Origin of the sequence: Croceitalea dokdonensis DOKDO 023, assembly GCF_001306415.1 — a bacterium.
Taxonomy (GTDB): domain Bacteria; phylum Bacteroidota; class Bacteroidia; order Flavobacteriales; family Flavobacteriaceae; genus Croceitalea; species Croceitalea dokdonensis.
The window spans coordinates 1-115,343 of record NZ_LDJX01000001.1 but is presented as its reverse complement, the minus strand read 5'-3'; the positions used below and the strand labels follow the sequence as shown (position 1 = coordinate 115,343).

At 41.8% G+C, this 115,343-nt stretch carries 93 protein-coding genes, 1 pseudogene and 1 CRISPR repeat array (1 of these 95 running past the window's edge); of the genes and pseudogenes, 61 read left to right on the top strand and 33 right to left on the bottom strand.

Annotated elements, in window-relative coordinates; translation table 11 throughout:
- Nucleotides 1–1,253: the 3' portion of a tetratricopeptide repeat-containing sensor histidine kinase gene (locus I595_RS00470; RefSeq protein ID WP_054557428.1), read on the top strand. Its footprint begins 835 nt before the window's first position; the window shows 1,253 of its 2,088 coding nt (coding positions 836–2,088); the start codon falls outside the window, past its left edge; it ends in the stop codon at nucleotides 1,251–1,253.
- A gap of 17 nt (nucleotides 1,254–1,270) precedes the next feature.
- Here the strand turns inward: I595_RS00470 and bshB1 are convergent, their stop codons facing one another.
- Nucleotides 1,271–1,993, bottom strand: coding sequence for a bacillithiol biosynthesis deacetylase BshB1 (gene bshB1, locus I595_RS00465; protein ID WP_054557427.1), 723 nt, complete (start codon nucleotides 1,991–1,993; stop codon nucleotides 1,271–1,273).
- Nucleotides 1,990–3,162 carry a trans-sulfuration enzyme family protein gene (locus I595_RS00460; protein WP_054557426.1) on the bottom strand — a complete coding sequence of 391 codons (1,173 nt, stop codon included), beginning with the start codon at nucleotides 3,160–3,162 and terminating at the stop codon, nucleotides 1,990–1,992. Before I595_RS00460 ends, bshB1 begins: the two co-directional genes overlap by 4 nt.
- A gap of 133 nt (nucleotides 3,163–3,295) precedes the next feature.
- On the opposite strand from I595_RS00460, the gene I595_RS00455 reads away from it, so the two are divergent.
- Nucleotides 3,296–4,582 (top strand): M14 family metallopeptidase, encoded by a 1,287-nt coding sequence (locus I595_RS00455; RefSeq protein WP_054557990.1) that lies wholly within the window; start codon nucleotides 3,296–3,298, stop codon nucleotides 4,580–4,582.
- 16 nt (nucleotides 4,583–4,598) lie between these two features.
- Here I595_RS00455 and zwf read toward each other — a convergent pair whose 3' ends face one another.
- Nucleotides 4,599–6,131, bottom strand: coding sequence for a glucose-6-phosphate dehydrogenase (zwf, locus tag I595_RS00450; RefSeq protein WP_054557425.1), 1,533 nt, complete (start codon nucleotides 6,129–6,131; stop codon nucleotides 4,599–4,601).
- Nucleotides 6,132–6,221: 90 nt separating this feature from the next.
- On the opposite strand from zwf, the gene gndA reads away from it, so the two are divergent.
- Nucleotides 6,222–7,631 carry an NADP-dependent phosphogluconate dehydrogenase gene (gene gndA, locus I595_RS00445; RefSeq protein WP_054557424.1) on the top strand — a complete coding sequence of 470 codons (1,410 nt, stop codon included), beginning with the start codon at nucleotides 6,222–6,224 and terminating at the stop codon, nucleotides 7,629–7,631.
- A 27-nt stretch (nucleotides 7,632–7,658) separates the two neighbouring features.
- Nucleotides 7,659–8,273 carry a hypothetical protein gene (locus I595_RS00440; protein ID WP_054557423.1) on the top strand — a complete coding sequence of 205 codons (615 nt, stop codon included), beginning with the start codon at nucleotides 7,659–7,661 and terminating at the stop codon, nucleotides 8,271–8,273.
- A gap of 179 nt (nucleotides 8,274–8,452) precedes the next feature.
- Here the strand turns inward: I595_RS00440 and carB are convergent, their stop codons facing one another.
- Nucleotides 8,453–11,305, bottom strand: coding sequence for a carbamoyl-phosphate synthase large subunit (gene carB / locus I595_RS00435; protein ID WP_054557422.1), 2,853 nt, complete (start codon nucleotides 11,303–11,305; stop codon nucleotides 8,453–8,455).
- Nucleotides 11,306–11,408: 103 nt separating this feature from the next.
- Nucleotides 11,409–11,567 (bottom strand): 50S ribosomal protein L34, encoded by a 159-nt coding sequence (gene rpmH, locus I595_RS00430; RefSeq protein ID WP_054557421.1) that lies wholly within the window; start codon nucleotides 11,565–11,567, stop codon nucleotides 11,409–11,411.
- 170 nt (nucleotides 11,568–11,737) lie between these two features.
- On the opposite strand from rpmH, the gene I595_RS00425 reads away from it, so the two are divergent.
- Nucleotides 11,738–12,253, top strand: a complete 516-nt coding sequence (locus I595_RS00425) for a hypothetical protein (protein WP_054557420.1) — start codon at nucleotides 11,738–11,740, stop codon at nucleotides 12,251–12,253.
- A 52-nt stretch (nucleotides 12,254–12,305) separates the two neighbouring features.
- Here the strand turns inward: I595_RS00425 and I595_RS00420 are convergent, their stop codons facing one another.
- Both I595_RS00420 and I595_RS00415 read right to left on the bottom strand, forming a co-directional pair.
- Nucleotides 12,306–13,262, bottom strand: coding sequence for a lytic transglycosylase domain-containing protein (locus I595_RS00420; protein WP_054557419.1), 957 nt, complete (start codon nucleotides 13,260–13,262; stop codon nucleotides 12,306–12,308).
- 46 nt (nucleotides 13,263–13,308) lie between these two features.
- Entirely contained in the window at nucleotides 13,309–13,974 is a 666-nt protein-coding gene (locus I595_RS00415; RefSeq protein ID WP_054557418.1) for an alpha/beta hydrolase family protein, read from the bottom strand.
- Nucleotides 13,975–14,138: 164 nt separating this feature from the next.
- Between I595_RS00415 and I595_RS00410 the strand changes: the two genes are divergently transcribed.
- Complete coding sequence (locus I595_RS00410; protein ID WP_054557417.1) at nucleotides 14,139–14,432, top strand: GNAT family N-acetyltransferase; 294 nt, start codon at nucleotides 14,139–14,141, stop codon at nucleotides 14,430–14,432.
- A gap of 68 nt (nucleotides 14,433–14,500) precedes the next feature.
- Here the strand turns inward: I595_RS00410 and mtaB are convergent, their stop codons facing one another.
- On the bottom strand, nucleotides 14,501–15,829 hold the full coding sequence (mtaB, locus tag I595_RS00405) for a tRNA (N(6)-L-threonylcarbamoyladenosine(37)-C(2))-methylthiotransferase MtaB (RefSeq protein WP_054557416.1): 1,329 nt from the start codon (nucleotides 15,827–15,829) through the stop codon (nucleotides 14,501–14,503).
- 304 nt (nucleotides 15,830–16,133) lie between these two features.
- Here mtaB and I595_RS00400 point away from each other — a divergent pair, with 304 nt between their 5' ends.
- Nucleotides 16,134–17,591, top strand: coding sequence for a sodium:solute symporter family protein (locus I595_RS00400; protein ID WP_054557415.1), 1,458 nt, complete (start codon nucleotides 16,134–16,136; stop codon nucleotides 17,589–17,591).
- Nucleotides 17,592–17,752: 161 nt separating this feature from the next.
- Here the strand turns inward: I595_RS00400 and I595_RS00395 are convergent, their stop codons facing one another.
- Nucleotides 17,753–18,928: a GlmU family protein gene (locus I595_RS00395; protein WP_054557414.1), complete on the bottom strand. Its 1,176-nt coding sequence runs from the start codon at nucleotides 18,926–18,928 to the stop codon at nucleotides 17,753–17,755.
- Between the two features lie 83 nt (nucleotides 18,929–19,011).
- The gene (locus I595_RS00390) at nucleotides 19,012–19,287 is read right to left on the bottom strand and encodes a type B 50S ribosomal protein L31 (protein ID WP_054557989.1); all 276 of its coding nucleotides are present in this window, start codon (nucleotides 19,285–19,287) and stop codon (nucleotides 19,012–19,014) included.
- 174 nt (nucleotides 19,288–19,461) lie between these two features.
- Here I595_RS00390 and I595_RS00385 point away from each other — a divergent pair, with 174 nt between their 5' ends.
- Both I595_RS00385 and I595_RS00380 read left to right on the top strand, forming a co-directional pair.
- On the top strand, nucleotides 19,462–19,992 hold the full coding sequence (locus I595_RS00385; protein ID WP_054557413.1) for a DUF4199 domain-containing protein: 531 nt from the start codon (nucleotides 19,462–19,464) through the stop codon (nucleotides 19,990–19,992).
- 42 nt (nucleotides 19,993–20,034) lie between these two features.
- Nucleotides 20,035–20,985, top strand: coding sequence for a glycosyltransferase family 2 protein (locus I595_RS00380; RefSeq protein ID WP_054557412.1), 951 nt, complete (start codon nucleotides 20,035–20,037; stop codon nucleotides 20,983–20,985).
- On the opposite strand, the gene I595_RS00375 is transcribed toward I595_RS00380, so the two are convergent.
- Nucleotides 20,982–23,621, bottom strand: coding sequence for a T9SS type B sorting domain-containing protein (locus tag I595_RS00375; RefSeq protein WP_054557411.1), 2,640 nt, complete (start codon nucleotides 23,619–23,621; stop codon nucleotides 20,982–20,984). The genes I595_RS00380 and I595_RS00375 overlap by 4 nt on opposite strands.
- A gap of 125 nt (nucleotides 23,622–23,746) precedes the next feature.
- On the opposite strand from I595_RS00375, the gene I595_RS00370 reads away from it, so the two are divergent.
- The 7 genes from I595_RS00370 (at nucleotide 23,747) to I595_RS00340 (ending at nucleotide 30,058) form a co-directional block, all read left to right on the top strand.
- Entirely contained in the window at nucleotides 23,747–25,453 is a 1,707-nt protein-coding gene (locus I595_RS00370; RefSeq protein ID WP_054557410.1) for a phospho-sugar mutase, read from the top strand.
- Nucleotides 25,454–25,456: 3 nt separating this feature from the next.
- Nucleotides 25,457–27,286 (top strand): ABC transporter ATP-binding protein, encoded by a 1,830-nt coding sequence (locus I595_RS00365; RefSeq protein ID WP_054557409.1) that lies wholly within the window; start codon nucleotides 25,457–25,459, stop codon nucleotides 27,284–27,286.
- Nucleotides 27,287–27,492: 206 nt separating this feature from the next.
- Nucleotides 27,493–28,035, top strand: coding sequence for an RNA polymerase sigma factor (locus I595_RS00360; protein WP_054557408.1), 543 nt, complete (start codon nucleotides 27,493–27,495; stop codon nucleotides 28,033–28,035).
- A 34-nt stretch (nucleotides 28,036–28,069) separates the two neighbouring features.
- Nucleotides 28,070–28,588: a hypothetical protein gene (locus I595_RS00355; RefSeq protein ID WP_157449605.1), complete on the top strand. Its 519-nt coding sequence runs from the start codon at nucleotides 28,070–28,072 to the stop codon at nucleotides 28,586–28,588.
- Nucleotides 28,575–29,018 (top strand): hypothetical protein, encoded by a 444-nt coding sequence (locus I595_RS00350; protein WP_054557406.1) that lies wholly within the window; start codon nucleotides 28,575–28,577, stop codon nucleotides 29,016–29,018. The genes I595_RS00355 and I595_RS00350 overlap by 14 nt, the downstream gene beginning before the upstream one ends.
- A gap of 129 nt (nucleotides 29,019–29,147) precedes the next feature.
- Complete coding sequence (locus I595_RS00345; protein ID WP_054557405.1) at nucleotides 29,148–29,498, top strand: DUF6515 family protein; 351 nt, start codon at nucleotides 29,148–29,150, stop codon at nucleotides 29,496–29,498.
- Between the two features lie 323 nt (nucleotides 29,499–29,821).
- Nucleotides 29,822–30,058, top strand: coding sequence for a hypothetical protein (locus I595_RS00340; RefSeq protein WP_054557404.1), 237 nt, complete (start codon nucleotides 29,822–29,824; stop codon nucleotides 30,056–30,058).
- Nucleotides 30,059–30,063: 5 nt separating this feature from the next.
- On the opposite strand, the gene I595_RS00335 is transcribed toward I595_RS00340, so the two are convergent.
- Nucleotides 30,064–31,095, bottom strand: a complete 1,032-nt coding sequence (locus I595_RS00335) for a beta propeller repeat protein (protein WP_054557403.1) — start codon at nucleotides 31,093–31,095, stop codon at nucleotides 30,064–30,066.
- Nucleotides 31,096–31,243: 148 nt separating this feature from the next.
- On the opposite strand from I595_RS00335, the gene I595_RS00330 reads away from it, so the two are divergent.
- Both I595_RS00330 and purL read left to right on the top strand, forming a co-directional pair.
- Nucleotides 31,244–32,458, top strand: coding sequence for an RsmB/NOP family class I SAM-dependent RNA methyltransferase (locus I595_RS00330; RefSeq protein WP_054557402.1), 1,215 nt, complete (start codon nucleotides 31,244–31,246; stop codon nucleotides 32,456–32,458).
- A gap of 142 nt (nucleotides 32,459–32,600) precedes the next feature.
- Entirely contained in the window at nucleotides 32,601–36,278 is a 3,678-nt protein-coding gene (gene purL / locus I595_RS00325; RefSeq protein ID WP_054557401.1) for a phosphoribosylformylglycinamidine synthase, read from the top strand.
- A 166-nt stretch (nucleotides 36,279–36,444) separates the two neighbouring features.
- On the opposite strand, the gene I595_RS00320 is transcribed toward purL, so the two are convergent.
- The 3 genes from I595_RS00320 to pflB all read right to left on the bottom strand — a co-directional run bounded on the left by I595_RS00320 (nucleotide 36,445) and on the right by pflB (nucleotide 41,055).
- Entirely contained in the window at nucleotides 36,445–37,947 is a 1,503-nt protein-coding gene (locus tag I595_RS00320; RefSeq protein WP_054557400.1) for a DUF3360 family protein, read from the bottom strand.
- A 59-nt stretch (nucleotides 37,948–38,006) separates the two neighbouring features.
- Nucleotides 38,007–38,759 carry a pyruvate formate-lyase-activating protein gene (gene pflA, locus I595_RS00315; protein ID WP_054557399.1) on the bottom strand — a complete coding sequence of 251 codons (753 nt, stop codon included), beginning with the start codon at nucleotides 38,757–38,759 and terminating at the stop codon, nucleotides 38,007–38,009.
- A 70-nt stretch (nucleotides 38,760–38,829) separates the two neighbouring features.
- The gene (gene pflB / locus I595_RS00310) at nucleotides 38,830–41,055 is read right to left on the bottom strand and encodes a formate C-acetyltransferase (RefSeq protein WP_054557398.1); all 2,226 of its coding nucleotides are present in this window, start codon (nucleotides 41,053–41,055) and stop codon (nucleotides 38,830–38,832) included.
- 275 nt (nucleotides 41,056–41,330) lie between these two features.
- On the opposite strand from pflB, the gene I595_RS00305 reads away from it, so the two are divergent.
- The 7 genes from I595_RS00305 (at nucleotide 41,331) to I595_RS00270 (ending at nucleotide 50,165) form a co-directional block, all read left to right on the top strand.
- Nucleotides 41,331–43,100 (top strand): AMP-dependent synthetase/ligase, encoded by a 1,770-nt coding sequence (locus I595_RS00305; protein ID WP_054557397.1) that lies wholly within the window; start codon nucleotides 41,331–41,333, stop codon nucleotides 43,098–43,100.
- A gap of 277 nt (nucleotides 43,101–43,377) precedes the next feature.
- On the top strand, nucleotides 43,378–43,644 hold the full coding sequence (locus I595_RS00295) for a hypothetical protein (protein ID WP_054557395.1): 267 nt from the start codon (nucleotides 43,378–43,380) through the stop codon (nucleotides 43,642–43,644).
- A 103-nt stretch (nucleotides 43,645–43,747) separates the two neighbouring features.
- Nucleotides 43,748–44,197: a MarR family winged helix-turn-helix transcriptional regulator gene (locus tag I595_RS00290; RefSeq protein ID WP_054557394.1), complete on the top strand. Its 450-nt coding sequence runs from the start codon at nucleotides 43,748–43,750 to the stop codon at nucleotides 44,195–44,197.
- A 14-nt stretch (nucleotides 44,198–44,211) separates the two neighbouring features.
- Nucleotides 44,212–46,617, top strand: coding sequence for a 3-hydroxyacyl-CoA dehydrogenase/enoyl-CoA hydratase family protein (locus I595_RS00285; RefSeq protein WP_054557393.1), 2,406 nt, complete (start codon nucleotides 44,212–44,214; stop codon nucleotides 46,615–46,617).
- 111 nt (nucleotides 46,618–46,728) lie between these two features.
- Nucleotides 46,729–47,919 (top strand): thiolase family protein, encoded by a 1,191-nt coding sequence (locus tag I595_RS00280; RefSeq protein WP_054557392.1) that lies wholly within the window; start codon nucleotides 46,729–46,731, stop codon nucleotides 47,917–47,919.
- A gap of 33 nt (nucleotides 47,920–47,952) precedes the next feature.
- The gene (locus tag I595_RS00275) at nucleotides 47,953–48,312 is read left to right on the top strand and encodes a four helix bundle protein (protein WP_054557391.1); all 360 of its coding nucleotides are present in this window, start codon (nucleotides 47,953–47,955) and stop codon (nucleotides 48,310–48,312) included.
- A 38-nt stretch (nucleotides 48,313–48,350) separates the two neighbouring features.
- Entirely contained in the window at nucleotides 48,351–50,165 is a 1,815-nt protein-coding gene (locus tag I595_RS00270; RefSeq protein ID WP_054557390.1) for an acyl-CoA dehydrogenase family protein, read from the top strand.
- Between the two features lie 59 nt (nucleotides 50,166–50,224).
- Here the strand turns inward: I595_RS00270 and I595_RS00265 are convergent, their stop codons facing one another.
- Nucleotides 50,225–51,478: a hypothetical protein gene (locus I595_RS00265; RefSeq protein WP_157449603.1), complete on the bottom strand. Its 1,254-nt coding sequence runs from the start codon at nucleotides 51,476–51,478 to the stop codon at nucleotides 50,225–50,227.
- A 176-nt stretch (nucleotides 51,479–51,654) separates the two neighbouring features.
- On the opposite strand from I595_RS00265, the gene I595_RS00260 reads away from it, so the two are divergent.
- Nucleotides 51,655–53,085: a pyridoxal phosphate-dependent decarboxylase family protein gene (locus tag I595_RS00260; RefSeq protein WP_054557388.1), complete on the top strand. Its 1,431-nt coding sequence runs from the start codon at nucleotides 51,655–51,657 to the stop codon at nucleotides 53,083–53,085.
- Here I595_RS00260 and I595_RS00255 read toward each other — a convergent pair.
- Nucleotides 53,078–54,877, bottom strand: a complete 1,800-nt coding sequence (locus tag I595_RS00255) for a glycoside hydrolase family 15 protein (protein ID WP_054557387.1) — start codon at nucleotides 54,875–54,877, stop codon at nucleotides 53,078–53,080. The genes I595_RS00260 and I595_RS00255 overlap by 8 nt on opposite strands.
- 97 nt (nucleotides 54,878–54,974) lie before the next feature.
- Between I595_RS00255 and I595_RS00250 the strand changes: the two genes are divergently transcribed.
- The 9 genes from I595_RS00250 to I595_RS00210 all read left to right on the top strand — a co-directional run bounded on the left by I595_RS00250 (nucleotide 54,975) and on the right by I595_RS00210 (nucleotide 65,377).
- Nucleotides 54,975–57,185: a bifunctional alpha,alpha-trehalose-phosphate synthase (UDP-forming)/trehalose-phosphatase gene (locus tag I595_RS00250; protein WP_054557386.1), complete on the top strand. Its 2,211-nt coding sequence runs from the start codon at nucleotides 54,975–54,977 to the stop codon at nucleotides 57,183–57,185.
- 1 nt (nucleotide 57,186) lies between these two features.
- Nucleotides 57,187–57,954: a hypothetical protein gene (locus I595_RS00245; protein ID WP_157449602.1), complete on the top strand. Its 768-nt coding sequence runs from the start codon at nucleotides 57,187–57,189 to the stop codon at nucleotides 57,952–57,954.
- Nucleotides 57,955–57,960: 6 nt separating this feature from the next.
- Nucleotides 57,961–59,145, top strand: coding sequence for a nuclear transport factor 2 family protein (locus tag I595_RS17260; protein ID WP_157449601.1), 1,185 nt, complete (start codon nucleotides 57,961–57,963; stop codon nucleotides 59,143–59,145).
- A 9-nt stretch (nucleotides 59,146–59,154) separates the two neighbouring features.
- Nucleotides 59,155–59,781, top strand: coding sequence for a TMEM175 family protein (locus I595_RS00235; protein WP_054557384.1), 627 nt, complete (start codon nucleotides 59,155–59,157; stop codon nucleotides 59,779–59,781).
- On the top strand, nucleotides 59,778–61,109 hold the full coding sequence (locus I595_RS00230; protein WP_054557383.1) for a M28 family peptidase: 1,332 nt from the start codon (nucleotides 59,778–59,780) through the stop codon (nucleotides 61,107–61,109). The genes I595_RS00235 and I595_RS00230 overlap by 4 nt, the downstream gene beginning before the upstream one ends.
- A gap of 22 nt (nucleotides 61,110–61,131) precedes the next feature.
- Nucleotides 61,132–62,751, top strand: coding sequence for a M1 family metallopeptidase (locus I595_RS00225; RefSeq protein WP_054557382.1), 1,620 nt, complete (start codon nucleotides 61,132–61,134; stop codon nucleotides 62,749–62,751).
- A 1-nt stretch (nucleotide 62,752) separates the two neighbouring features.
- Nucleotides 62,753–63,277 (top strand): GNAT family N-acetyltransferase, encoded by a 525-nt coding sequence (locus I595_RS00220; protein WP_054557381.1) that lies wholly within the window; start codon nucleotides 62,753–62,755, stop codon nucleotides 63,275–63,277.
- 245 nt (nucleotides 63,278–63,522) lie between these two features.
- Nucleotides 63,523–63,855, top strand: coding sequence for a YdeI/OmpD-associated family protein (locus tag I595_RS00215; RefSeq protein WP_245628195.1), 333 nt, complete (start codon nucleotides 63,523–63,525; stop codon nucleotides 63,853–63,855).
- A 289-nt stretch (nucleotides 63,856–64,144) separates the two neighbouring features.
- Nucleotides 64,145–65,377 (top strand): tetratricopeptide repeat protein, encoded by a 1,233-nt coding sequence (locus tag I595_RS00210; RefSeq protein WP_172675890.1) that lies wholly within the window; start codon nucleotides 64,145–64,147, stop codon nucleotides 65,375–65,377.
- A gap of 251 nt (nucleotides 65,378–65,628) precedes the next feature.
- Here the strand turns inward: I595_RS00210 and I595_RS00205 are convergent, their stop codons facing one another.
- From I595_RS00205 to I595_RS00195, 3 genes are all read right to left on the bottom strand, one after another.
- Nucleotides 65,629–68,868, bottom strand: a complete 3,240-nt coding sequence (locus I595_RS00205; protein WP_054557379.1) for a S41 family peptidase — start codon at nucleotides 68,866–68,868, stop codon at nucleotides 65,629–65,631.
- Nucleotides 68,869–68,940: 72 nt separating this feature from the next.
- On the bottom strand, nucleotides 68,941–70,188 hold the full coding sequence (locus I595_RS00200; protein ID WP_054557378.1) for an MFS transporter: 1,248 nt from the start codon (nucleotides 70,186–70,188) through the stop codon (nucleotides 68,941–68,943).
- Between the two features lie 81 nt (nucleotides 70,189–70,269).
- Nucleotides 70,270–70,635, bottom strand: a complete 366-nt coding sequence (locus I595_RS00195; protein ID WP_157449600.1) for a hypothetical protein — start codon at nucleotides 70,633–70,635, stop codon at nucleotides 70,270–70,272.
- Between the two features lie 504 nt (nucleotides 70,636–71,139).
- On the opposite strand from I595_RS00195, the gene I595_RS00190 reads away from it, so the two are divergent.
- The 8 genes from I595_RS00190 (at nucleotide 71,140) to I595_RS00155 (ending at nucleotide 81,312) form a co-directional block, all read left to right on the top strand.
- Nucleotides 71,140–71,904 carry a CDP-alcohol phosphatidyltransferase family protein gene (locus I595_RS00190; protein ID WP_054557987.1) on the top strand — a complete coding sequence of 255 codons (765 nt, stop codon included), beginning with the start codon at nucleotides 71,140–71,142 and terminating at the stop codon, nucleotides 71,902–71,904.
- Nucleotides 71,905–71,984: 80 nt separating this feature from the next.
- Complete coding sequence (locus tag I595_RS00185; protein WP_245628194.1) at nucleotides 71,985–73,358, top strand: amidohydrolase family protein; 1,374 nt, start codon at nucleotides 71,985–71,987, stop codon at nucleotides 73,356–73,358.
- Nucleotides 73,359–73,422: 64 nt separating this feature from the next.
- Entirely contained in the window at nucleotides 73,423–73,866 is a 444-nt protein-coding gene (locus tag I595_RS00180; RefSeq protein ID WP_054557375.1) for a DUF2147 domain-containing protein, read from the top strand.
- A gap of 9 nt (nucleotides 73,867–73,875) precedes the next feature.
- Nucleotides 73,876–74,955 (top strand): hypothetical protein, encoded by a 1,080-nt coding sequence (locus tag I595_RS00175; RefSeq protein ID WP_157449599.1) that lies wholly within the window; start codon nucleotides 73,876–73,878, stop codon nucleotides 74,953–74,955.
- Nucleotides 74,956–75,158: 203 nt separating this feature from the next.
- Nucleotides 75,159–75,758, top strand: a complete 600-nt coding sequence (locus I595_RS00170) for a class I SAM-dependent methyltransferase (RefSeq protein ID WP_054557373.1) — start codon at nucleotides 75,159–75,161, stop codon at nucleotides 75,756–75,758.
- A gap of 277 nt (nucleotides 75,759–76,035) precedes the next feature.
- A complete protein-coding gene (locus I595_RS00165) occupies nucleotides 76,036–79,242 on the top strand; it encodes a VPS10 domain-containing protein (protein ID WP_054557372.1) in 3,207 nt (1,068 codons plus the stop codon).
- Nucleotides 79,243–79,392: 150 nt separating this feature from the next.
- Nucleotides 79,393–80,091: a DUF2490 domain-containing protein gene (locus tag I595_RS00160; protein ID WP_054557371.1), complete on the top strand. Its 699-nt coding sequence runs from the start codon at nucleotides 79,393–79,395 to the stop codon at nucleotides 80,089–80,091.
- A gap of 6 nt (nucleotides 80,092–80,097) precedes the next feature.
- On the top strand, nucleotides 80,098–81,312 hold the full coding sequence (locus I595_RS00155; RefSeq protein WP_054557370.1) for a bifunctional alpha/beta hydrolase/OsmC family protein: 1,215 nt from the start codon (nucleotides 80,098–80,100) through the stop codon (nucleotides 81,310–81,312).
- On the opposite strand, the gene I595_RS00150 is transcribed toward I595_RS00155, so the two are convergent.
- Nucleotides 81,309–81,512, bottom strand: coding sequence for a hypothetical protein (locus tag I595_RS00150; protein WP_157449598.1), 204 nt, complete (start codon nucleotides 81,510–81,512; stop codon nucleotides 81,309–81,311). The two genes, I595_RS00155 and I595_RS00150, sit on opposite strands and share 4 nt — an antisense overlap.
- Before the next feature lie 438 nt (nucleotides 81,513–81,950).
- Here I595_RS00150 and I595_RS00145 point away from each other — a divergent pair, with 438 nt between their 5' ends.
- The 3 genes from I595_RS00145 to I595_RS00135 all read left to right on the top strand — a co-directional run bounded on the left by I595_RS00145 (nucleotide 81,951) and on the right by I595_RS00135 (nucleotide 86,109).
- Nucleotides 81,951–82,322: a YdeI/OmpD-associated family protein gene (locus tag I595_RS00145; protein WP_172675889.1), complete on the top strand. Its 372-nt coding sequence runs from the start codon at nucleotides 81,951–81,953 to the stop codon at nucleotides 82,320–82,322.
- Nucleotides 82,323–82,401: 79 nt separating this feature from the next.
- A complete protein-coding gene (locus tag I595_RS00140; protein WP_245628193.1) occupies nucleotides 82,402–85,224 on the top strand; it encodes a M16 family metallopeptidase in 2,823 nt (940 codons plus the stop codon).
- 69 nt (nucleotides 85,225–85,293) lie between these two features.
- A complete protein-coding gene (locus I595_RS00135; RefSeq protein WP_054557367.1) occupies nucleotides 85,294–86,109 on the top strand; it encodes a hypothetical protein in 816 nt (271 codons plus the stop codon).
- A 103-nt stretch (nucleotides 86,110–86,212) separates the two neighbouring features.
- On the opposite strand, the gene I595_RS00130 is transcribed toward I595_RS00135, so the two are convergent.
- The gene (locus I595_RS00130) at nucleotides 86,213–88,762 is read right to left on the bottom strand and encodes an ABC transporter permease (RefSeq protein WP_245628213.1); all 2,550 of its coding nucleotides are present in this window, start codon (nucleotides 88,760–88,762) and stop codon (nucleotides 86,213–86,215) included.
- Entirely contained in the window at nucleotides 88,762–89,448 is a 687-nt protein-coding gene (locus I595_RS00125; protein WP_054557366.1) for an ABC transporter ATP-binding protein, read from the bottom strand. The genes I595_RS00130 and I595_RS00125 overlap by 1 nt, the downstream gene beginning before the upstream one ends.
- A gap of 39 nt (nucleotides 89,449–89,487) precedes the next feature.
- Between I595_RS00125 and I595_RS00120 the strand changes: the two genes are divergently transcribed.
- The 8 genes and pseudogenes from I595_RS00120 (at nucleotide 89,488) to I595_RS00090 (ending at nucleotide 93,905) form a co-directional block, all read left to right on the top strand.
- Nucleotides 89,488–90,192, top strand: a complete 705-nt coding sequence (locus I595_RS00120) for an arylesterase (RefSeq protein ID WP_245628192.1) — start codon at nucleotides 89,488–89,490, stop codon at nucleotides 90,190–90,192.
- A gap of 216 nt (nucleotides 90,193–90,408) precedes the next feature.
- Nucleotides 90,409–90,780, top strand: coding sequence for a VOC family protein (locus I595_RS00115; protein ID WP_054557365.1), 372 nt, complete (start codon nucleotides 90,409–90,411; stop codon nucleotides 90,778–90,780).
- 49 nt (nucleotides 90,781–90,829) lie between these two features.
- Nucleotides 90,830–91,360: an RNA polymerase sigma factor gene (locus tag I595_RS00110; RefSeq protein WP_054557364.1), complete on the top strand. Its 531-nt coding sequence runs from the start codon at nucleotides 90,830–90,832 to the stop codon at nucleotides 91,358–91,360.
- A complete protein-coding gene (locus tag I595_RS00105) occupies nucleotides 91,360–92,154 on the top strand; it encodes an anti-sigma factor (RefSeq protein WP_054557363.1) in 795 nt (264 codons plus the stop codon). Before I595_RS00110 ends, I595_RS00105 begins: the two co-directional genes overlap by 1 nt.
- 6 nt (nucleotides 92,155–92,160) lie before the next feature.
- Nucleotides 92,161–92,538, top strand: a pseudogene (locus tag I595_RS17485) (GNAT family N-acetyltransferase); the annotation flags it as partial.
- Nucleotides 92,539–92,577: 39 nt separating this feature from the next.
- The gene (locus I595_RS17480) at nucleotides 92,578–93,144 is read left to right on the top strand and encodes a cysteine hydrolase family protein (RefSeq protein ID WP_054557983.1); all 567 of its coding nucleotides are present in this window, start codon (nucleotides 92,578–92,580) and stop codon (nucleotides 93,142–93,144) included.
- On the top strand, nucleotides 93,141–93,698 hold the full coding sequence (locus tag I595_RS00095) for a sugar O-acetyltransferase (protein ID WP_316934151.1): 558 nt from the start codon (nucleotides 93,141–93,143) through the stop codon (nucleotides 93,696–93,698). The genes I595_RS17480 and I595_RS00095 overlap by 4 nt, the downstream gene beginning before the upstream one ends.
- A 21-nt stretch (nucleotides 93,699–93,719) precedes the next feature.
- Nucleotides 93,720–93,905: a hypothetical protein gene (locus tag I595_RS00090; RefSeq protein ID WP_054557361.1), complete on the top strand. Its 186-nt coding sequence runs from the start codon at nucleotides 93,720–93,722 to the stop codon at nucleotides 93,903–93,905.
- Between the two features lie 2 nt (nucleotides 93,906–93,907).
- Here I595_RS00090 and I595_RS00085 read toward each other — a convergent pair whose 3' ends face one another.
- Nucleotides 93,908–94,597, bottom strand: a complete 690-nt coding sequence (locus I595_RS00085) for a TIGR04283 family arsenosugar biosynthesis glycosyltransferase (protein WP_054557360.1) — start codon at nucleotides 94,595–94,597, stop codon at nucleotides 93,908–93,910.
- Between the two features lie 231 nt (nucleotides 94,598–94,828).
- On the opposite strand from I595_RS00085, the gene I595_RS00080 reads away from it, so the two are divergent.
- Complete coding sequence (locus I595_RS00080; RefSeq protein ID WP_054557359.1) at nucleotides 94,829–95,617, top strand: DUF547 domain-containing protein; 789 nt, start codon at nucleotides 94,829–94,831, stop codon at nucleotides 95,615–95,617.
- Nucleotides 95,618–95,828: 211 nt separating this feature from the next.
- Here I595_RS00080 and I595_RS00075 read toward each other — a convergent pair whose 3' ends face one another.
- From I595_RS00075 to I595_RS00060, 4 genes are all read right to left on the bottom strand, one after another.
- A complete protein-coding gene (locus I595_RS00075; protein ID WP_054557358.1) occupies nucleotides 95,829–96,920 on the bottom strand; it encodes a BamA/TamA family outer membrane protein in 1,092 nt (363 codons plus the stop codon).
- Nucleotides 96,921–97,446: 526 nt separating this feature from the next.
- Nucleotides 97,447–98,721 (bottom strand): tetratricopeptide repeat protein, encoded by a 1,275-nt coding sequence (locus tag I595_RS00070; protein WP_054557357.1) that lies wholly within the window; start codon nucleotides 98,719–98,721, stop codon nucleotides 97,447–97,449.
- A gap of 76 nt (nucleotides 98,722–98,797) precedes the next feature.
- Nucleotides 98,798–99,562 carry a DUF4331 family protein gene (locus I595_RS00065; protein ID WP_054557356.1) on the bottom strand — a complete coding sequence of 255 codons (765 nt, stop codon included), beginning with the start codon at nucleotides 99,560–99,562 and terminating at the stop codon, nucleotides 98,798–98,800.
- A 25-nt stretch (nucleotides 99,563–99,587) separates the two neighbouring features.
- Nucleotides 99,588–100,280 (bottom strand): DUF4331 family protein, encoded by a 693-nt coding sequence (locus tag I595_RS00060; RefSeq protein ID WP_054557355.1) that lies wholly within the window; start codon nucleotides 100,278–100,280, stop codon nucleotides 99,588–99,590.
- Between the two features lie 172 nt (nucleotides 100,281–100,452).
- Between I595_RS00060 and I595_RS00055 the strand changes: the two genes are divergently transcribed.
- Nucleotides 100,453–101,640 carry an LETM1-related biofilm-associated protein gene (locus tag I595_RS00055; protein WP_054557354.1) on the top strand — a complete coding sequence of 396 codons (1,188 nt, stop codon included), beginning with the start codon at nucleotides 100,453–100,455 and terminating at the stop codon, nucleotides 101,638–101,640.
- An 82-nt stretch (nucleotides 101,641–101,722) separates the two neighbouring features.
- On the opposite strand, the gene I595_RS00050 is transcribed toward I595_RS00055, so the two are convergent.
- From I595_RS00050 to I595_RS00030, 5 genes are all read right to left on the bottom strand, one after another.
- Nucleotides 101,723–102,478 carry a LytR/AlgR family response regulator transcription factor gene (locus I595_RS00050; protein WP_054557353.1) on the bottom strand — a complete coding sequence of 252 codons (756 nt, stop codon included), beginning with the start codon at nucleotides 102,476–102,478 and terminating at the stop codon, nucleotides 101,723–101,725.
- Between the two features lie 67 nt (nucleotides 102,479–102,545).
- Nucleotides 102,546–102,878, bottom strand: a complete 333-nt coding sequence (locus I595_RS00045; RefSeq protein ID WP_054557352.1) for a 2TM domain-containing protein — start codon at nucleotides 102,876–102,878, stop codon at nucleotides 102,546–102,548.
- Nucleotides 102,878–103,216: a 2TM domain-containing protein gene (locus tag I595_RS00040; RefSeq protein ID WP_245628191.1), complete on the bottom strand. Its 339-nt coding sequence runs from the start codon at nucleotides 103,214–103,216 to the stop codon at nucleotides 102,878–102,880. The genes I595_RS00045 and I595_RS00040 overlap by 1 nt, the downstream gene beginning before the upstream one ends.
- Nucleotides 103,207–103,509 (bottom strand): 2TM domain-containing protein, encoded by a 303-nt coding sequence (locus tag I595_RS00035; RefSeq protein ID WP_054557351.1) that lies wholly within the window; start codon nucleotides 103,507–103,509, stop codon nucleotides 103,207–103,209. Before I595_RS00035 ends, I595_RS00040 begins: the two co-directional genes overlap by 10 nt.
- Before the next feature lie 41 nt (nucleotides 103,510–103,550).
- A complete protein-coding gene (locus tag I595_RS00030) occupies nucleotides 103,551–103,829 on the bottom strand; it encodes a 2TM domain-containing protein (protein WP_054557350.1) in 279 nt (92 codons plus the stop codon).
- A gap of 874 nt (nucleotides 103,830–104,703) precedes the next feature.
- Here I595_RS00030 and cas9 point away from each other — a divergent pair.
- The 5 genes from cas9 (at nucleotide 104,704) to I595_RS00005 (ending at nucleotide 111,513) form a co-directional block, all read left to right on the top strand.
- Nucleotides 104,704–109,218: a type II CRISPR RNA-guided endonuclease Cas9 gene (gene cas9, locus I595_RS00025; protein WP_054557349.1), complete on the top strand. Its 4,515-nt coding sequence runs from the start codon at nucleotides 104,704–104,706 to the stop codon at nucleotides 109,216–109,218.
- The gene (cas1, locus tag I595_RS00020) at nucleotides 109,215–110,132 is read left to right on the top strand and encodes a type II CRISPR-associated endonuclease Cas1 (RefSeq protein WP_054557348.1); all 918 of its coding nucleotides are present in this window, start codon (nucleotides 109,215–109,217) and stop codon (nucleotides 110,130–110,132) included. The genes cas9 and cas1 overlap by 4 nt, the downstream gene beginning before the upstream one ends.
- 152 nt (nucleotides 110,133–110,284) lie before the next feature.
- Complete coding sequence (locus tag I595_RS00015; protein ID WP_245628190.1) at nucleotides 110,285–110,605, top strand: GIY-YIG nuclease family protein; 321 nt, start codon at nucleotides 110,285–110,287, stop codon at nucleotides 110,603–110,605.
- A 123-nt stretch (nucleotides 110,606–110,728) separates the two neighbouring features.
- On the top strand, nucleotides 110,729–111,034 hold the full coding sequence (cas2, locus tag I595_RS00010; protein ID WP_417926335.1) for a CRISPR-associated endonuclease Cas2: 306 nt from the start codon (nucleotides 110,729–110,731) through the stop codon (nucleotides 111,032–111,034).
- Nucleotides 111,035–111,036: 2 nt separating this feature from the next.
- A complete protein-coding gene (locus I595_RS00005; protein ID WP_054557346.1) occupies nucleotides 111,037–111,513 on the top strand; it encodes an ankyrin repeat domain-containing protein in 477 nt (158 codons plus the stop codon).
- Between the two features lie 833 nt (nucleotides 111,514–112,346).
- Nucleotides 112,347–115,277: direct repeats of the CRISPR family, unit length 46 nt; unit sequence CCTGTGAATAATCCCTAAAATTAAAGAACTGAAAGCAATTCACAAC.
- Nucleotides 115,278–115,343: the final 66 nt, after the last annotated feature.

Here is a 115,343-nt window from a genome sequence, read left to right as displayed (position 1 = left end):
GGGCCATTTATTGGTATGAACAGTGCGAAATCTTACATAAAGACCTTGATGATGAAAGAGCGACCATTGACCTTAATAATGGTCTTGCCAAGGCATTTCTTGGTATTGGAGAAGATGAAAAGGCACGGAATTATGCTTACAAAGGACTAGAGTCCTCAAAAAAAATAAATGATTTGCAGGGACAGCGGGACTGTGAGGAAACCCTGTATCAAGTATATAAGAATGGAGCAGATTACCAACAGGCACTGACTTTCCACGAAAACTATCAAAAATTACATGATTCCTTGTCAAGAAACGAAAACCAGCGCAGCCTCAATCTGTTAAAAACCAAATTCCAATATGACCAACAAAAGAAAGCGCTTATTGCGGACAACGATAAAGCTCTTGCCAAACAACGGTACATTATTTTTGTTACGCTGGCAATTCTGTTGATTCTATTGGCTACCTCCATACCGCTATACCTTAACCACAAAAAGCAAAAACAACTCAATAAAGAGCTCAACCTAAAAACTGAGAATCTTAGGGATAGGGAAGCGCAGCTGCATGAAATTAATAATACCAAGGATAAACTATTTTCAATCATTGGACATGATTTACGGGGACCCATAGGAGCCTTGCAAGGAATCTTAAGGTTAAATGCAAGTGGAGACCTTCCTGATAAGGACTTTTTAAACTTTGTCCCAAAACTTAAGGCCGATGTAGACCACATTCTTTTTACCCTTAATAATCTACTTTCCTGGGGATATGCACAAATGAATGGCACCTCTACCAAACCAAAGGTGACCTGCCTTAACAAAGTGGTAGCACAAAACCTGAAGCTTTTATCTGAGGTGGCCAATAAAAAACAAATAAAAATCCTGAACCAACTACCGGACAATCCGCTTGGTTATGTAGATGAGAACCATTTTGACATTATTGTGCGCAACCTGGTATCCAATGCCATAAAATTCACAGAAGAAAACGGCCTTGTTTCCATTGAGTGTGAAGAGCAACATAAATTCTGGCAGATAATTGTAAGGGACACCGGTATTGGCATGGATGAGAGCACGCAGCAAAAGATTTTTGAGACCCAATCCACATTTACGACCTATGGCACCAACAATGAAAAAGGGACTGGTCTAGGGCTTTCCCTATGTAAGGAAATGGTGGAGAAAAACAATGGTGAAATATGGGTAGAAAGTGTTCCTAAAAAAGGGTCGACCTTTAATTTCACCATCCCAAAAGTGGAGAAAAAATATAAAAAGGCTGGTTAAACTCCCGTTGCTTTCCGCTACACCAAATCCGTTAATCTATCTACCGCAACAAAGCGTTCCACGTTAAAGCCCTCTGCGTGCTCAGTACCTATGAGCCTGGCCAGGTCACGTGCTCGGTATTCCACACTATCCAAGAAATTCTTGCTACTTATCGGCGTTTGCGGCTCTTCGCTATTTGGATCAAAGAACTGCGATCCATAAGCAAGGATAGCCTCTTTTTTCTTTTCCATATATCCAGAAACATCCACTACAAAATCCGGATTTAGATTTTTCCACTGTATGTAATGGTATACCAGTTTAGGTCTCCATGGTTCTTGCCAATCCTCACCACCGTCCACTTTGGTATCTATTTTTACCAACCCGCTCAAAAAGCAGGCATCACTTACCAATTTTGCGCCCTTTCCATGATCAATGTGCCTGTCATCAATGGCATTGCAAAGCACAATTTCCGGCTGATATTTGCGTACCATCCTTATAATCTCTAATTGGTGGGGTTTATCATTTACAAAAAAACCATCGGCAAACTCAAGGTTTTCCCTTACGGAAACCCCAAGTATCTGAGCCGCTTTGGCAGCTTCTGCATCACGGATTTCCGCTGTTCCACGGGTGCCCAGTTCACCACGGGTCAAATCAACAATCCCAACTTTTTTCCCATTTGCGATTTCCTTGGCCATAGTTGCTCCGGCACCCAACTCGGCATCGTCCGGATGCGCACCAAATACTAAAATATCCAATTTCATATCGTCATAGCGGATTTTTGGGTTGCCGCTTTTAGGGCTTGGGCAATATCAGCTTTTAAATCATCCAACTCTTCAATGCCAACAGAAAAACGGATGAGGCCATCCTTAATTCCCTGGGCTGCCCGATCTTGAGGCGTCATTAGGGAATGGGAGGTAGCAACAGGCAGCAACATGGTGCTCTCCACTCCCGCCAAACTCATGGAGGGCTTAATGAGTTGAAGTTGTTTCATAAAATCCGATGGTTCTATTTCCCGGGTAAGCTCAAAGGAAAGCATTCCTCCAAAACCGTGCATTTGGGATGCAGCCAAATGATGGTCTTCATGGGAGGGCAGTCCAGGATAATACACCTGATCAATAGCTTCATGCGCTTGCAGGAAAATAGCCATACCCTGGGCATTCTGGTTTTGTGCCTTAACCCGCAGCCCCATGGTCTTAAGGCTACGTTCCAACAACCATACGGTCTGGTCACTTAAGCTTCCTCCAAAACAAATGGAAGAATGCCAAATTTGTTGCATATGTTCCTTTGATGCCGCAACCGCACCGGCACAGATATCTGAATGGCCTCCCATATACTTGGTTGCACTGTGGATGATAATATCAATCCCATAATCTGCAGGGTTTTGATTTACGGGACTGGCAAAAGTATTATCGATCATACTCACAATTCCTTTGGATTTCGCCAAATTGGCAACGGCCCTCATATCGGTGATGGTAAGCAATGGATTGGATGGGGTTTCAATATAAACCACCTTGGTATTTGGCTTTACTGCTTTGGCAATATCGGCTGCCCCCCACCCATCAGAAAACGTATAGGAAATACCGTAACGCTCCAGTTGGGTCGTGGCAAAGTTATATGTTCCACCATACAGTGTCTGTTGAAAGACCACATGGTCCCCAGCTTTTAAAAATGCCATCAAAGCATGACTTATGGCGGCCATACCGCTCGTAAAAATCATTCCCGCTTCCGTATGCTCCAAAGCGGCAATCTTTTTCCCTAATGCTTCTTGGTTGGGGGTATTAAAATAACGGGGGTATCGTTTTACATCAACGTCCTCAAAAGCGTAGGAGGTTGACATGTAAATGGGAGATACCGCCCCTTTAAACTGTTCATCCCTTACTTCTCCGGTATGGGTACAAATGGTATTTAATCCAATAGTCTTAGATTGCATAGGCCTTGTTTAGATGCTAAATTTAGGTAAATCATTTGAAGGGCAAAAGTGGCCTTTAAAAACAACGATGGAATGGGAAGGTGGTAACACTACATTGTTTCATTTCACTATCTTGTTGGTAAATTTTGGAACAATGAAGTATTTTTTTTCCATAGGCCTTGTTTTACCCCTTTTATTGTTGAGCTGCAAATCCTCTGCTCCCTCGGTGGAATCCAAAACCACAACCGGATATCAAGGACAGCCAAAAAGTCCCATAGTACCCACGGTCGATGTCCCCGTTCAAAAACAATGGAAAGGCATTTGGGCTTCTAAGGATAGTAGCATTTTTTTTTCAAATGAATTTGATGGTGCAAGACTAAACGGTTTGTCAGATGACGGCAACTACCATTTTACCGCTTTGGTCACTGCAGAAAACACCCCAATTAACGGTAGTCCCTGGTATGCATTTAAAATTTGGGGCAAAGAGCCAAAAGACATTACACTCAAACTTGCCTATCAAAATTCCAGAAGCAGATATTACCCAAAAATTAGCAAGGATGGTGTAAATTTTAGGGCCTTGGATAGTACAAAATTCCAAGGAGTGAACCCAGGAGAAGGGAAGTTTGGCCTTAAAGCTGCCCCAGAGTTTGCTCAAATGAGCCTACGCGTTGGGGCCGATACGCTTTGGGTAAGTGCACAGGAATTGTATCCTTCCAAGCGTGTTTTTAGTTGGATGGATTCCTTGGCCTCCAAACCCTTTATCAAAAAGTCCGTGATTGGTCACAGTAAAGAAGGTAGGCCTATGCGGCTGTTACAAATTAAGGCTAACCCCAATAACAAAAAGGCTATCCTAGTAATTTCCAGACAACACCCTCCAGAGGTTACCGGTTTCCTGGCCATGAAATCCTTTGTTGAAACCCTTGCGTCTGAATCTGAAGAGGCAAAACAGTTTAGGGCCACACATGATGTTTTTGTAGTACCCCTTATGAACCCAGATGGCGTGGACAATGGGCACTGGAGACACAATATGGGTGGTGTTGACCTAAATCGTGACTGGCAAAACTTTAACCAACCAGAAACACAAAGTGTCCGGAATTTTTTAAAATCAAAAGAAAAGGATGGCTATGAGTTTGTATTCGGTGCCGATTTTCATTCTACCTGGGACGATATTTACTATCCTTTGGATACTTTGGCCACTGGGCCAAAGGGAAAAATTGTTTTTGATTGGATTGCTGCCATTGGGGAGAGGTTACCACAGAAAAAAACCAACGTAAAAGCCTCCAAAGACCTTGACCCTACCATGGTTTCAAGGACCTATTTTTTTGTAGCGCACGGTATGCCCGCTATCGTATTTGAACTGGGAGACAACACCCCAAGGCCATTTTTAAACGAAAAAGGAAAAGTGGCGGCCCAAGAATTAATGCGCCTGTTGATGAATTGAATTTTAATGTCTTTTTTTAACAAATAACACAATAGCCGGGGTCATCTGCAAGATTCTCACTAGGATTTCGCCAGTAGCCAATACCTTCAATGAGTTCGTCTGCATTCTCAGGGCCCCAAACACCGGCCGCATAACCGTACATACGCACGTCCTCAGTCTTATTCCAATACGTCAAGATAGGATCTACAAACTGCCAGGCCGCCTCAACTTCATCCGATCTTGCATACAAGGTTGCATCGCCCTGCATACAATCCAGCAAGAGCCTTTCGTAGGCTTCCATGACCCTTGTTTCTGCGAGGCTACTGTAGTAAAAATCCAAATTGGCCCGTTCCACCTTAAAGCCTTGACCCGGAACCTTAACCCCAAATTTCATCAAAATTCCTTCATCTGGCTGAATCCTAATAATCAGTTTATTATCCTTATTATTTACTCCAGAATTTTCAAAAATATGATGGTGGGGAGACTTAAAATGTATGACCACCTCCGTTACCTTGGTAGGCATTCTCTTAGCGGTACGCACATAAAAAGGCACATCTTTCCACCGCCAGTTATCCACAAAAAATTTAATGGCGGCATAGGTTTCAGTAGTTGAGTCTTTAGCCACCCCATCCTCTTCCCGGTATCCCTTTATTTTTTCTCCCTTGATTTCTGAACCCACATATTGGCCACGAATGGTATGCGATTTCAAAACCTCCGGGTCTGTCATAACCCTAAGTGACTTTAGTGCCTTAACTTTTTCATTTCTAATGTCCTCAGGGGCATCGCCAATGGGCGGCTCCATAACGATCAGCGAGACAATTTGAAGCAAATGGTTTTGAAACATATCCCGTAGGGCCCCGGAGGTGTCATAATAACCGCCCCGTTTTTCCACGCCAACACTTTCCGCATTGGTCACCTCAACATGGTGGATGTAATTCCTATTCCATAAGGGTTCAAAAATAGTATTGGCAAAACGTGTAACCAAAAGGTTTTGAACGGTTTCCTTGCCTAAATAATGGTCTATCCTGTAAATTTGTGTTTCCGCAAAATGCTCTTGCAAACCAGAATTTAATTCCTTTGCCGTTTCTAGGTCATACCCAAAAGGCTTTTCAACAATTACACGTTTCCAACCATTTTGTTGATTGTTTAAACCTACATCCCCTAAACGCTTGGCGATGGGTTGGTACAATGTAGGGGGTGTGGAAAAATAATATATGACGTTTCCATCTAAACCATATTTGGTATCCAAATCCTCTATTCGTTTTTGCAGCCGTCCATAATGCGTGTTATAGGAGCCACCCAAATCTTCATAGAAAAAGCTATTGGAAAACCCCTCAATATAGTCCTTTTGTAGGTCTTCAAGCTTTGGTTTAAGATACTTGCTATCTAAAACCACCCGGTTCCTAAATTCATTATCGGTCATATCACTACGGCTCGTACCCAAAACAATAAAGTTTTTTGGGAGTTGGCGTGCCACATACAAATTAAACAATGATGGTACAAGTTTGCGCGCCGTTAAATCACCGGAGGCACCAAAGATGACCAATAATTGATTTTCAGTTTTTTTCATGGTAGTTGGACCAATATTTGAGCATGACGAATATAACGTTTATTTTAGGTTGCTCTTAGCGATTTTCAGCTAAGCTAAATAAAAAGATACATGACAAATACATATGATTTTGGGTTGGTAGGATTAGGGGTGATGGGTAGAAATTTTATCCTAAACGTGGCCGATAACGGGTTTACGGCCTTTGGCAATGATTTGGACTCAGAAAAGGTAGATGCCTTGATTAAAGAAGGCGGCAATACAAAAAAAGTAAATGCAGCTACAGATGTAAAAACCTTTGTTAGCGCCCTAGGCACGCCCCGTAAAATCATGTTATTGGTGCCCGCCGGCAAAATAGTAGATTCCGTAATTGAGAATTTACTTCCTTTTTTAAATGAGGGTGATATTATCATTGACGGAGGCAATTCCTTTTTCACTGATACCGATCGGCGGGAAGCTTATCTAAAAGACAAGGGCATCCATTTCTTTGGCGCAGGTGTTTCTGGCGGGGCCAAGGGAGCCAGGAAAGGGCCAAGTATCATGCCAGGGGGCTCAAAAGAAGCGTATCAACATGTAAAACCAATTTTTGAGGCCGTTTCCGCAAAGTATAAGGGAGAGCCCTGTGTCGCCTATTTAGGGCCCAAGTCTGCCGGTAACTACGTAAAAATGGTTCATAATGGTATAGAATACGGTCTAATGCAGTTAACCTCTGAAATTTATGATGTACTCAAAAAAGCGGGTAGGCTCACTAATACAGAACTTCATCAGATTTTTGCCCAATGGAACCAAGGCCGTTTACAATCTTTCCTAGTACAGATCACGTCCGACATTCTGGCCCAAAAAGATGATTTTACCGAGGCTGATTTGGTAGATATGATATTAGATAAAGCCAAACAAAAAGGAACTGGAAAATGGACCTCACAAAATGCCATGGACCTGGGCATTCCGGTACCCACCATTGACATTGCCGTAAGTATGCGGGAAATATCTGCCTTAAAGGATGAAAGAATCTTGGCAGACGGGCTTTATGACACGCCCTCACCTGAACCACTAGAGAAGGATACCCTGGTGTCAAAAACAGAGAAAGCACTGTTTTTTGCCTTTATTATGGCATATGCACAGGGTATGCACCAGTTGGCGGACGCCTCAAAGGAATATGGCTATAACCTTGATCTTGGCGAAATTGCAAAAATATGGAGGGCAGGCTGTATTATTAGGGCAGCGCTTTTAGCGGATATTACAGAGGCTTTTAAAGAAAACAGCCGTTTGCCCAATCTACTCCTTTCACCTGCATTTGTGGATAAGGTAAAAGAAACGGTTGGCGCAGCAAGGGAATTGGTGGGTTATGGTGCCACCAATGGCATTCCACTGCCTGGACTTTCCAGCTCCCTTACGTATTTTGATGCGTACACCTCCTCCCGTCTTCCGCTCAACCTTATACAAGCGCAACGGGACTATTTTGGGTCACATACCTACGAAAGATTAGATCGTAAAGGGGTTTTCCATACGGAATGGGAAAAATAAGCGTTATAGGCCTAGATAATGACACCCATGAAAAACCACCTGTATCTGGCTTTTATTTTAATGGCTGTGCTTGGTCATACCCATCATGGCACAGCACAAAAAAAAGGATACCAAGAAGGCTACATTATCACCTTAGAAAGGGATACTATCTCTGGATGGGTCAAGGACCGTACCGTGGATGAACCAGTACTTGAACTTTACGAGCGAATTTACTTTAGGAGTACCAAACCAAAGAGCAAAAAACGATACCGTGCCAAAGAACTTTTGGGATACGGCTACGACAATGACCATTTTGAGTCCGTACCCCTTAAGGAAAGTGCAGATTTTTTTACATTTTCCTATGAACTAAGCCCTACCAATGACCATATGTTTTTAAAACGAATAGCTAAAAACCAATTTATAGCCTATTACGAAAAGGAATTTGTGGATGTAGACCAAAGCTATTATTCCGCTTACCCATTACTGCACAAGGCGGAATCTGATACCATGGTGCGCGCAACACAGGGTTTTCTTGGATTAAAGCGAAAACAACTAATGCAGTATTTTAAAGATTGTCCCAAGTTAATAGCAGAATTAAAAATCAAAAGCTTTAAGGACACGGGTGATGTTTTTGAGTACTATTCCAAAAACTGCCCGAAATAAAACCAAAATAGCAGAACGGAATTCTCCTTCTATTTCCTTGCCACGAAAACAAATAACCTAACCCTTTTCCTAGGACATAGGAAAATGCCGTCTCTAGCCTGACCTAAACGGGTCTTTTATTGCCTTGAGGCTGATTTGTAACGCTGGACCAAGTCAATGAACCTGGCAAAAACAGCATCTTATTTGCTTAAATACATTTTTCTGCGCGAATACAAGTTGTAAAACTCGTCATCCTTTAAATCATCAATAAACAATATACTTTCTCCCGTACTTTTCATTTCAGGGCCTAAGTTTTTATTGACGTTGGGAAACTTGTTAAAAGAAAAAACAGGCTGTTTAATGGCAAAGCCCTCTAATTGGGGATTAAACTTAAAATCCCGTACTTTTTTCTCCCCCAACATCACTTTGGTAGCGTAGTTCACATAGGGTTCCCCGTAAGCCTTGGCTATAAAAGGTACTGTTCTGGAGGCTCTTGGGTTGGCTTCAATGATAAAAACCGTATCGTCCTTTACCGCAAATTGGATATTGATCAATCCCACGGTATTCAATGCCAAGGCAATCTTTTTGGTGTGATCTTTTATCTGTTGCAGCACAAACTCCCCTAAGTTAAATGGGGGCAGTGTAGCATTGGAATCCCCGGAGTGTATGCCGCAGGGCTCAATATGCTCCATAATCCCAATAATGTAGACGTCCTCGCCATCGCAAATGGCATCTGCTTCCGCTTCAATGGCTCCGTCCAGATAATGGTCCAACAGCAATTTGTTATTAGGTATCTTACGCAATAAACTGACTACATGGGACTCCAAATCTTCTTTGTTTATCACTATCTTCATTCCCTGTCCGCCCAATACGTAAGAGGGCCTAACCAGCAATGGAAAACCTAATTCATCTGCAAGGTCCAATGCCTCATCCGCACTTTCCGCTACCCCAAATTTTGGGTAGGGAATGTTATTTTCTTGAAGCAAGGTGGAAAAGCTACCCCTATCCTCTGCCAAATCTAGGGATTCAAAACTTGTCCCTATGATTTTTACGCCATATTTGGATAATTTTTCCGCAAGCTTTAAAGCGGTCTGTCCTCCTAGCTGCACGATAACGCCCTCTGGCTTTTCATGAAGGATGATGTCATAAATATGTTCCCAAAAGACAGGTTCAAAATACAGTTTGTCCGCCGTATCAAAATCCGTGGAAACCGTTTCTGGATTGCAATTGATCATAATCGTCTCATACCCGCATTCCGCAGATGCCAAAACCCCATGGACACAACAATAATCAAACTCTATACCTTGTCCAATGCGGTTAGGGCCAGAACCCAAAACCACAATTTTCTTTTTCTCGGTAACAATACTGTCGTTGGCAACATAACGTGTGCCATCCGGCGTTTCTATTTCTTCCTCAAAAGTGGAATAATAGTAAGGTGTCATGGCCTTGAACTCTGCCGCACAGGTATCCACTAACTTAAATACCCGATTGATGTTTAGGGTCGTACGCTTTTTATGTACCTCACTTTCATAACAATCCAACATATGGGCAATTTGGCGATCGGCGAATCCCTTTTGCTTGGCCTCCAGCAATAATGCCTTGGACAAACTCTCTATGGTATACTTGGAAATCTCCTGTTCTAGATGGTGCAGTTCTTCATATTGTTTTAAAAACCACATGTCAATTTTTGTGATTTCATGTATCCGTTTCAGCGGAATACCCAACTGGATGGCATCGTAAATCACAAAAACCCTATCCCAGCTAGGCACGGTAAGCTTTTGGATGATCGTGTCATAATCCTTGTACCCCTTACCATCTGCTCCAAGCCCATTCCTTTTAATCTCAAGTGACTGGGTTGCCTTATGAAGTGCTTCTTGGAAAGAACGACCAATTCCCATGACCTCCCCTACGGATTTCATCTGTAGGCCCAAAGTACGATCGGAGCCTTCGAACTTATCAAAGTTCCACCTGGGAATTTTTACGATAACGTAATCCAAGGTAGGTTCAAACAAAGCCGAGGTAGACTTGGTAATTTGGTTGTCCAATTCATCCAAGGTATAGCCAATGGCCAATTTGGCTGCGATTTTAGCAATAGGGTATCCTGTGGCCTTAGACGCCAATGCGGAGGAACGGGAGACCCTAGGGTTAATTTCTATGGCAATGATTTCTTCTTTTTCATCAGGGCTAACGGCAAATTGCACGTTACATCCCCCAGCAAAATCCCCAATGCTGCGCATCATATGTATGGCCATGTCCCGCATCCGTTGGTACGTTCTGTCAGATAACGTCATGGCAGGTGCCACCGTTATGGAGTCCCCGGTGTGGATTCCCATGGGGTCCATATTTTCTATGGCACAAATAATGACCACATTATCATTTTTGTCACGAAGTAGCTCCAACTCGTACTCTTTCCACCCCATTAAGGCCTTATCGATCATCACCTCGTGAATGGGTGACACCTCCAGACCATGACTCAGTAAATCGTCAAATTTTTCTGGATCGTAGACAATGGAAGCTCCTGCCCCGCCTAGGGTAAAGGAAGCGCGTATAACTAATGGGAAACCAAATTCCTGGGCAATTTCCTTACCTTTTAAGAAGGAGGTTGCCGTGGCCTGAGGTGCCATGCCAACGCCAATTTCCAACATAAGTTCACGAAATTTTTCCCGGTCTTCCGTTATGTTGATGGCTTCGATATCTACCCCTATAATTTCAACATCAAAATCCTTCCAAATACCTTTTTCATCTGCCTCAATACACAAGTTCAAGGCCGTTTGCCCACCCATGGTAGGTAAAACGGCATCTATATTTGGGTGGTTTTTTAAAATTTGGACTATGGACTTGGTATTCAACGGTTTCAGGTACACATGGTCCGCCATCACGGGATCGGTCATAATGGTGGCAGGGTTACTATTGATCAAAATGGTCTCAATGCCATCTTCACGCAAGGATCGTAGGGCTTGGGAGCCAGAATAATCAAATTCACATGCTTGTCCAATGATAATGGGACCAGAACCTATAATTAAAATGGATTTAAGATCGTCTCTTCTAGGCATTCCTCCGGGGTTATTCGTTATTCAAAAATTTTTCAAATTTCGACAAAAAAAAAGGTGCTAAACTTATAGAAGTAGCACCTTTATTAAAAGTTATTGACAGTCATTATTTTTTGTGACGCGGTTCTGAAGAAACGGTTAATTTCTTTCTTCCTTTTGCCCGTCTTCTAGCTAACACCTTCCTTCCGTTGGCAGAAGCCATACGTTCCCTAAAACCATGCTTGTTTCTTCTTTTTCTTTTTGAAGGTTGAAACGTTCTTTTCATTGTAAGCTATATTATAATGTGAGTGGCTTTCCTAATTTTCTGCGCGCAAAGATACAAAGAGTTTTTACTTTGGCAAGTAGTTGTAAAAATAATTTAGAATTGTTTTTAGTACTTTTGCCAACCCAAATACCAAGGGAAATTTTATTTTAGAACCGTATTAAAAAAACAATATGTTCCATAAAAATATTAAGTTGGTCATCGCCGCCCTTATCATTGCTTTTGCCATATACCAATTTTTTGAGGGCTATGTTGGCAATGGTATTTTTTTGATATTACTATCAGGTATTTTTATCTTTCTTTATTTCAGGAATGAAATCATTCTATTGTCTTTTCTAAGGATGCGCAAGCAAGATCTTGCAGGTACGGAAAAATGGTTGTCCAAAATTAAAAACCCAGAGAGCGCCCTTGTAAAGAAGCAACAAGGCTATTACAATTACCTACATGGCATCATTTATTCCCAAAAAAACCTGACCACGGCAGAAAAATATTTCAAGAAAGCCTTAAGCCTTGGGCTTAATATGGATTATGACGTTGCCATGGCTAAATTGAGTTTAGCAGGAATTGCGATGCAAAAACGTAGAAAAAGGGAAGCGACTACCCTACTGCATGAAGCAAAGAAGTTGGACAAAAATAATATGCTCACCGATCAAATTAAGATGATGAAGGAGCAAATGAAAAAAATCTGACAACCCCACTGCGCACTTTATCATTTCCTTATGGCATTCGTGGGCACCAACGCTATTTAGATTCCCTGTAGTAGCCTTTATTTGGGATTTCAATGGTGTACTTCTTTCTTGAGGCGTTGTTTAAATGGGGTTCCCGTAACCAAGGATTGTGCCTTTTTAAGACCTTATATGAGATTTCATATTGCTGTGCAAAATCTGCCCAATTTCCAATAGGTTCATCAACCTCTACCGTAAATGTGGGCACAGCTTGGTAAAAATCTTCCTTGGCCACATCAAAACCATATTTGGCCGGATTGGATACAATTTCCTTTATGGCCATAATACGGAATACATAGCGCGAAGTTTCTGGGTTCAACAACAAATCATAATAGTCATTTGCTTTTTGGATGTCCATGTATTTTTGGATACCGCCAGGACCAGCGTTATAAGCCGCCGCGGTCAACGTCCATGTCCCAAAACGCTTTTTCCATTTGTTTAGATAGTCACAGGCCACCTGGGTAGACTTTTCAATATGGTAACGCTCATCCACGTTCTCATTGACCTCTAAGCCATATTCCCTTGCCGTTGCCCTCATAATCTGCCAAAAGCCGGTGGCCCCAGCTGGAGACACCACGTTCTGCAGGCCACTTTCTGCCACTGCCAAATATTTAAAATCATTTGGAATGCCATTTTTGGCAAGTATTGGCTCTATGATAGGAAAGTACTTGTGCGCACGCTTCATTAATAAAATGGCATTGGACTGCCAATAGGTGTTCACCAAAAACTCCCGATCAACCCTTTCCAAAACTTCTGGGTCATCCAAGGGCACGGCCTCGCCCGCAAAATTTAAATCTTCAGGAATATCAATGGCACTTATTTTATAACCAACATCCGCTGTGTTCTCATCCACGACGTTTTCAGAGGCTGCTACAAGTGCCGCTTCCGCATCTGAGTTTTGAACCGCATAAACCAAACTGGCCATCACAAAAAGGAAACCAATGACCGCAAAGATGTTTTTTATATTTTTCATGTATACTTTTTTAAGCTTGTCAAAAATTTAGGTGAAGGTACTCAACTTATCCATTTAAAATCAAGTCTGGCAAATTTTCATTGAACCATTTTGCCCTATGGATGATCATCGTATGTGTCCCATTTTTAACGCTGATGCATTCCTTGATATTGTTTATGGGAAAAACGGCATCCTTGTCCCCATGGATGTGAATCAGGTTCTCTACCGGTCCTTTGGGTTTCCAATTCACGATATGTTCAATGGACCAATCTATATAGTACTTATCACGAATGGACAGGTACTTTTCGTACAATGCCAAACGTTTGGTCACCGTTTCCCCAAAGGCATACTTGGCCAAAAGTTCCACATTGTTCACCAGGCCGGTTGGCAGTAGCTTGTGTATTTTGGTGTATTTGGCAAAAATCATGCGTTTGGGCAGTTCTTTGTCAGATTTAACACTGGATACGACAATTACCTTTTTTGGCGCAATAAACCGTGCCATTTCCTGAACCAATAACCCCCCAAAGGAAACGCCTAACAGCACCGGGTTCTTATGGGTAATGTTTTGGCACATCTGCTGGGCGTATGCTTCCAATGAAATCCCTTTTTCCGGTTGAAACCAGCTCAACCGTATGAGTTCAAAACGTTCCTTATCCAAAACTAGACCATCAAAAATAGATGGGTTGGCTGCCATTCCAGGCATCAGGTAAATTGCGATTTTATTATCCGACATATGGTACCGATGGTCTATTTGCCTAGGAAATTAGTAATTTTTTAACTACTTTTGTATTTCGTTTGTTATGATTTTATCATTAATCTACCAAACGCCACTGAATGATGTTTCAACATCCGTTTTCTTTATTTTGAACATCGCCAGACGAAGCTAACAATAACTATATGATAGAAATGGAAATTAAGGATAACAGTTTCTTGCGCCAGTTTGAAGCAAAAGTTGATGGAAACCTTGCTAAAATTGAGTATTCTTCACAGGAGCGAAAAGTTTTTCTTACCAAACTTGTTGTACCTGAGGAAATTACCCAAGAAGGGTTTAAAGAGTCCTTTATAAAGGCTGTTTTAAACCACATTCAAGAGCAAAACCTGCGGGTTGTTCCTACAAGTCCGCATATTGCAGGCTTTTTGCGAAAGAACAGACAATACAAAGAAATGTTGCCCGTTGGCATTAGAATCTAAGTAAACTACTGACCCTGGCCCTTAAAAGTCAGGGTTTTTTATGCGCTGTCGCCAACGGACATCAACAATTAGACCGCCACTTTGGCCCCTACAAAATCAAATCGTACCAAACCATCCCCGTCTATTTCCGTTAAACGTACTTGGTGCAGGGTATTGACCAATTTAGGGTCCCATGGTGCCTTTACCTTAACGTAATTTTCTGTAAAACCATGGATATAGCCAGATTTATTCTCTCCCTCAAACAGGACGCATCGTAGTGTCCCTAGCTGACTTTCATAAAACGCCCTCCGTTTTTTGACGGAAAGCCCCCGTAACATTTTACTACGTTTTTTTCTTAGTTGATGCGGCACCACAGCATCCATTTGTGCGGCTTCCGTATTTTCCCGTTCAGAATAGGTAAAAACATGTAGGTAGCTGATATCCAACTCATTTAAAAAATGGTAGGTTTCCAAAAAGTGCTCTTCAGTTTCCCCTGGAAAACCAACAATTACATCCACACCAATGCACGCATGTGGCATTACCGCTTTAATACGTTGTACACGGTCTATATACAGATTGGACAAATACCTACGGCGCATCAATTTTAAAATGGTATCGCTTCCGCTTTGCAGCGGGATATGGAAATGAGGGACAAAAGATTTGCTGTTTGCCACAAAATCAATGGTCTCATTTTTTAAAAGATTGGGTTCTATGGAAGAAATCCGTAATCTATGGATTCCGTTAACCCCATCCAATGCCCGTACTAAATCCAAAAACGTATGCTCATGCTTTTTGTTTCCAAACTCTCCTTTGCCGTAGTCGCCTATATTAACTCCCGTCAATACAATTTCCTTGATGCCCTTGGCCGCAATTTCTGCGGCATTATCCAAAACGTTCTCTAAAGCATCGCTCCTGGAAATGCCCCGGGCAAGGGGTATGGTACAGTAACTGCATTTGTAGTCGCATCCGTCCTGCACCTTGAGAAAGGCGCGCGTCCTATCCCCTATGGCGTAACTGCCCACATAAAAGTTGGCGTCTTCTATCTCACAAGAATGCACTTCCCCATGATCATTCTTGGATAAATCGTTTAAATAATCCGTAATCTTAAATTTCTCCGTGGCCCCAAGAACCAAATCTACACCGTCAACCGCCGCCAGCTCCTCTGGTTTTAGTTGGGCATAACAACCTACTGCCGCCACAAAAGCGTCCGGATTAGCCTTTTGCGCTTGTTTTACAATGGTTTTAAAGCGTTTATCTGCATTCTCCGTTACAGAACAAGTATTGATTACATAGATATCGGCGGTCTCGGAAAAATCTACCTTCTGGAAACCTTCACCTTCAAAACCTCTGGCAATGGTAGAAGTTTCCGAAAAATTAAGTTTACAACCCAAAGTGTAAAAAGCGACTTTTTTATTCATGGCGTACGCCCTTTTTTGAAGAGTGCAAAGATACTAAATTGTTCCTGTTACGCCTATTGCACAACCGCTGCGACCAAAATTGGCAAATGGCTTAGTTCCCCTTCTTTTATTGTTACTATGGCAGGGATTGAAAAAATACCCACGTTGCCCGTAGAAAAAAGGACTAAAAAAAGTCAGATGCGGCGGCAATTAAAGGGTCATAAAAAAATAATGCTTTAATTCCATTAGATTTACGATTTGTTACTGATTCAAATGGACCTTTGGGAGCTCTTTGTCGACTTTATGTTTAACGATTCTTATTTTAATGCAAAACACCACCCTTACCCTTGTATTGCTCACCGTGTACGTGGTGGCTATTATCGCTGTAGGTATCTACAACAGAAAAAATAGCAGTAATGAAGACTATTTTTTGGCATCGCGTAAGCTACCTGCTTGGTTATTGGCGGTCACCTTTATTGCATCTTGGTGGGGCGGTGGCTCTGCCATAGACTTGGTAGACCACGCACACAAAAATGGACTCAGCTCTTTTTGGATATACGGAGTCCCTGTGCTTATTGCCACCTTCCTTATGTTTGTATTTGCCAAGGGTATCAGGAACATTGGTACCATTTCCCAGCCACAACTCATGGAAGAGCGGTACAATGCTACCGCCGCTTTGTTGCTCACCATTTTCATTATCATCTTTATGGTCATCGCTGCCGCCATTCAAATCATTGTGGTGGGTAAGTTTTTCCATTCTTTTTTTAATGTCAGTTATGAAACTGGTGCTATTATTGGTGTGGCCATTGTGTTGACCTATTCCCTTTTTGGAGGCTTTAAGGGGGTCGTCTTGACCGATCTTTTACAATTCTTTTTCTTTTTGATTACGGCCTGTTTCCTTTTCGGCGTCACCTACTACAATTCTGGAGGTATGGAAGCCGTAAAAAATCTATCCTTGGCAAACCATAAAAAGGGGTATACCGCTTTCTTTAACAACGTATCGGACAACTTGGCATATGTGATTACTTTTGGCACTTCATGGATGATACAGGCCAATATATGGCAACGTATATCTGCTGCAAAGACGGCTATGGACGCCAAAAAAATGATGTTGGTAAGTTTTGTAGTTTTTATTCCTCTTTACCTTATGGTCACCTATACCGGTATGTTTAGTTCTGTACTTTATGAAACAGTTCCCACTGGGGGTATAGTCCCAGATATGGTAAAAAATATAACCAACCCGGTATTGGGCGCCTTTATTTTTTTAGGACTTTGTTCTGCGATCATGTCCACCATGGATTCCCTTATAAACACGGGGGCTTTATCACTTTCTGTAGATGTATATAAAAAATACATTAACCCATCGGCGTCTCCTAGGTTAAACGTAAAAGTCGCTCAAATAGCCACAATTGTAGTAGCACTTTTTGCCCTCCTCATCGCGCTAAAAATACAATCCGTTTTAACCATTTCATGGATAGGCTCAGATTTTTTAACTACCGGTGCCTTTATACCTTTGGTGCTTGGCTTTGTGTGGTACCGTGGCACCGCAAAAGCTGCTGTAGTTTCCATGCTTTTTGGTTTGGCCTTTTCTACGTATAACTTACTTATCGCCTTGGGGGTTGATTTACCTGTTGCTTGGGAAATTGCCTCCGCAACCCAAGCCCTAATTGGGGTTTCCATTTCACTTGTGCTGTTTGTAGGCATTAGTTTGATGACCAATGTAGACCCTAAAAAAAGTAAATCTTTCATAGCAAAAGCGAACATTATGCCTAAGAAGCTATAATTATCATTTACAAACCATGATAGGAATTTGCTTAAGAGCACTACACAATTATGGTTGAAAATCATCAAAAACCCATGCCCTTGTATACGTGTGCTGGAATGGTTTTAGCAGCAACCACAAAAAGAAAGGAGTAGGCCACTTAGTTTTGTTCTAATGAAAATTTACTCTTTTCGCCACTTTTTGGACGCTTCAAAAACGTGGTTCAGGATATCAGCTTCGGTATCATCAAACTCCACTCCCCTTCTGGCCATCATTACCTTAGCCGCTTCAAAGGCCTTTTGGGTTTGGTAAGTACTAAATCCAGAAGCCCCTCCCCAACTAAAACTTGGAATAAAATTTCTTGGGAAACCAGGTGTATAGACATTAACGTTTACCCCAATGACCGTGCCCGTGTTAAACATGGTGTTAATTGCAGTCTTGCTATGGTCTCCCATCATTAACCCACAGAATTGGAGGCCGGTTTGGTCAAACCTTTCCGTGGCGTAATTCCATAAGCGGACCTTGGCATAGTTGTTTTTTAGGTTTGAGTTATTGGAATCTGCCCCAATATTGCACCATTCTCCCAACACAGAGTTGCCCAAATAGCCATCATGTCCCTTACTGGAATAGCCAAAAATCACCGAGTTGCTTATTTCGCCACCTACTTTTCCATAAGGGCCCACGGTGGTAGCCCCATACATTTTGGCACCCATTTTAACAACAGCATGGTCACAAAGTGCCAAAGCGCCACGAATCATATTCCCTTCCATGACCAAGGAGTCCTTTCCCAAGTAGATGGGTCCGGTAGAAGCATTTAAAATACTGTGCTCTACTTGGGCACCTTCTTCCAAAAAGATGTGTTCCGCTGCAATAACGCGGTTAGTATCTGGAATGGGCTTGCTTTTTCTTCCTTTGGTCAGTAAATCGAAATCTACGCGTAAAGCCGCTTCGTTTTTGGAGAAAATATCCCAGGTGTTCTTTATGCAAATCAAATCTTCTGCCAACTCTATTGCGGTATACTCGTTAGGATGATATCCTTTTTTTAGGTCTGCGGTACAATAGGCAACCACATGGTCCTGCCAAATTATAGACTGGCCTAAGCTTAAATTTGTAACCGCTTTAACCAAGACATCGGTGGGGAGGATAGACCCGTGTATCACCACATTTTCGGCTTCAGTATGCAAAGGGTACTTTTTTGCCAGGTAATCCTCCGTCAAAGAGCTTATTTCCGTTCCCAACCTTTTTTGCCATTTCTCACGAATAGTTAAAATACCAATTCTTATATCGCCAACGGGCCGCGTAAAGGTAAAGGGCAATAAATTTGTTCGATAAGGGCCATCTGTAAGGATATAATTCATTCGGAATGGTTTCGGTTGGGTTAAAACTAAAAAACGCCTTCATTAAAAAACGAAGGCGTTGGTATTATATTTTAGCTAAAAAGCTACTCTGCGGAATCCGCCTTGTCCGCTTTCTTAAACTTTTTGTATTTGTTCTTAAACTTATCAATCCTACCAGCGGTATCAATGAGTTTGGTCTTACCAGTGTAAAATGGATGGGACGTTCTGGAAATCTCCAATTTTACCAAAGGATATTCCACACCGTCCACGGTAATGGACTCTTTGGCCTCTGCGGTTGATTTGGTGATAAAGACATCCTCATTGGACATATCCTTAAAAGCAACCAATCTATAATTTTCTGGGTGTATACCTGCTTTCATTTCTCTTTGTTTTTTGCGCGCCCATTCCAACAGGCACTTTTGCGGGTGCAAATTTAAACAAAAAATAAACAAAGACAACGAGGCCAATTAAAAACTTAAAAAAATTACATTTACCTGTAACAAATGGTTATATCTAGGCACTAAATAAGCGTAATCAACTAAAAATAACATAAAATGGAAGACAACAAAACATCAACGGGTAAGGTAGCCTTAAAATATGGAATCATATTCGGGTTAATCACAGTGGTATTCACCTTTATGCTTTATACGCAGGACCTTCATTACCAATTAGATTTACAACGCATCATCATAACAGTAATCATAAGTCTTGTCTTTATAGCAGTTGCCGCAGTTTTGGGGATGTTGGAGTTTAAAAAGGCCAACAATGGCTTTATGTCCATTGGTCAGGGCCTTAAAATTGGTATTGGTGCCGCACTTATCTCTGGTATCATAGCAGGTTTGTTCAACATTCTTCTTACACAGGTCATTGATCCAGATACCCAACAAAAAGCGTTGGAATACAGTGCAGAGATGATGAGGGATGCTGGTATGACAGCGGCCCAAATTGACCAACAATTGGAAGGTGCCAAGAATCAAAGTCCGTTTACTGGATTGGTGGTAGGACTCATTTCTTCCATAATATTTGGTTTCCTTGGGTCCATAATCCCTGCCTTGGTCATCAAAAAATCGGAACCAGAATACTAAAACAAAATATCCTATTTTTGAAAGGAATTCCAGAAAGCCACAATGCAATTATCCATTGTAATTCCTTTACTTAATGAAGAAGAGTCTCTCAAAGAGCTTTATGGTTGGATTGCAAAGGTGATGCAATCCAATCATTTTTTATTTGAAGTGCTCTTCATAGACGATGGCAGCACGGATGGATCTTGGGAGGTTATCCAAGAACTGGCCAAACAGCACCAAGAAGTTAAGGGCATCCGTTTTTTAAAGAACTTTGGCAAATCACAGGCCTTGCACGCCGGTTTTGAAGCAGCTAAGGGCGATGTGGTAATTACCATGGATGCAGATTTGCAGGACAACCCAGAAGAAATCCCACAATTGTACCAATTGATAACGACAGCGGACTATGATTTGGTCTCCGGTTGGAAAAGGAAACGGTATGATTCCGTTCTGGCCAAGAACCTCCCCTCCAAACTGTTTAATTGGGCGGCCCGCAAAACTTCTGGCGTACGCTTAAACGACTTTAACTGTGGTTTAAAGGCTTATAAAAGAGAGGTCATCAAAACCATTGAGGTTTCCGGCGAAATGCACAGGTACATTCCGGTGCTTGCCAAAAACGCGGGGTTTGCCAAAATTGGGGAACAGGTGGTGCAACACCAAGCCCGTAAATACGGAAATACCAAATTTGGAATGGAACGCTTTATACATGGCTTTTTAGATCTTTTGACCATTTGGTTTGTTTCAAAATTTGGCAGGAGACCAATGCATTTATTTGGGGCTTGGGGAGTAGTGATGTTTTTTGTGGGCTTTGCATTTGCGCTATACCTTGGGATTGACAAACTGTTTTTGGACCCTACCGGAAGGTTGATCACAGACCGTCCCCAATTCTACATCTCCCTCACTAGCATGCTGTTGGGAACCCAATTGTTCCTTGCAGGTTTTCTTGGAGAAATTGTGGTGAGAAGCAAAAAAACAACCAGTACAGGGTATCGCATCAGGGAAAAACTAAACGTTTAACGCTTTAAGGCAAAATTTCCTTTAAAGTTGCGACCATCAACGAACTGCAAATGGTACCAATAATCACTTGCAGGCATTTCTTGGTTATTGTACGTACCGTCCCAACCGCTGGTAGCAGAACCTCCGCTAAAGATAGGCTTTCCAAAACGGTCAAAAATATCCAAACGATATGCCGGAAAGTATTCGCTATTGTTCAACAGCCATAGATCATTGGAGCTATCGCCGTTTGGGGTAAAAAATGTGGGTAATCCACCTACTAAAACCTCTGTCTCATACCTTGAGCAGCCATTGTCCACCACTAGGGCATAGATATCCGGAAGTAATCCTGTAAATATATTGTTCTTGGTAAAGGATAGACCGCCATCTAAGGAAAATGTGGTAGTTTCCAAATTTTCATTGGCTCCCATCACTATGGTGACCGTACTATTTACCTTAAAATCGTCCACAAGGATGTTTTCAACTTGGACCACTGGCTCAGGAAACACCTCAAAATATTGGGTATAACTACAGTTCCCGCTAAAGAAAGCCACCTCATATAGTCCGGCCCCACTTACCTTTATCTCAGGGCCTAAAATTCCGTTTGACCACTGGTACCTGTCATACCCCAAAGGGGCTTCTAAAACTGTCTTACCTTGGCAGAGTTCTTGGTGAATCACTTCTTGAAAATTGGGAGACTCAAAAATTTCTAATGCCAGTTGCCCTATAAATGCGCATCTGTTGGCACCATCAATCCTAAAAAATAGACGGCTATCCCCGTGTTGGGCAAAGCTATACGTGTTCCCCATGATAGCTGCCTCTTGTAGCAGTGCATTATCTTGGCTGGGATATATGGCAATGCTTTCATAGGCAGAAAAATCAGTATTCAAAAGAGCCTTAACAGATGCAAGGGATATTTCTACTAAGCCATCTACCGCTTGGCCATCACAAATAGTGAGCGTGTCATAAATCCCAAGGTTGGACATAGGTTCAGTGAGCAACCTTATCTGCGAAATGGAATAGCACTCATTGTTCCCCATTGCCCGTGCATAAATATGTTGTTCTGGGAATTGGTTTTCAAAGATGTTTGAATTCAGTGGGTTACTATTCGCCAAAGCATCTATCTCAGACAAAAAGAAATCGATGTCAATGGCATTATTGGAATATGTTAGCCTAGGCACTGCTTCAGAAAGGTCAAAAACGGTAAGACCATCATCCAAACCATCCACATCACATTGAACCAAATCCAAGGATGGCATTACGTCGGGCACTGGGAGAATGGCCACTACCTCCGTATAATTTTTAGTGACTCCGTTGTCATAATTGATGGTAAAATTCACGTCATAGGTTCCTGGACCGGTAAAGATATGGCTGGGATTCAATATATTTGATGTATTGTCCGGCCCAGATTCCGGGTCGCCAAAGTCCCACCTAACTGCGGAAATAGTATTGGTTTGGTCAAGGCTGAAATTGGTCTCGCTACCAAAGCAAAAATTTTGAACGGTAACAAGGGTTTCAAAAAACGACTGGATAAATGGGGGCAAACCGTAGGTAGCGTTTCTACCCCCTAAATCAATGGAAAAAAGGTCAATGTCCGCCGCATCTCCCAAGAGATTCGGACTTTTTATGACGGATAAACGGTTTCCCGGAAAAGCGTAATAAATACGCTTGTCCAATGCCAGTTGTAGTGCTCCTGAGACAAAAATGCCATTTTGGTTTGCCAAGGTAGCCAATGTAAAAGCTGTTTTGTCCTCAAAAGGCAGATTCAAATCAAACTGCACAATGGCGTAGGCTCCAGATGAAGCGGTAGGATCGGATGCATCTATCTGCATACCGCTGGCATACAATATCTGACTATTACTGGAGAACTCCACGCCGTAATATGCCCTGTCACCATCAATGCGCTCTGGATTGCTCACTTGCCCCGTTTCCACATCAAAATCAAACAAATACAAGCTTCCTTGAAACTCTGGTGAAATAATAGTGCTGGCCATCGCCAGTTTTGCACCATCAGGAGAAAACTTGAGCGCGCCCCGTAAATTTTGTACACCCAAAATTTGCGGTCCAACTTGGGACTCTACCGGGGTTTCATTTACCCCTTCTGCAGTGATTTCATAGGCATAGAATGTATCTTGGTAATGGGTTACCACCCAATATACATTGGCCACCTCATTCCAAACAGCAGACACTTTTTCCGAGGTTGCCAATAGCAATGGGCTGTTTTTATCCACCACTGCGCCCAAGCCATTGGCCTCGTTTAAGTTAACGGTGGTATAATGAAACCCAAACGGCACCCCGGGCTCCTGCCTTGCGTCATCCGGGGTAAAGACATAATAGAGATTTGGATGGTCTGGATTGGGAACGATCAAAGCAGCCTGTGCGGAGGAAAAACTGCCCGCTAAATTGGTTCCATTGCCCATTACCTCATGATTGCGGTTCCAAATGGTGCGTCCCTCCGTATAAAATAGCAAATTCCCGTCTTCATCTGAAATTGCCGAACATCCCTCAATGGTATTGATTTGGCCATCCAACAGCGCTACCGGTGAACCGGAATTAAAATTTAATCCTGCATTTTCACCAAAGTACCAATGGGCAGATTGCCTTTGGGAAAATGCTATGGATACGTATAAAAATGCTATGAGTAACGCCCCTTCTTTCATTCTTTCGAAAGCTAGTAAAAAAGTGTTTCATTGCCAATTGTACTTTAGCATTTCATAATTTTCAATAAAGAACGTTATCAATTCAGCCTAAACTGATGTAATTTTACAACAAATAAAACCACCTTATGGACGCTATCATTACCACAGCAAAAACATGGTTGACGGATTTCTTTGATGCTGAAACCAAAAAAGAAATTAAAAACCTACTAGAAAACAATACCGAAGAGCTTACGGAACGCTTTTATAAAAATTTAGAATTTGGTACCGGTGGGATGCGAGGTGTTATGGGTATAGGCACCAATAGAATCAATAAATACACCTTGGGAAAAAGCACCCAAGGACTAAGTAATTACCTTAAAAAAACATATCCCGATGAGCTTATAAAGGTGGTCATCGCCTACGATTGTCGCCATAACAGTGATACACTCTCCCAAGTGGTAGCGGAAGTGTTGTCCGCAAACGGGATTCAGGTATACCGGTTTTCCGAACTGCGAACCACCCCTGAACTCTCCTTTGCGGTAAGACATTTAAGTTGTCATGCCGGTATTGTCTTAACCGCATCACACAACCCACCGGAGTACAACGGTTATAAAGTATACTGGGGTGATGGTGGACAAATAGTTCCTCCGCAAGATGCTGAAATTATTGAGGAAATAGACAGTTTGGATTTTGAGCAAATCAATTTTGACGCAAAACCGGAATTGATTAAAAGTATAGACACCGAGGTGGATGAGGCTTTTTTTGCTGAGTCTGTTAAAAACGGGAGTTTTAACGCGGCAGGAAAAGACAACTTTAAAATTGTTTTCACCTCCATTCACGGAACATCCATAACGGCTATACCAGAGGTTTTAAAACGGGCAGGTTATGCCCATGTTACCATTATTGAAGAGCAGGCCAAACCTGATGGCAATTTCCCAACGGTAAAATCCCCCAACCCAGAAGAGCCAGAAGCTCTGGCCATGGCCATTGCAAAAGCGGAGGAGATTGGTGCGGACATGGTGGTGGGTACAGATCCAGATAGCGATAGGCTTGGGATAGCCGTTAGAAATCTAGATGGGCAAATGGAATTGCTCAATGGCAACCAAACTATGGTTTTAATGACCAAATTTCTGTTGGACCAATACAAGAAAAAAGGGATGAAAGGCAATGAGTTTATCGCCACCACAATAGTTTCCACACCAATGATGGAAGAAATGGCAAAGGCGTACGGGGTGGAATTCAAAACCGCACTGACGGGTTTTAAATGGATAGGCAAGATGATAAAGGACTTTCCCGATTCCACTTTTGTTGGGGGCGGTGAAGAAAGCTTTGGCTATATGGTGGGAGATTTTGTTCGCGACAAAGACGCTGTTACCTCTACCCTATTGGCATGTGAAATCGCGGCTCAGGCCAAGGCCAATGGAAGTTCTTTCTACAAAGACCTTATACAATGTTATGTAGATTTTGGTTTTTACAGAGAAAAATTAATCTCCATTACCAAAAAGGGAATGAGCGGTGCGGATGAGATCAAACAAATGCTAAAAGACTTTAAAGAAAACCCTGTATCCAGTGTTCAGGGTTCAAAACTCCGTTGGATTGAGGACTACAACACCTCCATCGCCAAAAACGTACAAACAGGTGAAGAGGTTGGTATAGACCTTCCAAAATCCAACGTATTGATCTATGAGACCGAGGACGGTACCCGTATTGCAGCGAGGCCCAGCGGCACCGAGCCTAAGGTGAAGTTTTACATTAGCACCAATGCCCGTTTGCCCAAGGCGGGGGATTTTAAATCCGTAAATTCGCAATTGGATTCTAAATTGGAAGGAATCATTGCCGAATTGAATTTATAGTGCATGAACTACTTTAAAAAGATTTTACGGTTTGCGAAACCCTATAAATCCTTTGCCCTCTTAAATATTTTGTTCAATGTTCTGTACTCCATATTTAATGTACTGTCCATCATCATTTTCATTCCCACACTTGGTATTTTGTTCAGTACTCAAAAAAAAGTGTTTGATGCTCCAATCTATTCCGGGATTGGAAATTTACAGGGCTACCTTGAGGATTCACTAAACTACTTACTTACCCAAAAAGTGACCAATGAAGGGCCACTGGCTGCATTGGCGTTTATTTGTATTGCGAGTATTTCCATCTTTTTTTTCAAGAACCTTTTTAGATATGCCGCCATGTACGTTCTGGCTTTTTTAAGAACCGGTATGGTAAAAGATATACAAGATAGCCTGTACCTCAAAACCTTGGATTTACCCCTTGAGTATTTTTCAGAATCCAGAAAAGGCGATTTAATGGCCCGTATGACTTCTGATGTAAAGGAGGTAGAAGGTTCTATCATCAATTCTTTGGAGTCATTGGCCAGAGAACCCATTACCATTATTATTGTTTTGTTGTCCATGTTGGTCTTAAGCGCACAGTTAACCCTTTTTGTATTCATTTTTTTACCAATTGCCGGCTTTTTGATATCAATTGTTGGCAAACGGTTAAAAGCCCAATCCTTAGCTGCCCAAAAGGAAACCGGAACATTTCTTTCCTTCATTGAGGAAACCTTGGGTTCATTGAAAATTATAAAAGGTTTCAATGCCGAAGAACGGTTGGCCAACCGTTTCACGGAATCTACCTCACGTTTCAAGAAAATCATGATTTCAGTAGTACAGCGACAAGGACTTGCATCCCCCTTTAGCGAGTTTTTAGGGGTTACCGTGGTCATCGCCGTTTTATGGTATGGGGGGAGTTTGGTTTTAGGTAATGAAAGTGCGTTAAGCCCACAAGAATTTATAGGTTATATTGGCCTGTTCTACACTATCATCAACCCAGTAAAGGCAATTACTACGGTTAACTACAGTATTAAAAAGGGGAATGCATCCGCAGAAAGGATCTTTGAAGTTTTAGAGACCATCAATCCAATTACGGATGCACCGGATGCCGTTCAAAAAAATACTTTTGACCATGAGATATCGCTCAAAAATATCTCGTTCAAATACGAAGATGAATATGTTTTAAAGGATTTTAATCTCACAGTTAAAAAAGGCCATACGGTTGCTTTGGTTGGGCAATCTGGTAGCGGAAAAAGCACCATAGCCAATCTAGTTACCCGCTTCTACGATGTCAACAAGGGAGAAATTTTAATTGACGGCATCAATATCAAAGTGGTTACAAAAAAATCCCTCCGTAATCTAATGGGCCTTGTGACCCAGGATTCCATTTTATTCAATGACACGGTAAGGAACAACATTGGACTTGGAAAGGAAAATGCAAGCGATGAAGAAATTATGGAAGCCGCTAAAATTGCCAACGCCCACGATTTTATCATGGAACTTCCCAATGGCTACAATACCAATATAGGTGATAGTGGAAATAAATTAAGTGGAGGGCAGAAACAACGTCTTTCCATCGCTAGGGCAGTTTTAAAGAACCCCCCAATCATGATTTTAGATGAGGCCACATCTGCCTTGGACACGGAAAGTGAACGTTTGGTACAAGATGCCTTGGAAAAAATGATGCAAAACCGCACGTCCATAGTAATTGCACACAGGTTGTCTACGATACAAAATGCGGACAACATTGTGGTCCTGCAAAAGGGAAACATTGTAGAGCAAGGCACACATGAGGAACTTATGAAGTCTGCCAATGGGTATAAAAAACTTGTGGAACTTCAAACCTTGGGGTAATTGGAGGCCTTTCTATAAAGTGTATGGTTTAAGTTTTTAGCTTCTTATGACCTGCAGACCAAGTTTCAGAAATATGCCGGTAACATTAGTGAGCTGAAAAATAACGGTTGGGAAGATATTTCTTTTATTGCCATCCGCTTTAGCCGCTAACGGAGCAAATTAAACCTTTCCATATCTTAGTAGTCAAAGAAGCAAACATTTTTTTGTTGACCAACGAAGCCGATTTACTGAACGACTTAAAAGACCCCAATACCCAGGCCAAAGCCTTTGAGGTGCTGGTCAATACGTTTAAAGAACGCCTGTATTGGCACATTAGGCGCATTGTGCTTAACCATGATGATGCAGATGATGTGCTGCAGAACACCTTTATCAAAGTGTACCGCAATATTGCTGGTTTTAAGGGAGATAGCAAACTGTATTCATGGATGTACCGCATTGCCACCAATGAATCACTGACCTTTTTAAAACAAAAGTCCCGTAAATTAGGAACCACCGATGAAGGCTTGCAGCAACAAATGATACAAAATTTGCAAACAGATGTTTATTTTGAGGGGGACGCCATTCAACTAAAACTTCAAAAAGCCTTGGCCACCTTGCCAGAAAAACAAAAACTGGTTTTTAACATGAAGTATTTTCAAGAAATGAAATATGAGGAAATATCGGAGGTTCTAGAAACATCTGTTGGCGGACTTAAAGCATCTTACCATTTAGCGACCAAAAAAATTGAAGCCTATCTTAAACAAGAATAAACCTTTTGGAAAAAAAAGTGTCCAAAGTAATGTTATGAAGAAGAACCACAACAATAAATTCAAAACCCCTGAAGGTTATTTTGAGTCCTTTAATGAGAGATTGATGGCCAAGATGTCCAAAGAGGAAGGGATTATTCCAAAATCCGATGGTTTTCAAGTGCCGGAACATTACTTTGAAGAATTGCCCAAAACCTTATCCCATAAGATCAAACCCAAGGTAGTTTTCTTATATCCATTAAAAAAATACTATTGGGCAGCGGCATCCATTGCCGCCCTGTTGCTCTTGGCCTTGGTCATTAATTCCAACAGGTTTAAAAATAACACCATTGAGTTTGAGGATTTGGCAAGTACAGAAATTGATTCCTATTTGGATGACAACCAAATGGATTTAACGGTCTATGATCTGGCACAAGTAGTAAATTTGGACAACTTAACGGTTGATGATATCACGGAAACGACTGAAATACTGGAAGGGCAAGTGATTTTAGATTATTTGGATGACAATGTGGATGAATTTGAAGACTTAAATTTGGATTATGATGAAATGGAATAAAATACTTCTTACAGTCTTAGCTTTTTGTTTTACCATGGTTCTAACTGCCCAAGGCCCGGCGCGGGACAGGATAAAAACACTAAAGGTGGCCTATATCACGGAACAACTGGGCCTTACCCCTACAGAGGCCCAAAGTTTTTGGCCAGTATACAACGCCCATGAAGAACAATTAGAGCGCATCAGAAAAAAGGAAAGGGAAAAGTTTGTTGGCGTCCAAACAGACATGTCCGTTATTACAGATGAACAAGCAAATGATATGGTCAATTCCTTTGTATTCCTACAACAACAAAAGCATGAAATCGAAGAAAAATTTATTAAGGATTTAAGGACGGTCATATCCAACAAAAAAATCATTTTGTTGTTCCGGGCAGAAAACAATTTTAAAAAGCGTTTGCTACAAGAATATCGAAACAAACGAGGACAACGTTGATCAGGTTGCCCGTATATTTCAGTTAGAATTCGATAAAAGACACTTAAACAAGGCCATTTGCCTCCTTTTGTCTTAAACCATAGCCCAAAACATCGGTCATATCTATAGAAACCCATAAAAATCTATAGTATGACACATTTAAAATTAGTATTCCTTATCGCGTTGTTCGTAGGTAACACACAACTTTTGAGCGCACAAAGAAATGTAATCCGTGTATATCCAAAACAAGGCACTGTAGTAGCCAAAATCCATAAACCCGTAAGACTGGTACATCACAATATCAATTATCACTTGGCCAATGGTATCTGGTATAGGGCTAGGGGAAGAAACTATGTAGTTGTGGCACCACCTTTAGGGTTACAACTCAGAAGGCTTCCAAAAGGAAACAAGCTGGTGGTGCGCAATGGCAGAAAACTATACCGATATAAAGGGGTGTGGTACAAGAAAACGGGACGGCACTACACCATCGTGAACGTTTAGACACCAAACGCCTAATAGCAAGGTTGCCGTACCTCTTTAAGGAACATCGTCGCATTTTACTAGAGTACGTGGTCATGATACCTTTAAAACCATCTAATTTTGGTTAAAAAGGGAAGGTGTATTGATCTTCCCTTTTTTTGGTATACCGATAAAATACACGCTGACTCGACAAGTTGCATTTGGCCCTAAAAACGCTTATCGAAGATACATTACACTTTATCCGAAGTTTGGTTTTACAGCGATTATTTAGGCACGGTAAACGACCAAAATCGGGGGCAGCTAGAGGCCTGGGTTAATTTTACCATGTAAAAATAACCCAAGTCATGAAAACTGTTTTAACCTTTGTTCTAATTATCTTCACCGCTACCACGGCCATGGCAAGTACAGGCCAAAAAGAAATGAAAGTAGCTGCTTTATCTTACGGTGTTACCCTGGATATCAAAATTGAAAAGACTTCTAAAATTGAAAATAGCACGGCACGTCTTTATATGTTTAAAAATTCTAGGATAAAAAAAGCCCTCTCCTTCAAGACCAAAAGAAACAAGGCGGTAATGGCCTAAACCATTTAATGAAAAGTGAGCTTGGCTATCCTGTTTTTACCCGCTGCATAGGCAGTTTTATCGTCCAAAAATCTAATCGTATAAAATCCTTCCCCGCTCAGCTGTTTCCAACTGGCACCACGATTATTAGAATAAGAGATCCCCGTGAACCCCACGGCAACCAAATCTTCCGCACCTGCACCCGGAATGTACTGTACACAACTTTTATATCCGGGATGTTCCCCACTAGCCCTTAACATCCAAGTGCCCCCACCATCTGTGGTAATGATTTTATTGGCTTCATTACCGTCTGGGTTGGTATAGTCCCCCCCAATACCATAGCCATTCTTTTTCCCGTAAAAATCAATGGAATAAATACCCTGGGCCTCTGCTTCATTTGCCATAGGTGTTTGTATTGCTTTCCAACTGTTCCCCTTATCGGCAGAAAACAGCACTCTACCTGCTGTGGTGGCTACCCATGTATGTTCCCCAACAATTTCAATATTGGTATTACTGGCGGCAAAAGCTCCTTCTCCCGGTGGTGACCCTGGCAACTTGGTACAGGGCAACTTGGTCCATGTAGCACCGCCATCCCGTGTCATTATCATACTTAAACAGCCGTTAATGGCATCCCCTATGGCAATACCTTCAGTATCGTTCCAGAATTTCATTGCATCGTAAAATACCCCTTCTCCTTCTTCCTTGTACACCAACTCCATCTTTCCGTTGTCTCCTGTTTTATACAAAAGCGCCGGACTGGCAACGGACATCATAAAAAAATCAGTGCTTGTATGCGCTACGGCACGAAACTCCGGAATAATGGAATCATAGACCATTTGGTTGGTGCGCACCTTTCCAGAAGGTAGATCAATACTGCCGTAGCTTCCTTTACTCCCCGCAAAAGCCAAGGTATTTTCATCTAAGAATTCAATGGCCCTAATGCTTACTTCATCTTCAAAAACCGTTTCTATGGCTACTTGGGTGTACTGAAATGATTTTGGTGCAGGTTGGCAACAAACCAATACCAAGGCTAAACATAAAAAACTACTTCTTATCATAAGCTAAAAATACTCATATTGGTTTACTTGACGTCATTATAATGGCCTTTGGTCCATATTAGCAGGAGTATCCCCAGCCAAATGATTGTAGGGCGTTCATAACAAATGCCCTAAGAAATCCTACCTTTGCAGCCTTATTGTAAAAAAAATGAGACTACATAGAAATTTGGTTTTTGCAGTCATTGATGCCTTGGGAATGATTTTTAATGACGATGCGTATGCGGATAAGGTCATTGAAAAAGTACTGCGCTATGACAAGCGTTGGGGCGCCCGTGACCGTGGGTTTATTGCAGAAACCACTTATGATATTGTAAGGTGGAAAAGGTTATATGCCGAAATTGCCGAAGTCTATTCCCCCTATTCGCGGCAAAACTTATTTAGGCTTTTTTCCGTTTGGTGTGTGTTACGGGGCATACCATTGCCAGATTGGAAACAACTAGAAGAAACCCCGGAACGCCGAATCAAAGGTCGTTTTGATGAACTCTCCAAAATAAGAAAATACCGAGAATCCATTCCAGATTGGATGGATGCCTTAGGTGAGAAAGCCCTTGGCGGTGAACTTTGGACCAAGGAGATTGCCGCATTAAATACCCAAGCCAATGTCATCTTAAGGACAAATACCTTAAAGACCACAAAGCAAGAACTGCAGCGATTGCTAAAAGCGGAAGATATTGAAACAGAACCAATTTCCGGGGCCAAAGATGCGCTCCAATTGGTAGTGCGCAAAAACGTATTTACCACGGACGCCTTTAAAAATGGGCTTTTTGAAGTTCAGGATGCCTCATCCCAATTGGTGGCTCCCTTTTTGGAAGTTGCGCCCGGTCAGCGGGTCATTGATGCCTGCGCAGGTGCTGGGGGCAAAACCTTGCACTTGGCCGCATTAATGGAAAACAAAGGCCAACTCATTGCCATGGATATTTATGAAAGTAAATTAAAAAAATTAAAAGTACGGACCCGCAGAAATGGGGTCCACAATGTGGAAGGCAGGGTAATTGATTCTACCAAAGTAATCAAAAAATCACATCACTCCGCAGACCGTTTGCTGCTAGATGCCCCCTGTTCTGGACTTGGGGTCCTGCGCCGCAACCCGGATTCCAAATGGAAATTGCAGCCAGAATTTATTTCCAAAATTAAAGCTGTCCAGGCCGATATCTTATCTAGATACTCCAAAATGGTAAAACCGGGTGGGAAGATGGTCTACGCCACCTGTTCCATCCTTCCCGAAGAAAATGGGGAACAGGTGAAATCTTTTTTGGCTTCCGAGGTGGGGGCAGACTTTACTTTTGAAAAAGAACGTAACATCTATGCCTCTAAGCATGGTTTTGATGGTTTTTATATGGCGCTGCTTTCCAAGAAAAAATAAGGAAGGGCCAAACTATAAGTATTTCAGTAAAAGGGGTTGATTATCAACAATAGCAGTTAAAAACTGTTTGTTTCGATGAACGCATCGGATGCAAAAAAATGTAAATTTGCCTTTTGCCAAACCGCTCAATACGTAAGCACCTATGATTCATTTTTTCGGGGATAGTACCACCAAAATTTTTGCTGTTCAAACCGTTGGAGACATCAACGCTGAGAACGAAAAGAAATTAACTTGGTTGTTTGGCAGCCAGCCCAAACTCAACTTGGCGTCTATTGACGCCTTTTTTGTTGGCCCACGTGCTGCCATGATTACCCCATGGAGCACCAATGCCACGGAAATTACCCAAAACATGGGTATTTCCGGTATACTTCGTATTGAGGAGTTTAAAGCGGTAGCCAGGGACTATTCGGACTTTGACCCGATGCTCTTCCAGAAATATGATCGACTGGACCAAGACTTGTATACCGTGGCCATCACTCCAGAACCTATATTGAAAATTGCTGATATTGCCGCCTACAACCAACAAGAAGGCTTGGCCTTGAGTGAGGATGAAGTTGCGTATTTGGAACAGCTTTCTCAACGCATAGGACGAAAATTAACAGACTCCGAGGTCTTTGGTTTCAGCCAAGTTAATTCTGAACATTGTAGGCATAAAATCTTCAATGGCACCTTTATCATTGATGGGCAAGAAATGCCTACTTCCCTTTTTAAACTCATTAAAAAAACGGCGGCAGAACACCCTAATGATATTGTTTCTGCCTACAAGGACAATGTAGCCTTTATCAAAGGGCCCAAGGTAGTACAGTTTGCCCCTAAATCTGCCGATAAGCCAGATTTTTATGAGGAGCAAGAGTTTGAGTCCGTTCTATCCTTAAAAGCAGAAACCCATAATTTTCCCACCACTGTAGAACCCTTTAACGGCGCTGCTACGGGTTCCGGTGGAGAAATACGTGACCGCCTTGCCGGCGGTAAAGGATCATTGCCGTTAGCGGGCACTGCCGTTTACATGACCGCATATTCCCGATTGGAAGAAAATCGGCATTGGGAAAAAGCTTTTCCTGCGAGACCATGGCTCTATCAAACCCCAATGGATATTTTAGTTAAAGCTTCTAACGGAGCATCGGACTTTGGGAATAAATTTGGGCAACCCCTAATAGCGGGTTCTGTGCTAACCTTTGAGCATCAAGAAGGGGGTAGCGCCCTTGGATACGATAAAGTGATTATGCAGGCCGGGGGCATTGGATATGGAAAGGCAGATCAAGCCTTAAAGGATACGCCAAAAAAGGATGATGCCATTGTTATTTTGGGAGGTGACAATTACCGCATCGGAATGGGGGGAGCTGCGGTTTCCAGTGCGGATACGGGCGAGTTTGAATCCGGCATCGAGCTCAATGCCGTGCAACGCTCCAATCCCGAAATGCAAAAACGTGCCGCCAATGCGATTCGTGGTATGGTAGAAAGTCATAAAAATCCCATTGTCTCCATTCATGACCATGGTGCTGGAGGCCACCTGAACTGCCTATCAGAATTGGTAGAAGATACCGGCGGGCATATCAATTTGGATAAACTCCCCGTAGGTGACCCCACCTTATCCGCCAAAGAAATTATTGGGAACGAAAGCCAGGAACGCATGGGCTTGGTCATTGCCAAGGAAGATACCCCTCTGCTAAAAAGAATAGCAGATCGGGAACGTTCTCCCATGTATGAGGTGGGTCTGGTGACGGAAAAACACAGATTTACCTTTGAATCCACCACAACCGGCGACAAACCTATGGATCTGGCCCTTTCTGATATGTTTGGAAGCTCCCCAAAGACCATTCTTGAAGATAAAACGGTCAACGTTTCCTTTAAAAACCCTGAGTATTCCCTAGAGCATTTTCATAATTATCTGGACCAAGTATTGCAATTGGAGGCCGTTGCCTGTAAAGATTGGCTCACTAATAAAGTGGACCGCTGCGTTGGTGGCCGGGTGGCCAAACAGCAATGTGTGGGGCCGTTGCAGCTGCCACTAAACAACGTGGGGGTAATGGCATTGGATTTTAAGGGCAAGGAGGGAATGGCGACCAGTATTGGCCACTCCCCTATTTCAGGACTCATAGACCCAGTGGTAGGAAGCCAAAACAGTATTGCGGAAGCGTTGACCAACATTATTTGGGCCCCGCTAAAAGAGGGACTAAAATCAGTTTCCCTTTCCGCCAATTGGATGTGGCCCTGTAAAAACCCGGGGGAAGACGCCCGTCTTTACAAGGCGGTTGAAGCGGTTTCCGATTTTGCTATTGCACTGGGCATCAACGTTCCTACGGGTAAGGATTCCTTATCCATGAAACAAAAGTACAAAGACCAAGAGGTCATCGCTCCGGGTACCGTGGTCATTTCGGCAGCGGGGAATTGTCAAGACATCACCAAAGTTATAGAACCCGTTTTCCAAAAAAATGGTGGAAGTATTTATTACATCAACCTTTCACAAGATTCTTTTAAGCTTGGAGGTTCTTCTTTTGGGCAAATTTTAAACCGTATTGGTAGTGAAGCGCCAGGTATCGCAGACGCCGGTTATTTCAAGTCAGCCTTTAATACCATCCAACAATTGATGATTGACGGGCATATAGTCGCTGGTCATGACATTGGTTCGGGTGGATTAATTACCACTTTGTTGGAACTCTGTTTTGCCGATAATGATTTAGGGGCCCTATTAGACATGTCCCCCTTGGGAGAGCAAGATAGCATCAAGCTCCTTTTTTCGGAAAACATTGGTATTGTCATCCAAACCAAGGATGATTCTGCGGAGGCTGTTTTAGACGCTGCCGGTATTACCTACCATAACATTGGTAAGGTTACAGAAGGTGCCGAACTCAAACTTAAAAACCAAGGAGTTGAAATTGGACTGAACATTCCAAGTCTAAGAGATGCCTGGTTTAAAACTTCCTATCTTTTAGACAATAAACAGACGGCAAACGGTTTGGCCAAAGAGCGCTATGGGAATTACAAAAAACAACCTCTGAAATACATTTTTCCAAAGGCTTTTAAACAGTCTTACTCCTTCCCTAAGGGAGAAGGTCGGGTTGGGGCACCCAAAGCGGCCATCCTTCGCGAAAAGGGAAGCAATTCTGAACGTGAAATGGCCAATGCCATGTTCTTGGCGGGATTTGACGTGAAAGATGTCCATATGACCGATTTGATATCCGGTCGTGAAGATTTAAAAGACATTCAATTTTTGGGAGCTGTTGGGGGATTTTCTAATTCTGATGTTCTTGGAAGTGCAAAAGGATGGGCGGGTGCCATCAAATACAATGAACGCGCTAATAAGGTCATCAGAGATTTTTTCGCACGTCCGGATACGTTATCTGTAGGTATTTGCAACGGTTGTCAATTGTTTATGGAGCTGGACCTCATCAATCCAGAGCATGAAACTCATGGAAAAATGACCTATAATGATTCCGGTAAACACGAAAGCAACTTTACCTCCATAGAAATTCAAAAAAATAATTCTGTAATGCTTTCCGGTTTGGAAGGGGCTAAACTTGGCGTTTGGATAAGCCACGGAGAAGGTAAATTTAGCTTACCTCTTTCAGAGGAGAACTATGAAATTGTCGCAAAATATGGCTATGAAGCATATCCTGCCAATCCTAACGGTAGTGACTATAATACGGCCATGCTCTGCGATAAAACCGGTCGCCATTTGGTGACCATGCCGCATATAGAACGAAGTATTTTTCCTTGGAACTGGGCGTATTATCCAAAAGATAGACAAAACGATGCGGTTTCCCCTTGGTTAGAGGCTTTTGTAAATGCGAGAAAGTGGTTGGAGAAATTACCCGCATAAATGGCGATTATTAGTTTATAGTGAAATTTGAACTATAAAGCTTTTTAATCTTAGCCAATACTACCTGTTAATGGCTCTGTCCTGTGCATTTTTATTGTTTTTTTTATTTACGGAGCAAGTTGCATCCTACAAAAAGGGTGACATGGCTTTCTGGACTTGATGACGTTCACAAAAAGGCCCTAATCCCATAACTGCCCTCAAACATCCCCACGGCGAGAATGGCCAGTACACAGATGGCCACAATACCAATGGGAATGACCAATCGATCCAATTTGGACAGTTTCTTGGGGCGATCTTTATCCCCTATAAGACCATTATTATCCAAGAACATGGCAAAAGCCCAAGCCAGTACAGGATTGGTGACCATGGCCATAAAAATACAGATACCTGCAGCCTGTGCGCTGGCACTCTCTTTCACCATTTGTATACCCGCCTCAATCATAGGCAAAAAAACACCCACCAACAAGGCAATACAACGTACGGGCGGCCAGACGGCCACATCCATGGGGAAGCCCAAAATAGCAACCGCCATGACCAAAATACCAAGAAGTATGGCCCCTGCCGGAATGGGCCGCTTGGCAATGGCGGCAGGAATCATATAGGTGCCCCATGAGGAAGTGATATTACCCCCACCTACAGCGGTGCCCACCATTTGTCTTATGGAGCACATGGTCATGGTATCATCGACATCCATTAAAACCTTCCCCGAATTTTTAGGATAGTTCATTTCTTGAAAAATGCGATGCCCCAAAAAATCAGGTGACCACATGGCCACCGCTAAAATGGCAAAGGGCAAAGAAGCGATAAAATGCTCCGTGTTTGGCAGGCCCAGCATCCAGCCTTTTTCGGTACTGCCCCACCAATGCACAGGATTTAAATTGGGCAGACCCATTTCCGTCGTAAACTGAAGATCAGATCCTGCCCCTCCAACAAGGGCAACCAACAGGGCTGTTATCGCGCAGGCGGGTATGGCCAACCAACGTTTATCAATACGGGCAAGATAGCTGTACAATACCACTGTGACCACAAGAATCATCAAACCCAAAAAACCCAAATAGCCAGCTTTGGATGTCAACGTTTCCAAACCCATGCTCCAGCCTTGAATCGTTGAAATCTGGCTCATCGCCCCGGTAAATCCAAGAAAAATCAATAGGCCTCCGGCAACGCCCTTACTAGTTAAATCTACCAACCTAGATCCCCCTTTAAAAATACTTAGCAGCAACCCAAAGACACCTATTAATATGGCCAACGCCAAAGGGTGCGCACCTGCCAGGGCAATGCTCGCGATCAAGGGAATCATTGGCCCGTGGTTACCGGCCAAATTGGCACGGGGATTAAAAAAACCTGAAGCCAATATCACAAACAATAAGGCGGGAATCAACATCTCTACCCTTGATACTTCTATGGCAAATTCTTTTCCCAAGGTTATATGTTCATGTGCTTGGGTAAGCCCTGTGGCCCAAGCCATCATAACAGAGGAATACATGGCGATAATCCCCAAGGTACCCGCCAACGCGGGTACCAAGTCTTCCCACTCAAATCTAAAATCACGACCTGGTAAATTAAGTCGGTAACGCCTAGGTTGCATGATTTGTAGTTCATGGTCCAAATAGGCTGAACGGCTTTGGAATTCTGATGCCGGTTTATGCCGTTTTTTATAGCTTTTCATAGACGGTTTGGAATTTACTGCAAGTTTGGTGGTGTTGGTTGTTTTTTAAAGCGTTGCCTTTAATTAATTTTCACTTCTTTAAAATAACCGTTGAGAATGGCTTTGGCCTTTGCGATTTCTTCCATGGTGTTTTCCCTAACGCCTTTTAATGGGTAGTCCCATCCCAAGGCCTCCCATTTATGTACCCCCAATTTATGATAGGGCTGAAGCTCTATTTTTTCTATGGTTTTATAGTCTTTAAAATACTCCCCCATCTGGTGCAGTAATTGGTTCTGGTTGGTCATCCCTGGTATAAGTACATACCGTAACCACATTGGTCTACCAGATTGCTCTCGATATTTTGCTAGGTTAAATGTGGTCTCTTTGTTGCGCATCCCAGTGATGGATTGGTAGCCCTTTTCGGTCATGTGCTTAATATCCAGCATCACCAAATCCGTATACTCGTCCAAAAGGATTTTGGTAAAATGGTTTAAAATCCTACCGTTGGTGTCCAAGGCCGTGTGGATTCCTTGTGCCTTAAGTGCTTTAAAAAATGAAACCAGGGCTTTGGCTTGGAGTAAGGGTTCACCACCTGAAACCGTAACACCGCCCGTTGCACCAAAATAGGATTTCATATTGACCGCTTTTTTTACAAGTTGGGTTATCGGGTAGGCGGTTCCTCCCTCCATGGCTATGGTATCAGGATTATGGCAATACACGCATTTTAATTTGCAACCTTGCAAAAAAAGCACCCAACGAACTCCGGGTCCGTCATGGGTGCCTAAAGATTCTATGGAATGTACGTTTAAAACTTCTTCTGGTAAATTGGTCATTCTAGTCTTAACATAAATAGGCACCCGCATAGCTTCCCCCAAAACTAAACAGGTGCCAAATTATAGGTACTTACAACGATTCATGAAACGATCGCGTAATCACCTCTTGTTGTTGCTCCCTGGACAATCTGGTAAAAATCACCGCATATCCAGAAACCCGAATCGTAAGTTGTGGATACTTTTCTGGATGCTCCATCGCATCCAATAACGTATCCTTGTCCAACGCATTGATATTAACGTGTTGTGCGCCTTTTTCAAAGTAACCATCCAAAATACTAGAGAGGTTTTCTATCCTTGCTTCCTCATTGGTTCCCAAAGATTTAGGAACTATGGAGAAGGTATTGGAAATACCATCTTGGGCATCCTCATAATTAATTTTGGCCACCGAGTTCAAAGAGGCGATTGCACCCTCGGAGTCCCTTCCATGCATCGGGTTGGCCCCAGGTGCAAATGGTACACCTAGGGCACGTCCATCTGGTGTTGCTCCTGTTTTCTTACCATATACCACATTTGAGGTAATGGTAAGTACGGATAAGGTAGGTTTCGCATTTTTATAAACCGCCAATTGTTGTAATTCTTGATTGAAATCGGCTACGGCTTTTGCAGCTAACTCATCTGCCCTGTCATCATCATTACCATATTTTGGAAATTCACCCTCAATTTTAAAATCTACCGTTAGTCCGTCTTCATTACGAATGGGTCTCACCTTAGCATACTTAATAGCGGAAAGGGAATCTGCAAGAATGGACAATCCTGCCATACCATAAGCAATATCCACTTTTGGATTCGTATCTATCAAAGCCATCTGTGCCTTTTCGTAATAATATTTGTCATGCATGTAGTGGATGATGTTCATGGTATCATTATAGACCCTAGCTACATCTTTCATTGCCATTTTATAATTGGCCATGACCTCATCAAAATCCAAATATTCACCTTTAATTTCAGGGATGCCGTCAACAACGGTTTTCCCAGTAATCTCACAACGCCCTTGGTTAAGGCCTAACAGTAAGGTTTTTGCCAAATTGGTACGGGCACCAAAGAACTGAATGGATTTTCCCAATTCTTGATGTGAAACACAACAGGCAATACCGTAATCATCAGACCCCCTACTTTCGCGCATCAAGGTGTCGTTTTCAAACTGAAGCGAGGAGGTGTCAATAGCCACTTTGGCACAAAAATCCTTAAAATGCTTGGGCAGGTCTACTGACCAGAGCACCGTCATATTAGGTTCTGGGGATGGTCCTAGATTGTAAAGGGTGTTTAAAAATCGGAACGATGTTTTGGTCACTTTTGTCTTGCCCGTGCTGAACATACCGCCGATGGCCTCGGTTACCCAGGTGGGATCACCAGCAAAAATCTCATCATAGGCGCTCATTCGCAAGTGCCTGACCATTCGCAACTTCATCACAAACTGATCAATAAACTCTTGGGCCTCTACCTCGGTTATCAGGCCTTGCTGTAAATCATTTTCTATATAAATATCCAAGAAGGTGGAAACATTGCCCAAAGACATGGCTGCACCATCTTGTTCCTTGACGGCGGCGAGGTAGGCCATATAGGTCCATTGAACCGCCTCTTGTGCAGTATCCGAAGCCCTTGTGAGGTCCAACCCGTATTTTGCACCCAGTTCTACCATTTCTTTGAGTGCCTTAATCTGCTCCGCCACTTCCTCCCGCAGGCGGATGACCGCGTCTGTCATTGGTCCTGTGATACCATCTAAGTCTTTTTTCTTTTGTGCGATCAAGAAATCTATACCGTAAAGCGCAACGCGCCTGTAGTCCCCAATGATACGGCCACGGGCATAATTGTCTGGCAATCCGGTAAGTATGCCAAGTGATCGGTATTTTCTTATCTCGGCATTGTAAGCGTCAAAAACCCCATCATTATGGGTCTTTACATATTTGGAAAACAAGGTTTGTATAGCGTCACTGGGTTGGAGGCCATGCTCTTCCAAGGCCTTTTGTACCACGTTAAAACCACCAAAAGGTTTCATGGTCCTTTTTAAGAGCTCGTCGGTCTGTAAGCCAACGATCACTTCATCTTCTTCATCAATATAGCCTGCTTTAAAGGCGCTTACGGTAGAAATGATTTCGGTATCAACACATCTCACCCCGTTGTTCTTTCTTTCCTCCAAGAGGGCCCCTTTACAAGTCTCCCATAATCTTTGGGTCCTTTCACTTGGGCCTACCAAAAAGTCCGATGTACCGTAATACGGTGTTACATTGTTAATGACAAAATCACGAACATCAATGGAGGTTGCCCATTTACCTGTGCTTAGTTCTTTTACTTCCATGGCTTATCAATTAGATATTAGACTGCTTACAAGTGCTAAAATTAAATAGGCCATAGCGCTAAAAAGCTGATAATTATCAGCTTTGCGAGTTTTGATGTTAATTTTATGATTTCACGCCCATAAACAATAGTTCTACTGTTAATTCATCACGGAACAACAGCATTCCATAAATACCGATTGTTTAGAAATTCCTAAAAATTAACAAATAATTTTGTTGTATCCTTTTTATAAATCCCGTTCCTTTACCTATTTTGCAAGAACCAAACATAATAACGATGCAACACGTCACCAGACTTTTTGATTTTCCATACTACCAGAAAGAACATTTTAATCTAGACAAGGCACTGGTAAGCAAAAAAGAGGGAAAATGGGTGAGTACGTCCACCCAGGAATATATAGACCAAGCCAATGCCATTAGCAGGGGTCTTTTGCGCTTAGGGGTTAAGGCTAATGATAAAATTGCCATCATCTCCATGACCAATAGAACGGAATGGAACATCTGTGATATCGGAATTTTACAAGTTGGCGCGCAGAACGTCCCTATTTATCCCACCATTTCGGAAGATGATTATGAGTATGTTCTCAACCATTCTGAGGCCACCTATTGTTTTGTTTCATGCCAAGAAGTTCTGGACAAGGTACTTTCCATCAGCGGTAAACTAAAAAAATTGAAGGACGTTTTTTCTTTTGATGAATTAGCGAACTGTAACCATTGGTCATCCGTTTTGGAAAAGGGAAGGGATACCTCAAACCAGGAAGATGTTGAAGCTAGAAAAGCAGCAGTAAAACCCGCGGATTTAGCTACCTTAATATATACTTCTGGTACGACAGGAAGACCCAAAGGGGTAATGCTATCCCACAACAATATCGTATCAAACGTCATTACTAGTAAAGAACGTGTACCGTTTGAGTCCGGTGCGAGTGCCTTAAGTTTTCTTCCTGTCTGCCATATTTTTGAACGGATGATCTTGTATTTATACCAATACTGTGGTATCCAAATCCACTTTGCAGAGGGACTGGATAAGATCAGTGATAACCTTAAAGAGGTACAACCGGAAGTGATGACCGTGGTGCCTAGGTTACTGGAAAAAGTGTACGATTCCATCATAGCCAAAGGCACAGCGTTGGAGGGCATTAAAAAGAAACTGTTCTTTTGGGCCGTGGAGCTAGGTCTTGCCTATGAACCTTACGGTGCCAACGGTTGGTGGTACGAGAAAAAATTGGGGCTGGCCAGAAAATTGATTTTTAGTAAATGGCAAGAAGGCCTTGGTGGTAATCTAAACACCATGGTTTCCGGCAGTGCCGCCTTACAGCCTAGGTTAAGCCGTATTTTTGGCGCTGCAGGCATACCCGTAATGGAAGGTTATGGGCTTACGGAGACTTCCCCGGTAATATCGGTCAACCAAGAAAGGAACAAAGGTTGGAAAATAGGTTCCGTGGGAAAGGTAATCAGTAATGTAGAGGTGAAAATAGCGGATGATGGAGAAATTCTCTGTAAAGGTCCTAACGTGATGATGGGCTATTACAAGGATAAGGAAAAAACAGATGAGGTAATCAAGAACGGTTACTTTCATACGGGAGACATCGGTGAAATAGACGCGGAAGGTTTTTTAAAGATTACCGACCGTAAAAAAGAGATGTTCAAAACCTCTGGGGGCAAGTATGTTGCCCCACAGTTATTGGAAAATAGGTTTAAACAATCCCGCTTTATTGAACAGATCATGGTGGTGGGCGAAGGCGAAAAAATGCCTGCGGCCTTGATACAGCCCAACTTTGAATTTTTGTACGCATGGGCAGAACGCTACCAAATTACCTTGAGCGAAAACTCGGATATTGTGGTCAACCAAAAGGTACTGGCACGGATACAGGAAGAAGTGGACCTTGCCAATGAGGACTTTGCCAAATGGGAGAAAGTAAAACAGTTTAGGCTCACGCCCGATGTTTGGAGTATTGACGATGGCCACCTTACCCCTACCATGAAACTCCGGCGGAAAATCATCAAGGAAAAGTATATGGATTTATATAATAACATCTATGGACGATAATGGCCTTTAAAAATGGGCCACGCACCACCTTAAACGCAGCAAAGCGCACCAGTAGCAATGATATTTTTTTATGAGGCACCATGGCATGTGCCAGTGGAACGCTATTAAATATCTTGATTCCAGTGATTTTTTTATCCATGCTTGTTGCTGCCAATCTTTTCTGCAAGTACCGGTAATGAATTACAAAAAAGAGAGAAGAAGCTGGCACTTGATTTATTTGTAAAGTATTATCTCACCCACTTGTAAACCATGTTTTATACCTTACCATCGACGCGCTATGATTTCTACAGGTGAAGATTTGGAAATACTAAAGAAAAAGGTCAAGAGCTTAAAGATAATCACCATTGCTTTTGGCTTTATTTGGCTTTTCATCATAGTCGTCATTATTTGGTACGCAATAGACGACCTTAAGAAAGACCAGCTAGAATGGTTCACATTGGCACCCGCTTTGTTTGGCCCAATAACCATGTTGCCTTTGTACATGGTATACATAAGCGCAGAAAAAGACCTACGGAAACAAAGTAACCAAGCCAAGCATTCCTAAAAATGTTATCTGCTCGGCGTATGTTTAGAGGCGCTCATTTTATCAAATTTATTATGCATGCATAGTATTTTTTTAGTATCTTAGCGTTCGAATTTTTCGTAACATGCAAGAACTGACCATAGACTATGCACTGCGGGCCACCTGGCAGGCCGTTACCAAATTATATAATGAAGAGGCCAAGAATTATGACCTCACCATGGCCATAGGGTTTACCTTATTAAGTATCGACCCAAAAAAGGGAACCCCTAGTACGGCCTTGGGCCCAAAAATGGGTATGGAGGGCACCAGTCTGTCCCGTATCCTTAAAAATTTGGAAGAACGCGGTTTTATAGAACGTAAGCCAAACCCGAATGATGGTCGTGGAGTGCTTATCCATTTAACCACTTTGGGGCTTGAAAAGCGCAAAGACTCCAAAGAAGTGGTACTGCGGTTTAATGATACCGTAAAATCCCATATTGACCACGAACATATCCTTGGTTTTTTTGAGACGATTAAAGGTATCAACAAGCTAATTTCAGAGAAAAACATCTATAAGAAAACAACAACAAATTAATTCCTTTCATGCACATGAAGAGACATATCAATAAAATTGCAGTAATCGGATCCGGTATCATGGGAAGTGGTATCGCCTGTCATTTTGCCAATATCGGGGTAGAAGTCCTTCTTTTGGATATTGTACCCAGGGAACTTAATGCTAAGGAAAAAGCCAAGGGACTAACATTGGATGATACAACAGTACGAAACCGTATTGTTAACGATTCGCTTGCGGCCGCCTTAAAGTCAAAACCCTCCCCCGTTTACCACCAAAAATTTGCCAATAGGATTACAACGGGCAATTTGGAGGATGATATTGCCAAAGTGGCAAAAGTAGACTGGATCATAGAGGTTGTAGTGGAACGTTTGGATATCAAAAAACAAGTTTTTGAAACCTTGGAAAGACACAGGACCCCAGGTACTTTAATTACATCAAATACGTCTGGGATACCTATTCATTTTATGAGTGAAGGTAGAAGTGATGACTTTCAAAAACATTTCTGTGGAACCCACTTCTTTAACCCTGCGCGATATTTAAAGTTATTTGAAATCATTCCTGGGCCAAAAACATCCCCAGAAGTACTGGTGTTTTTAAACGGATACGGAGAGCAATTTTTAGGCAAAACTTCCGTATTGGCCAAAGACACCCCAGCCTTTATAGGAAACCGTATAGGTATTTTTAGTATTCAAAGCCTGTTTCATGCATTAAAAGCATTGGGAATGACGGTTGAAGAGGTGGATAAGTTGACAGGCCCTGTTATTGGTCGTCCTAAATCCGCCACCTTTAGAACGGTAGATGTTGTAGGGCTGGATACGCTGGTACATGTGGCCAACGGCATTTCGGAAAATTGCAAGGATGATGAGCGGCATGAGCTGTTTGCCCTACCAGATTTTATTGCCACCATGATGGAAAACAAATGGTTGGGCAGCAAAACGGGACAAGGCTTTTACAAAAAATCAAAAGACGCTAAAGGCAAAACGGAGATTCTGACCTTGGATTTGGATACTATGGAGTATCGCTCCAAGAAAAGTGCCAAATTCCCCACTCTTGAACAGACCAAGACCATTGATACTGTAGTGGACAGATTTGCGGTTTTGACCGCTGGAACAGATAAGGCCGGTGAATTCTACAGGAAAAGTTTTGGACAATTGTTCGCCTATGTTTCCCATAGAATTCCAGAGATTTCGGACGAGTTATATAAGATTGATGATGCCATGAAAGCGGGCTTTGGTTGGGAACACGGTCCATTTCAGATTTGGGATGCCATTGGTCTTGATAAAGGATTGGAATTTATCGCCGCAGAAAAACAAGAAGCAGCTGCATGGGTTAGTGAAATGAAAACGGCAGGGATTACTTCCTTTTACCAAGTAAAGGACGGGGCTACCTATTTTTACGATATCCCATCCAAACAGATGGTAAAAGTTCCCGGTCAGGATGCCTTTATCATTTTGGACAACATTAGGACAACTAAAGAGGTGTTTAAAAATGCTGGGGTGGTCATAGAAGATTTGGGAGACGGCATTTTAAACTGTGAGTTCCAGTCTAAAATGAACACCATTGGTGCCGATGTCCTTGCTGGGCTCAACAAGGCAATTGACCTTGCCGAAAAAGATTTCCAAGGACTGGTGGTAGGTAACCAAGCGGCCAATTTTTCCGTTGGTGCCAACATAGGAATGATTTTTATGATGGCCGTAGAACAGGAATATGACGAGTTGAACATGGCTATTAAAATGTTCCAAGATAGTATGATGCGCATGCGTTACTCCTCCATACCAACCGTTGCCGCCCCACATGGCATGACACTTGGTGGCGGTTGTGAACTTTCGCTACACGCAGATAAAGTGGTGGCAGCCGCGGAAACCTACATGGGCCTCGTGGAATTTGGGGTTGGCGTTATTCCCGGTGGTGGCGGGTCTAAAGAACTGGCCATGAGGGCATCCGATTCCTTTAGAAAAGGAGATGTGGAATTAAACGTTTTACAAGAATATTTCCTTACCATCGGTATGGCCAAGGTATCCACCTCTGCCTATGAGGCTTACGATCTGGGACTGCTACAAAAAGGGAAAGATATCGTGGTGGTCAATAAAGATCGGCAGATTGCAACAGCCAAGGCGCACGCCAAACTTATGGCGGAAGCGGGCTACACCAGGCCACCAGCACGTAAGGATGTAAAAGTTCTGGGCAAGCAGGCATTGGGGATGTTCTTAGTGGGAACGGATTCTATGGAAGCTAGCAATTATATAAGTGAGCATGATAAGAAAATAGCCAACAAACTTGCTTATGTGATGGCCGGTGGAGACTTATCTGAACCTACCATGGTATCAGAACAGTACTTATTGGATATTGAACGTGAAGCCTTCCTATCCTTGTGTACGGAACGGAAAACATTGGAGCGTATCCAGCATATGTTAAAAACAGGGAAACCATTACGCAATTAAGGTCCTGTAAGTAATGCCATACGCAATAATTGAACAAAAAGAGTTTGAATAATCATTAAAATCCTATTGACCCCTAATAGGAATTCCCCCATCGGGGGCTAGGGGGCTAATATGAGAACAGCATACATCGTAAAAGGATACAGAACAGCAGTTGGGAAATCCGGTAGAGGCGGATTCCGTTTTAAGCGCGCAGATGAACTTGCGGCGGAGACCATCGCCCATTTAGTGGGTAAGATGCCTGAATTTGACAAAAAAAGAATTGATGACGTCATTGTGGGCAATGCCATGCCAGAGGGTTCGCAAGGATTAAACATGGCCAGACTCATTTCATTAATGGGATTGGATATTGTTGATGTTCCCGGAGTCACTGTAAACAGATTCTGTTCCTCAGGATTGGAAACTATTGGAATTGCATCGGCTAAAATTCAGGCAGGCATGGCAGACTGCATTATTGCTGGCGGCGTGGAAAGTATGAGCTCCGTCCCCATGACGGGCTTTAAAACGGAATTGAACTATGACATCGTTAAATCTGGCCACGAAGACTATTATTGGGGCATGGGAAATACCGCAGAAGCAGTTGCCCAAGAATACAAGGTATCCAGGGAAGATCAAGATGAGTTTGCCTTTAACTCCCATATGAAAGCCTTAAAAGCATTGGATGAAAACCGTTTTCAAGATCAAATCGTACCCATTGAAGTAGAACAGACCTATGTTGATACTAACGGAAAAAAAGCGACTAAAAAATTTACAGTGAACAAGGATGAAGGGCCAAGACGGGGAACCTCCATGGAAGCTTTGGCCAAATTACGCCCTGTGTTTGCCGCCAATGGAAGTGTTACTGCGGGCAACTCTTCACAGACCAGTGATGGCGCTGCTTTTGTCATGGTGATGAGCGAAGAAATGGTGAAAGAACTCAACGTAGAACCTATAGCAAGATTGGTGAACTATGCCGCCGCCGGTGTACCACCCAGAATTATGGGAATCGGTCCGGTAGCCGCGGTTCCAAAAGCACTGAAACAGGCAGGTTTGCAACAACAGGACATAGCGTTGATTGAGCTTAACGAAGCCTTTGCCTCGCAATCCTTGGCCGTAATCCGGGAGTTGGATTTAAATCCTGATATCATCAACGTCAACGGAGGAGCCATTGCCTTGGGCCATCCATTAGGCTGCACCGGTGCCAAATTATCCGTACAGCTATTTGATGAAATGCGAAAGCGGGATATGAAGGGGAAACACGGTATGGTCACCATGTGCGTAGGAACCGGTCAGGGTGCCGCTGGGATATTTGAATTTTTGAACTAGACTATTAGAAACTGGAAGCAAGAGTCAACACCAATGAGGAGACATAATTTTAAAAAGTTGAAAATCTGGCAGGATGGAATGGACCTGGTAGACGATACCTATGCTTTAATTATAGATTTCCCAAGAGAAGAAAAATTTAATTTAAGTTCTCAGCTTGCCCGATGCGCAGTTTCTATTCCCTCTAACATAGCTGAGGGAACAAGTAAATCTACCGATAAACATTTCAATAAATATTTAGAAGATAGTTTAGGCTCATCTTTTGAATGGGAAACTCAGCTTATAGTAGCATTTCGCCAAGGATTTATTTCCAAACAACGGTATGATGCATTAGAAACTAAAATTCAACAATTACAAAAAATGATTTCAGGATTTCAAGGTAGACTTACTCTGTAGTCTTATTTCTTGTCTCTTGATTATTAAATCTTATTAAAATGAGCACAGAAACAAAAGAAAAACAACTATTGAGAGGTGGCCAGTTCTTGGTCAAACAGGTGGATTGCGAAGAAATCTTCACCCTAGAAGATTTAAACGAAGAACAGCAAATGATGCGTGAAAGCACCAAAGAGTTCGTTGACAGGGAGCTTTGGGCACATTGGGAACGTTTTGAGAACAAAGATTACGCCTACACCGAGGAAACCATGCGCAAAGCTGGTGAACTTGGGTTGTTGAGCGTTGCGATACCGGAAGCCTACGGGGGTATGGGAATGGGCTTTGTGTCAACCATGTTGGTATGTGATTACATCTCTGGGGCAACAGGTTCCTTTAGCACGGCCTTTGGAGCGCATACGGGCATTGGTACTATGCCCATTACCCTCTACGGCAGCGAGGAACAAAAACAAAAATATGTTCCAAAACTAGCCTCTGGTGAGTGGTTTGGAGCGTATTGTTTAACAGAACCGGGTGCTGGATCCGATGCCAATTCCGGCAAGACCAAAGCAGTACTTTCAGAGGACGGCAAGCATTATCTAATTTCCGGTCAAAAAATGTGGATTTCCAATGCCGGCTTCTGTAATCTGTTTATCGTTTTTGCCAGAATTGGGGACGACAAGAACATCACCGGCTTTATTGTGGAAAACGACCCATCTAACGGCATTTCCCTTGGCGATGAAGAAAAAAAGCTGGGCATTCACTCCTCCTCTACCCGTCAGGTATTTTTTAACGAAACCAAAGTACCGGTTGAAAATATGCTATCCGAACGCGGCAATGGATTTAAAATTGCAATGAACGCCTTAAATGTAGGTCGGATTAAATTGGCCGCTGCTTGTTTGGAGGCACAGCGACGTGTAATCAACGAAGCCACAAAATATGCCAACGAGCGCGTCCAATTTAAAACACCTATTATCAATTTTGGGGCGATAAAGGCAAAAATTGCCGATATGGCCACCAATGCCTATGTAGATGAGGCTGCCTCTTACCGGGCAGCGAAAGACATTGAGGATAGGATTGCCATCCGCGTAGCGGAAGGAAACACCCACCAAGAAGCCGAACTAAAAGGTGTTGAGGAATATGCCATTGAATGTTCCATCCTCAAAGTAGCGGTTTCCGAACACGTACAACAGACCACGGATGAGGGAATCCAAATATTTGGAGGAATGGGATTTAGCGCGGATACCCCTATGGAATCTGCATGGCGAGACGCCCGTATTGCGCGTATATACGAGGGGACCAATGAAATAAACCGTATGCTTGCCGTGGGCATGTTAGTTAAAAAAGCCATGAAAGGGCATGTAGACCTATTGGGTCCCGCCACTGCTGTAGGCGAAGAGTTAATGGGGATACCTTCATTTGATACGCCAGATTATTCAGCATTGTTCGCAGAAGAGAAAGACCTGGTCAAAAGACTTAAAAAAGTGTTTTTGATGGTAGCCGGAAGTGCGGTTCAAAAATTTGGCCCACAATTGGAAGAACACCAACAACTTTTAATGGCAGCCTCCGATATCTTGATACAAGTATATCTGGCGGAGTCCGCTATTTTAAGAACCGAAAAGAACGCCAAAAGATTCGGCGAGGAGGCACAGGCCACACAGATTGCCATGTCTAAACTTTATTTGTACAGGGCAGTGGATATCATTGCACAGCGAGGAAAAGAAGCCATTGTTTCCTTTTCTGAAGGTGATGAACAGAAAATGATGTTGATGGGACTTAAGCGTTTTACCAAATATGCCAACCAACCTAATGTGGTTGCATTACGCACCCAAATCGCAGAGAGGGTTGCCGCAGATGGCGGGTATACGTTTGATGCCTAAATCGCAATCTAAAACCTTGTATTTCCATCTTGGCCGCTCTACGATAAGAGCGGCTTTTTTTACAGTTTAAATGCAACGGACAAAGCTAATCTTTGAAGGTTGTTTTCTTGAGTAGCGTCTTCATCTATACTGGTATCAAAAAAGTATTTAAAGGTAATGTTCAGATTTTGGTTTCTGCTATAACCAACACCTGCAAAACCACCCATATTAAAAGGCAATAAATCTTCAAATTCTTCAAAGTTGTCCTGGGCAACGTTAAAATCCCGCTTTAAGTTGTAATTAAAATCTAACCCGGTTGTTAAGGTTATCGCATTCTTTTGGTCTAAAAACATGTAATGTCTGGTTCCAAGGCTAAAAACCAATTGTTGTAAATTAATTTCAACAATTTCTTGACTTGAGTCGTCCTTTAAGGATCCTTTGGCATTGTAAGAAGAAAACAACCCAGAAAAATAAATTGACCATTTCTTGTTGTTAAAAGGTAATATAGATTCCGCTTCCAAACCTAAGGTTGGACTTAGTTTTTCTTTAAACATCACGGGTACGTTGGTTGCGGGCAATAAAAAACCATTGGCATCCCGCTCTTGGCGACTAAAGACGGTTTCATAGTTGTACAACAAAGCACCCCCAATGGCAAAAAACCTTAATGAACCTTTTTTCCTCATTTCCTTGGGCTGCACAGCCGTTTTTTTTCCCGTCATACACTCATTAAAACCGTTTAAATAGTGGGCCAAGGAGTTTACCTTGTACTGGGTAGTTTGAATTAGCCTACCATCACCGCAATTGAATGACTGCAATAGCTGCCTTCTAAATAGATTATTTTCCTTTATGCTTTTTACACCCTGGTTGGGAACGTACTGTTTGTAGTCCAAAATCACCGGAGCATCATCCTTTTTTTGTACTATGTAAACCTCATCGTTGTTGCCTTTGTAAAAATATAGTTTAGCATAACCGTCTAAAATTTGCCTTACAAAAACGTGGTATTTTACCTTTTTCGGGATAGCAGAACTCGTTTTATTACTTGTAAATTGCTCCGTTACAGGAAAATCCCCATCTAAACTCAGATAAAAGGAGCCATTTTCAATACCAAAGCTCAAGACCTCATTGGGATAAAAGACCATAGTTTCGCCATCTTCAGAGAATTTATAAGATACTTTTGCTGGGGAAAATAACCATCTTGAATTTTTTATGAGACAATCTATCTTTTCCCCATTTAGTTTTACAAAATATCCTTTTTCAAATTTAGTCTGTGATATGACAGCAGTAGTCAGCAAAAAGAACCATAATACTATTCGAATCTTTTTTTTTGTCATCATTTTATTTAAATAGATATAATTTTCGCCACAAAAATATAACCAATAGATCTAAATTTTATTGAAATGTGTACCTATGTAATAATAGGGTACCAATTACGTATTTCAAACCGCTTTAAATATTTTAAGGTAAAATCATATTGTTTTGTTTCTCTTCTTGAACCTTTTAATTTAGTTCCATGAAAAACCAACTTCTTGAAAAAGCGTTTGATGTTAGACTATTTGAAAAGCATTTACTTCAAATAATTCCAATACTTAAAAAGCACTTATTCAACACTACTAAAGGAAAAAACGATTTCACTTTAAATTACACCCAGCCATTAGATCAGCTAAATTTTTGGGAGGATTACTTGGAACATGGTGTTCCAGAAGAAATGTTAGATGAAGTTTTCAAGAGAACAACCCATACCCACCATCCCAAATATGTAGGGCATCAAGTTTCTGCGCCCGCACCTATTACCATTTTAACGGCCATGGTAAGTTCCTTGCTCAACAATGGCATGGCGGTCTATGAAATGGGCATGGCCCCAACGGCCATAGAGAAGGTGGTGGTGGATATACTCTGCAAAAAAATAGGCTACTCCGATAATTTTGGGGGATTCCTAACGTCCGGGGGCACCCTTGCCAACCTCACGGCGCTACTGTCTGCTAGAAAAGCAATGGTGAAACATGATGTTTGGAACCATGGACATCAAGACAGTTTGGGGGTCATGGTATGCGAACAGGCTCACTATTGCATAGATAGGGCCGCTAAAATCATGGGGTTAGGTCAAAAGGGAATCATTAAAATACCAGCACGAAATACTTTTGCCATGGATATTGCCCAATTGGAATATGGCTATCAAGAGGCTGTTCAAAAGGGAATTCATATTTTTGCCATTGTGGGAAGTGCGCCATCTACCGCTACCGGCGCTTATGATGACCTAGAAGCCATCGCCAATTTTGCCCGCAATAAAAACATATGGTTTCATGTGGATGGGGCCCATGGTGGTGCCGCCATTTTTTCGGATAAGTATCGCTTTCTGCTCAATGGTATAGCTAAGGCTGACTCCGTTGTGATAGATGGGCACAAAATGATGCTGATGCCCACCATTACCACTGCACTGCTATTTAAAGACAAAAAGCGCGCCCAGCAGACCTTTAGCCAAAAAGCGGATTATCTCTTGGATGATATGGAGGACGACTGGATAAACAGTGGCAAGCGTACATTTGAGTGCACTAAAACCATGATGGGGATGCATTGGTTCATTTTATTAAAGTTTTATGGGGAAAAGCTCTTTGATGACTTCGTCACCAGACAGTACGATTTGGCCAGGGCATTCCAAAAACTATTGGAGAACCACCCACAGTTTGAATTGGCCACACCGCTCATGGCCAATATTGTGTGCTTCCGTTGGGTCAATGGCAACTTTGATCAAGAAGAATTAAACCGCCTCAACCAAACCATAAGACAACATCTTTTGGAAGACGGGGAATATTATTTGGTACAGACCAAGTTGGGAGATACCAACTACCTAAGGACCAGTCTCATGAATCCATTCACGGAGCTCTCCCATCTAGAGCATCTCTTGGGCAAGATTGACGCTATGGCAGTTAAGCTCACTAACTGATAGTTTCCAAAATTTTCTCCTCGGTATGTTTTTTTGAAAAATTAATGGCACACTCAATCAGGGCCAAATGGGAATAAGCTTGGGGGAAATTACCCAACAATCGTTTAGTCTTAAAATCAATATCTTCACTAAATAGGCCTAAATGATTACTATAGCCCAAGAGTTTTTCAAATTGCGCAAGGGCCTTATCTTCTTCCCCAATTTTAAATAGGGCGTTGATGAACCAGAAGGTGCAAATGGTAAAGGATGATGACGGTAAGCCAAAATCGTCTTCGTTCTTGTAACGGTACAGTAGTCCATCATTGCTCAAGTCTTTCTCTATGGCCTTTACGGTACTTACAAACTTTGGATCGCGAGCTTCTATAAACCCATAGGATTCCATCAGCAGTACCGAGGCATCCAAATCCTTGCTTCCATAAGACTGTACAAAAGCGTCTACGCTTGGGTTCCAAGCGTGTGCGTAGATATCATCCTTTATGGCTTGTTCAATAGCCGTCCATTGTTCAATTTTCCTATGTTTACCAAAAATTTTGGCTACTTTTATCGCCCTGTCTATCGCCACCCAACAGAGCACTTTTGAGAAGGTGAAATGACGGTCCTCCCCCCTAAATTCCCAAATACCCTTATCAGGTTCTTGCCAGTGTTTGCTTACGATCCAGACAATTCCCTTTGTAATGCTCCAAAGTTCCTCCCCATTCTCAATATCGTTGCTAAACTTGTTCAATTGCTCGTAGATCACATCCATCAAAATGCCGTAGATATCATTTTGCTTTTGTTTATAGGCAGCATTTCCAACACGCACAGGTTTAGATCCCTTATATCCGTCTAGATGGTCCAGGCTTTTCTCCGTAAGCTTCTTTTCTTTGTTAATACCGTACATGATTTGCAGCTTCTCATCCTTATCGGGCATCAAATCAATAATAAACTGCAAAAATCGCCGTGCAGAATTTTTGTGTCCCAGCTCAGAAACAACTTTGATGACCATGGAGGCATCACGAATCCAACAGAACCGATAATCCCAATTGCGAACCTCACCAATGGTTTCTGGCAAGGAGGTGGTAGGTGCGGCCAAAACGGCACCCGTCTTATCATACGTCAGCATTTTTAAGGTAATGGCGCTCCTTATGATTTCTGCGTTGAATTTTTTATACGTTGGGGTTCGATCTACCCAATCCAACCAGTAAATTTTGGTTCGCTCCAATTCCAGCGCTATTTTTTCCGTGCTGGGCCTAAATATTTTTTCGTGGTAACAGACCAAAAAGTAACCATCTTCCCTTAGGGTAATTTCCTCACCTTGGATGACATGGTTTTTGTTGAAAGAGGTGTACAAAAACAAGGTATCGTACTGTACGTTACTGGTTAAACTTACAATAAAATTGTTTTTTACATGATGTTTGGTCTGGCCCTTGGCATACTCCAGCCTAGGATTATACTGTACGCTGAACTTTGGGGCCCCTGAAATATATTTTATGTATCTTACAATTTCAGGAGGGGCGTTGTATTTGCCGCTCAGCTTATGGTAACGGGGCATAAAGTCATGCAGTTCAAAGATATTCTCGCCATCGGAAAATCGGGTTACCAAAATAGCCGTATTGGCACGGTAGCTTTGGGTAATTTCATAGTTGTATTTGGTGATGATTTCAAAACTGCCGCCTTGTTTTTGGTCCAATATTTTGGCAAAAACGGATGCGGAGTCAAATTGGGGCAAACAGCACCAATCCAAGGAACCGTCTCTGGATATTAAGGCCGCGCTTCTACAGTTTCCAATTAATCCGTAATTTAGGTTATCCATATGCTAAGAATCGATTATTTATCTATTTGTAAGATTTTTCTTAATTATAAATCGAAAAAAACGTTTATTTATTTCATTTTGCCTTTAAAATCAACTTATGAGTAAAACTATCATTATTTCCAATAGATTACCAGTACAATTGCAAATAAGTGATGGTGGACTTTCCGCCATACCAAGTGTGGGCGGTTTGGCAACGGGAATGAAATCCGTTCACAGCGGGGATGATAGTCTGTGGATTGGTTGGTCTGGGCTTACGGATGAGGATATTCCAAATATATTGGAACCACAAATAGACCATGCCCTCAGGGAACTCAATTGTTCCAAGGTAAGATTGAACAAGAGCGATATTGAGGGATACTACTTTGGTTTTAGCAACCGCACCATTTGGCCCTTATTCCATTATTTTTTGGAGTATTCAGAATTTGAACTTGATTTTTGGGAAAGCTATAAGGCCGTGAACCAGAAATTTGCCGATGCCATTATTGAGGCAGCGGATGAAGATGATATTATTTGGGTCCACGATTACCAATTGTTACTGGTTCCAGAAATGGTCAAAGCAAAGAGACCAAATGCCACCATTGGCTTTTTTCTACATATTCCGTTTCCTTCTTATGAAATATTTAGAACGTTGCCTTGGCGGGAACATATTCTTAGAGGCCTTTTGGGGGCCGATCTGATTGGTTTTCATACCTATGATTACGAACGTCATTTCCTGAGTTCTGTCCGTAGGCTTTTAGGTTTGGACGTGAGCTTTAATGATATCTATCTAGAAGACCGGGTGATTAAGGTAGACTCCTTCCCCATGGGAATTGATTACCATAAATTTAGTGAGGCGGCTAAAAAAAGTATTGCGCTCCAAGGAAAGCATAGAAGCGATCTGCAAAAAAAATTGGATGAACATAAGCGGTCCGCACCGGGAACAAAGTTGATTGTTTCCATAGACCGTTTGGACTACAGCAAGGGCATCGCAAAGCGTATTAATGCCTTTGAATACTTTTTAAATAAATATCCGGAATATAAGGAAAAGGTACGCCTTATCATTTTGGCCGTACCTTCACGGTCCAATGTACCCCAATACCAACTACTAAAAAGGGAAATAGACGAATTGGTTGGCCGTATCAATGGTGAGCTTTCCACCGTTAATTGGACCCCAATATGGTACTTTTATCGGTCCTTGCCTTTTGAAAACCTCATTGATCTTTACACTTCCAGCGATATTGCATGGCTCACCCCCCTACGGGATGGGATGAACCTTGTTGCCAAGGAATACATAGCCACCAGAACGGACAAAACCGGGGTGCTTATCTTAAGTGAAATGGCAGGATCCGCCAATGAAATGAACGAAGCACTTTTAATCAACCCAAACAATTTTGAAGAGCAAGCCGATACCTTAAAACAGGCCATCACCATGCCCAAAGAAGAGCAGATGGCCCGTAATATGTTCTTGCAAAAACGCTTGCAACGCTATAACGTAGAAGTGTGGGCCAATGAATTTATGAATTCGCTCAAAAGCCAGCGAAAAGCAGTGGGCACCTTTGTGTCCGAAAAAATGACCGGTACCATTTTAGATTGGATTACCACGAAATACAACTCTTCTAAAAACCGACTTTTATTTTTGGATTATGACGGAACCTTGACAGGTTTTCACAAAGACCCACAAAAAGCCTCACCGGATAAAGAACTCTATGAGATTTTAGATGCATTGCACCACCAAGAAAACACTACGGTTTTCTTAATCAGTGGAAGGGACAAAACAACCTTTAGCAAATGGTTTTTGGACAGGAAATACAACATGATCGTGGAACATGGCGTATGGATTTCCACTAAAGGCGAAGATTTTAAAATGCTGGAAAAGGTAAAGGGGGATTGGATGGAGAAAATTAGGCCAGTACTGGAATCCTTTGTGGACAGGACTCCGGGTTCTTTTATTGAGGAAAAAAATTATTCACTGGCATGGCATTACAGGAACACCGACCCGGATTTTGGCCAAAAGCGTGCAACGGAACTAAATACAGTACTGAGAAGCCTCATTGGCAATGATGATATTAGCGTTTTAAACGGTAATAAGGTCATGGAAGTTAAAAGTAGTAACGTAAATAAGGGGCGTGCCTCCGTTAGAATGTTGAGCCAAGCGGACTATGATTTTGTTTTTGCCATTGGCGATGACTGGACGGACGAATTTATGTTTGAAGAACTCCCAGACTCAACCATTACGGTAAAAGTAGGTCTTCAGAAAACACAGGCCAAATACCATGTGGAAGGGCCAAAAAAGGTTCGTGAATTGTTGAAACAATTTATACAAAGCTAGGGTGGCGAAAACAGGGACCATACTACTGTTTTTCTTGCTCGCAAGCTGCGCTCACGATAGTCCTACCGAGGAAGTTCCCGATGCCCTTCAGTTGCTCATGAACGATATGCAACTAGACCACCAAGGAATCCCAAAAGGTGTGCCTGATTCCTACGACTGGTACCAAGGACCTAGAATAGGCTACGGAAATTTTCCTCCGGATGGATGGACTGCTTTCCTCCCATGGGGACAGGTATACCTAGAAAAAAACACCATTCTTGAAGATGAGGCCTGGTTTCAGGTTAAGAATTTACAAGCTTGGTACTTAAGCAAAAGAACCGGTAAATGGATAAAGTGGGTAAAAACTTCAAACATAAGCGGTGCCAACTATTCAGAAGATTTTAAGGATGATGTTAATGTACCCGCCCAAATTTTCACAACTTTAAATAATGGTATTACAGCAACCTTAAAAGAAGGATATAATTTTCATTTCTGGGACAACAACGGGAGAACAACCATTGACCCCTCTGACATTAACGCAATTTGGGTTTCCCTAGAAGCTAGAATGGTTTTAGATTCCAGTGGAGAGCAAAATACCACGGCACCCCCTAAAGTAATGATGGGCGTTGGTGCGGACTATTGGAAAGATACCATTGCGCCGTGGAGCAATTTTGAAACAAATGGTGATGTGATGATAGGCAGATTTAGGTTTCTAACCAATGACTGGCAATCCTACCATGCACACACCTTAACCTTTGAACAATTTACAACAACCCCTCCCCCATTATGATTTAGGATGAAAAAATACGTAGCTTTTTTTTGGTTGACCACAACGGCCCTAGTATATGCGCAAGCAGATACAGAAATTTACCTATTTGATCTAACCAACACAACATCCAGTATCACGCTCACCAACCCAAAAAATATCTCCAACAATGAAGGGTATGACAATCAACCCTCTTTTATAGATGATGATACCATCATTTTTTCTTCCACAAGGGACAACCAGACCGATATCCTAAAATTCCATATAACCCAGGGCGGTGCCAAAACCTGGATTACCGATACTCCCACTGGAAGCGAATATTCACCTTTAAAAATCCCTGACAAAAATGAAATAGCTGCCATTCGCCTAGACTTGGATGGGCTGCAACGCCTTTATCGCTATGATATATCTACGGGGCTTGCAAAAGAAATGATCACTGACCTTAAAATAGGGTACCACGTTTGGGTAAATGACCAAGAGCTGGTCTGCACTGTGCTAAAGGAAAATAGGATGGATTTATTGCTGGTAGACCTAAAGGATGCTTCCTTTAAGACAGTGGCCACCGATGTAGGGAGATCCTTGCATCACATACCAGGTTCGGATGCGATAAGCTACATCAACAAAACTAAAGACCAATGGAGTATTGATTCCTTAAACATGACCTCCCTAAACACCTTTAAAGTGGCAAATACCTACAATAATAATGAGGATATTTGCTGGTTAGGACCTGAAATACTGATTACGGGGACCGGAAAGGGTCTGGCCATCCAAAACGTAAAAGAAAATAACGGATGGGAACAAGTCATCTTTTTTGAACAGGAAGAAATCCATCACATTAGTAGAATTGCCATCAACAAATCCGGTACACGGCTGGCCTTTGTTTCTGAGGTGTCGCCCAGGACCATAGTACAACAGCAATTAGATGCGTATAATGCTAGAAATATTGACGGTTTTTTGGATGCCTTTAGCGAAAACGTGGAACTGTATACCTATCCAGAGCACCTTAGAGGGACGGGAAAGGGGTATTTGAGAAAACAGTATGAATCGTTTTTTGAAACAACTCCCGATTTGCACTGTGAACTAAAAAACCGTATCGTAGAGGGCAACACCGTTATAGACCATGAGCTGGTAACCGCCAACGGAAAATCTTTCACCGCAGTGGCCATTTATGAAGTTGAGAACGGTAAAATTGCCAAAGTCACTTTTATTAGATAATTTCCCAAAGTGAAATTTCTTCATAACATTAGTAGGATTGAAGCTTTTAGTGACGGTGTGTTTGCTTTTGCGGCAACCTTGATGGTGGTTAATTTTGACATGGGTGGCGAGATGAGTTTCTCCAAAGCCAACCTCACCGGATTTTTGGCCTTTTTTGTCAGTTTCTTTGTCTTGGTGGCCTTATGGTGGGTGCATTACAACTTTTTCCGAAGAACGGACTATATGGATAATAAGATCATTACCCTTAATTCCATTTTGCTATTTGTTACCCTCTATTACGTTTTTCCCTTAAAATCCTTGGTGCAATCCTGGATGGGGGAAGGTGTGAAAACGCCAGGGGACCTTGCCTCGCTCTTTGTAATGTACGGGATTGGCTTTATGCTAATTTTTCTGTGTTTTGCCCTAATGTACTATCGTGCAACAACAAAGTCCAAAAAACCAAAGGAAAAGTACATCCTTCACTTTTATTTTAGGCACTTTTTAATTTTCGTCGTCGTAGGTTTGTTGTCCATCGTATTGGCTTCTGCGGAAATTGGCATACGCTTTGGCATGCCGGGTTTTGTTTATGCACTCCTAGGCCCTTTTTGTGCACTTCACAGCTATTTTTACTATAAAAATCAAGAACACCAATTATGAAAAATCTATTTGTTGCCCTATTCCTATGTTTGGGGTTTTCCTTACAATCACAAACCGATCAACGTATTTATGACATTATTGAGGCAGTTTCCGCTGAACGGATAGAAAAGGACATTACCACCCTGGCCAATTTTGGCACTAGGCATACCCTAAGCGATACCATTTCCCAGACTAGGGGCATAGGTGCTGCCCGGAGATGGATAAAAGAGGAGTTCGATGAAATTTCGGCGAACTGTAATGGTTGTCTTGAGGTCTTTTACCAAAAAGACCTCGTTAAAAAGGGGACCAACAACCGTATCGTAAAAGATGTTTACGTGGTTAATGTAGTGGCTATTAAACGCGGTTCCAAATACCCCAATAGGTACATCATAATGAGTGGTGATATAGACTCCCGGGTTAGCGACCCCAATAACTACACCTCGGACTCGCCTGGTGCCAATGACAACGCCAGTGGTATGGCGGGCACCATTGAAGCTGCAAGGGTGCTTTCTAATTATGACTTTGATAGCAGTATTGTTTTTGTTGGGCTTTCTGGTGAGGAGCAGGGTTTATTTGGCGGAAAGGGTTTAGCGGCCTATGCCAAGAAAAATGATTGGGATATTGTTGGGATTTTAAACAATGATATGATTGGAAACATTAGCGGGGTTGATGGGGTAGTGAGCAACAGGGATTTTAGGATTTTTTCCGAACCTGTTCCTCCTACCGAAACGGAAAAAGAACGTAATGCAAGACGTTTTTATGGCGGTGAGGTTGATGGCATTTCCAGGCAATTGGCGCGCTATGTGCACAAAACCACCAAAACATACATGCCAGAAATGAACCCCACCCTTATTTACCGTCTGGACCGTTTTGGGAGGGGTGGCCACCACCGGCCTTTTAATGATGCGGGCTATGCAGGGGTAAGGATAATGGAATCCCACGAAAACTATACCCAACAGCATCAAGATATTAGGGTAGAGAACGGTATCGCTTACGGTGACGTCTTAGAACATGTAAATTTTGAATATGCCAAAAAGCTCACTGCTGTCAATGCAATTACGCTTGCTTCCATTGCCTGGGCACCTCCAGCTCCAAAAAAAGTGGAAATTGGAGGTATCGTGGAACCTGCGGCCAAATTTAAATGGAGTATGGTAGATGGCGCTGTAGGTTATAAAATTTATTGGCGTGATACCACGTCACCTACATGGGATAATTTTAAATTTGTAAGAAAAGTCGACTATTATACGTTAGAGGGTATAGTGATTGATAATTATTTTTTTGGCATTGCGGCAGTAGGTGCCAATGGCCATGAAAGTCCGGTCACTTTTCCAAATGCCATATTCAGATAATTAACTGATGTAAAACCATTTTATGAGAAACTGTTGCCTAGTACTTGTAAGCCTTGTAGGGCTATTTGCCTTTGCGCAAGAAGACTTAAGTTATACCAAAGACGACTTTTTACGGGGCAGCATAACCCCTGAGCGCCAATGGTGGGATGTAAACTTCTACCATCTTGATATTGAGGTGCAACCAGATAAAAAGTACATTTCGGGCAGTAACACCATACGCTACAAAGTGCTGCAGCCCAATACCGTAATGCAGATTGATCTGCAACCGCCCATGATGATAGACAGTATCATTAGCTCAGGTAAAGAACTTTCATTTAAAAGTAGCAATAACGTTCATTTGGTATTACTTGAGGATGAACAAATCCCTGGGGACTTTAATGAATTAACGGTTTATTATTCCGGCAACCCAAAAGAAGCCATAAGAGCCCCATGGGATGGCGGGTTTTCTTGGAAAAAAGATAGTTTGGGCAACCATTTTGTGGCCACTTCCTGTCAAGGGTTGGGAGCCAGTGTATGGTGGCCCAACAAAGACCATATGTACGATGAGGTGGATAGCATGGCCATAAGCGTAAAAGTACCAAAGGATTTAATGAATGTTTCCAACGGGCGACTTCGTTCGGTTGAAGAGGACAGTACTACCAAAACCTACCATTGGTTTGTTCAAAATCCCATCAACAATTATGGGGTTAACGTAAATATTGGGAATTATGTCCATTTTGGGGAAAAATACCAAGGGGAGAAAGGTGAGTTGGACTTGGACTATTATGTGCTGCCGGAAAATTTGGACAAGGCCAAACAGCAGTTTAAACAAACCGCCAAAATGATGGAGGCCTTTGAACATTGGTTTGGCCCCTACCCTTTTTATGAGGATGGATTTAAACTGGTGGAAGTGCCTTACTTAGGAATGGAGCACCAAAGTTCTGTCACTTATGGCAATGGCTATGAAAACGGTTATCGAGGAACGGATTTGTCTGAATCTGGGTGGGGTCTTAAATTCGATTTTATCATTATCCACGAAGCCGGCCATGAGTGGTTTGCCAACAGCATTACCTATAAAGATATTGCAGATATGTGGGTACATGAGGGCTTTACCGCTTATTCTGAAAATTTGTACCTAGACTACCACTTTGGCAAAGAAGCCTCGGCAGATTACGTCATTGGTACCAGAAAAAGAATCCAGAATGACAAACCTATTATTGGCCGCTACAATCTAAACAAAAGAGGTAGCAGTGATATGTACTATAAAGGCGCTAACATTTTGCATACCCTTAGACAATTAGTTGACGATGATGAAAAGTGGCGAATGATTTTAAGGAACATGAATACCACGTTTTACCACCAAACCGTTACAACAAAACAAATAGAGGATTTTCTATCCAAGGAAACCGGTATCAACCTTACCGCATTCTTTGAGCAATACCTAAGAACCACCAAGATCCCTGTTTTAGAGTTTTCTTATGATGGTAGAAAATTAAGGTATAGGTACACCAATACAGTAGAGGGTTTTGAGATACCCGTTAAGGTGGCTTTGGACGGAAAACCACATTGGGTTAGCCCAAAGGCTTCCTGGCAGACCCTAAAATTAAAAGGTGGGGATTTAAAAATCGTTAGGGATTTTTATATAGAGACAAAGCAACTCTAACATGTGTTTACAGCCCACTCTAGAAAATGAACTGGTCCTACTGCGCCCCTTGCGGGTATCGGATTTTGAAGCGTTGTATAAAGTAGCTCAGGACCCTCAAATTTGGGCACTGCACCAAAATAAGGACAGGGGAGAACTAAACAACTTTTCTTCCTTTTTTAAAGATGCCATTACTTCCAACGGTGCCCTTGCCATTATAGATCGCACTACCCGCAACATCATAGGTAGTTCTAGGTTTAAGGTTCATCCTGAAGACAGTACAGCGGTTGAAATAGGTTGGACATTTTTAAGTCGTGCTTACTGGGGCGGCATTTACAATGCTTCATTCAAAAACCTTATGATTTCCTATGCATTCAGGCATTTTAACTATGTGGTCTTTAATGTGGATAAACACAGTTACAGGTCGCAAAAAGCAGTACAAAAAATAGGCGGTGAACTAATAAAGAAGAAGGGTAGTTTGGGGCATTTGCACACCAAGAAACCTACCGGACTTACCTTTATCTTACGTAAAACGGCACTTTGCTAAATGGAAAAAGAAATGGATACCGGTTACTCTAAAAATGATGGCCATTGGTGAAATTGGCTTCAAAAACATCGTAAATCCTCAAAAGGCACTTATCTTATCTTTTATAAAATAGACCGTGAATTGCTTAGTATGCACTGGGAAGAATCTGTACGTAAAGCACTTTGCTACGGATGGATTGATTGTACCGTAAAAGTTTGGGAGTTGGAATGCGGCTACAATACTTCTGCCCTAGAAAACCAAAAAGTATGTGGAGTAAAGTAAACAAAGACTACCTTCTAAAGCTAGAAGCGGCCGGTCTTATGTATGATAGCGGGCAGAAAGCTATCCATATAGCCAAAGAGAACGGTTCATGGACGGCACTTGATGACGTGGAGAAAGGCATCATACCAAATTACCTAAAACTGGCGTTTAAAGCTAATTCCACTACCTTCAAGAATTATCTAGGTTTTACAAAAGAACAACAGAAAAGCTACCTCTATTGCCTCAACCAAGCCAAACGTGAAGCAGCGCGGCAAAAGCGTATTGCTGAAATCATCTCACTTGGTGAACAAGGAACAAAGTACCATAACAACGGCTAATTCAACGCTTTCACCAACGGCATGATAGAATGTTCCGGTTGTTGGTCAATGCCTAGAATAGGAAACATCAACAGCAGCCGTGCAAGAAAGTCATGGTATAGTGCATGTATTTGATTGCCCACGGACTAACATCCAAAAGTTTTGGATGGACTACAATTTAATAAAAGGCCGTAAGGTTGAAGTTTTAAGACTTTTTGTTAAAATAAGCCGTTCATCTTTACAAAAACACGGAATTCAGGGTAGTGGATTGGGTTATCAACCAGTATATTGCAACAAAAAAAATATACCAATGAATAAAATAACCGCATACCCAATACTATTCGCCCTATTGATAACCCTAACCTTATCCGCACAGAATTTGGAAAATCTTATATCCAAAGCAGAAAAAGGGAATGCGCAGGCGCAATATGAGTTAGGCGTAAAATATATTGAGAAAGATGATGACATCTATTCTTACGAAAAGGGGTTTTTATGGATAGAAAAAAGTGCACTACAGGGACATGTGAAGGCCCAGATGTACTTGGCTCAAATCTATTACGAGAGCGGAACCCCAAGGGATTTGAACAGAGCGGTAAAATGGTTTGAGAAAGCGGCCCAGCAGGGAGATGCACAAGCACAGCACAATCTGTCCGTTTTTTATTATACAGGTGAAGGTGGTCTAGAAAAAAATCCAGAAAAGTTCTTTGAATGGAACCTAAAAAGTGCAGAAGGAGGCATACATGATTCGCAACACAATGCATTTAGGTGCTTTTATGAGGGTATTGTGGTCGAAAAAGATTGGGAGAAAGCCATGTACTGGTTAGATAAAAGCGTAGCTTCTGGCGGTGCCGATTATGCATTTGAACAGGCCATGTATCTGCTCAATGCCAAAGAGCGGGAAAAGAATACGGACAAAGTGATGTCCCTTTTAGAGCTATCTGCAACCAAAGGGAATCTGGACGCCCAATTTAACCTGGCAGTTGTCTACAATAATGGGCAACTGGTTGAACCAAATATGGATAAAGCGTTTTATTGGTTTGAAAAGGCAGCCGAACAAGGAAATCCGGAAGCCCAGCTGCAGGTAGCCCAATTTTATCATTTAGGCAATGTGGTGGACCGTGATATCAAAAAAGCACTTTCTTGGTATGAAAAAGCAGCCAATGCTGGGTCCTCACTCTCTCAATATTCTTTGGGTGTTACCTACGACAATGGGGATGGTGTGGAGCAGGATTTTGAAAAAGCCTTCTATTGGTACCATAAGGCCGCAAATCAGGGCTTTACCGATGCCCAGTTTGAGGTGGCCTCCTTGTATTACCAAGGTAAAGGCGTAAAAAAGGACTTAAATAAGGCGTTTACCTGGATGGAAAAGGCAGCACTCGGCAATGACAGGGTGGCACAGTACAATATGGGTTATTTCTATGAAACTGGAGAAGTTGTGGGGGTAGATATTGAAAAAGCCATCTCATGGTTTGAGAAAGCAGCAGAAAATGGTCACCCCAAGGCACCTTCAGAATTAAAAAGACTAAAAGCGGAAAAGCAATAGGCAACTGGGTAAAGTCTATTTATGGGTTCCTTTTTCCCTTAAAAGTGTTGAACATGCGTTGTACCCCACAGCAATATCTTTACACTACCTTGTTTTTACTGGCGCTTAAGAGCTATCTAAGTCTTACAAAAGGATAACGGAAACCCTATTTCTATTGGCTAAACCAAGTAAATTGTAAAGCAACACCCCAAAAAGCGTATTTCTGAAATCAGCTCACTTTATGAAGAAGGAATAAAGAACCGAAACTACGGTTAATTAACCTCTTTCATCAACTCCATGATAGACCGCTCCAATTGTTGGTCAATACCGGTATTGATAACGTCTGGCTCATTTTTAACCTGTATCATAGGTTCCGTTTGGTTATTTTCCATCCACTCTCCTGCTTTGTTCTTAGCACTTACCGGCACCACGCCCCAAACACCACCATTGGGCAAACGCTCCCAACCCGCAAAACTACAAGTCCCGGGCACTGGCATCCCCACGGTCTTGCCTATTTTTAAATCCGTATAACCACTGGCAAAACAATGCCCATCACTATACATGGATTCATTGAATATGGCCAATGTGGGTTTGGTCCATCTAGAGGTTGGCTCCCCTCCTACCTGCCGGTCTTCGGTTTCGTAAGTGATAAAAGGCTCTCCTGTAAAGAACATGGCCAAATCTGCGACCAAATCCCCTCCACCATTAAAGCGTGTGTCCACGATTACGGCCTCCTTATCTGCAAATTTACCCAGCATCTGCTCATAAATAGTTCGGTAAGGACCGTCGCTCATGCCAGGAATATGCACATACCCCAGTTTTCCCTTACTTTTTTCCGCTACCTCCTTTTCATTTTGTTTTACCCATCGTTTATAAAGCAACCTATTTTCATCTGATAGACTAATGGGCTTTACCCTAAGTTGTTGTCTTTTTTGGGTTTTGGGGTCCCGTACTTCCAGCAAGGTAAACGTACCAGCCAATCTGTTTAAATATTTAGCAGGGTCCGTATTGGCTAGAATTGGTTCGCCATTAATTTTCTCTATAATACTTCCTGCCTTGATATTTAAAGCCGCCTTATCCAAAGGGCCACCTTTAATAATTTCGGCAATTTTTAAGCCATCATCCTTATGGCTATAATCTATAAAAATCCCAAGGCTTGCCGTGGCATCGGCATTGGGAATAGTGGTGCCAAAACGGCCACCCGCATGGCTTACGTTGAGTTCACCCAATAATTCCGATACCATTTCAGCAAATTCGTAAGAGTTGCCCAAATGTGGGATGTATTTTTCATACTCTTTTTTGAGCATCTCCCAATCTTGACCATGGAAATTGGAGTGATAGAAAATAGCGTTGGTCCGTAACCAAATATGCTCAAACATATGCTGGCGTTCTGCATCGGTGTCCAACTGCATTTCGGACTTCATTTTTACCGGTTCTTTTGCGGCTTTGGCCAAATCTACCTTTGAGATGGAACCATCACTGAGTAAAAAGAGATCTTCTTGATCTTTATCCCATTGCAAGCTACCACTTCGCGCTCCCAATGAAATCAGCATCTTGGTCTTTTTAGTGCGTAGTTCTGTTTCCCATAGGTTCATGTTTTTCTCAAAACGTGCCAAATAATACAATTTTTCCCCATCCTTGGAAAGCACGGCATCTCCTAAATTTGAAGAATGTATGGTCAACCTTGCCTTGCGCTCATCCACAGCCTCCACGTCAAATATTAGGGGCTTTACCGTCTCTTTGTCTTCATCTTTCTTTTTCTTGTCCTTCTTCTTTTTATCCTTGGAAGCCTCATCCTCTTTTTTAGCATCCTTCTTTTCATCCATCAGCTTCATCAAGTCAAAATCTTCCTTACTCAAATTAAATTTATCCCAGCTTTCCTGATTCAAGAACATCGTGTACACATCGTTTTGGGTGCTGCCACTGGTCGCGTAACTCTTTAGGCCATCCCTGTTGCTAAACCATAGCAATTGCTTGCCTTCGTTGACCCATTTAGGATAATAATCATAATACCCACTCTGGGTGAGGTTCATTTTTTTATTTCCTTCTGCATCAACTAATAAAATCTCACCATTGCTAAGGGTTTTGCCCCATGAAACCACCAACCACTTACTGTCCGGACTCCATTTAAAATATTTATCCCCATCCCGCATGTGGTACAACTCGTCCGGGGTCAGCAAGGTTTTCTCCGTTTTGGTATCAAGGTTTAAAACCTTTAACGTTCTCCTATCTTCTATGTAGGCCAATTGTTTTCCATCAGGGGAAAACTCAGGTAGGTACGTATCCACATCCTTACTTAATACGGTTTCTTCCTTCAGCAGCGTGGCTGCAAAGAAGTACGGCTCTTCCTTTCTAACAATCGTGGTCTTATAGATTTGCCATCTTCCTTCACGCTCACTAGCATAGGCTACACCCTTACCATCGTGGGTAAAACGAACAAAACGTTCTTGTTCTGGGGTATTGGTAAGACGTTTGGTGAGTCCGCCCTCTATAGCAGTAACGAATACTTCTCCCCTAGCGATAAAGGCAATCTCTTTCCCGTTTGGTGAAATGGCCATTTCCCGAACTCCTGCGTTTATGGAGACAAATTTATCTGTGTTGGCACCGTCTTGGGTGCGAATTAAAACCGGAACCTTCTCTGGCTGGCCACCATCTTTTAAGGTGTACAGTTCCCCATCATAACTAAACGCCATAACACCATTACCATAGGATAAAAACCGAACTGGATGGGTTTTTAAATTGGTTAGTTGTTGGTTTTGGGATGGGGTGTCCAACGCAAACTTGTGTACATTAAAATTACCACTTTCCTCACTCAAATAGTACACTGTTTTTTCATCAGTTGATAAAACCGGATTTCTATCTTCCCCCTTGAATGACGTCAACATGGTATGTTTACCGGATGCGGTATCGTATTTCCAGACATCCCGGGTAATTGCAGATACATGATGCTTTCTAAACTCGTCTTCATAGCCCTTTTTATCATGATACAATAGAAAACCACCATCCTTTGAAGTCTGCACATCCTGCGCAGGAACGGTCAGTACTTGATTGACACTACCAGCCATAGGGGCAACAGCGTAAAGTTCCGGTTGGCTCCCCGTTGGATATTGCCGATGCTTTACCGCATCTTGACGGGTGGCACCAAAAAGAACCGTTCTGTTGTCATGTGAATAAGCATAAGGAATCTCATCCGTACTATGAAAAGTGAGCCTAGTGGCCGCCCCACCAAGGGCATCCATGGAAAAGATATCAAAGTTGCCATAGCGATCGGATGCAAAGGCAATACGTTGACCATCACGGCTCCATACTGCCTTATAATCGTGGGCATTATGAAAGGTAAGTTGGGTTGCTGTACCACCGGTGGCAGCTACCCGGAAAAGATTGCCTTTGTACGTAAAGACTATGGCTGCTCCATCAGGGGAAATTGACGGGTAACGCACCCATTGGGGCTTTGTTTGGGCTAAGGAAACAGAAGTTAAAACAAGGGTAAGGACTAAGAAAACACCTCTCATTGGATTGGAATTTGGTTTTATGGACGGAAGATAATAAAAGCACAACGGTTTTACGGCATTTTCACCACTGGCCTAATCTTTTGCATACATCTTATAATACACCAAAGAAGCCAAAGCGCCTACGGCAGAAAAGGCAGTTAACATCCAAAACACATATTGATGTCCCTGTTCCCCCGGATAGGTATCCAACAAGTATCCATAAGCGGTACCGGCAAAAATATCTGGGGTATACCCCACCAATGAAATAAGTCCAACAGCGGTTCCGGTCCATACCAATGGTATTTTTCCCTCCCGCATTACCCCAAAATAAAGTGCTCTGGAGGCATACACCCCCAATGCCACAAGTATAACGGAGATAAAAAAGAGGATGGTAGTGTTGGGTCCTATCACCCCTGAGGCAAAAAAGATGCCGCCAAAAACACATAAAATTAGACTTAGCAACAACCAAAACGTAATTTTAAAACGGTCTACCAACAATCCTACGAGGATGCCCGTTGCGGGTCTTAAGAATTGTAGAAAGGTCCCAACACGGGCCGCCGCCACTTGATCGTACAACATGACCTCATTAGCGTACTGGGAGACGATATCCGTGATTTTATATCCTACATAGGCACAAAGAATAATCACCATCAATAACCAAACGGAAGGCAATCTGAGCACCGCCTTAATGTCAGAGATTGATATTTTCTCAAGTAGGATTTCTTTTTCATCAGTTCCGGCTTTCATAAATAACCAAACTAACGCGCCGATCAGCACGATAATAACAGCACTGGCATAGAGCACATAAGTGAATGCAAATTGACGCTTAACCAAAGACGTTTCTGCTACGGCGTCCCCTAAAAAAAGTGAAAAGACAAATATTCCCAAAAGTCCAAATAAAAACCCGGTTAGCCCACGTCCCCCATCCAATAAACCAAATGCTTTGCCTTGCGCTTTGTCTCCGCCCCAAACCCTTGTGGCCTTTATCATGGGTGCCCAAAACAAAAATATAGTGGTAAATCCCCAATAGCCATAAAGAAACTGTAAGGTACCAACAGAGGGTAAAGATGCGAATACTAATCCCCCTGCAGCCGTCATCCAAAGCGCCACCGCTATCAATTTTCTAGGAGGAAATTTATCTGCCAAAGGCCCTCCCAGAAGATAGGAAGGCACGGCCACAATACCGTAAACGGTAAAACAGAGTCCTAAGTCCACATTATCCAAGCCAAACACCTCTAGAACCGTTGGTCTAAATATTCTTGGCAGTACAAACGGTAAAATAAATACCGCTTCGCCAGACAATATTAAAAGTAATAAATAATACCAGCTTGGTTGTTTCATTAAAACCCTTTAAATACAACTAATTAAATGGCCATATCGCACTATTGAAAATATACGGGACACCTTGAAAATAAATTCTGGTTATGGCAGGCAATCATGCCCATAAAACGCTATCATGGCTTTCACATCCCTTTTCCCAATACGGTCCTCCTCAATTGCTGTTACCCATTTTTGACAATCGGCAAAGTAGGCAGACACCCTTTTTTTTATCCCTTTGTTGCCTAGCCCGTAAATATACCCAATGTTATAGGCATAATCATCGCCAGACTTTTTAGCATAGCTTTTTTGGTAATTACTGGTTGATTGTACTATAAACTCTCCACCTGCATTGCCGGAATATCTGGTTTCAAAAGTTTCGTACAGGGCAATACATTGTCCGCTATAGACGACTTGACCGAATTTTAATTTGATTTTGTTGGACTTGCTTTCTTTTTTAGTTGAAATCACTACAAAATAATGTGTTTTGGAACCTTTAAAAATTACCAAATGGGTAAAGTCCCTTAACCCATACTTTTCCTTGTTCTTATAGCCTACGACTCTAAAAGGTGTTACCCCATATTTAGGCAGCCTAAGTTTATAACGTCCTTCTTTCTGTTCACCATTTTTTAATATTAAGACGCATTTTCTCCTGTACTGACAAGGTATGGAATGCCAGGAAAAAAAGGGGTATAACGGTGATAAACTTCATACTTAGCTGTTGGAACTGTGACTTGTCAATTAGGGTATTTAAAAATGCTGCCAATGCTAAATACCACCCTTTTGAACTTAGGTGATTTTAATAAGAAATAGGGTGAACTCCAGAAAAAATAATATTGGGATAGGCTCATTAAAAAAAGATTTCATATCGTTTAATTTAGGACCAATAGAGGATTTAACATTATCTTTACATTCTTAATAAAAATCAATTTTGGTCTAGCGTGTTCCCGTTGCCTGTTGGTTTTCGCCAAAATCATGTCAAAATTACCCAAGGAAAATCGGTTTATCGATTTATCGGATTACGGCAGACCCGTTGCCAGTGTTATTGCAAATGCCCTAAAAAACACCGTTTTTACTCCCATACACCTTACCCTACTTTTTGTGGTCAGCGGGCTTATTGCCGTGTATTGCATCCTTATGGAACAATATTGGGCCACTGCATTTTTCTTGGTCCTAAAATCTATTTTAGACGCGGCGGACGGTGAGTTGGCAAGACTCAAAAAAACCCCGTCCTATACCGGAAGGTATTTGGATAGTATTTCAGATATTTTACTGAATTTGTTGATTTTAGTGACCATTTGGTACTGCACCAAGGGTTCGTTTGTGTTTACGGTGCTTGCATTTTTAGGGCTACAACTCCAAGGCACGCTGTACAATTACTACTACGTGATTTTAAGGAACAGGCACAATGGCGATACTACCAGTAGGATTTTTGAAAACGATACCCCTATTGCGCTTAAGGGGGAAAAACAGCGTCATGTCAATATTTTATTCGGTATTTACCAATTGCTGTACGGCGTTTTTGATAAGATTATTTATCGCTTGGACCGCTCAGCGGTAAAGAGCACTAAATTGCCCAAATGGTTAATGACAGCAGTATCCACGTTTGGTCTGGGTTTTCAATTATTATTGATAGGGTTAATGCTAGCGCTTGGTTTTAAAGAGTTTGTCATTCCGTTTTTTATAGGCTATTCCGCCCTAATCTTTGTTTTTATTGCTATCCGCAGATATATTAATTAGTCAATTTCCTAGCTTAGCTTCCTTATGTAAAGTTTGAGAGTATGCGTCTTTTTCTCCTTTTACCATGTTTATTATGTTTGATGGGCTGTCCAAAACAGCCGGATGATTACAGTCTGGTGATACAAAACGCCAAGATTATAGCTATTACAACAGGGGAAATTGCAAAAGGTGACATTTATATACAACATGGGAGAATTGTGGAAATTTCCATTCCGCCAAAGAATTCAAATAAGTATTCCGCTACCCAAACCATAGACGCAAAAGGAGCCTATGCCTTGCCTGGTTTCTGGGATAACCATGTGCACTTTAGGGGTGGTGATTCCCTAATTGCAGACAATAAAAACTTACTAAAACTATTTATCGCCAATGGCATTACAACGGTTAGGGACGCTGGCGGGGACTTGACACCAGCAGTCATGCAATGGAAACAAAGCATTGAAGAAGGGGAATTACTTGGTCCCACCATATTTACCTCCGGCCCAAAAATTGACGGACCCAATGCCACTTGGGCGGGCTCTTTGGCGGTGCAGAACAATACGGATATTAAGAATGCGCTAGATTCCCTGGCAATCATTCCGGTAGATTTTGTGAAATTATATGATAGTAGCATTAGTGCAACGGCCTATCTGCAAACCATTGCCCAAGCAGAACAACGGCATTGGGTAACCTCTGGCCATATGCCGTTCACAGTTGCATTGGATGATGCCATTGATGCCGGTTTGGATGGGGTGGAACATTTGTACTACATTCTAAAAGGCTGCTCCTACCGGGAGGCTGAAATCACCAAAAAATTACAAGTGGGACAAATGGGGTTTTGGGAAGCGTTACCGGCCTTACAAGAGTCTTATGACCCAAATGTCGCCGCAAAAACATTTGAGAAAATGAAAGCAAACAACGTTTACTCCATACCAACATTGCACATTGGCAAAATGTTAAGTTATTTGGACGAAGTGGACCATAGCAATGACACCTATTTAAAATACATGGGGCCTAACATCATCAAAACCTATGACGGCAGAATCAACCGTGTTAAAAATGCCACACCGGAGGCCCTTCAAAATCGAAAGGATTTGGACCAGTTTTTTGGGAAGCTGGCCAAAAGCTTATCGGACGCGGGCGTCCCCATGCTCGCAGGCTCTGATAGTGGGGCTTTTAATTCTTATACCTACCCAGGCATCTCACTCCATAAAGAATTGGAAACCATGGTAGCGGTTGGCATCCAACCTTTAAAAGCGCTCCAATATTCCGCTTATGGCGGTGCCAAGTTTCTAAGAAAGGACAAGGATTACGGTGAACTTTCCACAGGGAAAATAGCCGATATCGTCCTTATTGGAGGCAATCCGCTCATGGATATCACACAGACCCAAAACATTCAATTCGTAGTAAAGGGCGACCGCTTTCTTACCAAGAAAGATCTCCACAAGCTTTTAGCATCTGCCATGCACACTAAATAAGACGACTATTGTGTATTCTGCCGTATGTCGTTATTTTTGATGGAACTCAAAAACGTTTCCTGCTATGAAAACCATCAGACTTACCTGGGCCACTTTGCTTTTAAGTGCCGTATCAGCCCTAAGTTCTTTGCTTATGGCCCAAGAGGCCAAGGATATCATTGGCATTTGGATGCCTAGTGAGGGTACCTCTTACATCAGAATATTTAAAGAAAAGGGGAAGGAAAAATACCATGGTAAAATAGTGTGGTTAAAAGAACCTAATGACGAATCTGGAAACCCAAAAACCGACCCTGATGGCAAACCTATCTTGAATATGATCAACCTCAAAAATTTTGTATTCGAGGATAAAGAGTGGGTAGATGGCACCATCTATGACCCCAAATCTGGGAACACTTATTATTGTACCATTGAAATGGCTGATGGCAATAAGCTTGAAGTCCGTGGCTCGTTAGATCCGTTTGGACTTGTGGGCAGGACGGACACCTGGGTGAGGATGAAAACCAAATAAACAATACGCATGACAAAGTTATTTTTTGTGTTCGTTTTGATATTTTTTGGTTTAAGCACCACCATCTCAGCGCAGGATGAACCTATTATTGAAGAGGAAGAGGGTGAAGAGGTAATAGATTTTTCTAATTTGGTGCAAACTACCGAAAACAAGGCCTATTGCTCTTCAAAGATTGTGGGGCAATTGCCCGTAAAACTGTTCTCTATTGGTTATGATTATCAGGCCGGCCATCCTTTTGAACCTGGAAGCTTTAGCCCTTCTGGCAGCGCAGCTCCAAATGATATTGAAAATACAAGGGGATTACGCCTAGGCATCAACTATCCCGTGATATCCAAAAATAGCTTTGTGCTCAATCTAGGTTTCAACTATATGGAAAGCAACTATGTGTTTTCCAACGCAGCAACTGGCATGGATAATCCACTCACCCAGGCCTTGGATAACAACGGATTGCGTAGTACAGGATTTACGGCAACCGCATTTAAGCCCATAAATAGTAGGAAATTTCTAATCTTTCAGTTTGGTGCCACTTTAAATGGGGATTATACCTTCAGCGATTTTCAACCCATACGCTACACGCGCTATAGCGGGGCGGCTATTTATGGCATCAAGCCCAACGACAGAAAAATGTGGGGTTTTGGTGTGAGCAGGACTTATTTGGGCGGTTCCCTTAATTACCTGCCCGTATATTATATGTTGTACACGGCACCTAGCAAAAAATGGGGTCTAGAGCTATTGTTGCCCGCTAGGTTCAACTACAGAAGAAACATAAATGCTAAAAATATGCTATTGGCAGGTTGGGAAATTGAAGGAAACACCTATCGCATCCAAAACGATGAAAACCAATACAATCTCCCTTTTAATGACATTGAACTGAGACGTTCCGAACTTAGGCTTAGGCTGGCATGGGAACATGCCTTAAGCCCTCAATTTTGGTTTAATGTCCAAGCAGGCTATCGGTATAATTGGTCGTTTGATGCTGACCGGGGGGACTTCTTCCGTCCCTTTGTGGACGACACTCCTTTCTTGGCCGAAAACATCCTGGGAAATACCGCTTATGTCAATTTTTCCATAAGTTGGGTAAGTCCTTAGTAAGAACTATTGGAAGTTAACTAGCTTTTTTAAAGATACTAAGCCTGTTGTATAGTTTGATATGGGCAAACAACCAAATGTTAGCTTGAGTGGTTTTTAGGAACGAAAAATAGTATCGAAAACGGTTTGTTAAACTATATTTTTGTTGTCAGTACGGAACTTGCTAAAAGTAAACACCTAAGAATATTCCTTTTATTTGCCCCATGGATTACCAAGAAGAAAATTACTGGACAGAACGCTATACAAACGGTAATACAGGCTGGGACATCGGCTATGCCTCCACCCCACTTAAAACCTATATTGACCAACTTGGGGACAAGTCGTTGAAAATTTTGATTCCTGGGGCGGGAAACGCCTATGAAGCGGCCTATTTATGGAAAAAAGGGTTCCACAATATTTTCATTTTGGACATCTCCGCGGTGCCACTTGCCGATTTTCTTCGCTTACATCCCAATTTCCCAAAATACCAACTACTACAGGAAGATTTTTTTAAACATAGTGGGCAATATGACCTTATTTTGGAACAGACCTTTTTTTGCTCTTTTGTGCCCACGGAGAAACAACGTTATGCCTATGCTAAAAAAATGGCAGAACTTTTAAGTCCCTCCGGAAAATTGGTTGGGGTCTGGTTTGATATTCCATTGACCGGTGATATGGAAAAACGACCTTTTGGGGGCAATAAGGAATTATACAAACGTTATCTTGGTAAATACCTGGAGGTAGTGCGTTTAGAACCTTGCCATAACTCCATACTCCAAAGGCAGGGCAAGGAATTGTTTGGCATCTTCCAACACCAACAATAGCGTTACCTGTCACAATGCAAAGAATTCCAAACAGCAATGTAAAACGTACATGTTGCAGAAGGTGAAACCAATTAAATCATAGGTCCCTGGCAAAATGCACCGCTATTGGTATTGGGCCAAAAACCTTTGGTGTTAAGGCATGGGGGCTTAGCACAGTATAACGTGCCCATCCCCCAACAGATGTTAGCAAGACGTGGTCTAGATATTGATGCCCAACCATGGGTAACAAACAAACTTTCTTATCTTTAACCCACTAACAGCTCAACAAACCAAACAAATGAAAAAAGTCTTCTTTGCGGTGATGCTTTTGGCATCCAACGTGTTATTTTCCCAAGAATTTCATATGGACCTTGTACAAGATCTTAAGCCCAGAAACATTGGTCCAGGTGGGATGAGCGGTCGTGTTACCGCTATTGACGTGGTTAATGACAATCCAGACGTCATGTATGTGGGAACCGCTTCTGGCGGGCTTTGGAAATCTACTTCTGGAGGCATTAAGTGGGAACCTATTTTTGACAAAGAGGTAACGGCATCCATTGGCGCGGTGGCCATACAACAATCCAATCCTTCAGTGATTTGGGTAGGAACAGGTGAAGGCAACCCCAGAAACAGCCTTAACGGCGGGTATGGGGTATATAAATCACTGGACGGCGGCAAAAGCTGGAAAGCCATGGGTCTGGAAAAGACCCGCCATATCCATAGGGTGCTCATTGACCCAACAGACCCAAACATCGTTTATGTGGGAGCCATTGGATCACCTTGGGGCGAGCATCCAGAGCGTGGGGTATTTAAAACCATTGATGGTGGTAAAACCTGGAAAAAAATTCTATTTGCCAACAACAAAACTGGGGTTGCGGATATGGTCATGGACCCCAGTAATCCCAATAAGATCATTGTTGCCCTATGGGAGCACAAACGCGATCCTTGGTTCTTTAATTCTGGCGGTGAGGGTAGCGGACTATTTATGACGCATGATGGTGGGGAGCATTGGAAAGAGATTACGGAAGATGATGGCCTGCCCAAAGGGAATCTAGGACGTATTGGAATTGCGATAGCCAAAAACAAACCTAACATTGTCTACGCCCTGGTGGAAGCCAAAAAGAACGCATTGTATAAATCTGAGGATGGCGGTTTTAAATGGAAAAAAATCAATGATAAAAAGGATATTGGCAATCGCCCCTTTTATTATTCGGACATCTATGTGGACCCTGAAAATGAGAATAGGGTCTTTAGTGTATTTACCTATGTAAACGTTTCCGAAGATGGTGGCAAGAACTTTACGGAATTAATGCCGGCTTATGGGGTGGACAACGGGGTACACCCAGACCACCACGCTTGGTGGATACATCCTGACAACGGACAGTTTATGATGGATGGCAATGATGGCGGATTAAATATTACCAAAGACGGTGGTAAAAGTTGGCGCTTTGTGGGGAATATTCCCGTGGCACAATTTTACCACATTAATGTGGATAATGAATACCCTTATAACGTGTACGGCGGCATGCAGGATAATGGCTCTTGGAGGGGTCCTGCCTATGTTTGGCGAGCACAAGGCATTAGAAATGATTACTGGCAAGAAATTAGTTTTGGTGACGGGTTTGATGTTGTCCCTGATTTGGACGATAGTCGGTACGGATACTCCATGAGCCAACAAGGGTCCGTTTCCAGATATGACTGGATGACGGGGAATAATTACACCGTAAAACCTACACCCCCAGATGCAAATACCAAACTCCGTTTTAACTGGAATGCCGCCATTGGGCAAGACCCATTTGACCGCAGCACTGTTTATTTTGGAAGTCAATTTGTCCATAAGTCCACCGATAAAGGACTTACTTGGAAAGTTATTTCACCGGACCTTACCACCAACGACCCTCAAAAACAGAAACAGAGTGAAAGTGGTGGTCTCACCATGGACGCCACTGGAGCGGAAAACCACTGTACCCTTTTGGTTATTGAACCCTCCGCCGTTGAAAAGGATATGTTATGGGTGGCCAGTGATGACGGCCGCGTTCACTATACCCAAAATGGCGGTGCCAGTTGGGTAGAAGTTACCCAAAACATTAAGGGCCTGCCCAAAGGCAGCTGGATTCCCCAAATAAAGGCCTCCAAAAACAATAAGGGAGAAGCTTTACTGGTGGCCAATGACTACCGCAGGTTCAATTATACCCCATATGCCTACCGTACCAAAGACTATGGAAAAACATGGACGCGGATAGTAGACAGCGGGGACGTGGAAAGCTATGTTCTTGCCATTGTTGAAGACGACCTCAACCCAAATTTGATGTTCTTGGGCACGGATGACGGTCTATACCTGTCTCTAAATGCTGGCTCCACATGGCAAAAATGGACCGAAGGCTACCCCACCGTTTCCACGAAGGATTTGGTGATCCATCCAAGGGAGCATGATTTGGTGATTGGTACCTTTGGCCGCGCCGCTTGGGTGTTGGATGATATTCGTCCGCTACGTGCCCTGGCTGCGGATGCCTCCATACTCGGGAAAGACATCGCCCTGTTTGACAGTCCAACGGGTTATCAGGCTGCATATCAACAAGCAACGGGAAGTCGTTTTGGTGCGGATGCCATTTACAACGGGGACAACAGAAAACGAGGTGCCATGATCACCTATTACCTAAAAGAGGGTAAAAAGAACGCGGAAAAGGACAAAAAAGCCAATGGCAATGAAGACAAAGAAGACTTGGCAACACACAATGGGGTGCAGAAAAAAGACAGCATACAGTTCGATTTTTATGAGGGGGAAAGGTTGATACGGACCTTAAAACTGAAAACTCCCGAAAAGGCCGGATTCCATAGAATATATTGGGATATGGATGAAAAAGGACCAGACCGGCCTTCTAGAACCCTACCAAAAAACAAACGCGAACGTGGTGGCGTCTCGGTAAAACCGGGAACCTACACCCTCAAAGCACGCTTTGGAAATGTAGTGGACCAGACTTCCATTACCGTTAAAAGTGATCCGAGACTAGACGTAAGTGCTACGGCAATCAACCAAGTGTACCAACATGCAAAGCAAATGGAAGCACTGACCCAAACGGCGGCAGATGCCGTTACCCAATTGGTAGAAAGCAAGATGGTGGCGGAAGAATACACCAAGCAACTCAAAACGTTGGATAAGGATAAGTTCAAAGCACAGATTGAAGCTTCCAAGGACATTTCGAAAGCCATAGATACCGTTATTGCCCTATACTTAGGAAAGGAGGATAAAAGGCAAGGAATTACCCGAAATCCAGAAATGACGGTCATGAACCGCATTAGAACGGCAAGTTACTATGTGGCTACCCGTAAGACTGGGATTACCCAAACAGAAAAAGATTTGATACGGTACGCCAAGGATGAATTGGCAACAGCATTGGAGCGCACCAATACTTTTTTTAGCGAACAATGGAAACCCTATCGTTCTAGTATGGAGGCATTGGACCTTTCACCTTTTAAAACCACCAAAACCTTTGCTATAGAATAAAAGATGATCAAGCTTGCCCGCCATCATGCCTTTTTGGGTGTGCTTAAAAGGCAAAGACCATATCAAGACCTGTAGAAAACCACAGGGAAGTTGTTAAAGATAGCCAAGCAATTCACACCATCAGTACAAAAACAAACCTGTAAAAATCACATGAAAAGATTAGGTATCCTATTTCTTTTAATTTCCATGAGCCTGAGCGCACAAAATCCCGCTGAGGAAGAAAACGGAATCTGGTACATGTATTTTGGCATGAACCGAATCTCAGACAAATTAAGTATTCATACGGAGGCGCAATTCCGATATTATGAAACCTCTGCCAATTTTAACCAACTGCTACTTAGGACCGGGCTTAATTATCATATTAACCCAAATGCCATAGCCACCATGGGGTACGCCTATATTGATACCGACCCAACTTTTGGGGAGTTTGATGTCATGGCCAATGATATTCTTGTTCGGAACAATACCCTTTTAGAGCATCGTATTTTTGAGCAGTTTATCTTAACGGATAAGGTTGGAGAGTTCCTTTTTGAGCATAGGTATCGGTTAGAACAACGCTTTTTTGAAAATAGGGATTTTAACACTAAGGAAACCCAGCACCGCGCTAGATACCGATTGCAAGTAATGCTACCCTTAACGGATACGTTTTTTATGAATTTCTACAATGAGGTTTTTCTGAACCTTCAAGGCAATACCTTTGACCAAAATAGGCTCTATGGGGCTTTGGGCGTGCGTATTACGGAAAACAGTAGCCTACAGCTAGGGTATCTTAAAAATCATTTTGCAGACCGAGTGGTGGATCGGTTCCAGATAGGTCTCTTCTATAATCCCGACTTAAGGGGAAAATAAGCGGTAATGCACACAGAAAAAATAAGTTTCGAGAATACGGAAGGAGAGTTATTGGTTGGTAGGCTAGAATTTCCCATCGGAAAAGCCCCACACAACTACGTCTTGTTTGCACATTGCTTCACCTGTACCAAGAATTTATCGGCTGTAAAAAATATCAGTAGGGCACTAACTGCGGAAGGTTTTGCCGTTTTACGGTTCGATTTTACCGGCTTGGGAGAAAGTGAGGGAGACTTTGCGGATACCAATTTTTCCGGTAATGTTGAAGATTTGGTGGCAGCGGCCAACTATCTTAAAAAACACCATAGTGCGCCATCGCTTATCATTGGTCATTCCTTAGGTGGGGCCGCCGTTATATTTGCCGCTTCGCAGATACCTTCGGTACAGGCCGTGGCCACCATTGGGGCTCCATCAAACCCAAAACATGTGAAGCATTTGTTCAAAAGCAGTTTAGAAGAAATTACGGCAAAAGGCATTGCTAGGGTTGATCTTGGGGGAAGGGAGTTTACCATAAAAAAACAATTTATAGAAGACCTGGAAAGCAAATCATTGCAAGAAACTGTAAAAGAGCTGCGGAAGTCCTTACTGATCTTGCACTCCCCACAAGACAATACGGTAAGCATCAAAAACGCAGAAGAAATTTATAAGGCCGCCCACCATCCCAAAAGTTTTGTGTCCTTGGATGGGGCAGATCACCTACTTTTAAGCAAAGTGGATTCCACTTATGTTGGTAAGGTGGTATCCGGTTGGGCACAGCGCTACGTTCCTAAAGAGAACAATACTCCGCTAGAGAGCAAGCATGACGTAGTGGCAGGTCTGGACGCTGATGCCGGCTTTACTACGCGTATGAAGGTCGGGAACCACCAGATGATTGCGGACGAACCCAAAAGTTTTGGAGGTATGGACTATGGTCCTTCCCCTTATGAACTGGTATCCGCTGGTCTCTCTGCCTGTACAGCAATGACCATTCAAATGTATGCAAAGCAAAAAGGTTGGCAAGTAAATAGTGTTCGTGTGCACACCTCCTATAGCAGGTCACACGCAAAAGACTGCGAAAATTGTGAAAAACATAACGCAAAAATAGACACCTTCCATAGGGAAATTAGATTTGAAGGACAACTAGACCAAAACCAGATTGATCGTCTCTTACAAATTGCGGATAAATGCCCCGTGCATAAAACATTGCACAATAAGGCCCAGGTAATCACTAAGTTGTTGACCTAAAGCCGCATCGGTAAAATATCAAAATACTTGATTTCCAGTTCAATCAGCTTTTCACGTAACTTAAGTAAAGCTTGCAGATATTCCGCATTTCTAAGCTGCCCCTGCTCGTTCAATACTTTTAATTCCCGATAGCGACGGCTATAGATTTTGCGCCATTTACAATAAGAGGCGAACTCTAGGTATTTAGTTGGTTGATACATCAACATCATGGTTTGTGTTTAAGAAACAGCAATTAAACGAAAGGGGGAATTTCGTTTACTTTAAACGAATTTTTACCGTTTATCGTATTTTATTATCTTTTAAACGATGTTTTAGCCATAAGTATTCTTCCTTGTTTGATAAGGTTGATATCTTTTTGGACTGAAGCAAAAATTGAACAATTGATGTCCTGATAAAGGCTTTTTTTGGACTGGGCAGCAGTGCTACGGAGTAAAAAAAGACAAAAGATGGGTGCCATGCTGCCATTGTTTAGCTAATATGAAAAAGTATAAAACACTTCTACCTATAACTCACAATCCCTACATATGCTTCAAAGTCCCATTTTTGAAATTACCCTTAGTGGGGATATTTACGCCTTAAAACTACCCATAAAACCAATTAGGCCATTTTTAGAACAGAAACTAAACCGGGTAAGGGTTATGGCAACGTATAAAACCAACACCCTTAGCTTTCATGGCGCCATCCAAAAAAGGAAAGGAGGATATGTTATGATGTTCGGTAAACGCTATCAAAAAGAACTCGGTATTTCGACGAATGAAGTGCTCCAAGTCCAATTTTTTGAAGATACATCAACATACGGGGTGGAACTGCCAGAGGAGTTTGAAGCTGTAATGTTCACCGATGATGTGGCGCATCAAATATTTGAATCATTGACCAAAGGAACACAGCGTGGTCTTATTTATACCATTTTACGGATTAAAAAGAGTGAAACCCGAATAGAAAAGACCCTTTTGCTTTGTGAAAACCTAAATAGAGGCATTCGCGAATCTAAACAATTGTTTCAACGCTAATAAATTCTTAATAAATTTCCTACAAGGGGTGCCTTATTATGTTTTCCCTTATATTTAGGAAAACACTAATGGATAACTTATGAAAAACATGCTATTATGCATCCTTTGTGTAGGATTGCAATACGTACAGGGCCAGACGGATGGGATGGGCTCCATGGCCCTTCCTGAGGAAAATATTCCCATTGACCCCAATGTAAAAGTGGGCCAATTAGACAATGGGCTTACCTACTATATCAGAAACAATGGCAAACCGGAAGATAAGGTGGAACTAAGGCTGGTAGTAAATGCAGGGTCCATTATGGAAACCGAAAGACAATTGGGTCTTGCCCATTTTATGGAGCATATGAACTTCAATGGCACAAAGAATTTTGAAAAAAACGATCTTGTAGATTATTTGCAAAGCATTGGGGTAAAATTTGGTGCTGATCTAAATGCATATACCAGTTTTGATGAAACGGTCTACATTTTACCCATACCCAGTGACGACCCTGAAAAATTGGAAAAAGGCTTTCAGATCATAGAAGATTGGGCACATAACACTACCCTATCCGAAGAGGCCATTGATGGTGAACGAGGCGTTGTCCTTGAAGAGCTCAGGATAAGACTAGGTGCGGAGGAGCGCATGCAAAAAGTAACCCTCCCAAAAATGATGTACGGTTCCAGATATGCAGAACGCCTACCCATTGGCACCAAGGAAAACTTGGAGAACTTCTCCTATGATGATGTCAGGGATTATTACAACACTTGGTACAGACCAGATTTGATGGCCGTTATTGCCGTGGGGGACTTAGATGTTGCCACCATGGAAGGTAAAATAAAATCCCATTTTTCCGGAATTGAAAAAGCAAAAAATCCGGTAGAACGGAAGTCCTATGAATTACCCAACCATGAGGAAACGCTGATTGCCATTGCAGCAGATTCAGAGGCGGCATTTAGCCGGGTCCAGGTCATGTATAAAGACCGTTTTGAAACCCCAGTGGTGAAAACAGTAGGGGATTATCGTGAAAGCTTGGTGAAAAACCTATTCTCTACGCTCATAAATAATCGCCTGGATGAGTTAGGGAACAGTGCAAAACCACCTTTCGTATTTGGCTATTCCTACTATGGCGGCACATATGCAAGAACAAAAAATGCCTATCAATCCATAGCACAAACAAGTCCCGAAGGTCAAATGGATGGTCTAAAGGCCGTATTAGAGGAAAATGAACGCGTAAAACGCTACGGATTTCAAGCGGGTGAGTTCGACCGTGCCAAAAAAAGTCTACTGGCACGTCTTGAAAAACGATACAATGACCGCGATAAGCAAGAAAGTAACCGGATGGTCAATCCATATATTTACCATTATTTGGAAAATCAACCTATTCCGGGCATTGAATGGGAATACAGCATGACCAAAAACCTATTGCCTACCATTCAGCTGGAGGAAATAGGTAACCTCATCAATACCTTTTTGCATGATGACAATAGGGTCATTGTCATCACAGGACCAGAAAAAGAAGGTGTGCAACAAATAAGTGAAGAAGCGGTTCGTGCATTGCTAGAAAGTATTAAAACTGCAGAGATTGCCCCTTATAAAGATGAAGCGGTCCGTGCCGAGCTAATGGAGACCTTACCTCCTGCAGGCAGTATAACGGCAACAGAAACCAATAAAAAACTAGGCGTTACCACCTTCACATTAAGTAACGGCGCCAAGGTAACCTTTAAGAAAACGGATTTTAAAAATGATGAAGTCCTTTTTGAGGCGTTTAGTCCAGGTGGTACCAGTCTTTACAGCGATGAGGAGTTAAAAGCAACTGCTTTTGCCAACAGCGGACTCTCCCAAGCCGGTATCGGTGGGCTTTCCCTAACGGATATGGGAAAGTTTATGAGTGGTAAAATTGTACGGGTTACTCCAAGAATTGGTTCCTTCAGCGAAAACTTTAGCGGATCTGCAGCGCCAAAGGATTTGGAAACCTTGTTTCAAATGGTGCACCTATACTTTACCTCGCTAAACAAAGACCCGGAAGCGTTTGCATCCCATATGACCAAACAAAAAAGTTTCTTGGGCAACCTAATGGCCAACCCACAATTCTATTTTCAAGACCAACTGGGAGAGATACAAAATGAAGGTAATCCCAGATACACAGGGTTTCCAACGGTAGAAAAGATGGATGCTTCTGACTATGACCTTGCGTACCAAAAATACCAAGAACGTTTTGCAGATGCTGGGGATTTCCATTTTTACTTTGTCGGAAATGTGGATGAAACAGAACTAAAATCATTTGCTGCTACCTATTTGGCTTCCCTACCAGGAAAAAATAGTGCTGAAAATTTTGTTCCTACAAAATTTAGAAGAAAGGATACCTTTCAAAAGCACATTATTAAAAAGGGAACCGACCCCAAGAGTAACGTTAGAATTTCTTGGGAGGAGGAAATTCCCTATGACGGTAAAACAGAAATGGCCATTAAGGCGCTTGGTGAAGTTTTGACCATTAAACTAGTGGAAAAATTGCGGGAAGATGAAGGAGGCGTATATGGGGTTGGCGCCCGTGGAAACCTTAGTAAAATCTCCTTTTCCAACCTTACCTTTAGCATATCCTTTCCCTGTGGACCAGAAAATGTGGACAAACTGGTGGCAGCAGCCTTAGGTGAGGTCGAAAAAATAAAAAAAGATGGTGTTAGCCCAGCGGACATGGCCAAAGTAAAGGAGACCTACCTAGTGAAGCGCAAAGAAGATCTGAAAACCAATAAATTTTGGATTTCCAACATGGTCAAGGCTGATCAAGAAAAACGCAACTTGATGGGCATGATGCAGCTTGAGGCTAAATTGGACAATCTAAAGCCAAAAGACATCCAAAAAGTTGCCCAGCAATATTTGGATGAAAACTATTTTTTGGGAATCTTAATGCCAGAAACGGAATAAGGGAGGCTACCGCTCTTGAACCCAGGCAGAATAAATTGTAACTTTATCGCATAAAAAAATACGTTTAATATGAAAAAAATACATGTAACACTGGCCAGTATAATGATGGTAGCCGTTTTTAGCTGCAAGGAAGCAAAGAAAAGTGCAGATACCACTACGGACGAAATGCAGGGCACTGAGGAAAAAATGGCAGAAAAAAGTAGCATCACGCTTACCAAACTCGATGGTTCCCCGGCTTATGAGGATGCATCCTTGGTTTTGGAAAGTCCCGAAAACACGACTATCGCAACAAGTGGGGAAATAGATTTTAACTTTGCGGTATCCAATTATGAATTGGGTGCACAGACAGAAAGTGAAAATGCCACTAAATTGGCAAATTCAGGCAAGGGTCAACATATTCATTTTATCCTGAACAACCAGCCATACTCTGCACATTATGAGCCTAACTTCAAAAAAGAACTTCCTGATGGCGTCCATCATTTAGTAGCATTTTTGAGCAGATCTTACCATGAATCCGTTAAGAATGAAAATTCTGTTGTGGTCAAAAAGATGGAAATAGGGAAAGACCCAGCGGATACCCAAGGTTTGGATATGGAGGCACCAACGTTAATTTATAGCAGACCCAAAGGCACTTACGCTGGAACGGATGCAACAAACTTGATGCTGGATTTCTTTGTTTTGAACACTACCCTATCTGAAAATGGCAATAAGGTAAAAGCTACCATAAACGGGGAGGAATTTACCATAACCGAATGGGCTCCATACGTTATCAACGGGCTTCCCTTGGGAGAGGTGACCATTACCCTAGAATTGGTTGATGGCAATGGTAATTATATCGAAGGTCCCTTTAATAAAGTAACGAGAACCGTAACCTTAAAGTCTTAAACAACAATAATTTAAATTAGTAATCTTTAGTTCTTAGAATTTTAGTGTTTCTAGAGTAAATAAGAAATACCCTTAAAGCCAAATACCGGTCTTAGGGGTATTTTTATGTAGTCTCTTTTCTCAACACTGCCAAAGGCGGACTGGAAATCACTGTTTTACTATTCCATAAACCAATGACCACCACAAGCAACGTAATCAAGGGCAGTACAATGACAAACGGTTGCCATGATGGGACAAATACGGAGTCAAACACAAACCTGGCCAAAAGAAAACTACAACAAAGAGCAAGTAATACCCCTAGTACGGTTCCCAAAAGTCCCAAAAACAAGTACTCCAGCGCACTGATACGCAAAATTTGATTTCCCTTTGCACCCAAGGTCCGTAATAAAACACTTTCCTTGATGCGCTGGTATTTGCTATTTCTTACGGAACCAATCAATACAATGATTCCCGTTAAAATACTAAAGAAAGCCATAAAGTTGATGACCCACGAGATTTTACCTAAAATCCCCTCAACAACCTGCAAAACTTGCCTTAGATCGATAATGGATACCGTTGGAAACTGTTTTACAAGCTTCCGTTGCAGGTCTGCCGATGCCTCCGGATTCGCAGCATTGGTGGTCAACACATGAAATTGGGGAGCGTTCTCCAAAATTCCAGAAGGAAAAATAATTGAGAAATTAATTTGCATCTGTGCCCAATCTACTGTTCTAATATGGGCAACCACGGTCTCCATCAACACCCCCTGCACGTTAAAAACTAACCTATCCCCCACTTCCACCTTGGCATCCTTTGCCACGTTTTCGGATAAAGAAATGGGTATGACATCCGCTTGGTTGTCCGCTGGCCAAGTTCCTGCAACCGTAGTTTCAGAGTTTGCCAGGTAATCCCTATAAGTGACCCTAAACTCATGTTGTAGTATCCATCGGTTAACCGTCCGTGTGGTATCCAAAATAAGTTCCCGGACCGGTCTGTCCTTAATTTGGTGCATCCGCATGGTAATAATGGGAATATTGTTCAACACCTCCATACCGGAAGCCTTAATACGTGCTGCGGCAGCCTCTTTTTCATTGGTCTGTACGTCCATCAAGACCAAATTTGGAGTTTTTGCGGTAGCTTCAACAGCTGTTCTGGATAACAGCACATCCTTTGTAAAATATAGGGTGCTTATAAGGAACGTCCCCACTCCAATGGCCAATACCAGTACCAAAGTCTGATTGTTTGGCCTGAACAGGTTTAAGATACTCTGTCTTGCGGCAAAGCCCCACTGGGTCGGAAAAAACCGTTTCACCAACCTCATAAATCCGGCGGCAACCCCTCCCAAAACAAGAAAAACAAAAAGAATTCCCAAGACAAAATAAAGGGCAAAATCCCATCTGCCAAGCAGCCAAAACGCAAATCCAAAAACAAACAAAACAATAGCTCCCAAGACCAGGAATTTTGTTTCTAGGGATTGTGCCCTATTATCTTCTTGAACCCGCAATACCTGTAAGGGCGAAACAAACCAGGTACCCATCAATGGGGAAAGGGCAAAAAGCACGGACATGAGCACCCCTAAAACCAAACCTACGATAACGGCCTGCGGCACAAAACCAATTTCCAGTTCAAAAGGCAAGTAGTCTTGAAGTAAGGATGGAAATACATATTGTAAACCTATGCCTGCCAATACCCCCAATACGCCTCCCAAAAATCCCATGGCGGCAATTTGCACAAGGTAAATCAGAAAGGTTTGGTTACGGGTGGCGCCCAAACATTTTAAAACGGCAACCGAACGTAGTTTTTCCTTAATGTAGATATGTACGGAACTGGCAATGCCAACACAACCTAAAAGTAAGGCAATAAATGCCACAAGGTTTAAGAAATTCCCGAAGTTTGCATAGTTGCGCCCCAACCGCTGACCGGTGGACAAGTGGGTATCCAAATCGGCATTCTCCACATCCAATTGTGGGTCTACCACCTTATCCAACTCCTCAAGATTTTGCTTGGCATTTGCCAAAAAATAATATTCATATCTAATACGGCTACCCGTCTGTACAAGTCCCGTACTTTGCACACTTTGGTACGGTATCCAAATGGGAGGGGCAATGGAAGCACTGACACCGTTGCTTCCTGGGGCGCTAACTAAACTTCCCGCAATGGAAAACATGGTATTTCCAATTTTTACACTATCTCCCACCTTGAGGTTAAACTGCAGCATTACTGTGGCATCAACAAGAGCCGTATTTTCTTTATGATAAGTTTGGGCAGCCTCCTCCGGATTGGTTTCCAAATCCCCATAAAAAGGATACCCAGGTTCAACCCCCCTGATACCCACTAATTTGGTATTTCCATTTTTGGGAAAAACTGCCATGGAGGGAAAGCCAATGGATTTGGCATTTGCTCCACCTAAACTGTCAATTATGGCCTGGACCTTTGTACTTGGGGGTTGATTGCTATCTATGCGGTAATCTGCCCCCATTAAGGCCTTGGATTGCAGCGCAATATTGTCTTTAAGATTCTCACTAAAAGACTGTATGCTTACCACGGCGGCGATGCCCAGGACTATGGAACCAATAAAAAGCAGTAATCGCTTGCCACTGGCCCTACCATCGCGCCAGGCCATTTTTAGAATCCAGTGGAAATGGGTCTTACCTTTAAGCCTGTTGGTGCCCATCATAGTTTTTGGTTTTCTTCGGTGACCACCTTACCACCCTTTAGCTTGAGTATTCTTTGGGTTTTTTGGGCCAATTCCATATCATGGGTCACGATGACCAAGGTGGTACCTGCCTCCTTGTTCAAATCAAACAACAATTCAACGACCTTTTGGCCAGTTTCCGAATCCAGATTTCCGGTGGGTTCATCCGCAAATAAAATAGAAGGGGTACTGGAAAATGCACGGGCCAAGGCCACACGCTGCTGCTCCCCTCCCGATAATTGCGAGGGATAATGATGTTTTCTGTCCTGCAGCCCTACTTTCTCCAATAGTTCAGCGGCAATGCCATGGGTGTTTTTTTGTCCCTGCAATTCAAGCGGCACTGCTACATTTTCAAGCGCTGTCAATGTGGGCAGCAACTGAAAATTCTGAAAGATGAACCCAACCTCACGATTACGCAATAGTGCGCGTTCATCTTCATTGAGTTCATTCAACGCGACACCACAAAGATGGACAGTGCCCTGGTCCGTTTGGTCCAGGCCTGCACACAATCCCAATAAGGTTGTTTTACCGCTGCCAGAAGGGCCTACAATGGCAAAGGTCTCTCCTGTGTCTATGGAAAAACTAACATCTTCAAGTACCGTTAGTGTTTTATTTCCGCTGGCATAGGTCTTCCCAAGCTGGGTTACGTTTAATATCTTTGACATAGCTTCTTTTGAGTACGGCCGAAAAATAAAAAATTGAAATTGAAATCATCCCTGTTAGCCATGCATACCATCATAAAGTTTCGTTATTTTTTACTGTTTATTTGTTTGCTCTCTTGCGGGGATGCAAAAACAACAAAAACCGAAACCACAAAGACCTCCCAAGAGGAGGCCGCAACCACTCGGGAAACAAAGGACAATACCATTCTTTTCTTTGGGGATAGCCTCACCGCTGGATATGGGATTAAATTGGAAGAGGCTTTTCCTGCATTGATACAGCAGCGGTTAGACAGCCTAAACCTACCCTATACCACCATTAATTCTGGCGTAAGCGGCGAAACCACATCAGGCGGACTAAACCGTTTGGACTGGGTACTACGTCAAGAACCCAGCATTTTTGTATTGGAGCTTGGTGCCAATGACGGCCTGCGCGGCATCCCCTTGGAAAACACCAAGGCTAACCTACAAGCAATTATTGATGCAGTAAAGGCCAAAAACCCCAACACCAAAATCATTTTGGCCGGGATGCAAATTCCCCCCAATATGGGACCGGAGTATACAACAGAATTCCGAAAGATTTTTCCAGAACTGGCCAAGGCCAACGCCATTCCTTTAATTCCATTTTTATTGGACAAAGTAGCTGGTGACCCCAATCTTAATCTAGAAGATGGCATACACCCCACTGCGGAGGGGCATCAAATTGTCATGGAGAATGTTTGGGAAGTTTTAAAGAAGGTGGTAAAGTAACTCATCACCTAAAATTTCCTAATGGACTGATTTAAAATTTTTTCCATTTGCTAAAAAATTGCTCTTTTTCACCCTTGTTTAGGCTATTTTGCCTTCCTTAACGCTGCCATGATTTTAAAAAAACCTATAAGAGGGCAAAAAAATGCCTAATTTTCACTTAAACCAGAAAAAATTTACATCAGTTCGATTTTAAAAACACGTTAAAACCCATGAAATATGAAATTAGGCGCTTTCTCCATGAGCCTTGCGGTTAAAGACTTGGAAACCTCACGAACGTTTTACGAAAAATTAGGCTTTGCCGTTTTTGCGGGGGAAACGGACAAAAACTATCTCATTATGAAAAATGGCAATGCCCTTATTGGCCTTTTTCAAGGGATGTTCCAGAATAACATATTAACCTTTAACCCTGGTTGGGACGAGAATGCACAGCCCGTAAATGGGTATGATGACGTTAGGGATATCCAAAAACACCTTAAGGCCAACCAAGTGGTACCGGTTAGAGAAGCGGATGAAACGGGTACTGGCCCAGCCAGTTTTGTGGTCTTAGACCCGGATGGCAATATGATATTGGTAGACCAACATCTCTGAGTGTTAGGTTCCAAGTACTTACAATCTTGCTTATATTTATATTGCGTTAATGAACCTAGAACAACTCATAGAAAAATTCCAACAAAAGGACAGCCAAGCCTTTAAGGAACTTTATGATATGTATGCCAATAACATATGTGGGGTTATCTACGTGATTATTAAAGACAAGGAGCGATCCCAAGAACTATGTCAAGACGTCTTTATGAAGGTTTGGGATAAATCATCTAGCTATAATACCTCCAAAGGACGTTTTTTTACCTGGCTATTAAATATTGCGAGGAATACGGCCATAGATGAACTGAGGTCCAAAAGCCATAAAAACCATAAAAAAAACCAGCCGTTAGATTCTTTCGTAGGTAAACTGGAACAAGATAATGGTTTGGAAAACCAGGTAAACACTATTGGGCTGCAGTCCATGCTCAAAGGGTTAAAGGAAAAATGTGTGCTTTTGATAGATTTGCTCTATTTTAAGGGATACACACAAAAGGAAGCTGCTGAGGAGCTCCAAACACCAATAGGAACCATAAAAACTAGAATTAGGACCTGTATGACTCAAATCAGGCAGAATAGCAAGCTGTAATGGATGTAGCAAAGTACATATCGTCCGGTGTTTTGGAACTATACGTTGCCGGAGCGCTTACCGCTGAGGAAAACTTGGAGGTGCAGGAATATGCTAAAAAATACCCAGAAATACGTCAAGAGATAGCGGAAATTGAATTGGCTATCCTAAAAGTTACTGAGGCAGCCTCACCAGGTTTACACAAAAACAGTTTTCAATTCCTTTACAAAAGGTTGGGCTTCACTGCCCCGCTACCCTCCAATACAAAAAAAATATGGGCCACATATTTGGGCTGGGCAGCTTCCATAGTGTTTGCCGTTGGCATGCTATGGATGTTCCTACAAAATCAAAAACTAAAAACGGCCATAGAGGTAACGCAACAAAAACGGCAAACGTTAGAAGAACAACTGTATAAAGCCGAACAAATCATCACGGATAACGCTGCAAAAGAAACCTTGTTCAACCAGTTAAGAAACAAAGATGTCAATGTTATTGCACTTGGCGGACAAAAAGTTGCACCAGCATCCTATGCCAAGGCCTACTGGAACAAAACGCAAGCAAAGGTATTTATTGATGCCAAAGGATTACCGGAACCACCCGCTGGGTTTACATATCAAGTTTGGTCCTTACAATTAGACCCGTTGGTACCAACAAGCATTGGTCTATTGAAAGATTTTAAAAACAATGGCACCGCCGTTTTTGAGTTGGACAATCCTAATGAATCCCAAGCCTTTGGAATCACCTTAGAGCCAGAGGGGGGTAGCGAGGCTCCCAATCTAGAACAGTTGTACACCTTAGGTGCGGTTGGCCCTTAAACCCCTATGGAAGCCGTCAAAATCAAAGAAATTGCATATTCATCTACCTGGCCGATCCGTCATAAAGTAATGTGGCCAGATAAAGCTTTGGATTACATAAAGCTACCAAAGGACCTTGAGGGAAAGCACTTTGGGGCCTTCCGTAAAAACCAATTGGTTGGGGTTGTTTCGGTATTTATGGAACAGGATAGTGCCCAATTTAGGAAACTGGCCGTGCTTGCCAAATTTCAAGGTAAGGGTTACGGCAAACGCCTGTTGCAATGTGTTATAGACCATTGTAAGGCCATGGATGTCCAACGCCTGTGGTGCAATGCCAGAAAGGATAAAATTGGTTTTTACCTTGCGTTTGACATGGTGCAAACAGGGCAAGAATTTTCCAAGGGAGGAACGGATTTTGAAGTTTTAGAACTTAAATTAAATACGATGTCGTTGAAATCAAAAAATACTGCCTTACTCATGGTTGATGTCCAAAAAGGCTTTGAAAATGAAATCTATTGGGGCGGAAACAGAAACAATAAGAACGCGGAAGAAAACTGTGGGTTCTTATTGAAGCTATGGCGCGATTATAACTTACCTATTTTCCATATAAAACATGCGTCAAAAAATCCTAATTCCCCCTTACATCCAACAAAACCTGGATTTGCCTTTCATTCTAGCATAGAACCCCTGGACAAGGAGCCCATTATTGTAAAGGATGTTAACAGTGCCTTTATTGGGACCGATTTGGAAAAAACATTAGGAAACAACAATATTGGCAGCTTGGTAGTTGTTGGCCTAACTACAAACCACTGTATTTCCACTACGGTGCGTATGGCAGGAAACCTAGGTTTTGAAACCTTTGTAATCTCCGATGCTACCGCTACTTTTGACCGTGTAGGGGTTGATGGTCAAAAGTATAGCGCAGAAGTAATTCATCAAACTACCCTGGCAAGCTTACACCAAGAATTTGCGACTGTACTCAACACACAACAACTTACCTCCTTATTATGACAGAAAAAGAAAAGATGCTCCTTGGGGAGCTGTATAATCCTTTAGATAGGGAATTGGTATCTGCAAGGATAGCTGCTAGAATCCTTCAACAACAATTAAATTCCTGTCCGGCAGATGATGGAAAGGAGTTAAAACGTTTAACGGGCACGTTAATTCCCAACCAAGGAAAAAGCTGTTTTATCCAACCTCCCTTTTACTGTGATTATGGAACCAACATTTTCTTGGGCAAACGGGTCTTCTTTAATTTTAACTGTGTTGTTTTGGATGTTACCCCGGTAAACATAGGCGATAGGGCCATGTTTGGTCCTAACGTACAACTCTATACTGCCACGCATCCCTTGGAGGCCAGTCCGCGGAGTTCCGGCAAGGAATTTGGAAAACCTATTACCATTGGGGAGGATGTTTGGATTGGTGGCAATGCAGTGATTTGTCCGGGCGTTACCATTGGGGCAAGGACCGTCGTAGGCGCGGGAAGCGTGGTTACCAAAGACCTCCCCAGCGATGTTTTTGCTGCCGGAAATCCCTGTACCGTAATAAAACCCATACAGAATTAAAATTTTTACTATTTTTCCAACATGGATATTAAAAAGATTTTTGGCTCCGTTCTTACCCTTGCCGGTATTGGTGGTTTGGTGTACACGGCCGTTCTTTACGGTAACAATAGCGATAATACTAGGGCAATGATTGTATACGGAGTATTGGGTGCCCTGTTCTTTTTTTCTGGCGTTGGCCTGATTAGAAATACCTCAAAAAAAGTTTAGTCCTAACGGATATATCTCTTGTGCAAACTTAATAAGGTTTTGGGCGCAACACCAAACCTAAAAAGTATGACCAAAATCAAATTCGTCAAATTAACGCGCACATAAGAGTTGTTGTTATATTTCCGGGCAGAAACCGTTAAATCATTTTCAACAATGGTATAGGGTACTTTGTTGGATTTCATTCGATGAAAAAACTCAAAATCTTCCATAAGTACTTGCGCCTCGTCAAAGCCATTTAATGCATCAAACACATTTCGCTGTATAAATAGGCATTGATCTCCTCCTCCGGTAAAAACCCCGTCCTTTTTGGTAAAGGAGGCATTTAAGTTTAAAAAAAAGTTTTCCTTGTCAAATCGATATGAAAAAAAACCAGCTTGATGCCCGTTTTCCAAAGTACTTTTGATATCCCTAAAGAAACCCCTAGGAGGCCTTACATCTGCATGTAAAAACACCAGAATGTCGCCTTTTGCGTACCCAACGGCCGTATTCATTTGCACCGCCCTCCCGTCCTTGGGACAATGGATAAATCTGGTATGGTCCGGTGTTGGAATTAACCGAGACCCATCATCCGTGCTGCTGGACAGACTTACCAGTACCTCAACATCGTATCCTTTGGATAAGGACGCCAGCCTTGGAAGCAGGGACATTAGGTTGGCCTTCTCATTATGTGCGGGCACAATAACGCTTATCATTCTTGCAATTTACAGTACATACGGTATTGTATGGCCACTGGTTTTAAAATTTTAATGAAAGATATGATTAATGATTACGACCAAACCCATACGACTTGTTTTACGTATGTACCATAAAGCAGGTGACAACCCACTACCTTTGCCAATGAAAAAAAACAGTGTTGATTCTTAGGCAAGGTACGGACAACCGTTTTCATGTTATACGGCTAGAATAACAGTAAATTTTAAACCATGAAAAATCACTTTTTTACCATAATTTTTCTTTTACTCTTAAGTTGCTGCAAAGTAAAAGAGGCCACCTTTTCCCCATCTGGCGGAGGCACTACCGAACTAAACGAACTATCCGAGCAGTTCCTTAAAAAAATACAGCAAGGGGAAGGTACGGCGGAAATACAGGAACAGTTGGCCAACACTAGCCTAAAGCAAATTCAAAAAACATTGGTCACGGACCAACAGAGATATGCTTTTTGGCTCAACATTTACAATGCTTATATACAAGTATTCTTAAGGAATCAACCAGAACTGTATAAAGATAGGCGGGATTTCTTTTCCAAGGAACAAATTAACATAGCCGGCCAAACCATTTCTTTTTCTAAAATAGAGCATGGTATCATTAGAAAGTCTCAATGGGAACTTGGCCTTGGGTACTTCAGAAAAATATTTCCCGATGCACTGGAACGTAAGCTTCGTGTAAGCAAACGGGACTACAGGGTACATTTTGCCTTAAACTGTGGGGCCAAAGACTGCCCTCCGGTAGCTATCTATTCCCCGGAGCGCTTAGAAGAGCAGTTGAACCAAGGCACAGAAAGGTACCTTAAAGAAACCTCCCTGTATGATTCTAGTTCCAACACGGTAAAAGTAACCGCATTATTTAGTTGGTTTAGGGGAGATTTTGGTGGGGAACGTGGCGTTGGGAACATCCTAGTGCAATACGGCATTATTCCATCTGCAAAGGGGGTGAACATCAGCTACAAGAACTATGATTGGACCCTGGCATTGGACAATTTTATAACACTTTAAGCTGTTGGGCATTTTGATTTTTTTTTCAATTTGGGTGAGTGAATTACGCCAATGTAATCGCAGCTATTCGCACCCACCTGAGAACAGCTAGGCTCGGAACCAACACTTTAGTTTAACAACCGTTCTTGATACTTTTTTTATTCATCAAAATCACTCAAAGTTACGACTGGTGGTTTACGCTAGTAACAATGCATACCGGGCAGCACCTTAGCTAAAAGGCTTCCCTAACGGTTAGATAAAGGTTACCACCTTCCGCACTTTGCCCATAGTCTACCCTAAGTCGTATTCCCTCTTTCTTGTTAATGGTGTACCTAAGGCCCGCACCTGCCGTGTTTCTGTACCTAGAAGAAAAAAGCGCACTAAAATTTGGGGCCACCGTACCTGTGGATGCAAAAAACGTTCCTCCAAACCGCCCAGATAGTGGAAAACGGTATTCCATAGAAAAACTAAGTTCCCCATTATCTTGGTAACGTCTATCATTGAAGCCCCTGGTGCGATTGGTGCCCAGTCTATTTAAATCGTAAAGTGGGGCACCTTGGCCATTATTAGCCAAAAAAAGATTGGTCGCTATGATATGCTGGCCCTTTATTTTCTGGTAGAACCTACTGTCCAGACTAAATTTGGCATAGGAAAAGGAAGCTCCTAAAAAATCCATGGCAGAAAAAGCAGCGGCTTGTACAAAAAAACCTCGGGTAGGTTGAAAAATATCATCCCTAGTGTCATAAAAGACGAGCAGCCCCAAATTGGACACCGTACCACCCCTTTTGCCGGGAATATCTGTGCGTTCCAAAATACCATTTTCCTTGCTGACAAAATCATGGTAAATATCCAGTTCGTACCCCAATCCAACAGAGATTTTAGGCCATACCTCCTTAAGCAAGGATACCCTGAGCCTGGGAAACGTTACTTCATAGGTCTCAAAGTCTGCTTGATTGGAGTCTATACCAAGCCCATAAAAATTATAGAAATATTTAAAATACCCTAATTCACCCACCAAGCGCCACCGTTCTTGTTTCCAATACAACTCAAAGGGTGCAAAAATGAGGAGTTGGTTTTTGGTGGTGTAGCTTACGGCCAATTGTGTCGATGAGGCCCTACTCTGCTCTGGTTCATTTTTAAATCTAAAAGTGGCAATACCCAGTCCACCGTAACCCAAACCCGTTTCAGGCAAATAGAATAACACGGGTAAGCCGGTTAACCTAAATTTTTTAACGGTATCGTTACTTTTATTCTGGACATCTTGGGCACCTCCCCACAGGGCGAAAAAAATAAAAAAACAAAAAATCAACAGCTTTTTATGCATGCTATTAAGGCTTAATGAATTTTAGCATAACCCGTTTTGCATTTTGAGCAATTTTTTTTGGAGTTAATCCTATTGATGAAATCCTTGACATGTGTACCTGTTTACGGGCAGGCAATCATGGAATCAATATTTTAGTTTAAAGACTTTTCTCGATACTATCTCCCATTCCTCTAAATCACTCCAGCTAACATGTTGTTGTTTAGACCGGTTAAAAAACATCATGGCATCTAAAGGTAGTACTCTTCTGCCAGCCATATGAAGCAATCCAGGGATTAGTGCGACAAATGGAACAAAACTTACCAATTTTTTTAAGACCGTATTTTACCCAGGGTTTGGGTAACCAGCATCTTCAATAGATATCGCCATCGGAAAAAAATAGGGTATTATCCTTACGCTTCCTTTGGTATAAATGGAAGCTCAGCCCTTAACCTGTTCATCTCCATAATGCCATGGGAAGCCCACTAGTTGGTTTACCAAACACCTTGGCCACAAAGAATCCGGTGTTCTAGTAAACAACCAATCCAATCTACAGGCTGTTTATTTCTGCCAAGGAGCTTGGCCCCAACTCATAGCCAGCATCCAAAAGTTCCGCTTTGAGCGCCTTAACGATTTTTGGTTTGTGATTTGCCTTATAAATTTGGGCAGCGTTCAATAAAATGGCAGGTTCATAGGTCTTATGCATGATATGTTCCTCTACAATCCGTAACGCTTTTTGATATTGTTGGGTCTCATAATATGCCATGGCCAATAAATGATAGGATTCTGGCGTTGGCCTGTTCCCAATCTCGGTTTCTGCGAGCCTAATAGCCTTGCTTTCCGCGTTTGTGTGTTTTAAATGGTACGCTACATTATGCCCATTGTACATATCCCCGTATTGTTTATTGGCAACCGCAGTTACAAAAATATCCAAGTTTTGGGCCTGTTTTTGGGTGTCTCCCATGAATTCCGCTATCTCCGCCTTTAACAGAAACATATCTGGTGTTTTATAATATTTGGTGACGGCATCCAAAATGCGAAGTGCTTCCGATGGCTTTTGTTCATGGGAAAAGACGATCCATGCGATACCTTTTTTTGCATAGGCGTTGTTGGGGTCTAGGGCCAATGCTTTCAAATAATGTTCATACGCGTCCCGGATGCGTCCGGCATGGCCGTAATAATCGGCAATATTGGTATAGGACCATATGCGTAAGCCGCTATTGTTGGAAGACTCCGCCTTTTCTATAGCCTTTTCCATAAAATTGATGGTAGTATCCAGGTCGCCTTTATAATCGTTCCATTTAGCCACTCTTATTAAATACCCAAAATCTGACATATCTGCAATCCTATCTAAATAGTCCTTTGCCAAATCATGGTTTCCCAACTCCATATGCACATCAAACAAAAGGCTCTGGGTCTCTTTTAGGCCTCCACCCAATTCCGCTGCGTCCTTTGCCAAATTAAGTGCCTCCCTAAACCGGTGTTGGGAAATATAATTTCTTGCCAATGCCCGTAAGTACGCTTCTTTGTTGATATGGGCAATCTCCACGGCCTTTTTAAGGGCCCGCTCTGCCTTGATTAGAAAATCAATAGCACCGGTTTCCTTAAAGTAACGGCCATATTCTGCGGCAACATGCCCAAAACTCAATAGCTGTAAGCTATCCGGTTTTATTTTACCGTTCCAGAGTTCAAAATACTTAGAACTTGTCCTTACGGTAATATCACCTAGATATGGATTGTAATCTGCGCTATTGGTAATGTCGCTGTTTTGCTGTTTACAAGAAAGCATCAGTGTGATGATGATAAGTGGTATGATATTTTTCATAAGGTGTATTTTTTTATGATTATAAGGAAAGGAAAGGCCAAACGGCCCTCCTTTTTTCTCTTTCCCATAACAATTACTATTCTGGATTTCCTATATAGGGGAATTCCGTAGTGATCTCTGCGGTGAGTGAAACACCGTCGGAAGTCAATCTTGGAAGATCGGGAGTCCCGTCCATGTCTATATCCTGGCCACTAAAGCGATTTCCCTCTGTGCCCCCAAACAAAAGAATCAAAGAAATGTCTATAATATCATCCGTTAACCTTCTACCGGTCAAGGCCACCTCATCACCGTCCGGTACTAAAATTCTGCCGTCATTGTCCGAGTCGGTACCCGGATCAAAATACGTGGTAGGCAAATCCGGGGCAACCTGCAGCACGTCCGCGGCCAAAACGGTGGTCAATGTGGTGGCATCCAATCCTAGTATATTGTTTTCATAATTTACTGCTGCGGGATCTAGACCCAACTTCACGGCATAAACATCATGGTATTGTTCTAAGCGTGCCTCAAATGCAGGCTGGAAGCTGGAACCCATCTCAGAAGGTATGGCTCCATTATGTGCATCCTTGGTGGCACCATCAACACTCAAAACAGTGTTGATACCGGGTCTACCCATAAAATCTACCTGGGCATAGGTTCCGCTGAAATCCGGGTTTGTTCCCATGGCATCGCAGGGCATGCAGGACCCACCACAATCAATACCTGTTTCGTTCCCGTTCAATATACCATCCTCACAAGTGGGTATTTGGTCTACCATCATTCCATCATCATTATCGGTACAAGAAACCAAGGTAACCATGGTGAAAAGCGCTAAAAATGAATATGTTATCTTACTTTTTTGCATTTGTATTATTTTTTTGAATTAAAATCTATTGTTTTCTGTTTGTGGTTACCCATGTGTTGTAAACGGTAATTCCCAAGGCATTGGTTGCCGTTGGGGTCCCAAGCAGGCTATTGGGTATTTCAATGGCAATACTTAAAGTGTTTGCCCCGTCAAAAGTATCTTCTGCCTCACCACTGGGCAAAAAGCCCCTAGGAGCGGCATCCATTGCCGGGTTGATGACGGCATTGAATTGAAAAAAATCAAAAAAGAACGGGTCTTGCCTTGGGCCTGCAAAGAGCTTTACTCCCGCTGCTGTGGTCTCCACAATCGCCGTAGCATCGGAAATTTCCACATCCCCTAGCGCTGCATCCATTAATACTGGTCCGTTAAGTCCGGTCTGACCGGGAGTGGCCGGGCCAAAAAAAAACATTCTCCCATTTCTGGGAATGGCCTGGATTACGGTATCCTCTATCAAATCCCCATCCAGGTCAATGTTAATTTCGGTCAACACATCCTCGTCAAAGGTTCCGTAGGCCAGGTCTGGAAGTACGTTAGACTGTAGATCTACAATGAAGGTAGTTTCATTGGCCCCTTCTGTGGGCTCAAAAGCAAAATAATCCGCAATATCTGCAGAGGTGCCCATACTGCCCGGTGCGTCAATGTGGTCTGCGGCTACAAAAATGAGGGTAGCGACCACAATACTGCCAATCCCCATAAGGTACTTTGTTCTTTTTTTCATCTTACACTGTTTTAGTTATTTGTCCTTACCTACGGAACCCGATGGTAGAGGGTTTGGTTTTTGGTGTTAAAATTTAAAATAGGCCCACAACCTTTGCCCGATGGTATTTAACCCGTTGTTGTGTAGCCATTGTCTTTTAATTTATGTTTCTTTGATGTGTTAAATAAATTTCATGAATCCCTCTGCCCAAGGTTGGATTACCAAATTTGGTTCGCTCGTTAAAACGGAAAAAACGCCTTATGCCAACCATAAGGAGCTCTACCAGGAACTTCTGCAAAACGGATTTATTTATGGCATCCATTTAAATATTTCCGGTTTTATTCCATCGGAACATCAACTTTCTGAGGACGAAGTAGCAAAAATCAACTTGCTTACCGCACTTTATTTTGCTTACCATTTTGAAACCCAGAATTCAGATTTTGAAGTATTTGTGGAGACGGTATTTACTTATTACCAAAAAATGGAATTGGGAAGCATTTCTTTTCTTAGTAAGATTTTATCGGGCACCAAAACCGTTTCACAATTAGAAAAACTGTTGGATTCCAGAATTTACCTCAACGGTAACGTGTTTAACAAGGCCATAGGCAACAGTCTTACCAATTCACTGTTGTATGTAGATGTCCTGGTTTTTCAGGCCTATTTGCGCAAAACACCAAATCTGGAACAGCATGCCCGTATATTGGAGTATATTATCATTAACCTTGCGAACCACGCACTGTACTCCAAACAAGCCAAAGAAAACGACCTTAAGCTCATTCAGCTTTTGGAGGCCTCGTTGAGCTATGTAGACCATAGCAGCACCCGGTTTCAAGGCTCTTACCTGCAAATGATACCAGAAAACCTAAGCACACTTGAAAAAGACTATCTGTTGGATTTTGCCTGTTTGGCCGTTTGGGAAGATGCCCATATAGACCCAACGGAATCTGCCTTTATTGCCACGCTTTTAGGCCCATTGCAAAAGACCGAGATGGACGCCCAGACCGCTTTTAAAAACGTACAACAATTTTTTAAAAAAAATAGGGATAGCATCCCGTATTTAAAGGACACCAATCTGGCCTCAAAATTTTACGAGGGCATGACCAAAAATGTGGGCAAATTAATTTTAAGGAACAGCAAGCGGTTAAAAAAAGAACTTTCGGAAAGTAGGGAACTGGTTTCCCTTTTGGCAAAATCCACTATCAAGGACCTGGATGCGGAAGAGCGAAAAAAAATTCAGATGCAACTTATAGATATTTTTAAATCCATTCCATCATTGGCCATTTTTATGCTGCCCGGGGGTGCCGTTTTATTGCCTATATTCATCAAGCTCATTCCCAAATTACTTCCTTCCGCTTTTGATGACAACCGAGTGGAGGAATAGGCAAAAAACCCATCAAAAAATCCAGTATAAGAAAAAACTATTGAACTATCCATTTTACTTTAATCCAAATAGTTAAATACCCTTACTCCAACCAAAGCTTAAAATCTTTTACCCGTTCCCTACTTACGATGATTTCCTGCTCTTTATACTGGTTTAACTTAATTTGTAGCCGGGAATTGGTGTAGGAAATAATGTCTTTGATATGGTTGATGTTTACATAAAACTTTCTGCTTACCCTAAAGAACAATTTTGGCGAAAGCTCTTCTTCCAACTGCTCCAAGGTATGATCTAACAAATAATTTCTGCCATCCGTAGTAGCTGCATAGGTGCCTTTGTTTTCACTGTAAAAACATTCCACCTCATCTGCATTGATGATTTTTAGGTGCTGGCCCACCTTGGCGGTAAACCGTTTTTTGTATTCCCTTTCCAAGGGATTTACCAATAGTTTTTTAATGTCCTCAAAATCCACCGAAATAGGTTCCCTTTCCGTATGTATTTCACGGTATTGTTTTACCGCTTTTTCCAACTCCTCGTCGTCAATGGGCTTTAACAGATAATCAATGCTATTGAGCTTAAAGGCCTGCAGTGCATATTCATCATAAGCAGTGGTAAAAATAATGGCGCTTTTAACCTCAATGGTATCAAATATCTCAAAGGATAGCCCATCGGAAAGTTGAATGTCCAAAAAAATCAGATCTGGGTGCGGATTGTTCTGGAACCATTCAATGGATTCCTCCACGGAGTGCAACATGGTGGCCACGTTCACCTCTAATTCTGCCAGTAACCTTCCCAAACGCCTTGCAGCGGGTTTTTCGTCCTCAATAATTATAACCTTCATCTTAACTTTAGATTTATCTGTTGTTTTTTGCAGTACCGTTCAGAAAATTAAACCACGGCGATGGGCATTAGTTATCCAATCTATCCTTCTCCATAAACTCCTTAATCTTACGTTCTTCCCATTTGTCTCCGAAAAAAGGAAGCCAACCATAGGTTTTAGCGGCGTGCATCAGTAATCCTATGCCCCAAAAAAGCGGAATGGCAACAACGTTCCAGTCTATCCAGCTGATCAATTTATGGGTACTGGTGTTGTCAATGGCATTGCCCACAAAGCCCAAGCCTGTAAAACGTAAAAATAAGATGCCTATGTTCACCACCAAATAGGTCCGTAGGTGGTTATGGAATTTTTTAATACGTTTTACCTTTTTAATGGCCCTTGCCCTTCTCTGTTCCTTATCCATTAGAATTTTTTGGCCGCTTTATCCATTTCTTTCCGCTCCTTTTCCATAAAACGCGCTATCTGACGTTTTTCCCAGTCCTTTCCAAAAAAGGGATTGAACCTAAAGACCTTGGCCGCATGGAATAGTAGCCCAAGACCCCAAAAAGTGAACGTAAAAAAGTGCTCAAACCTCCAAAAACGATCCGCGTTGTAATTTACCTGTACCAGGATATTCCCCAAAATAAAGATATTGATTACCGTAAAAACGGCCGTATGAATATAAAAACCCTTAAGTTCTTCCATACGCTTTTTGGCGCGCGCCCTTTTAATGTCTGCTGTATTCTCCATGATTATTTCCATTTGGTGTTTGTTTGTTCTTTTTCCATATACTCCTTGATCTTGCGCTCCTCCCATTTTTTTCCAAAAAAGGGATTAAGGTTAAAGGTGCCCAGGGCGTGAAAGAAAACCCCAATTCCCCAGCCTAGGGCAGCCCAAAGGAACCATGGGTAACGCCACTCATCTATCCAGTAGTTTAACCCTGCCAAGCCAGCGATCACCAAAACATACGAGGTAAGGTTTACATAAAACTTGCGCAGTTGGTCTACCCGTTCCCGAGCTTTAAGGTATTTGGTATCCGTATTGTTTTTTTCCATGATGCGATTATTTAGTTGGTTCTTTAAATATACTATTTTGCTTACAGCCTATCCTCTTCCATGAATTGCTTTATTTTTCTTTCCTCCCAAGATTTGCCCCATAGTAGGTTTTGTCCAAATGCCCTTAGGCCATGACTTGCTAATCCCAAGCCCCAACCCAAGGCGGGAAATATAACCCATACAAAGCTGGTGGTACGGTAATTTAAATACGCTAAAAACCCTATGGTGATGCTATAGATGATCACATGCACATAAAAAGATTTGATTAGCTCTACGTGTTCTTTTGCCCTGTTGTACTGATACTCGTTTGTGTTTTCCATCGTTATCCTTTTTATTGATTGTTGTTTTAATTTGTATACCCCAAATCTCCCCTAATTCAAGGGGTTTTAAAAAAATGGATGACCCAATTGTTGTTTTTTGGGGATGGAATGTTGGTTGGTTGGTTGGTGGTTGTTGGTTGGTGGTTGGTGGTTGTTCGTTGATGGTTGTTCGTTGATGGTTGTTCGTTGGTGGTTGGTGGTTGGTGGTTGGTGGTTGGTGGTTCTTGGTTGACGGTTCTTGGTTGATGGTTGGTGGTTGATGGTTGTTCGTTGATGGTTGTTCGTTGATGGTTGATGATGGTGGTTGATGATGGTGGTTGATGATGGTGGTTGATACTCTGTTTACGCTTTAACTAAGGTTTGCATATATGGGATGTGATGAAAAAGTTAAGAAAAGAGAAAGCGATGCTGGAATAAACCCGTGCCGCTTTAAATGTTTTAGCTCACGTACTTTGTCCATTTTTCTTAAAAGGTGTTCGTGAAACATTCAAAAGAAAAAAGCGATAGAAATAAATCTACCGCCTTGAATGTTTGAGCTCACGTACTTTATACATTTTTTTCAAAGGAGTTCTTGAAACATTTAAGGAAAAGAAAAGCGATACTGGAATAAACCAGTACCGCTTTAAATATTTTAGCTCACGGTTTTTATTTGTTGTTCTTCAAAGAAGTTCGTGAAACATTAAAGTAAACAAAAAAGCCCCCGTAGAAAGGCGAGGGCGTCCTTAAATGTTTTCACAACGGAATAATCCTTATTGTGAATTGCTTTCAGTGCTGTAAAGATAAAAACTCTTTGGTAATAAAAAACTGACTTTTTTCATATTTTTAGAAAATAAGAGCGTGTAATTTCAACCGCTTACAAACTAACCATGGTACTATGAAACGAATTTTAGGATTGGATTTGGGCACCAACTCGATTGGGTGGGCATTAATAGAAAATGACTTCAACAGGAAAGAAGGCAAAATAGAAGCTTTGGGCAGCCGCATAATTCCAATGAGTCAAGACATACTCGGAAAATTTGATAGCGGTGTCACTGTATCCCAAACGGCAGCACGTACCAATTATAGAGGAATAAGACGTTTGTATCAGCGAGATAATTTACGCAGGGAACGTTTACATCGTGTTTTGAACATTCTTGGGTTTCTTCCCAAACATTATGCGGAAAGCATTGATTTTGAAGATCGCTTGGGGCAATTTAAACCTGAAACGGAAGTGAAATTACCTTACAGAAAGGATAGCGACGATAACTATCATTTCATCTTTCAAGAATCCTTCAATGAAATGGTCGAGGAGTTTCAATTTAAAAATCCGTCACTGTTTTATACCAAGGCTAATGGTGAGCAATCAAAAATACCCTATGATTGGACACTCTATTATCTGCGAAAAAAGGCACTTTCTAAAAAAATATCTAAAGAAGAGTTAGCTTGGATATTACTAAATTTTAACCAAAAGCGTGGGTATTACCAACTAAGGGGGGAGGAAGAAGCTGATTCCAAGGATAAGCTTGAAGAATACCATGCCCTTAAGGTTTCAGATGTGCAAGCTACTGAAGATACCAATGCCAAAGGGACCTGGTATAACGTTATTCTAGAAAATGGTTGGATTTATAGGAGGCAGAGCAAAGATTCGCTTTTTGATTGGAAGGGAAAAACTCGTGAATTTATTGTCACTACCAGTTTAGAGAAAGGCGGAGCGGTAAAAATAGATAAAGAAGGAAACGAAAAAAGAAGTTTTAGAGCTGTAGATTCCGAAAAAGATTGGATTGCCATTAAAAAGAAAACCGAAAATGACCTTGCCAATGCAGGAACTACGGTTGGAGTTTATATTTATGAAACATTGTTGAGAAATCCCGACCAAAAAATAAGGGGTAAACTTATCAAAACCATTGAAAGAAAATACTATCTAGAAGAACTCAAAGCTATACTTGCCAAACAAATACAAGAACATGCTGAGCTACAAAACCGTTCACTTTACAAGGATTGTATAGAGGAGCTTTACCAGGGTAATGAAGCGCATAAAAACAATATCAAAGAAAACGGATTTGATTATTTGTTTTTAGAGGATATTATCTTTTACCAAAGACCGTTGAAAAGTAAAAAATCCACTATTTCCAATTGCCCTTATGAATCGCGCGTTTTTATCAAGGATGGAAAAAAGGAAATCCAGCCGATCAAATGTATCTCCAAATCAAACCCTATTTATCAAGAATTCCGACTTTGGCAGTTTATTCATAATCTCAAAATATATGAAAAAGAAGCAATAGATGATGGAAAAACGGTCATAAACAAAGATGTTACAACTGAATTTTTAAACACTCAGGAAGCGTATGCGGCTCTTTTTGAATTTTTAAATGATAAAGCCGAAATTAGTCAGAATGCATTATTAAAATATTTTAAACTATCAACAAATACACATCGTTGGAATAATGTGGAGGATAAAAAGTATCCTTGCAACGAAACGCGGTCCGAATTCATAAAACGCCTTTCTAAAATGGACGGTATTGATTTGGGTAAAACACTCAGTCCAGCTTTTGAAAAATCCTTGTGGCACATCATTTATTCGGTCAAGGATAAAAAGCAATATGTAAGGGCTTTGGAAACTTTTGCCATGAAAAATGGTTTGGATATAAACCAATTCCGCGAAAATTTTGAAAAGTTTAAACCTTATGATAGTGCCTACGGGGCGTATTCGGAAAAAGCCCTGAAAAAGGTGTTGCCTTTAATTCGGAGAGGTACGTATTGGAAAAAAGACGCTATACCTGCTGCCGTTCAAGAACGTATCGTGAATATTATGAAACGGATAGAAAGCGTTGATTTTAATTTGGAAAAAATTGAAAACTTCGCCGATGACGACATCCCAAAACAATTGTTGAAAAGTTTCGCCAAAGGAAAAGACCCAATGCAAGGTCTGAATACATATCAAGCCTGTTATGCGGTTTATAACAGACATTCCGAAGTAAGCGATATACAATTATGGAAATCTCCAGAAGATATTACCAAATATTTGGATTCCTTTAAGCAGCATAGTTTACGAAACCCTATTGTAGAACAAGTTGTGATGGAAACGCTCAGGGTGGTACGGGATATTTGGCAATATTATGGCAATGGCGCAAAGGATTTCTTTAGTGAAATTCATGTGGAATTGGGTCGCGAAATGAAGAATGATAAAAAAACTCGTGAACGGATTTCAAAATCAATCACCGAAAATGAAAATACCAACGAACGCATCAAGAACATTTTAAAAGAATTGATGGGTGATGAAGCCCTTCAAGGCGATATCAGGCCTTATTCAAAAGGGCATCAAGATATTCTAAAATTATATGAAGAAGGCGTTTTTGCCAATGCACCAGAGACCTATAAGAATATTAAAATTGACGATATTGAAAAAATCCGTAAAAATAATTCTCCATCAAAATCGGATATTGTTAAGTATAAATTATGGTTGGAACAAGGCTATATTTCTCCCTACACGGGCAGTCCGATTCCGTTGAGCCGTTTATTCACTACCGATTATCAGATAGAACATATTATTCCCCGTTCACGGTATTTTGATGATTCTATGGGCAATAAAATTATCTGTGAAAGTGCCGTAAACGAGGAAAAGACTAACAAAACTGCTTACGAATTTATCAAAGAAAATGCAGGACGTATCATTGATTTAGGACAAGGAAAACAAGTGCCGCTTTTTGATTTAGAAGCTTATGAAAGTCATTGTAGGGGTTATTTTAAGGGGAATACCAAAAAATTAAAGTTTTTGTTAAGTGAAGATATTCCCGAAGGCTTCATTAACCGACAATTGAACGATAGCAGGTATATCAGCAAAGTAGTAACTAGCCTATTGAGCAATGTGGTACGCGAAGAAGGAGAGCAAGAAGCAACGTCTAAAAATTTAGTTCCCTTAGTGGGAACAATAACAAGTAAATTAAAAAAAGATTGGGGATTGGAAGCCATTTGGGATGATTTAATCGCACCTCGTTTTGAGCGCATGAACCAATTAACCAAGAGCACAGATTTCCGTAAAGAAGTAATAGATGGCCATGGTAACCGATATTTTATAAACACGGTACCCGATGACATAAAGAAAGGGTTTAGTAAAAAACGTATAGACCATCGCCACCATGCACTTGATGCTCTTGTTATTGCCTGTACTACAAAAGACCATGTGAATTACATCACATCCTTAAATACGCAAAGAAATAACCGTTCGCTTGTTTCTAAACTGAGGAAAATTGAGGAAAAGACCATTAAAGATAAAAGAACGGGGCAACCTAAAACGATAAAAATCGCAAAAGCCTATCATAAACCGTGGCCAAACTTCACAAAGGAGACTTTTGAAAAACTGTCGAAAACGGTTGTTAGTTTTAAGCAAAATCAACGCATTATTAATAAAACCAATAACAAAACTTGGGGCTGGGAGAAAGTTGATGGTGTTATGAAAAAAGTACTGAAAAAACAGGAAAAACGGAATTGGGCCATACGGAAGCCAATCCATAAAGAGACGTATTACGGAAAGGTTAAAGGGTTCGATTCACCAAAAGGAAAAATTACAACTGCTACTAGAAAGTCCTTGAGAGAAATTACAAACGAAAGACAACTAAATACAATAACGGATTCTGGTATAAAGAAAATTTTAAACAACCATTTGAAGACTTTTATTGATGAATCTGGTAAAATTAATTTTGAACCAGCATTTAATCAAGATGGTATCGACTTGTTAAATAAAAATATCCAACAATTAAATGAAGGAAAAAACCATCAACCCATTTATAAAGTCAGAATGTACACCCATAATACCATGTTTTCCGTAGGAGATGAAGGAAACAAATCTACTAAATATGTAATACCTGAAAGTGGTACGAATCTATTTTTTAATGTTTACTGGGATGAAGAAAATAATAAAAGAAATTTTGAAACAGTTCCTTTGAATCGAGTAATAGCTTTTCAAAAACAGACATCGCACATCCCAAGGAAAGATAGAACAGATGTGCCAATAGATAATACATTGGGCCGATTTCTTTTTACACTATCACCAGATGATTTGGTTTATTTGCCTACAGATGAAGAAAGTGAGTCTTTTACAACTTTTGAAATTGATAGTTTAAATAGCAAACAGGTAGCGAACATCTATAAATTTGTAGATGGGAGTGGAACCACGGGTAACTTTGTTCCTGCGGAAGCAGCGCGTGTCATAGCTAATATAAAAGATAAAAAAGTACGTTCTAATTTCTGTAAACGAAATAATTTATCAGATAAACAATTAATCAAAAATGAATTTGGTTTGGGAAGTCCACAACTCAAAAATCAAAATTCTTTAGATGGTAGGCAAATTAAATCAATATGCTGGAAATTGGAGATTAATAGGTTGGGTAAAATTATTAAAGTTATAAAATGATAAAACGCACCCTATTTTTTGGTAACCCCGCTTATCTGAGCACCAAAAATGAGCAGTTGGTGGTCAATTTTCCGGAGGAAGGGAAGAAGGAGGCTACCATCCCCATAGAGGACTTGGGCTATGTGGTCTTGGAAGACCCACAAATTACGATTACCAATGGTTTGATTCGAAAACTGGTACAGAACAAAACGGCCATTATTACCTGTGATGCCCAACACCTGCCCTGCTCCGTTTTGCAGCCGCTTGTTGGTCATAGCGAACAAACAGAGCGAATACGGCACCAACTGAATGCCAGTCTGCCCTTAAAAAAGAACCTATGGCAGCAGACCGTGGAGGCCAAAATAGACAACCAAGCCAACCACTTGTTACGCCGTGAAAAGAACGCCTTGAAACTAAAACGCTGGGCCAAAGCCGTAAAAAGTGGGGATACGGGTAACCACGAGGCAATCGCTGCAGCCGATTATTTTCAAAAACTTTTCGAGGAAGTCGAAGGGTTTAGCCGCAATCAGAAAGGCGTACCGCCCAATAATTTGCTCAATTATGGTTATGCTATTTTAAGGGCGGTCACGGCACGGGCATTGGTGAGCAGTGGTATGTTGCCCAGTGTTGGTATTTTTCATCGCAACAAATACAATGCCTTTTGTTTGGCCGATGATATCATGGAACCCTATCGCCCTTATGTAGATGCCGTAGTCTATGAAATGGTGGAAGCAGGAGGGAATATCAGCGAACTGAGCACCAATTTAAAATCGCAATTGTTGACCATCCCAGCCCTAGATGTTTTTTTAGATGGTAAATGGAGCCCTTTGATGGTGGCCATGAGTAGAACGACCAATAGTTTGTATGAATGTTTTTTGGGAAGCAGCAGAAAAATTTTATATCCAGAATTTCAGAAGGAATGGCAACCCGCTTAGATTATTGCGCTCAACAGCATAGGAATATTTATAGACTGAATTATGTCAGGTCGAGCGCAGTCGAGACCTGGATAATATGGAAAAGTCTGATTACTGTCAGGTCGAGCGTAGTCAAGACCTTAAATACAATGATAAGAATGAAAAGCTACTAGGTGTATATTTTGGAATGCAACGGTGGGCTACTGTATACCAGTGTGACCAACGATGTATGCAGAGGATTGGAAGAACACCAATTGGGTAGAAGTAAAAGCTGTTTTACCTATAAGCGAGGACCTTTAAAGTTATTGTGGTATGAAGTGTTCAAGGAGATTGAACAGGCCATATTCTTTGAAAAGAAAATTAAAAAGTGTAGTAGTAATAAAAAAAGGGCTTTAGCGGAAGGGGATGGTAACATGTTGCAAATTTTAGCCGAATACAGGAATACTAGCTATTTTAAATATAAGCCCTCAGGTCTCGACTTCAGTTTATATTGAACGTAGCCGAAAGGCTCAACCTGACAAAACTCGACTGCAATGGAACTGAAAAACCTGAATTGCTTTTGACGTAACAAGAGTATGAAACATAACCATTTTTCACGTCTAAACCAATACCGAAGCATGTGGGTACTTGTACTTTTTGATTTGCCGACCGAAACACGCAAAGACCGTAAAGCGGCCACCCGTTTTCGTAAAAATTTGTTGGACGATGGTTTTAATATGTTTCAATTCAGTATTTATCTGCGTTTTTGTGCCAGTAGGGAAAACGCAGCAGTACACATTAAACGTACCAAAATGAACCTACCCAAACACGGAAAGGTCTGCATCATGCAAATCACGGACAAGCAGTTTGGCATGATCGAGCTCTTTCACGGTCAAAAAGAGGTGGCCCCGGAAACACCCTCCCAACAATTGGAACTGTTTTGAGCATGAAGGAGCAAAATCTGCAATTACGCTTATTTAACGCAGCCTGTTACTGGCCGCCCAATTACGAAACCGTAAAGCAACTTTTGGCTCAAGGAGCGGATGTTAATGGTGTTTTGGAAGGGGAATCCATACTAGGCCGTCTTTTATGGGAGGGCCAAGATAATCCGTATCTCATGGAAATGATTGCCTTCTTATTGCAACAAGGCGCCGATCCCAATGTGGACACGGGGGAAGGCTTTAATTGTCTTTTTCGTGCCTTCCTGTTAAATAAGCCAAAGGTGGTGTCCCTGCTTTTAAATGGGGGCGCAGACCCCAACTGCATTTGCCAGGTAACGGGCGAATCCTTGTTGGATTGGGCCCTGGGCGAACAATTTTTTCTCACTACCATAGAAATTTCGGAAGAATACATTAAAAATCACGACGCCATCGTGGCCCTGCTCTTGGCCCACAATGCCAAAAGCAGCCGGGACCTGGGCTAGCCCTTTAAGGCCATCGCTGTTTTATAGCCGACTAGGGAATGTATAAGAAACAGGATATCACCCTTTACAGCAAGTATCCTGTGAATAATTCTTAACCCTTTGGCTTGCCTCAGGGCAGGAATTAAAGAACTGAAATCGAGTTTACGAGATTCAGCGAATACCATTAAAAATAACATAGACATGAGCTAAAGTTATGCTTTGGGTGCATTACTTTCTTTAGCATGCTAAAAACAGGATAGGAATGGTTACATTAGGCAAAATAATACATACTATCACTCATCCTAAAGCCACCCATAAGAAACAGGATACCAGCCCTTTACAGCAAATATCCTGTGAATAATTCTTAACCCTTCAGTTACGCTCAGGGCAGGAATTAAAGAATTGAAATCGAGTTTATGAGATTCAGCGAATACCGATAAAAATAACATGGACATGAGCTAAAGCAATGCTTTGGGAGCATTACTTCCTTTAGCATGCTAAAAACAACATAGGAATGGTTACATTAAGCAAAATAACACATACTATCACTCATCCTAATGCCATTCATAAGAAACAGGATGCCAGCCCTTTACAGCAAGTATCCTGTGAATAATCCTTAGCCCTTCGGCTACGCTCAGGGCAGGAATTAAAGAACTGAAATCGAGTTTACGAGATTCAGCGAATACCATTAAAAATAACATAGACATGAGCTAAAGCAATGATTTGGGAGCATTACTTTCTTTAGGATGCTAAAAACAAGATAGGAATGGTTACATTAGGCAAAACAATACATACTATCACTTATCCTAATGCCAAACATAAGAAACAGGATACCAGCTCTTTACAGCAAGTATCCTGTGAATAATCCCTAAAATTAAAGAACTGAAAGCAATTCACAACTGTCAAAGTCATAGGTCAGTTTGCCATCAACCTGTGAATAATCCCTAAAATTAAAGAACTGAAAGCAATTCACAACTGAATCTGAAGTATTAGTGATAGCACCGATCCTGTGAATAATCCCTAAAATTAAAGAACTGAAAGCAATTCACAACACGATAAGACTTAATTGAAATGGGTGAAGACCTGTGAATAATCCCTAAAATTAAAGAACTGAAAGCAATTCACAACGCCTACCTACTCCATCAAACGTGCAATTACCTGTGAATAATCCCTAAAATTAAAGAACTGAAAGCAATTCACAACTAAGGTGCTGAAACAAATCCAGACCTTGGCCCTGTGAATAATCCCTAAAATTAAAGAACTGAAAGCAATTCACAACTTTGAAAAGGAAATATCTAAATAGGATTGACCTGTGAATAATCCCTAAAATTAAAGAACTGAAAGCAATTCACAACTTACATTAAAGTCATTGGTAACGGTCTTTTCCTGTGAATAATCCCTAAAATTAAAGAACTGAAAGCAATTCACAACATTGGCTTAAAGACTATACAGCACCAAAAGCCTGTGAATAATCCCTAAAATTAAAGAACTGAAAGCAATTCACAACTTTATATACCGCGTTAGTTGTCCGTTGTGACCTGTGAATAATCCCTAAAATTAAAGAACTGAAAGCAATTCACAACCAGTCAACATTTAAAAAAGCATGAACACACCCTGTGAATAATCCCTAAAATTAAAGAACTGAAAGCAATTCACAACTATAGATTTAAAGATTACTTATATATTTTTCCTGTGAATAATCCCTAAAATTAAAGAACTGAAAGCAATTCACAACTAAAGGATTTGAAGTAATTAGTATCATAATCCTGTGAATAATCCCTAAAATTAAAGAACTGAAAGCAATTCACAACGGGGGTATGGGGTTGGAAAATCCCTAGAGTCCTGTGAATAATCCCTAAAATTAAAGAACTGAAAGCAATTCACAACCAAAAGGGTCACAATCAATAATCTCACCCCCTGTGAATAATCCCTAAAATTAAAGAACTGAAAGCAATTCACAACCCGATTGGGATTTTGAAATGATTAACGCCACCTGTGAATAATCCCTAAAATTAAAGAACTGAAAGCAATTCACAACAACAGATAAGTGGTCTGAGCGTTTAACCCACCTGTGAATAATCCCTAAAATTAAAGAACTGAAAGCAATTCACAACCGACCGTCCCGCCTGTCTGGGGGGATTGTACCTGTGAATAATCCCTAAAATTAAAGAACTGAAAGCAATTCACAACATTGAAGTGAAAACAAAAAAAGGGAGGTTGCCTGTGAATAATCCCTAAAATTAAAGAACTGAAAGCAATTCACAACAGAATCGTTCTAAATAATTATTTAATTTAGCCTGTGAATAATCCCTAAAATTAAAGAACTGAAAGCAATTCACAACAGCTACTACAGTTGTGCTTACATCTTTAGCCCTGTGAATAATCCCTAAAATTAAAGAACTGAAAGCAATTCACAACAATTCTTCTTGTAACATTTCAATTACTCTTCCTGTGAATAATCCCTAAAATTAAAGAACTGAAAGCAATTCACAACCATTATTATTTCGCTCAAAAACCACTTGGTCCTGTGAATAATCCCTAAAATTAAAGAACTGAAAGCAATTCACAACGCATCGTTTACGCCTCTGGAAGACCAGCGGCCTGTGAATAATCCCTAAAATTAAAGAACTGAAAGCAATTCACAACAACAGTTCCACGGTTTCCTCTGTTACCTTTCCTGTGAATAATCCCTAAAATTAAAGAACTGAAAGCAATTCACAACCAAGTGACAATGTCCTTTAAAGACTCTTGTCCTGTGAATAATCCCTAAAATTAAAGAACTGAAAGCAATTCACAACATAAACAGCGTCATGCAATGGGTGGCGGTCCCTGTGAATAATCCCTAAAATTAAAGAACTGAAAGCAATTCACAACTGTACTTGCATAAATAACAATTTTAAATAACCTGTGAATAATCCCTAAAATTAAAGAACTGAAAGCAATTCACAACTTGGGCTTCGTTCTCGTAGTTATCGAGCTTCCTGTGAATAATCCCTAAAATTAAAGAACTGAAAGCAATTCACAACCTGTCTTAATATAGTTACTGCAGTCTGCAGCCTGTGAATAATCCCTAAAATTAAAGAACTGAAAGCAATTCACAACTATATGCTCTCATTTTTGGCAAGGAAATGGCCTGTGAATAATCCCTAAAATTAAAGAACTGAAAGCAATTCACAACTAAGATTATAAAAGGATTTAAAACAGTTCCCCTGTGAATAATCCCTAAAATTAAAGAACTGAAAGCAATTCACAACTACTTATTTGCTCTTTAATGTGGTCTAAGACCTGTGAATAATCCCTAAAATTAAAGAACTGAAAGCAATTCACAACGCCATAGCCTTTAATGCCGCTGCGTGTATACCTGTGAATAATCCCTAAAATTAAAGAACTGAAAGCAATTCACAACCTAGTTTGCTTTAGTTTGGATATTTTTTGTCCTGTGAATAATCCCTAAAATTAAAGAACTGAAAGCAATTCACAACTTACCCTTTTAACGTATGCGCAGGATTTAACCTGTGAATAATCCCTAAAATTAAAGAACTGAAAGCAATTCACAACACAACCACCTCTGATAGGTAGTTGTTCAGCCTGTGAATAATCCCTAAAATTAAAGAACTGAAAGCAATTCACAACACATCATATACACCATTGACCGAAAGCTCGCCTGTGAATAATCCCTAAAATTAAAGAACTGAAAGCAATTCACAACGCCAAACTCATTGAACTTCCTAAAAGGGTCCCTGTGAATAATCCCTAAAATTAAAGAACTGAAAGCAATTCACAACGATGTTCTCGTCGTTTACTTTTACCATGGTCCTGTGAATAATCCCTAAAATTAAAGAACTGAAAGC

Excerpts from the sequence above, each read along its gene's own strand:
- bshB1 (WP_054557427.1), bottom strand. The coding sequence starts at position 1,993 with ATGAAATTGGATATTTTAGTATTTGGTGCGCATCCGGACGATGCCGAG.
- I595_RS00460 (WP_054557426.1), bottom strand. The coding sequence starts at position 3,162 with ATGCAATCTAAGACTATTGGATTAAATACCATTTGTACCCATACCGGA.
- I595_RS00455 (WP_054557990.1), top strand. The coding sequence starts at position 3,296 with ATGAAGTATTTTTTTTCCATAGGCCTTGTTTTACCCCTTTTATTGTTG.
- zwf (WP_054557425.1), bottom strand. The coding sequence starts at position 6,131 with ATGAAAAAAACTGAAAATCAATTATTGGTCATCTTTGGTGCCTCCGGT.
- gndA (WP_054557424.1), top strand. The coding sequence starts at position 6,222 with ATGACAAATACATATGATTTTGGGTTGGTAGGATTAGGGGTGATGGGT.
- I595_RS00440 (WP_054557423.1), top strand. The coding sequence starts at position 7,659 with ATGAAAAACCACCTGTATCTGGCTTTTATTTTAATGGCTGTGCTTGGT.
- carB (WP_054557422.1), bottom strand. The coding sequence starts at position 11,305 with ATGCCTAGAAGAGACGATCTTAAATCCATTTTAATTATAGGTTCTGGT.
- rpmH (WP_054557421.1), bottom strand. The coding sequence starts at position 11,567 with ATGAAAAGAACGTTTCAACCTTCAAAAAGAAAAAGAAGAAACAAGCAT.
- I595_RS00425 (WP_054557420.1), top strand. The coding sequence starts at position 11,738 with ATGTTCCATAAAAATATTAAGTTGGTCATCGCCGCCCTTATCATTGCT.
- I595_RS00420 (WP_054557419.1), bottom strand. The coding sequence starts at position 13,262 with ATGAAAAATATAAAAAACATCTTTGCGGTCATTGGTTTCCTTTTTGTG.
- I595_RS00415 (WP_054557418.1), bottom strand. The coding sequence starts at position 13,974 with ATGTCGGATAATAAAATCGCAATTTACCTGATGCCTGGAATGGCAGCC.
- I595_RS00410 (WP_054557417.1), top strand. The coding sequence starts at position 14,139 with ATGATAGAAATGGAAATTAAGGATAACAGTTTCTTGCGCCAGTTTGAA.
- mtaB (WP_054557416.1), bottom strand. The coding sequence starts at position 15,829 with ATGAATAAAAAAGTCGCTTTTTACACTTTGGGTTGTAAACTTAATTTT.
- I595_RS00400 (WP_054557415.1), top strand. The coding sequence starts at position 16,134 with ATGCAAAACACCACCCTTACCCTTGTATTGCTCACCGTGTACGTGGTG.
- I595_RS00395 (WP_054557414.1), bottom strand. The coding sequence starts at position 18,928 with ATGAATTATATCCTTACAGATGGCCCTTATCGAACAAATTTATTGCCC.
- I595_RS00390 (WP_054557989.1), bottom strand. The coding sequence starts at position 19,287 with ATGAAAGCAGGTATACACCCAGAAAATTATAGATTGGTTGCTTTTAAG.
- I595_RS00385 (WP_054557413.1), top strand. The coding sequence starts at position 19,462 with ATGGAAGACAACAAAACATCAACGGGTAAGGTAGCCTTAAAATATGGA.
- I595_RS00380 (WP_054557412.1), top strand. The coding sequence starts at position 20,035 with ATGCAATTATCCATTGTAATTCCTTTACTTAATGAAGAAGAGTCTCTC.
- I595_RS00375 (WP_054557411.1), bottom strand. The coding sequence starts at position 23,621 with ATGAAAGAAGGGGCGTTACTCATAGCATTTTTATACGTATCCATAGCA.
- I595_RS00370 (WP_054557410.1), top strand. The coding sequence starts at position 23,747 with ATGGACGCTATCATTACCACAGCAAAAACATGGTTGACGGATTTCTTT.
- I595_RS00365 (WP_054557409.1), top strand. The coding sequence starts at position 25,457 with ATGAACTACTTTAAAAAGATTTTACGGTTTGCGAAACCCTATAAATCC.
- I595_RS00355 (WP_157449605.1), top strand. The coding sequence starts at position 28,070 with ATGAAGAAGAACCACAACAATAAATTCAAAACCCCTGAAGGTTATTTT.
- I595_RS00350 (WP_054557406.1), top strand. The coding sequence starts at position 28,575 with ATGAAATGGAATAAAATACTTCTTACAGTCTTAGCTTTTTGTTTTACC.
- I595_RS00345 (WP_054557405.1), top strand. The coding sequence starts at position 29,148 with ATGACACATTTAAAATTAGTATTCCTTATCGCGTTGTTCGTAGGTAAC.
- I595_RS00340 (WP_054557404.1), top strand. The coding sequence starts at position 29,822 with ATGAAAACTGTTTTAACCTTTGTTCTAATTATCTTCACCGCTACCACG.
- I595_RS00335 (WP_054557403.1), bottom strand. The coding sequence starts at position 31,095 with ATGATAAGAAGTAGTTTTTTATGTTTAGCCTTGGTATTGGTTTGTTGC.
- I595_RS00330 (WP_054557402.1), top strand. The coding sequence starts at position 31,244 with ATGAGACTACATAGAAATTTGGTTTTTGCAGTCATTGATGCCTTGGGA.
- purL (WP_054557401.1), top strand. The coding sequence starts at position 32,601 with ATGATTCATTTTTTCGGGGATAGTACCACCAAAATTTTTGCTGTTCAA.
- I595_RS00320 (WP_054557400.1), bottom strand. The coding sequence starts at position 37,947 with ATGAAAAGCTATAAAAAACGGCATAAACCGGCATCAGAATTCCAAAGC.
- pflA (WP_054557399.1), bottom strand. The coding sequence starts at position 38,759 with ATGACCAATTTACCAGAAGAAGTTTTAAACGTACATTCCATAGAATCT.
- pflB (WP_054557398.1), bottom strand. The coding sequence starts at position 41,055 with ATGGAAGTAAAAGAACTAAGCACAGGTAAATGGGCAACCTCCATTGAT.
- I595_RS00305 (WP_054557397.1), top strand. The coding sequence starts at position 41,331 with ATGCAACACGTCACCAGACTTTTTGATTTTCCATACTACCAGAAAGAA.
- I595_RS00295 (WP_054557395.1), top strand. The coding sequence starts at position 43,378 with ATGATTTCTACAGGTGAAGATTTGGAAATACTAAAGAAAAAGGTCAAG.
- I595_RS00290 (WP_054557394.1), top strand. The coding sequence starts at position 43,748 with ATGCAAGAACTGACCATAGACTATGCACTGCGGGCCACCTGGCAGGCC.
- I595_RS00285 (WP_054557393.1), top strand. The coding sequence starts at position 44,212 with ATGAAGAGACATATCAATAAAATTGCAGTAATCGGATCCGGTATCATG.
- I595_RS00280 (WP_054557392.1), top strand. The coding sequence starts at position 46,729 with ATGAGAACAGCATACATCGTAAAAGGATACAGAACAGCAGTTGGGAAA.
- I595_RS00275 (WP_054557391.1), top strand. The coding sequence starts at position 47,953 with ATGAGGAGACATAATTTTAAAAAGTTGAAAATCTGGCAGGATGGAATG.
- I595_RS00270 (WP_054557390.1), top strand. The coding sequence starts at position 48,351 with ATGAGCACAGAAACAAAAGAAAAACAACTATTGAGAGGTGGCCAGTTC.
- I595_RS00265 (WP_157449603.1), bottom strand. The coding sequence starts at position 51,478 with ATGATGACAAAAAAAAAGATTCGAATAGTATTATGGTTCTTTTTGCTG.
- I595_RS00260 (WP_054557388.1), top strand. The coding sequence starts at position 51,655 with ATGAAAAACCAACTTCTTGAAAAAGCGTTTGATGTTAGACTATTTGAA.
- I595_RS00255 (WP_054557387.1), bottom strand. The coding sequence starts at position 54,877 with ATGGATAACCTAAATTACGGATTAATTGGAAACTGTAGAAGCGCGGCC.
- I595_RS00250 (WP_054557386.1), top strand. The coding sequence starts at position 54,975 with ATGAGTAAAACTATCATTATTTCCAATAGATTACCAGTACAATTGCAA.
- I595_RS17260 (WP_157449601.1), top strand. The coding sequence starts at position 57,961 with ATGAAAAAATACGTAGCTTTTTTTTGGTTGACCACAACGGCCCTAGTA.
- I595_RS00230 (WP_054557383.1), top strand. The coding sequence starts at position 59,778 with ATGAAAAATCTATTTGTTGCCCTATTCCTATGTTTGGGGTTTTCCTTA.
- I595_RS00225 (WP_054557382.1), top strand. The coding sequence starts at position 61,132 with ATGAGAAACTGTTGCCTAGTACTTGTAAGCCTTGTAGGGCTATTTGCC.
- I595_RS00220 (WP_054557381.1), top strand. The coding sequence starts at position 62,753 with ATGTGTTTACAGCCCACTCTAGAAAATGAACTGGTCCTACTGCGCCCC.
- I595_RS00215 (WP_245628195.1), top strand. The coding sequence starts at position 63,523 with ATGTGGAGTAAAGTAAACAAAGACTACCTTCTAAAGCTAGAAGCGGCC.
- I595_RS00210 (WP_172675890.1), top strand. The coding sequence starts at position 64,145 with ATGAATAAAATAACCGCATACCCAATACTATTCGCCCTATTGATAACC.
- I595_RS00205 (WP_054557379.1), bottom strand. The coding sequence starts at position 68,868 with ATGAGAGGTGTTTTCTTAGTCCTTACCCTTGTTTTAACTTCTGTTTCC.
- I595_RS00200 (WP_054557378.1), bottom strand. The coding sequence starts at position 70,188 with ATGAAACAACCAAGCTGGTATTATTTATTACTTTTAATATTGTCTGGC.
- I595_RS00190 (WP_054557987.1), top strand. The coding sequence starts at position 71,140 with ATGTCAAAATTACCCAAGGAAAATCGGTTTATCGATTTATCGGATTAC.
- I595_RS00185 (WP_245628194.1), top strand. The coding sequence starts at position 71,985 with ATGGGCTGTCCAAAACAGCCGGATGATTACAGTCTGGTGATACAAAAC.
- I595_RS00180 (WP_054557375.1), top strand. The coding sequence starts at position 73,423 with ATGAAAACCATCAGACTTACCTGGGCCACTTTGCTTTTAAGTGCCGTA.
- I595_RS00175 (WP_157449599.1), top strand. The coding sequence starts at position 73,876 with ATGACAAAGTTATTTTTTGTGTTCGTTTTGATATTTTTTGGTTTAAGC.
- I595_RS00170 (WP_054557373.1), top strand. The coding sequence starts at position 75,159 with ATGGATTACCAAGAAGAAAATTACTGGACAGAACGCTATACAAACGGT.
- I595_RS00165 (WP_054557372.1), top strand. The coding sequence starts at position 76,036 with ATGAAAAAAGTCTTCTTTGCGGTGATGCTTTTGGCATCCAACGTGTTA.
- I595_RS00160 (WP_054557371.1), top strand. The coding sequence starts at position 79,393 with ATGAAAAGATTAGGTATCCTATTTCTTTTAATTTCCATGAGCCTGAGC.
- I595_RS00155 (WP_054557370.1), top strand. The coding sequence starts at position 80,098 with ATGCACACAGAAAAAATAAGTTTCGAGAATACGGAAGGAGAGTTATTG.
- I595_RS00150 (WP_157449598.1), bottom strand. The coding sequence starts at position 81,512 with ATGTATCAACCAACTAAATACCTAGAGTTCGCCTCTTATTGTAAATGG.
- I595_RS00145 (WP_172675889.1), top strand. The coding sequence starts at position 81,951 with ATGGCAACGTATAAAACCAACACCCTTAGCTTTCATGGCGCCATCCAA.
- I595_RS00140 (WP_245628193.1), top strand. The coding sequence starts at position 82,402 with ATGAAAAACATGCTATTATGCATCCTTTGTGTAGGATTGCAATACGTA.
- I595_RS00135 (WP_054557367.1), top strand. The coding sequence starts at position 85,294 with ATGAAAAAAATACATGTAACACTGGCCAGTATAATGATGGTAGCCGTT.
- I595_RS00130 (WP_245628213.1), bottom strand. The coding sequence starts at position 88,762 with ATGGGCACCAACAGGCTTAAAGGTAAGACCCATTTCCACTGGATTCTA.
- I595_RS00125 (WP_054557366.1), bottom strand. The coding sequence starts at position 89,448 with ATGTCAAAGATATTAAACGTAACCCAGCTTGGGAAGACCTATGCCAGC.
- I595_RS00115 (WP_054557365.1), top strand. The coding sequence starts at position 90,409 with ATGAAATTAGGCGCTTTCTCCATGAGCCTTGCGGTTAAAGACTTGGAA.
- I595_RS00110 (WP_054557364.1), top strand. The coding sequence starts at position 90,830 with ATGAACCTAGAACAACTCATAGAAAAATTCCAACAAAAGGACAGCCAA.
- I595_RS00105 (WP_054557363.1), top strand. The coding sequence starts at position 91,360 with ATGGATGTAGCAAAGTACATATCGTCCGGTGTTTTGGAACTATACGTT.
- I595_RS17480 (WP_054557983.1), top strand. The coding sequence starts at position 92,578 with ATGTCGTTGAAATCAAAAAATACTGCCTTACTCATGGTTGATGTCCAA.
- I595_RS00095 (WP_316934151.1), top strand. The coding sequence starts at position 93,141 with ATGACAGAAAAAGAAAAGATGCTCCTTGGGGAGCTGTATAATCCTTTA.
- I595_RS00090 (WP_054557361.1), top strand. The coding sequence starts at position 93,720 with ATGGATATTAAAAAGATTTTTGGCTCCGTTCTTACCCTTGCCGGTATT.
- I595_RS00085 (WP_054557360.1), bottom strand. The coding sequence starts at position 94,597 with ATGATAAGCGTTATTGTGCCCGCACATAATGAGAAGGCCAACCTAATG.
- I595_RS00080 (WP_054557359.1), top strand. The coding sequence starts at position 94,829 with ATGAAAAATCACTTTTTTACCATAATTTTTCTTTTACTCTTAAGTTGC.
- I595_RS00075 (WP_054557358.1), bottom strand. The coding sequence starts at position 96,920 with ATGCATAAAAAGCTGTTGATTTTTTGTTTTTTTATTTTTTTCGCCCTG.
- I595_RS00070 (WP_054557357.1), bottom strand. The coding sequence starts at position 98,721 with ATGAAAAATATCATACCACTTATCATCATCACACTGATGCTTTCTTGT.
- I595_RS00065 (WP_054557356.1), bottom strand. The coding sequence starts at position 99,562 with ATGCAAAAAAGTAAGATAACATATTCATTTTTAGCGCTTTTCACCATG.
- I595_RS00060 (WP_054557355.1), bottom strand. The coding sequence starts at position 100,280 with ATGAAAAAAAGAACAAAGTACCTTATGGGGATTGGCAGTATTGTGGTC.
- I595_RS00055 (WP_054557354.1), top strand. The coding sequence starts at position 100,453 with ATGAATCCCTCTGCCCAAGGTTGGATTACCAAATTTGGTTCGCTCGTT.
- I595_RS00050 (WP_054557353.1), bottom strand. The coding sequence starts at position 102,478 with ATGAAGGTTATAATTATTGAGGACGAAAAACCCGCTGCAAGGCGTTTG.
- I595_RS00045 (WP_054557352.1), bottom strand. The coding sequence starts at position 102,878 with ATGGATAAGGAACAGAGAAGGGCAAGGGCCATTAAAAAGGTAAAACGT.
- I595_RS00040 (WP_245628191.1), bottom strand. The coding sequence starts at position 103,216 with ATGGAAATAATCATGGAGAATACAGCAGACATTAAAAGGGCGCGCGCC.
- I595_RS00035 (WP_054557351.1), bottom strand. The coding sequence starts at position 103,509 with ATGGAAAAAAACAATACGGATACCAAATACCTTAAAGCTCGGGAACGG.
- I595_RS00030 (WP_054557350.1), bottom strand. The coding sequence starts at position 103,829 with ATGGAAAACACAAACGAGTATCAGTACAACAGGGCAAAAGAACACGTA.
- cas9 (WP_054557349.1), top strand. The coding sequence starts at position 104,704 with ATGAAACGAATTTTAGGATTGGATTTGGGCACCAACTCGATTGGGTGG.
- cas1 (WP_054557348.1), top strand. The coding sequence starts at position 109,215 with ATGATAAAACGCACCCTATTTTTTGGTAACCCCGCTTATCTGAGCACC.
- cas2 (WP_417926335.1), top strand. The coding sequence starts at position 110,729 with ATGTGGGTACTTGTACTTTTTGATTTGCCGACCGAAACACGCAAAGAC.
- I595_RS00005 (WP_054557346.1), top strand. The coding sequence starts at position 111,037 with ATGAAGGAGCAAAATCTGCAATTACGCTTATTTAACGCAGCCTGTTAC.